The sequence below is a fragment of the Hymenobacter sp. UV11 genome, from assembly GCF_004684095.1.
GTDB lineage: Bacteria > Bacteroidota > Bacteroidia > Cytophagales > Hymenobacteraceae > Hymenobacter.
This window is the reverse complement of record NZ_SRII01000006.1, coordinates 337,977-450,498: the sequence shown is the minus strand read 5'-3', so window position 1 is coordinate 450,498 and position 112,522 is coordinate 337,977. Positions and strand designations below refer to the sequence as shown.

Sequence of the window (112,522 nt, the reverse complement as noted above, 5' to 3'; positions counted from 1 at the left end):
CTCGGCGCCGCGGTACTCGATATACTGCGGGTGGAAGTTGCGCGAGTCGTAGCCCTCCAGGCGCTCGTAGCGGGCCCACTTGCCGTTGCGTTGCACGAGGTAGCGGCGGGCCGGCACGTCATAGTAGGCATTGGCCTCCGGAATGTAGTAATACTGGGCGTTGGCCGGGGCGCCTACCACCACGGGCGGGCCAGTGTTGATATTGATGTTGACCTGCGCCTGGGCGGGCGCGGCCACGAAAGCCAGCGCGCTCAGCAGGCCAAGCGAGGCGGTTTTTTGGAGGAAATTCATGGGCGAAAGAATAAGTTACCCCACCGCGTTGGCAAGGACGGTGCCAGGAACCGGGTAGGGTAGGCGTATACGCTCCGGCTCAGCTTTTGGCTTTGCGGAAGAGGTAGCGGGTCACCGATACGTCCTTGTCGGTGGGCAGCGTAGCCGGGGCTACCTGAATAAGCTCCCAGCCGGCCGATGATAGTTCGCCCAGGCTTTGGGTAAGAACTTCATTGTTGCGGCGTAGCTGGTCGAGGCGAGAGCCGGGGCTAAAGGCCGCTACAGCATCTAGCTGAATCTCGGTGCGGCCATTGAAAGCTGGGGCAATGAGCAGCTTTGACAGGCTTTTGGCCGTCGACTCAACCATCGTAACGGTCAGAAAATCATAGGACCTAGCCAGGCTAGGCGCGAGCAGCTGGGCCGCGGCGGGCCGGCTGCCCAGCGCCAGCAGCAGGCCCATAAGCAAGGTGCGCCACGGGCGAAGGCAGAAAAGGAAATGCATAGACTTGAGGAAAAGGGGAGGGAAGGAAAAGCAGCCCAAAAATGCCTGGGGCCCCCGGCCCGGTAAAGAAAGGGGAAAAGCGCCGCACCAAACATCGCCTAAGCTTGTTAGCATCAATCGGCCCGCTGGCAGGGGGTAGGGAAGAAAATTTGGTTTTCACCCCATCCCCGCCGGCCCATTTCCGTACCTTTGCTCGTTCCTCCGATTTGCCCGCATGGCTAAAAAAACGGCTACCGCTCCCGTGGCTCCCGCCCCGAAAAAACCGAAAGCAGCTCCCAAAAAAGCCGCTAAGCCAGCCGCCGACGCGGCCGAAATTCTGACCGCTGCTCCCGCTTCGGAATTAGTAGAAGCCGCTGAGAAGCAAGTACCTGACTTGCGGCACGACCTGCCCGTGGGTAGCCAGCCGGCCCCCGCTGGCTTGGCCGTAGCCGAGGCCCACCAGATGCCCAATTTCCTACCCCCCCTCGCCGCCGGCAAGCCGCCGGGCGCCGAGGCCGAGGCGCCCTACATTGAGGTGTACGGCGCCCGCGAGCACAACCTGAAGAACGTGTCGGTGAAGATTCCGCGCGGCAAGCTGGTGGTGTTCACGGGTATTTCGGGCTCGGGCAAGTCAAGCCTGGCCTTCGATACCATCTACGCCGAGGGCCAGCGGCGCTATATGGAGACGTTTTCGGCCTACGCGCGCTCCTTCATGGGCGGGCTGGAGCGGCCGAATGTGGATAAGATTGAGGGCCTGTCGCCGGTTATCAGCATCGAGCAAAAGACGACCTCGCGCAACCCGCGCTCCACGGTGGGCACCATCACCGAGATATACGACTTCCTGCGCCTGCTCTACGCCCGCACCGCCGAGGCCTACAGCTACGCCACCGGCAAGAAGATGATTCGGCAGAGCGACGACCAGATTATCAACTACATCCTGCGGCATTTTGATAGCAAAAAGCTGGTGGTCCTCGCGCCCGTGGTGAAGGGTAGGAAGGGCCACTACCGCGAAGATTTTCAGAAAATCGCCAAGCTGGGCTTCGCCAAAGTGCGCGTCGATGGCGAGATTCTCGACATCACGCCCAAGATGCAGGTGGACCGCTACAAGATTCACGACATCGAAATCGTGATTGACCGGCTCGTGGTGAAGGAGGAGGACCGGTTTCGCCTGTCGGGCTCAGTGCAGAACGCGCTGACCCACGGCAAGGGCACCATGCTGGTGCTCGACCCCGACGCCAAGGGCACCAAGGCCGCGCCGCAGTTCTTCTCGCGTTTCCTCATGGACCCCGAAACCGGTATCGCCTACGACGACCCTGCACCTAACACGTTCAGCTTTAACTCGCCCTACGGCGCCTGCCCGCACTGCGCCGGCCTGGGCGAAGTGCAGCAAATCACGGAGGAAACCGTTATCCCCGACCCCAAGCTGACCATCAGCCGCGGGGCCATCGCGCCGCTGGGCGAGTACCGCGACATCTGGATTTTTCAGCAGCTCCAGCTCATCCTCAAAAAGCACAAGGCCAGCCTAAATACGCCCGTCGAGAAGCTCGACCTCGAGCTGCTCAAGCGCCTGCTCCACGGCATCTCGCAGGACGAGGCTGATGATGCCAAAGCCCTGTACACCGAGCCATTTGAAGGAATTATTCCCTTCCTGCGCCGCCAGATGGAATCCGATTCCGACTCCATTCGGGAGTGGATTCAGCAGTACACCCAGGCCCAGACCTGCCCGGTGTGCGATGGCTACCGCCTCAAAAAGGAAAGCCTGCACTTCAAGCTGGCCGACCACCACATTGGCGAGCTGTCGGTAATGGATATCAACGAGTTATCGGCTTGGTTTGTGGGCTTGGAGGACCGCCTGAGTGAGCGCCAGAACCTCATTGCCCGCGAGTTGCTGAAGGAAATCCGCAAGCGCATCGGCTTTTTGCTGGAAGTGGGTCTGGACTACCTGAGCCTGCACCGCTCGGTGCGCACGCTCAGCGGCGGTGAGAGCCAGCGCATTCGACTCGCCACCCAGATTGGCACCCAGCTCGTGGGCGTGCTCTACATCATGGACGAGCCCAGCATCGGCCTGCACCAACGTGACAACGAACGCCTAATCAAAGCCTTGCAGCACCTGCGCGACATCGGCAACTCCGTTATTGTGGTGGAGCACGACAAGGACATGATTATGCACGCCGACCACGTGCTCGACATCGGCCCCGGCGCGGGCATTCACGGCGGCCACATCGTGGCCGAAGGCACGCCCGAAGCCATCTTCAACTCGGGCTCGCTCACTTCCGATTACCTCAGCGGCAAGCGCAATATCGAGCTGCGCAAAAAGAAGCGCGAGGGCGAGGGTAGCTTTCTGGTGCTGAAGGGCGCCAAGGGCCACAACCTTAAAAACGTCACGGCCAAATTCCCGCTCGGCAAGCTCATCGCCGTGACGGGGGTAAGCGGCTCGGGCAAGTCGTCGCTCATCCACGATACGCTGTATCCCATTCTGAACCAGCACTTTTTCAATGCCCACCGCGAGCCACTGGCCTACGGCAGCCTTGAAGGCTTGGAGCTGATTGACAAGGTGATTGAGGTGGACCAGTCGCCCATTGGTCGCACGCCGCGCTCAAACCCGGCTACGTACACGGGCGTGTTCACCGAAATCCGCCAGCTATTTGCCGAGATGGCGGAGGCCAAAATCCGCGGCTACGGGCCGGGCCGCTTCTCGTTCAATGTGAAGGGCGGGCGCTGCGAAACCTGCGAGGGCGCTGGCATCCGCACCATTGAGATGAACTTCCTGCCCGACGTGCACGTGCCCTGCGAAACCTGCAAAGGCCGCCGCTACAACCGCGAAACCCTGGAGGTGCGCTTCAAGGGCAAGTCCATTACCGATATTCTTGATATGACGGTGGAAAAGGCGGTGGAGTTCTTCGAGTTTCAGCCGCGCATCCTGCGCAAAATCAAGACCTTGGCCGACGTGGGCCTGGGCTACCTCACGCTGGGCCAGCAGGCCACCACGCTCAGCGGCGGCGAGGCCCAGCGCGTGAAACTCGCCACCGAGCTCAGTAAAAAGGACACCGGCAAGACCTTCTACATCCTCGACGAGCCCACCACCGGCCTGCACTTCGAGGACATTCGCCACCTGGCCGACGTGCTGCACAAACTCGCCGACAAGGGCAATACCGTCCTCATCATCGAGCACAACCTGGACCTGATAAAAGTAGCCGACCACGTTATCGACATTGGCCCCGAGGGTGGCGCGGGTGGCGGCAACATCGTGGCCCAGGGTACACCCGAGCAGGTAGCCAAAAGCGGCAAAGGCCATACCAGCCGCTTCCTGGCTGAGGAGCTGAAAACGAGCGTGTACGCCACTAGTAAGGTCGAGTAGCTGCTTAAGACCGGTTCAAGCTGCCAGTAAAAAGCCCCCTACTCCGAACGACTGGGGTAGGGGGCTTTCTGTTAATCAGAAAACTTTTCCTTGGTAAAGTCAAAAAAAGCGAATAGCTTAGCCGCCAATACTTTTCTCTTCGGCTCATGCTCAAAACGCTACTCTTCCCCGCGCTACTCAGTATTGCCATCTTCACGGCGCCACCCAAGGGAACTCGTTGGGTAGGGAACGCAAATAATGGCCCGGAAAAAAACAAAATCAGTTTCGTAGTGTCGCCCGATGGTCAGCAGCTGCTGGCCCTGACCTTCAACGGAATCTGGCAGGGTAGGGACCAGCTGGCGCCTGCCACCGGCCTGGCTACTAATGCCCTGCGCATTGCCAATGGCAAAGTGAGCGGCGTGCTGCTCGCCTCGCCCACCAGCCGCCCCCGGCGCTTCGAGCTGCTCGGCGACTTTGCGCGGGCCGCCACGGCCGCTACCACGTTTCGCATGAACCTCACCGAGCCCGGCGGTACTACCCGCGAGCTATGCTGGACGGCCACGCCTCTGCGTTAATTAGCTGATAGGCAAAGTAGTGTGGGCGTAAGGTCAAGCTGCGCCGATGGGTAGCCGCCTACCCCTCTCCGTAGCACCCAAGCCCCAAAAAGCCGCTTCCGAAAGCTCGGAAGCGGCCTGGCTTGGCGCGGGGGCCAACTACTCGTACACAAACCGAACCTCTTGCTGGATTTCCGGGTTCAGGCTCAGAGCCACGGGGCAGGTATGCGCCGTCCGTTCCATCAGGGCCCGGTCGGCGGGGCTGAGGGAGGCGGGCAGGTGCAGCCCTACGTTCAACTGCGCAATGCGGCGGGGCGGCTCCTGGCTCATGATTTTTTCCATCGTAAACGAGCTGCCTACCAAGTCTAGCTGGTGGCGCTCGGCCACGATGGCCATAGTGGTAAGCATGCAGGTGCCTAGGGCAGTGCCCACGAGGTCAGTCGGCGAAAACGCTTCGCCGCGCCCGTGGTTATCAACGGGGGCATCGGTCTGAATAACAGTACTCGAAGCCGTGTGCGTAGCTTCGGTGCGCAGGTGGCCCTCGTAGCGGGCAGTGGCGGTGGTGTGGGGCGTACTCATACTACAAAGCTACCCCGGCGGCGTTAGCATTGCGCCCGGTGGTAAATGCCATCGGCGCAGGTATTTTTGACTTCTCTATGAACAAGACGCACGTCATTGCCACTGCCTGCCTGCTGCTGGGCCTGGCTGGTACCGGGCAGGTTTGGGCCCAAGCGCCCGCTACCGCTACCCCCCCGCCCACGGGCCCGGTGCGCCCGCCCGCGCCGCTGGCCATGCCTTCCGATGAGCAGTCGTACCGCCGCGAAACGGTGTACGGTATCAACTTCAACACCCAAGGCGGCCTCATTGGAGGCGCTAGCGTGCGGGTGGCAACGGTGCTCGACGAGCGCTGGCTGCGCTTCTGGAGCCTGGAGGGCGTCTCGTTTAAGAACCCCAAGGAGGAGAGCGTGACCAACCCGTACACCGGCGGCACCTTTAAACTCTACAAGGCCAACTACGCCTTTGCGCTGCGGCCATCCATTGGTATTCAGCGCATTCTGTTTCGCAAGGCGGCCGATGCCGGCGTGCAGGTGAACGGCTTGCTGAGCGCCGGCCCGTCCATTGGCCTGCTCATGCCCTATTATATCAGCTACGACTACACGGCGGCGCAAAACAATGCCTTTGGGCCCAACGACAATATTATTGACGAGGCTTACGACCCGGTAAAGCACGCGCAGCAGGTTTTTATCTACGACCGGGCGCCGATTTTTAGCGGTATTTCCCAGCTCAAGGTGGTGCCGGGTGCCCACGTGCGCGGGGCGCTCAGCTTCGAGTATGGCCGCTACCGCGATGCCGTGGCCGGCGCTGAGGTCGGCTTCCTACTGGAAGTGTATACCAAAGAGCTGCTGATGCTGAACCCGCCCGCCCCGGCCGACGTGAACAGCCTCAACCGGCAGTTCTTCCCCTCGGTGTACCTCACGCTCTACCTGGGCCACCGCAGCTAATGCTTAATTTTGAATTATGAAGTAGAAATTATGAATGGAGTGGGGCGATGCACTTGATTCTTATTTCCTGGCTAATCAATTCATAATTCATACCTTATAATTCGTAATTCGAAAAGATGGATACTTTGCTGCTCACGCTTCCCATTATTCAGGCCGAGCCGCTGGCGCCGCCTACCCCCGCCCGCCCGCGCAAGCCCGATTGGCTGCGCGTGAAGCTGCCCATCGGCCCCGACTACGCCGCCGTACGCAAGCTGGTGGACGAGCACAAGCTGCACACCATCTGCGAGTCGGGCAACTGCCCCAACATGGGCGAGTGCTGGGGCGCGGGCACGGCCACGTTTATGATACTTGGCAATGTGTGCACGCGCTCGTGCTCGTTTTGCGCCGTGGCCACCGGCCGCCCCTCCGAGCTGGACCTCGACGAGCCACGCCGCGTGGCTGAGGCCATCAGCCTCATGAAGGTGAAGCACGCCGTCATTACCAGCGTGAACCGCGACGAGCTCAAGGACCGCGGTGCCAGCGTGTGGCGCGATACGGTGGTGTTCACCAAAGAATTGAGCCCCGAAACGACCATCGAAACGCTCATCCCCGACGTGAAAGCCAACTGGGAGGCGCTCGACGTGATGATTTCGGGCGGCCAGGAGGTGATTTCGCACAACATGGAAACTGTAGGCAGCCTCTACCGCCTCGTGCGCCCACAGGGCAAGTACGACCGCAGCCTGGAGCAAATCCGGCGCACCAAGCTGCAAGGGCACCGCACCAAGTCGGGCATCATGCTGGGCCTGGGCGAAAAGGCCGATGAAGTGCACCAGGCGATGGATGACCTCGTGGCCAACGGCCTCGATATCCTGACCCTCGGCCAGTACCTGCAGCCCACCAAGCGCCACCTCGAAGTGGCCGAGTTCGTGCACCCCGACACCTTCGCCGCCTACAAAGAAGAAGGCCTGCGCCGCGGCCTCAAGTATGTAGAAAGCGGCCCGCTGGTGCGCAGCAGCTACCACGCCGAGCGCCACGTGAACGTGCCGATTTAAGGGGGCAGGAAAAGTCTAGACAGCAAAAAGCCCCGTCAACCTGACGGGGCTTTTTGCTGCTTAACATGCTTAACAAGGGGGGTAGGGACCTTGCTTAGCGAATAGCCTGGCGGCGCTGATTGGGGTTATCCATGGGCGGATAGTTGCTCAGCACGCTGTTGACGATGCGGTAGGTTTCGGCTTCCGAAATGCTGTTCTGGTCGAGCTGGGCCTGGCCGGTGCCGCGCCAGGCAAGCTCCTTGCGGCGGGCATCCACGATGTCGATAACGACCGTGCCGGCCTTGTAGTTGTACGAGCGCCCACCGTATGGGTAGCCGCCGAAGCCGCCGTACCCGTAGCCGCCGTACCCGTAGCCGTAGGGGCTATACGGATAGCCGCCAGCCGTTTGCTGCTTGTTCTCGACGCGCACGCTGTAGGCCACGTACACATCGGGCTCGCCGGTGGCAGGCATCAGACCTTTGGTAGCCAGGTCCTTAGCCACGGCGTCGCGGATGCGCTGGTCCGTGAACGACTCATAGCCGCGGGCAGGGCCGCCCTCGGTATCGCTGGCTTGCTTGGGGTACCAGGCCCAGGTGTGGTAGTTGCGGAAATTGACGGCGTGGTCAAAATCGCTGGATACGCCCACGTTGGCCGACGTGGCGCAGGATACTACGCCGAAGGTCAAGGCAAGACCCGTGACCGCCAAAGCGGCCGGACGGGCCAGAAGATGAGTGATGCGGTTCATAAGGTTAAAAACTAGGGGAATACTACCTGTTATCGGTAGTACTAAGCTAACGCTGGCGACAAAGGCAATGTTCCAAAATTAGTAGGCAAGCCGACTAGTTTACTTAGTCAATCGCCCAATACGCCAAACGCCCGGCCGAGTCGCTTTCGCGTGCTCAACCGGGCGTTTTTTCGGGAGGTAACGCGGACTTTCAGTCCGCGTTACCTCGCATTAATAAGACGGGCCTTTATCGGCCGGGACCATCTGCTCTACTTCGTCGGCGTATTCTTCCAGCGGGGTGCACGAGCAGATAAGGTTGCGGTCGCCGTAGGCCGAGTCGATGCGGCTCACGCTGGGCCAGAACTTGGCGTTGCGTACATAGGGTAAGGGGTACACGGCCTGCTCGCGCGAGTAGGGGCGCACCCAGTCGTGCACGAGCACGGTAGCGGCGGTGTGCGGCGCGTGCTTCAGCACATTGTCCTTGGCATCGGCGCGGCCTTCCTCCACTTCGGTGATTTCCTTACGGATGGCAATCATGGCCTCGCAGAAGCGGTCCAGCTCCTCCTTGCTTTCGCTCTCAGTGGGCTCAATCATGAGCGTGCCCGCTACCGGGAAGCTCACCGTGGGCGCGTGGAAACCGTAGTCCATCAGGCGCTTGGCAATATCCTCGACCTCGATGCCGGCCTTTTTGAAGTGGCGGCAGTCCAGAATCATCTCGTGGGCGCAGCGGCCCTGCGCGCCGGTGTAGAGCACGGGGTAGTGCGCCTCCAGGCGAGCCTTGATGTAGTTGGCGTTCAGAATGGCTATTTCCGTAGCCCGCGTGATGCCGTCGCCGCCCATCATAGAGATGTAAGCGTAGCTGATGGGCAGGATGCTGGCCGAGCCCCACGGCGCTGCCGAAACTGCGCCGCTCGTGCGGCCTTCCACCGGTATTACCACGTGGCCGGGCAGGTAAGGCTCCAGGTCGGCCACTACGCCGATGGGGCCTACCCCTGGTCCGCCGCCGCCGTGCGGGATGCAGAACGTTTTGTGCAGGTTGAGGTGGCACACGTCGGCGCCGATGGCGGCCGGCGAGGTGAGGCCCACCTGGGCGTTCATATTGGCGCCGTCCATGTACACCCGGCCGCCGGCCTGGTGAATGAGCTCGCAGATTTCGATAATCGTCTCCTCGTACACGCCGTGGGTCGAGGGATAGGTGACCATGAGGCAGCTGAGGCGGTCGGCGTGCTGCGCGATTTTGGCGCGCAGGTCGTCCATGTCCACGTTGCCGTCGTCGGTGCTTTTCACCACCACTACCTGCATGCCGGCCATTACGGCCGAGGCGGGGTTGGTGCCGTGGGCCGAGGCCGGAATGAGCGCCACCGTGCGGTGGTTGTCGCCGCGGCTCAGGTGGTAGCCCCGGATGGCCAGCAGGCCGGCGTACTCGCCCTGCGCGCCCGAGTTGGGCTGCAGGCTCACGGCCGCAAAGCCGGTTACCTCGCACAGCCAGGCTTGCAGGTCGCGGATAATCTGCTGGTAGCCCACCGTTTGGTCGGCGGGGGCAAAGGGGTGCAGCTGGCCGATTTCGGGCCAGGTCACGGGTATCATCTCGGCCGTGGCATTCAGCTTCATGGTGCACGAGCCCAGCGGAATCATGCTGTGCGCGAGGCTCAGGTCCTTGTTTTCGAGCTGCTTCATGTAGCGCAGTAGCTCGTGCTCGGCGTGGTGCGTGTTGAAGACCGGGTGCGTGAGGTACTCGCTGGTGCGCTGCAGGCTGTCGGGCCAGGTCAGGGTCAGGTCGGCGTCGAGGGTAGGGGCGGCGGGGGTAGCAACTTCCTTGCCCAGCACTTTGGCGAAGATGTCCACGATGTCGCGCACGTCGTCAATCTCCACGTTCTGGTGCAGGCTGATGCCCACCAGCGTGTCCTCGTAATAGCGGAAGTTGATGCCCGCGCTTTCGGCCTCTTTCTTAATGGCTTGCTGCATCTCATGGCTTTCCATGCGCAGGCTCAGCGTGTCGAAGTAGTGGCTGTTAAGCTGCTCCACGCCCAGCGCTTTCAGCTCGGCTTCCAGAATCTGGGCGAATAAATGCGTGTTCACGGCAAACTGCCGGATGCCCTTCGGCCCGTGGTACACGGCAAACATGCCGGCCAGCACGCTCAGCAGCACCTGCGCGGTGCAGATGTTGGAAGTAGCTTTTTCGCGCCGAATGTGCTGCTCGCGGGTTTGCAGGGCCATGCGGTAGGCCTTGTTGCCGGCCGCGTCCACGCTCTGCCCGATGATGCGGCCGGGGATGATGCGCTTAAACTGGTCTTTGCACGAGAAAAAGCCCGCGTGCGGCCCGCCAAAGCCCATCGGCACGCCAAAGCGCTGCGACGAGCCCACCACCACGTCGGCGCCCAGCTCGCCGGGCGAAGTCAGCAGCGTGAGAGCCAGCAGGTCGGCGGCCATTACTACGAACAGGTTGTTGGTCTGTGCGTTGGCGATAAATTCTTTATAGTCAAAAATCGTCCCGTTGGCGCCGGGGTACTGCACCATCACGCCGAAGAAAGCCTCGTCGCTGAGGTCGGCCGTGCGGTGGTCGCCGATTACCAGCTCAATGCCCAGCGGCGTGGCGCGGGTGCGCAGCACGTCAATCGTCTGGGGCAGCACCTGCTCCGACACGAAAAACTTGGTGGCGTTTTTCTTCTTGGTTTGCGAGTGCAGCATGTGCAGCGCCTCGGCGGCGGCGGTGGCCTCGTCGAGCAGGCTGGCGTTGGCGATGGGCAGGCCGGTGAGGTCAATTATCAGGGTTTGATAATTGATGAGCGCCTCCAGGCGACCCTGGGCGATTTCGGCCTGGTAGGGCGTGTAGGCGGTGTACCAGCCGGGGTTTTCCAGGATGTTGCGCTGGATAACGGGGGGTAGGGTGGTATCGTGGTAGCCGAGGCCGATGTAGCTCTTATACACCTTGTTCTGGCCGGCAATCTGCTTGAAGCGCTTCAGAAACTGGCGCTCGCTGAGGGCTGGTGGCAGGGCCAGCGCCTGGGGCAGGCGAATGGCGGCGGGCACCGTTTCGGCGATGAGCTGGGCCATATCCGCTGCCCCGATGGCGTGCAGCATGGCTTGCTGGCTGGCGCTATCGGGGGCGTTGTGGCGGGTTTCAAACACGTCGGCGGGCTTGAATTTAAACGACATACACGTGGGCTGGAGTAGGGGAGAAGGAGGCGACTTTTTCCTTAACAAAGGTAAGCCCGGTTTGGTCGGGGGTAGGGGCGTAGTTTTGGGGCATTACTACCAAGCTTTTTGGTTAAAAGAACGTCATGCTGAGCTTGCCGAAGCATCTCTACCGCTTCATTAAACGGTGCGGCTGAAGCGGTAGAGATGCTTCGGCAAGCTCAGCATGACGTTCTTTTAAGTCCTTGCCCTCCTATGCCCCACCCCACCCTCCTCGGCCTGCTGCGCGAAGGCCGCACCCCACCCGACCGCCGCGTGGCCCTCACGCCCAAAAAGTGCGTGGAGCTGCAAGATGCCTACCCCGGCCTGCGCGTGCGGGTGCAGCCCAGCCCCACCCGCGCCTTTTCAGACCAGGAATACCGCGACCTCGGCCTGGAGGTGCAGGAGGATATGACGCCCTGCGACGTGCTGCTGGGCGTGAAGGAGGTGCCCGTGGAGTGGCTGCTGGCCGGCAAGACGTACTTCTTCTTCTCGCACACCATCAAGCAGCAGCCCCGCAACCGCGTGCTGCTGCAAACCATTCTGCAAAAGGATATTACGCTCATCGACTACGAGCTGCTGACCAACGCGGCCGGCGAGCGTGTGGTGGCCTTTGGGCACTGGGCGGGCATCGTGGGGGCCTATAACGGGCTGCTCACCTACGGCCTCAAGCACGGGCTTTTTGCCCTGAAGCCGGCCTGGCAGTGCGTGGACATGGAGGATATGGAGGAAGAGTTTTTCAAGGTGAAGCGCCTACCCCCCATCAAGATTGCCATCACCGGCTCGGGCCGCGTGGCGCAGGGCGCGCTGGAGGTGCTGGGCCGCATGGGCATCCGGCGGGTGAGCGTGTACGACTACCTCTACCTCGATTTCAACGAGCCGGTGTACACCCAATTGCGCAGCTCGGACTACAACCGCCGCCGCGACGGCCGGGTGTGGGACACGGCCAATTTTCACCACGAGCCGGCGGCCTACGAATCGACCTTTGCTAAGTACGTGCCCGTGACCGACCTGCTCATTGCCTGCGCCTACTGGGACCCGGCCGCCCCGCGCCTCTTCACTGAGGCCGATGCGCAAAGTCCTGACTTCAAAATAGATACCGTTGCCGACGTGACTTGCGACGTGAACGGCTCCATTCCGCTCACCCAGCGCAGCACCACTATCGAGGAGCCGGCCTTCGACTACGACCCGGCCACCGGCGCGCTGGTGGCGCCTTATTCGCAACCCAACACTATTACGGTGATGGCCGTGGACAACCTGCCCTGCGAGTTGCCCCGCAACGCCAGCCGCGACTTCAGCCGGCAGCTGCTCGACCAGGTGCTACCCCCCCTTGTGGCCGGCGACCCGGCCGGCGTGCTGGCGCGGGCCACCATTGCGGCGGGCGGGCGGCTACAACCCCGCTTCGCTTACCTCGCCGATTACGTGGCGTAAGCTTAGGGCCGGCGGGTGGCGCCAACCAGCTCGGGCAGCAGCATAACCACGCCCGTAGGATTGATTTTCTTGAGCATCCCGTTGCCCGTGTCGGTCACGTAAACCACGCCGGCGCGGTCTATGGCAATGCCCGAAGGGTAATTGAAGCCGCTGGCTATCGTCGTAACGGTACCCGCGGCGTCGATGCGCTGCACGCGGTTGTTGTAGGTGTCGGCCACGTACACCGCACCGTTGGCGCCCACGGCCAGGCCGCGGGGCTTATTGAACTCCCCACCGGCCACCGGCGATACTTCACCAAGAGAATTTATTTTGATGATGCTATTGATTTCGGTATCAGTTACGTACACCGTGCCGTCGGTGGCCAGGGCCACGCTGCTGGGCTTGTGCAGGCCCGTGGCCAGCGACTGCAACCGGCCCGTAAGGCTCAGCCTAAAGACGGCCCCGCTGCCCGGCTCGCGGCCCGCATCGGCGATGTAGAGTGCGCCGTCGGCCCCCAGTGCCAGGCCCGCCGGATACACGAGGCCCCGGCTGGCCAGCCGCGATACCTCGCCGCCCAGCCCGATGCGCACGATGCTATGGTTGCCGGCATCGGCCACGTAGGCCGTGCCATCGGGGGCCAGGGCTACCCCGGTGGGATATACCAGGCTGCCCGCGCCCAGCCGGGTCACTTCGCCGGTCGGGCTTATTTTTTTCAGGATGGTGCTGTCGGTATCCACCACGTATACCGTGCCGTCAGGCGCCACGGCCACGCCGTCGGGGTAGCCAAATTTCTCCCCCGGCAGCGTGCAATGTGGGGCACGCGCCACTACGGGGCGGGTAGGCCCGTGGGGTAGGCCCACTGACAACCAGGCAGCAGCTAGTAAGGTGTTGGCAAGGAACATGAGTGTGGGGATGGGTGAGCAAGATACAGCACAAGGATACGCTTTGGTTTCTATTAGTTATTGGTTTTATTATAAAAAAAGTTAATAATGTGGCCCCGTTTAATAACTAAGCCGGGTTTTGACTGGATTTAACGGATATTTTCTGCATCTCCTACCCACCTTTGCCCCATGAACCTGAGCGCCCGCGCCACTACCCTCGAGCTGATGGATGACCTGTCGCTCGCCACCGATGAGCTGCGGCAAAACCTCGACGAGCTGGAAACCATCAATACCTGGCTCGGCGGCTACCGGCCGGTGCTGGCGGCGCTGGCCCGGCTGCGCCCGCGCTTCCCGGCCGGCCGCCCCCTGCGCCTGGCCGACCTCGGCAGCGGCGGCGGCGATACCCTGCGCCACGTGGCGCGTTGGGCCCGGCGGCAGGGGGTAGGGATGGCGCTGGCGGGCGTCGACGCCAATGCCTTCATGCTCGACTATGCCCGCGCCAAAAGCCTGGCCTACCCCGAAATCAGTTACCAGCAGGTCGACATCTTCAGCCCCGAATTTGCGGCCCAGCCCTATGATGTGCTCACGGCCAGCCTCTTCTGCCACCACTTCACCGATGCCGAGCTGGTGGACCTGCTGCGCCGCTGGCATCACCAGGCTAGCGTGGCCGTCGTCATTAACGACCTGCACCGCCACCCGCTGGCCTACTACAGTATCAAATATCTAACGCGCCTGTTCGGCGGCTCACGCCTGGTGCAAAACGATGCGCCGCTCTCGGTGGCCCGCGCCTTTTCGCGCCGCGACTGGCAGCGCCTGCTGGCTCAGGCGGGCATCACCGAGTATTCGTTGCGTTGGTGCTGGGCCTTTCGGTGGCAGGTGGTAGTAGCTGGCAGTGCTGGTGAGTAGACAATGGCTACTTCTCCCATTCTACAAAGACGTGGTTTTCACCCGCCAGCTCCACTTCAATAATGGCAGCGATAACCGACCAGTCGCCGCCTGCTAAGCCCGCGCCAATTGCGGGATAGCCAATCCGCTTTCCTGAAAAGTTCTTTTTTATTTGTCGAAATACTTGCCTGACGGCGTCATAATCGACTTTGCGGCCTGACCCACGCCAGTGGTATTGCGTGTAGGCGTTGAGTATTGTGAGCGGTTTGCCCTTGGTGGTTGCTTGGGCCACTGAATAGCTGCCCAACTTGTTTTTATCACCTGCGATGGTAGTCAGGTCGGCCTCATAGGCCGCGGGGAAAGCCTGCTTTACAGTCTTGGCAATGCCAGCGCCCATCGTGCAAAAGCAGTTGCAGCCGTGCACAAGTACATCGAACTCACCGGCAACAGCCTTTTGAATTAAATCTCCCTTTTCTGTTAGCATACGAGCGATGCAGTAAGCATTTCTGCGGCAATTTAAAGCTGCTGGCGCACAGTGGTTTTCGTGCCTTACCGGGCTTTCGCGCAGGGCATTAGTTCATACCCCCCTACGGCGTGGCCTGCACCTGCTTTTTCAAGCCGTCCAGGTTTTGGCGCGAGCCTTCGAGCTGCTGCTCAATGGCGGTGAGCTTGGCCTTGTCGGCTTCGATAACGGCCTTCTGGCGGTCTACCTCTGTCAACAACTCCTGCACTTTGCGGGCCTGGGTGGCCACCTCGGGGTTGCTGGAATTGAGGTCGTTGGCCACAGGTGCATTGTCAGACTGGCAACTGCTGAGAGCCAAGGCACTAAGCAGCCATAAGGCCGCCGCGGAGGGTAAAATACGCATAAGAAAAGAGGCTGGGTGGGGTAGCGGCCCGGCGAGAAGTCTGCTGAGGCAGGGCCGCCCGGCAAAGGGCCGCCTGCCTGATTAACGAAAAGGAATCCAATCTGTTGCCAGGTAGCATGGTTAACCTTGGCTGGCCCGGCGCCGCGCCACCAGCTAGCGGCCTCGAAGCAGTAACAGCTTCGCCGCCGCTACGCGCAAATCTTCAGCAGCATGGCTTCCATGGTGAGGCCCGGCCCGAAGGCGCAGCTGAGCACCGGGGCGCCGTTGTCGGCTGGGGTAGTGGCGGCCAGCAGTTCGCGCAGCACGAAGAGCACCGTGGCCGACGACATGTTGCCGTAGTCGCGCAGCACCTGGTAGGCGTATCGGTTATCGTCGCGGCTGAGGCCCAGCGCTTTCTCAATGGCCTCCAGTATTTTACGGCCGCCGGGGTGCAGGGCAAAGTGCCGGATATCCTCGCGGCGCACGGGCAAGTCCTGGAGCAAGTCGGCCGTGAGCTGCCCGATGCCGCGCTCAATCAGCGCCGGCACGTAGCCCGAAAGCGTCATCTCGAAGCCAAAGTCGCCGATATGCCAGGCCATGTCCTGCACGCCCTCGGGCGCCAGGCCGCAGTGAAAGGCTTGCAGCCCCAGGCAGGGGGTAGGGCCCGGCAGCGGCTGCCCCAGTACCAGGCAGGCCGCCGCCCCGTCGCTAAACAGCGCATTACTTATGAGGTGGTCGGGGTCGTGGCTTTTCTGAAAGTGCAGGGTGCACAGCTCCACGCTCACCACCAGCACCCGCGCGGCGGGGTTGGCCAGGCAAATGTCGTTGGCCAGGCGCAGCGCATTCACGGCCGCGTAGCAGCCCATGAAGTTGACGCACGTGCGGCGCACCGAGGGGGGTAGGGCCAGCGCCGCCACCAGCTCAATATCGAGCCCCGGCGCGTACATGCCCGTGCAGCTCACCGTGATGAGGTGCGTGATACTGTTGGCCTCAATGCCCGGCGCCTGGCGCAGCGAGTCGCGCACCGCCGCCAGGGCCAGGGGCAGGGCCTCGCGCCGGTAGGCCGCCATGCGCAGGCCCACGCTCGGAAACGGCTCCAGGCCCGGCGTGTTGGGAAAAAACTCGTAGGCGCCGTTGTCGCGGCCGTAGTCGGCCAGCACCGAGTGGCGGTGCTCGATGCCCGATACCCGGTACAGCGCCCGCAGCTTGCGCGTCCCGTCCGCGTCCAGTTCCAGCGCCTCCGCCATAAAACCGGCAATGGTGGGCTGGGTAAGGCGATGCGGGGGGGTAGCGGTGCCGATGGCACCCAGGTAACTGGGCATTGGGGGAAAATTAGAAGAGCAAGTTTACGCACTACCACCGCGCTGGGCGGGGAGTATCAAAAAAAGAGCCAACCAGCGCACGAAGCTGGTCGGCCTTTACATACGAAGGCGCGGCCCGATTGGCGGGCACTACTCTCTAGTACGGCGGGGTAGGCGGCGGGTTTTACCCAAACTCCGCGCCGTGCGTTTGCCGCATCAGCGTGCGCACGGCAGCGGGCCAGTACCGCAGGCTGCCTACCACCAGCTCGCTCAACACCGGCCCGCCAAACAGCCCCTGCACGGCCCGCCCCACTCGCAGGCGCGTACCAAACTGCCGCTGCCAGGCCCGCCCGTAGGCGGCCTCCAGGGCCGGCCGCGGCAGCTCGCCGCGCAAAAAACGGTCGGCCAGCGGGGCGGCCAGCGCCGCGCCGTGGATGGCCATTGCCATGCCATTGCCGCACAGCGGCGTGATAAGCCCGGCCGCGTCGCCCACCATCAGCAGGTGCTGCTCTACGGGCTGCTTGGGGGCAAAGGAAATCTCGTTGATAACCTCGGGCTGGGCGTATAAGCGCTCGCTATTGCGCAAGATATCAGCCAGCAAGGGGTTGCGGGCCAATACCTTGTGCTCCATCGCGGCAATGCTGCCGCCCGCTGCCTTCAGGTTGGTGCGCGTAGTGAGGTAGCAGAAGCACAGCTTGTCGTCTTCAATGGCCGAAATGCCCGCGTAGCCCTCCCGAAAGTTGTGCAGCTCAATCACGTCGCGCGCAAAGCCGGGCAGGCGCAGGTGGTGCTTCACACCAAGGTAGGGCGAGCGCTGGCTGAAAAACGGCCGCGCCAGCTGCCGGTCGAGGGCACTGCGCTTGCCGTAGGTGCCCAGCACCAGCGGGGCCAGCAGCTGGCGGCCATCGGCCAGGGCCACGCGGTGCTGGTCGGTGGCCGCGTCAAACGCCACATCGGCCACGGTCGCAAAGATAAATTCGACGCCTTTTGCCAGCGCTTTTTGGTATAAAAACTCGTCGAGCTGGTAGCGGCTTACCCCAAAGCCGCCCATATCGAGCGGGCTGGCCAGCGTGCGCCCGGCCGGCGATGACAGCCCAAACCGCCGGATGGCCGCCGGGGCCAGCGCCGCCGGGTCGGCCCCCAGCCGGCGTAGGTAGGGCAGCACCTCATTGCTCACGTACTCGCCACACACGCGGTGAAAGGGGTAGCGCCGCCGCTCCACCACCGCCACCTGGTGCCCCCGCCCGGCCAGGTCGAGCGCCACCGCCAGCCCCGCCAGCCCGCCACCCAACACTAAAACGCGGGCGCCAGGAAGATAATTAGAAGAATTGTCGGGTAAAATCACTGGTTAGCCGGCAAAAATCCCGGTATTAGACTAATCTAAGGTAATGCAACCCGCGAGCGGCCGTACTTTTGCGAAACCAAAACACAAGTTAGTCGTTAACTTTCATCCCACCCAGCTACTGTGTTCTGGTTGACAGGATTATGAAACAACCCTTACTATTTGCTATTCTTTGGCTGGCCAGCCTCAACCTGGCGTTTGCGGGTGTGCCGCCGGGGCCCACTGCGGCCGTCAACGGCCTCCACCAAACTATCGTTCGCCCTACCCTGGATGAGCATACGCTGGTAGTGTACCCCAACCCCAGCACGGGTATCGTGCACCTCACCATCAGCGGCCTCGAAGGGCGTAAGGTAGAAGTAACGGTGCTCAACGTGATTGGTACCATCATGTATCGCGAATCGCTTACGGAGCTAAACGAGCGCTTCACCAAAACGCTTGACCTGAGCCGTTTCGCCAATGGCCTGTACTATGTTAAGATAGAGGCCGATAATGCCAGCCAGCTCTGCAAACTCGTAATTCGGTAATAAGCTGGTCTACAGCTCACCGCTACCCCATAAAAAAAGCAGCCTCACGGCTGCTTTTTTTATGGCAACTAAGCCGTTGGCGCGGGCCTGTCTAGCGGGCCGGCACAAGCTCAGGGCTCACCATGTTGCGCACTTTACGAGCGGTATCAAGAGCAAGAAGGGCCGTAGCCAAAACCAGGGCAAAAAATACGTACCACATAAAATTCTAAGGACAAGTGAAAAGGAAGATGGCTGGTCATCTGGCCATCATGCTGCTTTTAACCGCACGGAGGGGGGTAGGGTTACAGTAAAATTCGGGCATTTCAAAACGCCCGGCCTAGGGCAGCTACAAATGGCCACTCTGAATGAGTCGATACAGCGTAGAGCGGCCCACCCGCAGGCGGCTGGCGGCAGCAACTACATCGCCCTCGTAAGCCAGGAGGCTGGTTTGCATAATCGCCAGCGTTTGCTCGCGCAATGAGGCTAAAACCAGGGCCGTGGCATCGGCCGCCGGCGGTGGCGCCGCGGCCGGCGTTTTGGCCAGTATGGCTTGCAGCGGAATGTCACTGGCCTCAATGCGCTCACCGTCGGCTAGCACGGCGGCCAGCTCCACCATCGCTTTCAGCTCGCGCACGTTGCCCGGAAAGGCCTATTCCAGCAAGCAGCGGCGGGCGGCCGCGCTCAGGGGCCGCAAGGGCAATTGGTTGAGCTTGCTGAAATTCTGGGCAAAGGAGTCGGCCAGCAGCAGGATATCGTCGCCCCGGTTGCGGAGCGGCGGCAGTTCAATAGGCAGGCCCAGCAGGCGGTAGTACAAGTCTTCGCGAAAGCGCCCGGCCTGCACCTCGGTGGCCAGGTTGCAGTGCGTGGCCACTACCAGCCGCACATCAAAAGGCACTGGCTGGCCAACGGCTCCTCGCTGCTGCAAGCTAACCTGCTGCCCGATGGCCGCCAGACCATCAGCTTCAATACGACCAAGAGTTTCAGCAAAGTAGGTATTCAGATTGCCGGCCTGGCCTCGGTAGCTAGCAATACCGACGTGTACTACGCCTTTACCGACAACTCAAACGGCTCGCTCAGCATCGTAGCGCCCACCGGGCCGCTGCCCGTGGTGCTAACCAGCTTTGGCGTGCGCCGCCTGGCGGGCGCGGGCACCGCCGAAATCAGCTGGGTTACGGCCACCGAGCAAAGCAGCGCCAGCTTTGTAGTAGAGCGCTCGGCCAATCCGGCCGAAGGGTTCACCGCCATCGGGCAGGTAGCTGCCGCTGGCACCAGCACTGCGCGCCACACCTATGCGCTGCGCGATGCTGCTGCTGCCGCCCTGGCGGGCACGCTGTACTACCGTCTGCGCCAGGTCGATATCGACGGCCACACTACCCTCTCGGCCGTGGCCGTGCTGGCGGCGGCTCCGGTGCAGGCGGGCTTCACGCTTTATCCTAACCCCGCCCCGGCCACGGCCCAGGAAGTAACGCTGGGCACTAGCACCACGCTGGCCGCCGGCTACACGGTTAGCGTCTACTCGGGCGTGGGTGAGCTACTGCGCAGCCACGTAGTAGGTGGCGAGGCCAGGCCGGCGGCCGCTACCATCCACGCCGCCGGCCTGGTCGCGGGCCTCTACCACGTAGTGCTGCGCGATGAAGCTGGCCACGCAGTAGCGTCGCAGCGGCTGGTCGTAGCTGGTCATTAAGCTATCTAGCAACCAGCACCTAACAGCCGGCCCCTAATAGCCACCTCAAGCCCTCGCCACGTTTCTCACCCTTTCTGCAAATAATAACGCCCCGCGGCTTTGGTAGCCGTGGGGCGTTGTCGTTCGGGCCCTACCCCCTCGCTAGCTGGCCAGCTCGACCCAGGCGGGGCAATGGTCTGAGTGCACGGCGTCGGGCCAGAGGCCGGCCCCGCGCAGGCGGGGCGCGAGCGCCTGGTCGAGCAACAGGTGGTCGAGGCGCCAGCCCACGTTGCGCGCCCGCGAGCCGGCCCGGTAGCTCCACCACGAGTAGTGGTGCGGCGCTTCGGGGTGCAGCTGCCGAAACGAGTCGAGGTAGCCATCGGCTAGCAGCTCACCGAACCACTGGCGCTCCTCGGGGGTGTAGCCGGGGCTGTTCTGGTTGGCTTTGGGGTTGTGCAGGTCAATGGCCGTTTGGCAGCAGTTGAAATCGCCGCCAATAACGAGCGGCGGTACCGTTGCATCGAGCCGCAGGCCCGCCACGTAGGCCCGAAACCAGTGAAGCCACGCCACCTTAAATGCCTGCCGCACCGGCCCGCTGGTGCCCGAGGGCATGTAGGTATTCAGCACCGATACGTGCTCAAAATCGAGCCGCAGCACGCGGCCTTCTTCATCATATAGCGGCTCGCCGCAGCCCATTACCACGGCCTTAGGCTCAGTCAGGCTGAAGGTGGCCACGCCGCTGTAGCCCGGCTTGCGGGCAGGGTGCAGGTAGGCGTGGTAGCCCAGCGCAACCAAGCCACTCACGTCGAGGGGGGTAGTGCCGGCCTTTATCTCCTGCACGCACAGCACATCGGGCCGGGTGGCCGCTACCCAGTCAAGCAGCCCCTTGCTCAGCGCCGAGCGCAGGCCATTGAGGTTATAAGAAACGATTTTCATTTTATAAGTTCTTGGTTTCTGATTCCTGGTTTGAGCGTCAAGCCAGGAACCAGAAACCAGGAACAAGAAATTCTAATCTAACTCGTCAAAGTATTCCAGGATGTGCCATTTCAGCATGCGCTCCTGTTCTTTCAGATTGGCGAAGGGCACGGGTACCACCAGTTGGTAGTGGGGCCAGCCCTCTTCATCCACGCGCTTCAGCGCGTAGTGGCCGCTCTGGCTGAAGAGCTTACAGGTAGCAATGTGCATGAGGTCCTGCTTTTGCTCTTTGGTGAAGGCCGCCACGCCCTGCCCCAGCTCCTGCACCCCAATGAGCAGCAGCAGCGCATTGAGGTCGGGCCGCCGGTCAAAGCGCTCCTGCATAGCGGCCAGCAGCGTCTCCCAGCGCTCGTTGAACTCGGCTTCGCTCTCGCCGGCCCCGGCGGGGGGGGTAGGGCTACTAGTGCTCATGCGGCGGGTGCGTAGCAGCCTGGTGTGTGCCGGGTGCGCCCAGGGCGGCCTCGGCGCGCAGTACTTCCCAGTACTCCACAGCTCGGCGAAAGTGCGGAATCACGATGCTGCCCCCAATGAGGTTGGCAATGGAAAACACCTCAAAAATCTCGTCGTCGGAGAGGCCTTCTTCGTGGCATTTGCCGAGGTGGTACTTCACGCAGTCATCGCAGCGCAGCACCAGCGAGCAGGCCAGGCCCAGCATCTCCTTCACCTTCACGGGCACCGCGCCGGCCTGGTAGGCATTGGTGTCGAGGTTGAAGAAACGCTTGATAACCTTGTTGTCGTAGGCCAGCACGCGCTCGTTCATGCGCTGGCGGTAGTCGTCAAAATCAGTGGTGAGTGACACGGATAAACTATAAGAATGAATAAATGAAGCAAAACCTGCTTAGTGCAATGCCCGGCAGTATCTTAGGCAGCCGCAGGGCCTTTCAACTACAAAGGACGGGGGTAGGGGCGTTTCCCGCCGCTTGCCCCGCCCACTATGCCCAACCACCAGCCGCCCAAAAAGATGCTGCGCCCCCTCCTGGCCGACTTACTAGCCCTGTTCTTCCCACGCCCCTGCCTGGCCTGCCGCGAGCCGCTGGTGGCCGGCGAGGCGCACCTCTGCACCCCGTGCCGCACCGAGCTGCCCTACACCGACTACCACTTGCTGCCGCCCGCGCACAACCCGCTGGCCCGGCGCTTCTGGGGCAAGCTGCCCGTGCAGCACACGCTCAGCTACCTGCGCTTCCAGCGCCACGGCCGGGTGCAGCAGTTATTGCACCAGCTCAAGTACCAGGGCCAGGCGGGGGTAGGGCGGGCGCTGGGCCAGCTCTACGGCGCCGAGCTGGCCACTGCCGGCCTAGGGCCCGAGTTTGAGCTTATTGTGCCGGTGCCGCTGCACCGCCGCAAGCTGGCCCGCCGCGGCTACAACCAGGCCGAAGCTTTTGCCACGGGCCTGGCCGCCGCCCTACCCTGCCCCAGCGCGGCCCACGCCCTGCGCCGCACCGAGCACACCGCTTCCCAAACGCGCAAGGGCCGCGCCGAGCGCTGGCAAAACGTGGCCACGGTATTTGAGGTGGCCGACCCAGCCGCCGTGGCCGGCCGCCACATCCTGCTGGTAGATGATGTGCTGACCACCGGCGCCACCCTCGAAGCCTGCGGCGCGGCCCTGCTCGCCGCCGGGGCCCGCGCTGTCAGCATCGCCACCATCGCCGCCGCCGAACAATAATCACGGATCACGCGGATTTTAACGGATTTCACGGATTTTGTGGACGGCGCGGCCGCGCCCTAACCGAGCCCGCTATACAGTCATTGCTTTTCAAATGTCTACCAAAAAAAGAAGGCTGCCCAACCGGGCAGCCCTCCTAATTAATCGTCCACAAAATCCGTGAAATCCGTTAAAATCCGCGCTAATCAGTGGTCCTACTTGTTCGAGCCGGCGTTAATCATCGCGCACCGGAAACCGATGGTCGAGGTAGCCGAATCTTCCGCCATGAAGCGGCGCGTGCCGGGCGAGAGGTAGTAGGCCACATCGCGCCACGAGCCGCCTTTGTATACACGCACGTGGTCGTCGACTAGGCTCTGGTAGCCTTTTTTGTCGTAGCCTTTGGCGTCGTCACCCACGCCATTGCGGCGGAACGGGTTGAGGTCTTCCACATCCTGGAACGACAGCGGGCGATACACGTCCTGTACCCACTCGTTCACGTTGCCAGCCATGTTGTAGAGGCCGTAGTCGTTGGGGGGGTAGGCGTATACGTACTCCGTAATCATGGCGCCATCGTTCAGGCTGCCCGCGATACCGGCGTAGTCACCCCGGCCCCGCTTAAAGTTAGCCAGGAACTGGCCCTGGCCTTTGCCATACGGGTTGCGGGTCGAGCGGCCATCCCAGGGGTAGATACGCTTCTCTTCCTGGTTTTCGTTGCCCACTTCCTGGGTGCCCACCAGCGCTTGCGCGGCGTATTCCCATTCGGCTTCGGTTGGCAGGCGGTAGTTAGGTAGCAAGTTGCCCTGCTCAACCGAAGGACCACCCTTGCCGTTGGCCAGGGCACCAGCCCCACCACCCTCGGCGGCGCCGCTGGCCTTGGCATCGCCCTTTTTGTTCTTTTTGCTAAACAAGCCACCCTTTTTTTCGCCGCTGCCACCTTTGGCGAGGTTCTCGTTCACCTTGTCCGTGCGCCAGGCGCAGTAGCTGTCGGCCTGCAGCCAGTTCACGCCCACTACCGGGAAGTAGCGGAAGCCGGGGTAGCGCAGGTAGTAGGTTACGTACGGGTCGTTGAACGACAGGTCGCGCGCCCATACCGTGGTATCGGGCAAAGCCGCCTTATATTTCTCTTCTGAGGAGTCTTTGCGCAGGAAGTGGAGGTATTCGAGCCAGTGAATGTTGGCCACCTCCGCTTCGTCCATATAAAACGAGGCGATAGTCACCGTGCGCTCTACGTTGTCGTGGTTGTTGGTCACATCCTCTTCCTGCGAGCCCAGCACAGTGCGGCCCCCCTCGATGTACACGAGGCCCGGCCCGGTCGGGATTTTCTTGAAGTCCGACACCTTCATACCCTCGTCGGTATTGTAGGCGATACCCGTGGTCGAGGATGCCTTGCCGGGGTTGGTAGCGGTAGGGGCCCCCTTGTGGCAGCTGGCCAGAGCCAGACTACTGGCCGCAAGCAAGCTCAAATAGTTAGTGAATCGCATAACGAAAAAAAGATGTGTCTAAAGGGCTAATAAATTAAAGGAGGCATTTGGTTGCAATATTACGCACAATCAGAAGTCGGGACAAGGGGCTTTTGGATAATTCCGCCTTTTCAGTCGGCGAAAGGCGCTTTCCAGCTTGTCAAACGCACGAAGGGTCAAAGTTATTTCGTGAGCCCCACCCAAATCGCTCGCTAATTGGCTCACGCCCACGTCGTAGCTGTAGCCAATTCGCAGGTCACCCACTGCCACGCCCGCCACCACGGCCACTACGTGCTGGGTGCCCAGGTCGGGGCTGGCCAGGTTGCGGTAGATGGCGCCCACCGTCACGGGGTCAGCAATAAAATACGCGCCCGCCTCCGAGCGCTGCGAGCTGCCCTGCCGGGTGTAGCCCACGGTAGGTACCAGGCTGATTTCGTGCACTTCACTCTGGCCCGAGCCGGCGGGCTTCTGCAAAAAAAGCTTGTAGCCCGCGTTCACCGCCACCCGCAGGGGTAGGCCCGCCTGGGTGCTGAATCCCAAATCGGGACGGTTTAAGTTATGGCCCGATACGCTCAGCCACGCCTGCTCGGCATACAGCACGCCGCCTACCCCCACCGTGAGGTAGTTAACGGGCGGAAAGCCCGCCAGGCTCTCGGCCGTGGCCCCCTGATAGCTGCCATCGGCGCTATACTGGTCGCCAAAAGTGAGGTTGTCGTAGCCTACGCGCTGGCGGCCGTAGCCCACCTGCGCCCCGCCGCTCAGGGCCAGGGTGCGCGTGAGGCGCGTGTGGTAGGCGTATTGTGCGGTAGCCCCGAGGCGGGTGTAGCCCACGGTGCCCGTGCGGTCCTGGTTGATGAGAATGCCGATAGCGTGGTGCAAACCGGGTTTTGGCAGCCGCCAGCCGGCCGCCAGCTGCACCGTCTGAAACGAGCCCGCCAGCTGCGGAAACTGGTCGCGGTAGCTGAGCGTGGCGCTGTAATCGTCCACCAGGCCGGTCCAGGCGGGGTTGTCGGCCTGGCGGTTGGCGAAGGCTTGCGAAAAGTACACATCCTGCCCCCGCGCCGTGCCGGCGGCCAGCAAACCAAGCCCCGCCAGCCAGGGCCGGGCACTCAGCAAAAAGCGGGGGGGTAGGGGCATTGAGCGAGTTAATACAAAGTGCGCGTTATTCGTTCCCAGGCCCGCTGGCAACCAATAACGCGCACCTGGCACTCAAACTTACTTCTTCGTAATCGTAAATTCTACCCGGCGGTTGAAGCGGCGGGTTTCTTCCTGCTCGTTGTTGGCGATAGGCTGGGTGCCGCCAAAGCCCTGCGTACTCAGGCGCTTAGGGTCTATACCCTTGCTAACCAGGTACTTCTTCACCTCGTTTACCCGGTCTTCGCTCAGCTTCAGGTTGAGAACCGGGTCGCCCTGGTTGTCGGTGTGGCCGCCGATAAGAATTTCCACCGTGGGGTAGTCGCGCAGGATGCGCACCAGGCGCAGCAGCTCGGGAAATGAGCTGGGTTGCAGCACGTACTTGCTCTGCGGGAAGAAGATATTGTTCAGGCGCACCTTCTGGCCCACTTTAAAGGGCACCATAAACAGGTCCTGCTGCTGCTCCGAGTACTTGTCGGAAGCCGTGGCATCGAGGCTGGCGTTCTCGGCGATGTAGTCGGGCGACTCGGCGCGGTAGCCGTATTGCACGCCGGCCGGCAGCACAATCGTGTACGAGCCATCGATGGGCGAGCTTTCCGTCACGCCGATTTCTTCACCCGTAATCAGGTTTTCGTAGTGAATAATGGCCCGAATGGGCTTTTTCGTCACCGCATCCAGCACCTTACCCTGCACCAGCGTCACCACTTCGGGCTTGAAAGCCGGGGCTAGCGCAATGCGAAAAATATCTTTCGAGCCATCGGTACCGTTGCGCGCCGACACCAGATACGCGTTGTCGCCCGCCGCCGAAAGCGTGTAATAAGCATCAAAATCGGGCGAGTTTACCACCGGGCCCAGGTTGCGCGGGGCGCTCCACTTGGTCCAGGAGTCATCAAGACGCTTCGAATAAAAAATATCACTTTTCCCATATCCACCGTGCCCATTGGAAGCGAAATAAAGCGTCTTATCGTCGGCCGCCAGGAAGGGCGCAAAGTCGGCGCCGGGCGTGTTGATAGTAGGCCCAAGGCTAATGGGCTTAGCCCATTTGGTGGGGCGCTTGGGGTCGGGCTGCTCGCCCACCGGCAGGGGTTTGGGGAAGCTCACGAAGATATCCTGGCCGCCCTGGCCATCGGGGCGGTCCACGGCCATTAGCAGGGCTTTGCCCGAGGTAGCGAGGTAGCCATCAATGTTCTCGGGGTCGCGGTTGATGAAGTTATCAATCTCCACTTTCTGCGGCACGCTCCAGCCGCCCGGCGAGCGCCGGCTCGTGCTAAAGCCCTTGGGCTCCATAAACCCATCGACGTATACGCCGGTGAGCAGCGCCACCTGGCCGTTGGCCGACACCGAGGCTAGGCCGTTGGGGTCTTCGGGGCCGTTGGGCGGCGAGCCAAGGTTCTTGGCCATGCTCCAGGTCTGGTTCTTGCCGCTCGTCAGCTTCGAGTACCAGATATCCTGCGGGTCGCGCGAGCCGCCCACGTTGTTGGGGTGAAACTGGCGGGCAAAAAACATGGTGCGGCCATCGGGCGAAATCACCGGGTGAGTGTCTACGTAGCGGCTGTTAATGTTGGGACCCAAGTTCTTAAGGGTCGAGTCCATCTGCACCGTCTCCACATCGGTCTTGACCGGATTCTTAAAATCCTGCTTCACAATCTGCACCACCACGTTGGCAATGCCGATGGCGTCAACCTGGTTCGGGCCGTCTACCTTCGACGCGTTCATCGTCACGCGGGCGCCGATAGTGCGGTATTTCTCGGGCTTGAACTTCACTTGCAGCGTGCGGAAACCCACCGGCAGCGGCCCCGGATTGGGGTTGGTGTACACTACGTGCCGCTCGCCTTTGATGTCAATCAGCTCGATTTTAGTGATGGCGCCGGGGTTAACGTTCTCAATAACGGTGACTTGCTGCGCGATGAGCGACTTGGCAAAGCGCACCTCAATGAACTCGGTGGAGCCGTCTTTGCCCGGCGTCCAGGCTTCGTCGTTGGCCTGGCCCAGCGGCTGGGAGTTGGGTTCGCCCAAGACTTTGTCGGGCGAAAACGCCTCCTTGCCTTTGGCTTTGGCAGAAGAAACTTCCTCCACCTTGCTAGCCCAAAGTACCGACTGAGCCTGGGCAGCCGGAGCGGCCAGCAGAAATGCGGCTGCAGCCGGCATAAAAAATAGCGCCGTGTATAAATTCATAGGGTGGAAATAAATAAGTCGGGGTAAAGCACCGGGGAATAACAAAAAAATACCAAGTCTATAATCATCTGTGTCTTAGAACTACGAACCTAACACTAAATTGCCAAAACGCCGGCCAGACATATCTTTAGGCCATGCCCTACCCCCCCGATTTGGCCCCGTCCTACGACTACCTGCTGGTGGGTGGCGGCGCGGCGGGCCTCAGCCTGGCGTATTATCTGGCCCAGGAGCCCCGCCTGGCCCATAAGCGGGTGCTACTCATCGAGCCCGAGCCCAAAGACCAGAACGACCGCACCTGGTCATACTGGGCCGATGAGCCCTCGCCCTTCGACGAGCTGGCCGCCGGCGAATGGCATAACATTGCCTTCCGTAGTCCGGGTTTCACGCGGGTGCTCAACTTGGGAAAGTACCGTTACCGCACGGTGCGTGGCCTCGATTTTTACCAGTTTGTGCACGGTGCGCTGGCGGCGCGGCCGGCCCAGTTTACGGTGGTGCGCGGCCGGGTCACGTCGCTCGAAAACACGGGGGTAGGGGTGCGTGCCCGCACCGAGGCCGGGCAGGAACTCACCGCGCATTTTGCCTTCGACAGCCGGCCGCCGGCTATTGCGCCCAACCCCACCAAGTACCGCTACCTGCTCCAGCATTTTCTGGGTTGGGAAATCGAGACGACCCGCGACGTTTTTGACCCCACCGTGGTCGAGTTCATGGATTTTCGCGGCGAGCAGCAGCACGAGGCGCGGTTCATGTACATGCTGCCTTTTGGGCCGCGCCGGGCGCTGGTCGAGTACACGCTGTTTTCGGCTAAGATGCTACCCAAAAGCGAGTACGAAGCACAGCTGCTTGACTACCTGCAAAATACGCTCAAGCTCTCCCCCGCCGACTACCGCATTACGGCTACCGAAGTCGGCGCTATTCCCATGACCGACCACCCGCTGCCGACGGGGGTAGGGGCACACATTATCAACCTGGGCACGCGCGCCGGGCGGGCTAAGCCCAGCACGGGCTACGCGTTTCGGCGCATTCAGGCGCAGTCGGTGCGGCTGGTGGCGGCGCTGGCGGCCACCGGCTTACCCCCCCGCGACCCCACCGGCGACCGCTGGCAGTTCCGCCTCTTCGACACGCTGCTGCTCGACATCATGCAGCGCCAGGGCGAAACGACCCGCGACATCTTCCGGCAGCTATTCGAGCGCAACCCCGTCGAGCGCATCTTCCGCTTTCTGGACGAAAAAACCAGCTGGGCCGACAACCTGCGCGTGATGAACTCGGTGGCGCCGGGGCCCTTTATGCGCTCCATTGGGTACGTGCTGCGCGGCCGGCCGGGGCAGCGCAAAGCGTAGTTATCTTCTTTCCAGAAATTCCCGTTCGACCCGCACCGACTCAGCGCTAATAGGCAATAACTCGGGCCGAGCCCGCGACAAGTTCAGCAAAAAGCCTGGCATTCCGGGCAGGCTGTCCAGGTCGTGCGTGCTGCACAAGATGGTGCGCCTTTCAGCTGTCACCCAAGTACCTAGCAAAGAAAAAATGCGCCGCCGGTGATACACATCCAGCTGTTGCGTGGGCTCGTCAAGCAAATACAGCGGCGCGTCTTGCAGGCTGAGTTGGGCCAGCCACACCAGCTGCTGCTCGCCACCCGAAAGCTGCCGAAAATCCTGGTTGGCCAGGTGCGTGGCGCCCACCGCAGCCAGGGCCGCGTCTGCGCGGGTGTAGTCGGCGGGGCCGTAGGTGCTGAACAGCCCGTGGTGGCGGTAGCGGCCCATCACCACCAGCTCGCGGGTGGGGAGGGCAAAGTCGAGGCTGCCGCGCTGCGGCAGGTAGCCCAGGCGGCGGGCCAGGGCCGGGCCGCGCAGCGTGCGCAGCTCTTCGGGGCCGCCTAGCCGCACCGAACCCCGGTAGGGCAATTGCCCCGTGAGCACCCGAAACAGCGTGGTCTTGCCCGCCCCGTTGTGCCCCAGCACCGCCACGAAGGCCGGAGCCGGGGGTAGGGCCAACGAAAAGTCGCGGAGCAACACCCGATTGGGGTACCCCGCGACTAGTTTTTCAATTATCAGTGAGCAATTATCAGTGAGCAATTTCAGGAGGCTTACTTGGAGAAAACAACTGCTGCAAGTGCCTGAGGAACAATTGATAATCGCTCACTGATAATTGATAACTGAATTAATATTCGTCTTCGTTGAACATGAAGTCTTCCTTGGTAGGATAGTCAGGCCACACTTCCTCGATGTTTTCGTAGGGTTGGCCGTCATCTTCCAGACCCTGCAGGTTTTCAACTACCTCCATAGGAGCACCTGAGCGAATGGAAAAGTCAATGAGTTCGTCCTTGGTGGCGGGCCAGGGTGCATCTTCCAGATAGGAGGCTAGTTCGAGGGTCCAGTACATGGTAAGGAGGGGTAGGCGTTGATGAAAGAATGTTAAAAGTAAGGTCAACTGGCGCTACATAAAATAGGCCAGTTGAGGGTTAATCGCCAATCGGCAATTGAAATAGCGCAATTAATTCTGTTTTAGTTTGAATTTTGCGCTCAAAGGTGCGAATTTTTCCTTGCAGCAGCTGCCGAAACTGGTCGTTAGCTGCTGAGTTGTTGAGCTTACTCAGGTTATCCTGAAGCGTAGCCAGCTCCTGGCGGTCGCTTTCGATAAATTTTCGCAGGGCCACCGTGGCCTGTTCGGCCCGCTCGCTGGGCGAGGGCGCCGGGCTGCCTTCGGCCTGCCGCTTGCGCAGGTAGTAGTCGAGGGCGCTCATTTCAAACACCTTATCGCAGGCCAGCATAAAGCGCTGCCACAGCTGGTCCGACTCGGGGCCGCGCACGGCGCCGCTCTGCTTCCACTCGGCTTGCAGGTTTTTGGCCTGCGTCACGCCCTGGTTGGGGGGTAGGGCAATGAGCGCCTCGGCGCGGCGGGCCAGCTCGCGCTTGCGCAGCAGGCTTTCCTCGGGCGAGCCGGGGGCGGCACCGGGCCGCACCTCGGCCGGGCGCTGCGATTCGATATGCTTTTTGAGGCGCTCGAAAAAGTGGTTGTTGGCCGCCCGAAACTTGGTCCACATCTCGGCCGCCTGCTTCTTGGGCAGATTGCCGTTCACGTCGCGCCAGGCGGTTTGCAGCTGCTTGAGCTGGCGCGAAGTAGCCTCAAACTGGTCGGAGTTTTTCAGCACCTCGGCCTGGTTCACCAGGTCGCGGTAGCGCTCCACGGTGCGGCGGGCCATCGCCTTGCGGTCGGTCTGGAAAGCCTTGCGCCGGTCAAAAAATTCCTGTACCGCGCCGTGAAAGCGGGCTTCCAACTCCTCAGTCAGGGCCTTGTCGACGGGCCCGGTCTTGAGCCAGGCCTGGCGCAGGTCCTTCACGGTTTCGCTGGCCGTAATCCACTCCTCGGTGTTGGCCAGGGCTACGGCCTGCTCAATGAGGCTGGTTTTGGTGGCCAGGTTTTTCTCGCGGTTGTGGGCCACCGACACGTTGAGCTGCTGCTCGGCCTCCTTGAGGCGGCGGTGCAGGCGCTCGTAGTCGCCGAGGCCATCGTGCTGCTGAGTCTGCTCCTGCAAGTGCAGCAGTTTCATCAGGTACGAGCCCTGGTTATCAGCGGCTTGTAAGCGGTCTAGCAGCTCGTCGATTTTAGCCCGGAAGGCCTCGTAGCGTTGGGCGAAGTAGCGGAGTGCATCGTCGTCGGTGTCTTTAACCTGGCCGATACGGCGGGCCGGCAGGCCCAGCACGGGGCGTAGCCACACGCCCCCGTCTTCCACGTAGCCATATCGGCGGGCTTCCGTGAGCGGGTGGTCGGGGAGTTCCATTGGGAAATGGGAAAGATAGAGTGAGGTAAAAACGTCGGCAAGCGCAGCAGTTGGCTTCGAACGTGGACGAGGAATGAACTACAAGTTTACGCGGAAAATTGCGTGTTGCTGCTTTGCAGGACGCACTTCCCGCGTTTAGGTTTTCGGTGGGGGAGGGGGTAGGGGTAGATTCCTGGTCGAATCGGCGTTTTTTTGCCCCGTAGCGCGCTTTTTTTTTGCTCCCGCGCCGCCCGCTTAACCTACGGCTACGCGGTAGCTTTGCAGCATTCCGCATCTTCACCTTCGTTCCCTTATCCGCAATGTCCGACCAGCCCACTATTATCTTCAGCATGGCCGGGGTAAGCAAGATTTACCCGCCCCAGAAGCAAGTTCTCAAAAATATCTACCTCTCCTTTTTCTACGGCGCCAAAATCGGCGTGCTCGGCCTCAACGGCTCGGGCAAGTCGAGCCTCCTGAAAATCATCGCCGGCGTCGATAAGCAGTTTCAGGGCGAAGTCGTGTTTTCGCCCGGCTACTCGGTGGGCTACCTCGAACAGGAGCCCCAGCTAGACGCCGCCAAAACCGTGCGCGAGGTAGTAGAAGAAGGTGTGGCCGAAACAGTAGCCCTGCTCAAGGAATTTGACGAAATAAACGAGGCCTTCGGGGCCGAAGACGCCGACTTCGACAAGCTGCTGGAGCGCCAGGGCACCGTGCAGGAGCGCCTCGACCAGCTCGACGCCTGGAACCTCGACAGCAAGCTGGAGCGCGCCATGGATGCCCTGCGCACCCCGCCGCAGGAGGCCGTCATCGGCAACCTCTCGGGCGGTGAGAAGCGCCGCGTAGCCCTGTGCCGCCTCCTGTTGCAAGAGCCTGACGTGCTGCTGCTTGACGAACCCACCAACCACCTCGACGCCGAAAGCGTGCTGTGGCTGGAGCAGCACCTGCAGCAGTATAAAGGCACCGTTATCGCGGTAACCCACGACCGCTACTTCCTCGACAACGTGGCGGGCTGGATTCTGGAGCTTGACCGTGGCACCGGCATTCCGTGGAAGGGCAACTACAGCAGCTGGCTGGAGCAGAAAACTGACCGCATGGCCAAGGAAGAAAACACCGAAAGCAAGCGCGCCAAAACCTTGCAGCGCGAGCTGGAATGGGTACGCATGTCGCCCAAAGCCCGCCAGAGCAAGGGCAAAGCCCGCTTGGCCAACTACGACAAGCTGGCCAGTGAAGAAGCCAAGGACAAGGAGCAGAAGCTGGAGCTTTTCATTCCCGACGGCCCGCGCCTGGGTGCGCAGGTCATTGAGGCCGAGAACTTGCGCAAAGCCTTTGGCGACAAGCTATTGTTTGAGAACCTGAGTTTTTCTCTACCCCAGGGCGGCATCGTGGGCATCATCGGGCCCAACGGCGCGGGCAAGACCACGCTGTTTCGCATGATAACCGACCAGATGCAGCCCGATGCCGGCACTTTCGAAGTCGGCCCCACGGTGCAAACGGCCTACATCGACCAGCAGCACGACTCGCTCGACCCCGCCAAGTCGGTGTTCGACACCATCACGGGCGGCACCGAAACCATGCTGCTCGCCGGCCGGCCTGTCAACTCGCGGGCCTACGTCAGCAAGTTCAACTTCGGCGGCGGCGACCAGGAGAAAAAAGTCGGTACGCTCTCGGGCGGCGAGAAAAACCGCGTGCACCTGGCCATGACCCTCAAGCAGGGCGCCAACTTGCTATTGCTCGACGAGCCCACCAACGACCTGGACGTGAACGCCATCCGGGCCCTGGAAGACGCCCTGGAGAACTTCGCCGGCTGCGCCGTCATCATCAGCCACGACCGCTGGTTTCTGGACCGGCTCGCTACCCACATCCTGGCCTTCGAAGGCGACTCGGAAGTGGTGTGGTTCGAAGGCAACTTCTCCGACTACGAAGAAGCCAAGCGCAAGCGCCTCGGCGATGTGGAGCCCAAGCGTGTTCGCTATAAAAAGCTGGGGTAGGGAGCTTTTTATCAACTGAAGAGTAAAGCCCAGCCGGCGGCACCTGTGCCGTTGGCTGGGCTTTTTTTTGCCCCGCTGCGGAAACGGCGTCCAGCCCTTGCTGGCTGCTTCACGCACCTACGGCGTCTTGCGAAACTTGACGGCCGTATCCTGCCCCACTTTCGTCCCAATCTCAAACCCGCCATTGGCGTCGAACTGGTAGTGCACGCCCAGGTACACGCGGCTGCGGCCGTTTTCGAGGGCCGCTTGCGTGAAGGAAGTAAACGAGCGGGTGCGGCGAACGCCGTTTTCGTCGCGCAGGGCGTGGGGGTCTTCGGTAGTGGCCGTAAAAGCAATGGCGTTAGTGCCAAAAAATTCGTGCATGGCCGCCGCCCAGGCCGCCCCAAACGTAGAATGACCCGATACGTAGGCCGGAAAATTGGGCGAAAAACGGGTGCCGCTCATCTGTGCCGACAAGGGTTGCCAGGTAGCCTCGGCCACGGTGCTGGGGTTCCCGTCTTCGGTGGCCAGGTGAATAGCCGTTTCGGGCCGCCACAGGCGCATCGGGTGTTGGCTATTGGGCGAATAGTACTTGGCTTGCCAGGCCACGATAGACGCATTGACCATGGCCGTGCCCGCCAGGGCAAAGAGCCGGGCCGTTTCGAGCAGCTGCCCCGTGGTGGTGATGGCCATGGCCGAGCCGCCCGGTACTATGCCCGCCTGTTGGGCCAGCGTCTGGGTGATGGTATAAAGCTGGCCGGGCGGCTTGGAAGTACCGTTCAGGTCGTTGGCCCAGAAGAAGGCAATCTCGGTTTGGGTGGGCGTGCGGGCCGTGGAATGCGCTTCGCCCAGCAGCTTTACCTCCGCCAGCTGCATGGCATACAGCATCGATTTCAGCAGGTCGGGGTAGTTGTACAGCCCCGCCGGAATGGCAGTAGGATGGTACTGCGCCGCCGGCTTGCTCAAGAAAAACAAGGGTAGTTTGCCCCAGTGCGGCGTCAGGGCCTGGCTGGCATCGGTGGGCCGCCATTCGCCGGGCGTTTCCGCATCCAGCATGGGCTCCACGGCCGTCTCCAGGCCCGTATCAGCCGGGTACTTGGCCAGCAGCAGCTGCGCAATTTCCTGGCCGTAAGCTTGTGCTACACCGTTAGTTGTGTCATCAGTATGCACGGCCAGTCCCAGCACCTGCGGGTCGAGGCCCGGTAGCACCTGAAACGGGTCGAAGGGGTCGAGTACCTCGCCCTGCATCTTGCGGGCGGCCGTTACATAGCTTTTGATGGCTTCCGTGAGCACAAAACAGGCGGCGTAGGCGGCGCTGGTGCCCGCGGCCGCAAGGGGCGGCGCCGGCTTGGTGGGCGGGGGTAGCAGCGTGGGGTACTGGTTGCCCGGCGTCAGCCGGTTCACCACCTCATACATGGCCAGGTGCATGAGCGCCCCAATGCGGGCCAGCGGCCCCGGCGCGCCACCAATGTGGCGCACCAGGTCCAGGTAAATATTATTCCAGGCAAGGATGACGTTGCCGGGCGGGGGCGTTACGGGAGGCGTAAGCATGGCAAAAAAGTAGTTTTCAGAGGAAGGAAGTGTCCTCCATTAGCTACTTGCAAAGCACGTTTTGCTCCCTGCCCCTGGCATCAGTACCAGCACTGAACTTTCTGTTTTCAGGCCACCCAGCCCTCGCGCACGGCGCGGGCGGCCAGGCCCACCAGCGTGCGGGTGCCAGCCTTGTGCAGCAGGTTGCGGCGGTGGCTTTCCACCGTGCGCACGTTGATAAACAAGCGGTTGGCAATTTCCTCGTTGCAGTGGTCCTCCACCACCAGGCGCAGCACTTGCAGCTCGCGGGCGCTGAAGTGGCTGTCGGGCAGGGGGGTAGGGCATCCGGAAACTGGTTTGGCTTCGAGCAGCGCGTCGAGCCACGGCGCCAGGGCAGTGGCCAGCGCCTGGGGCGCCACCTGGCTGGGCACCAGCAGGCGGGTACCCGGCCAGGCCAGCGGCGTGTTGCGCCGGCCCAGGGTGTGCGGGTCGGCCAGCACTACCAGGCGCTGGGTGGGGCGGGCCTGGTGCAGCCGGGCCAGCAGCTCGGGCATGTGTAGGCCCGGCAGGGCACCATCGAGCACCAAGAGGGCAAACGCATGATGCGTCACCAGGTCAGGCACTTGCGTGGCATCGGCGGTGAGGCTGAGCAGCAGCTGGGGCCAGCGCTCGCGCAGTAGGGCCAGTAGTCCCTGCCGAAACAGGGTAGGGGCGGCCGCAATAAGGGCCGTCGCGGCGAGCGTATTCATTGGGCCCGCAAAAAGCGCTGGTTGCCGGCCAATGCCCCCTGGCTAACCTGGCAGCCGGGGCTGGCTAGCGGCTGCCGCGTCGGCTGCCCAATGGCTTGGCCCGATTCGGCCAACTCCGAAAACTGGGGGGAACCCAGCAAAATACGCCGCCTGATGGGCGCGCGAAAAGTTGTTTTCATAGTAAAAAAGAAGGGTGGGGTAAGAAAAGCGTGCAGCAGCCGGGCTGAGCCAATGCCACCGGCCAGCGGCCCGCAGCATTGCCCAGGCAAAGGCTCATCTCAGCAAAAGAGCGCCTGGAGCCAACGAAACATACTGCCCAAGGAGCCGCCTAAGAAAACAGACCAGCCGCCCAGGCCAGAGCGCCAACATGCAGGGGATGCCGCCGGGTAGCCGGCTGGCAAAGCGCCGATAGGCGCGGCCTCGCAGAGCAAGGCGCAGGAGCAAATACCGTTAGCAGGGTAGGCACGAGAAGCCCAGTGGCCAGTTCAGGCAGCAAGTACCCAGCCCGACACCGGTAAACACCGGTGTGGCTGGTCCAATCAATTGAGGTAGAGTAGTAAAGCGCCGTCAATGTACACGCTTTACTTGGTTAAAGCAACTGTTCGGGCTGAATAATTTCCAGCGCTAGCCACGCGCCCGCGGGTAGGGGGCCGCCGGGGTCGGCATCGAGCAGCAGGGCGCGCACGGGAGGCTCATTGCCGTGGGCTACTTCTTCCAGGGTGGCGGGCAGGGGTAGGGGCGGCTGGCCGGGCCGGTGCAGCCGCAGGGCCAGGGCCGTGTGCAGGGCCAGCGTGGCCAACCAGGCCGGGGCCGGCGCGGCCGGCAGCACCAGTAGCCCCAGCCCCGGCACCCGCAGGCTGCGCGCAATGACAAAGGCGGGGGGAGAAACAGGCACTTAGTTGTGGCGGGCTGCCACCAGCACGCAGATAAAATAAAACAAGCCGCCGCAGGCGGGCGGCGGCTACGTGTTCAGGCAAAGACAAACGACCCGCGGGCCGCTGGCAAAATATTGTTTAGCAGCTTCGTATTTAGTAGCCCGCGTTCATAATAAAGCCCTTGCGCTTGCCGTGTTTCTTGATGCGGGTGCCGGGCAGCAGCTGCATCTCAATCACGACGGGCATGCATGACGTCAGCGTCAGCTCCTGCGGGGCATAGCCGGCGGCATTCACCGAGAGGGTAGGCAGCTGGGTAACTTTGGGCGGGAGCGCAAAAAAGCCTTCCTGATTGGTAATGAGGATGATATTGGTGCCTTTAACGCTCACGCTCACGCCGGCCAGAGGTTTTTCGTTGGCGGCTACCCGGCCGGTATAGGCGGCGCAAGGCTGGGCGGGCGAGCCGCTGCCGGGGGTAGTTTGGGCGCTGGCGGGGCTGGTGCCCGCCACCAGCCAGCTCACTAAGAGCAAGGGAATAAGCTGCTTCATATCACTAAAGATGGCTGTTTGCCCGCAGGCGCTGAGCCAGATAAAGAAAGGGTGGGAAGGAAGAAAGATACGGCCTGCCAGGGCAGAACCGCCCACGGCAAAAGCTCCTTTCAGAAAGCGTGCCGGGCTTGCGTTGGCCGCCGCGGTGGGGGTAGGGCGGCGCAGTGATACTTTCGTGCATGCGCTTTTTCTCAACCCTGCGGCGAGGGCTGCTGCCGCTGCTGCTGGCCACGAGCCTGGGCCGGCTGGCGGCCCAGCCTACCCCCTTGCCCTGCCTGCTGCTGCCGCTGCTGCCCGCCGAGCGCGTACAAGCCGCCCAGCTCATCGTCGAAGCCGAAGTGCTTGATGAGCAAGGTGAGTGGGACGCCAAGCACCAGCATATTTTCACGCGGCAGCGGCTGCGTGTGTTCCGGGTGCTGAAGGGCGCGCTGCCCGACACCGCCGCCCTGCCCCTGCTGCTGGAAGGCGGCCAGGTGGGCCTGGCCCGGCAGGAGCTAACCAGCACCCTGCGCGCGCTGCCCGTGGGCCAGCAGGGACTTTTTTTTCTGGTGCCCGCGCCGTGGCCGGGGGTAGGGCCGGCCTACGCGGCCTACGCATCCAGCCAGGGCGTCATTACCTACGACCTGGCCCAGGGCACCGCAGCCGAGCCCGCCCGCGCCTACCCCACCTGGGCCGCCGCCCGGCAGCAGACTGAGGTTCTCAGCGGCCAAGTGACGCAACTGCTGCGGGCCAACCCGCGCCTGGCCGCGGCGGCCAGCCCTACCCCCCCTGCTCCTACCCAACGCACGCTGGCGCCCAGCATCACGGCCTTTAGCCCGGCCCAGGCCACGGCCGGCACGGGCATGGTGCTCACCATTCGGGGCAGTGGCTTTGGGAGCAGCCGAGGCAGCGGCGGCGTCGATTTTCGCAATGCCGACGATGGGGGCGCCACTACCACCCGCGCCCTGGCCCGCGATTACCTGAGCTGGACCGATACCCAGATTCAGGTGCAGGTGCCGTCGCTGGCCAGCAACGGCCACCCCGCTGGCACGGGGCCCGTCACGGTCACGGCCAGCGATGGCACGGCCGCCACCACGGCCACGTCGCTCACCATTATCTACGCCCTCGCCAACGTCGATAACACGGCCAGCGACGTGGCGGACCGCCCCAACCACGTGGCCACCAATGCCACGGGGGGCATCACGTTTCATTTCAGCCCCAATTTTCGGAGTAATGCGGCGGCGGGCGCGGCTTGGCAGCGGGCGTTGACGCAGTGGCGCTGCGCCTCGGGCATCAACTGGGAGCTGGGTGCCGATGCCACGGCCAATACCATTGCTTCGGACAAAAACAACGTGATTGCCCTCGACGATGGCACGCTGCCGGCGCGGGTGCTGGGGCGCACCACCTCTTACTACCAAGGCTGTTACAATGCGCAGGGCGAGGTCGTGTTTTACGTGTCCGAAATCGACCAGCAGTTTGCCACCAGCCTGCCCTTTCAGTTTGGGCCCGCGCTGGCGGGGGTAGGGCAGTACGATTTTGAGTCGGTGGCCGTGCACGAGCTGGGCCATGCGCAGCAGCTTTCGCACCTCATTCGGCCGGGCGCCATCATGCACTACGGCGTAGCGGCGGGCGCCAACCTGCGTACCCTCGACCCGGTATCGGACGTGGCCGGCGGGCGCCTGGTGCTGCGCACCCGTAGCTTTCGCAACCGGGGCTGCGGCGGGGTGGCCATGCTGCCGGCACCGCTCACGGCGTTGGCGGCAGCCACCGCGCCCGGCCTGGTTTTCAGTACCCGCGCCGAGTGCTTTGTCATGGGCTTCGTGCTGGAGCGCAGCGCGGGCCTCGATACCACAGCGGCGGCCGGCGGCTGGCAAGTGGTGGCTACCGCCGCCGCCGGGCAGGCCAGCGGCCAGTACGCGCTCACCGACCCGCAGCAGCAGGCGGGCATGCACTACTACCGCCTGGGCCTGCGCCGGCCCGGTGGCAGCACCGACTACGCGGCGCCCATTCTGCTTAGCACCGACGCCCTGGCCGAGGTGCAGGTATTTCCCAATCCGCTTACCGGCAATCAGTTGCAGCTCAGCTACCCCGCCGCTGCCAGCGGCGACCTGGTGCTGCGCTTCTACGACGACCTGGGCCGCTACCACCGCGGCCAGCGCGTAACCGTGCAGGCCGGCCCCAACATCCTCACCCTCGACGCCACTGGCCTGCGCCCCGGCTTCTACCTGCTGCGCCTCACCGACGACCAGGGCAGCCGCACGGTTAAGTTCATCCGGCTCTAAATGGTGAAGTGGTGAGTAGTGAGTTGGCGAGCACGACGTTTATTTTGCTCACTGCTCACTGCTCACTGCTCACTGCTCACTGCTCACTGCTCACTGCTCACTGCTCACTGCTCACTGCTCACTGCCCGCCGGCAAACCGGTAATCGCGTAGCTCCTCGGCGCTGAGGTTACCGTTGAGCCACTCGCTTTCGATGGTGGCGCCGAGCTTTTTATAGAAGGCAATGGCGGGCTCGTTCCAGTCAAGCACCTGCCACTTCATGCGCTGGGCGCCGGTGCGCTGGGCCTCGGCCACCACGGCGTCGAAAAGTCGGCGGCCGTGGCCGCCGCGCCGGGCAGCCTCCGTCACCACCAGGTCTTCCAGAAATAGCATCCGGCCCTTCCAAGTCGAGTAGGCCGTGTAAAACAACGCCAGCCCCACGAGGTCGTCGCCGTTTTCGAGCACGAAGAAGCCGAAAATAGGCGCGGGCCCGAAGCCGTCGCGGCGCATCATTTCCAGGGTATTCGTCACGGCGTCGGGGGCGCGCTCATACACGGCCAGCTCCTGAATGAGGGCCAGCACGCGGGGTAGGTCGGCTTCTTGGCCGCGGCGCAGGGTAGGGGAAGTTATCATAAAGGAAAAAAGACAAAAACCTGGGCTACTGAACTGCCAGGCAGTTCAGTAGCCCAGGCTAAAGCGTGCTAAAGAAATCGTCTGAATCTGCGAAATTTGCTTAAGTCAGCGCAAATCCGTGATTTACATCTGCGGCTGCATCTTCTTAATGTCTTCCACAGCGTTGGGAGCGCTCAGCTCGCGCATGGGGCTATTGGCCGCGGGTTCGGGAGCCTTTTTGCCACCCGTGGTGTCCACGGCAGCGGGCAGGGGGGGTAGGGGAGCAGTGGCTACGTCGTCGGGCGTGGTGCCCGTGTCAGCCCCTGTGGGCGATTCACCATTGCAGGCCGCCAGAGACAGCGTCAGGACTGCCGACGCCAGCAGCGCGGGCAGGAAGCGTTTCATTATCATACAAGAAAGCCGGATTTAAGGCCGCAAGTTACGGCGGGAAAGTGTAGGGTAGGCGTTAGCCCGCCGCAGTAAATAAGGAGTGTACGGTAAGCTTTAGCCAGCCGTTAAGGAGCGGGGAGGACGCTTTACCCACGGGCCAGTGCCGAAAACGGCCAGCTAAAGCTGCCCCTACCCCCTGCTCAGCAGCCAGCCGAGCCAGGCCGCCCGGGCCGTCCAGGCCAGCGTGCGCAGCCAGTTGGTGCGCACAAGGCCATCGATGGCCACGTAGTCGAAGCCCCCGGCCGCCAGCCGGTTGTGAAACGGCACCGAGATAAAAAACGTGACGGCCCACACCGCCAGCACCAATGCCAGTTGCCCCAGCGCCGTGCCCGCGCCCCAGGTGGGGTAGGCGGCCCAGGCCAGCCAGCCGGCCAGGGCCAGCTCCAGCACCATGGGCGCGCCCACCACCCAGCCCATGCCCTGCGTGTGGGCGGCGTGGTGGCGCATGAATTCGGGCTTGCCCACCAGCGCCATGGCCGGGTACGTTACCAGCTGCACCACCCAGATAACCCCGGTGAGGTAGGTGGCCAGCGTAAAATTGAGCAGGAGTAGGCGGGTAAGGGTCATTTAGGTAAAGTTGGTGCAACGGTCCTACGCAAAGCGCCGCCTATTGGCAGTAGCGCGAACTTTGTAGTTCGCGTCCTTGAACGGCAAGCGGTTAAATGGCTTGGGGACGCGAACTACAAAGTTCGCGCTACTACTTCTTGCTAATTTGCCGGCTCTTCCTCTTTTCTATGAACAAAAACCTGTTGGCGCTGCCGCTGCTGGCCGCCCTGGCCACGGCCTGCAACTCGTCTTCCACCTCGTCATCGGCCACGGGCAAGCAGCCCGATTTGCTGCGCGCTGCCCTTGATACCACCGTGGCGCCGGGCGACGACTTTTTCAGCTACGCCAACGGCGCCTGGATTAAGGGCCATCCCATTCCGGCCTCGGAAAGCAACTCGGGCATCGGCATCGAGGTGCAAAAGGAGATTTACGCCCGCCTGCGCGCGACCAGTGTAGAGGCCGCCAAGGCTAGCGCCGCCGCCGGCAGCAACCAGCAGAAAATCGGCGACTTCTGGGCCGTGGGCATCGACTCGGTGAAGGCCAACCAGCTGGGCTACACGCCCATCAAGCCCGAGCTGGACCGCATCGCGGCCATCAAAACGACGGCTGACGTGCCGGGCGTTATCGCCCACGAAATCCGGCTGGGCGTGCGCGCCCTCATCGGCCCGCGCGTGAACCAGGACGAAAAGAACAGCGACAAGATGGCGCTGTACCTGCACCAGAGCGGCCTGGGCCTGCCCAATCGCGACTACTACTTCAACACCGACAACCGCACCAAGGGCATCCGCCGCGCCTACGTGCGCCACGTGGCCAGCATGTTTAAGCTGCTAGGCCAGGACTCGACCGCCGCCAACGCTAGCGCGGCCAAGGTGATGGCTCTCGAAACTACGCTGGCCAAGTCGTCGCGCAAGCTCGCAGACTTGCGCGACCCGTACAAAAACTACAACAAGATGACCCTGGCCCAGCTCGATAAGCTGACGCCGGGTGTGAGCTGGAAATCCTGGCTGGGCCAACTGGGCGTCACGAGCGTCGATAGCGTCATTGTGGGCCAGCCCGAGTTTTACCAGGCCGTGGGCCAGCTCCTGAAAACCAAGCCGGTAGATGATTGGAAAGCCTACCTCAGCTGGCAGCTGACCCGCGAGTATGCCTCTACCCTCAGCCAGCCTTTTGTAGACGAGAATTTCAAGTTCTACGGCACGCAGCTGCGTGGCGCCAAGGCCATGCGCCCCCGCTGGAAGCGCGTGCTCGACATGCAGGAAGACGCCTTAGGCGATGCGCTAGGTCAGCTATTTGTGAAAGAATACTTCAAGCCTGAGGCCAAAGCCCGCTACGATACGCTGGTGAAAAATGTGGTGTCGTCGTTCTCCCAGCATATCCAAAACGTGGACTGGATGAGCGCGCCCACCAAAGTAGTGGCCCAGAATAAGCTCCACGCTATCATGCCCAAGGTGGGCTACCCCACCAAGTGGCGCGATTACTCCAACCTGAAAATCGACCGCAGCTCGCTGGCTGCCAACGTAATGCGGGCCAACGAGTGGCAGTATAACTACCAGCTCAACAAGCTGGGTAAGCCCGTAGACCGCACCGAGTGGGGCATGACGCCCCAGACCTACAACGCCTACTACAACCCCAGCAACAACGAGATTGTGCTGCCCGCCGCCGCCTTCGCCATCCCTACCCTGCTCGACGCCGACGCCGACGACGCGCTGGTGTACGGCTATGCCGGGGCCAGCACCATCGGCCACGAGCTCACCCACGGCTTCGACGACCAGGGCAGCCAGTATGATGCCCACGGCAACCTGCACGAGTGGTGGAGCAAGGACGACCGCAAGCGCTTCAACCAGCGCGTGAATGTGATTGTCAAGCAGTTCAACAGCTACACCCTGCTCGACTCGATGCACATCAACGGCAAGGCCACGGCCGGCGAAAACATTGCCGACCTTGGCGGCATCGTCATAGGCCTCGATGCGTTCAAGAAAACGAAGGAATATAAGGAGGGTAGGAAAGTGGCCGGCCTCACGCCGGTGCAGCGCTACTTCCTCGGCTACGCGCTTGGCTGGCAGATGCATGTGCGCGATGAGGCCCTGGCCTCGCAGCTGCTCACCGATGTGCACTCGCCCGCCCAGTACCGCGTGAACGGCCCCATGGCCGACGTGCCCGCCTTCTACGAGGCTTTCGGGGTGAAGCCCGGCCAGAAGCTGTACATCCCCGATTCGGCGCGGGTGAAAATCTGGTAGCCGGCCAGGCAAGGCAACGCGTAAACAAACTGCCGCATCTGCATGAAGATTAAGTGAGTATAAGCCTGGCTTCGCGGCCGGGCTTACCTTTGTTGGGCATATTGCCCGCAGGCTTATTCTTTAGCTGTTTGATGACTTTTACCTCTTTGCGGATGCTGGCCGTGGCGGGCGGGCTAGCCCTGGCTGCCGTTGGCACCGCCTACGGCCAGGGCGCCGTCACGCCACCTTCGTCGGCCACGCCGCGCAAGCCGCCGGTGGGCGCCTCGGCCCAAGAGCCGGTGCACGTCGACAATGGCCAGCCCAACGACGACCACAGCTGGAGCCTGCATTTTCAGCAAACTATTATCCGGCAGTGGCACGGCAATTTTACGGCCCCTTACACCGATAGCCTCAGCCTCCGGCCGCGGGAAACTGCGGCTATGTCGCTCACTACCACGCTCTACCTGGGCCGGCGCCTCTGGAAAAATGCTACTGTCATTCTCAACCCTGAGGTATCGGGGGGTAGCGGCCTAAGTAGCGCGTCGGGCCTGGGCGGTGCCCTCAACGGCGAGACTTTTCGGGTGGGCTCGCCCGAGCCGGTGCTCTACCTGGCGCGCCTGTACCTGCAGCAGCGCTTCGCCCTTGGCTCGGAAGTGGTGGACGACGACGACGACCTCAACCAGGTAGGCGGTCCGCGCCCGGTGCGCTACCTCAGCATCACGGCCGGTAAAATCTGCCTGGCCGACTACTTCGACCAGAACAGCTACTCGCACGACCCGCGCACCCAGTTTATGAACTGGACCCTGATGAGCGCCGGCGCCTGGGACTACCCCGCCAACACCCGCGGCTACACCGTGGGCGGCGTTATCGAGTACATCGTGCCCGGCTTTGCGGTGCGAGCGGCCTCGGCGCTGCTGCCCACCTACGCCAACGGCCCTACCCTCGACTACGACTACGCCAAGGCCCACGGCGAATCTGTGGAAATCTCGAAGACCTACCACCTGCGTGGTCACCAAGGCACGGTGCGCGTGCTGGGCTTCCACAACGTGGCCGCGATGGGCAACTACCAGCAGGCCCTGAACTCGCCCTACGTCAACGCCCGGCCCGACATCATCAGTGTGCGGGGCCCCAGCCACGGCAAAACCGGCTTCGCCTTCAATTTTGAGCAGGAGCTGGGCCACGAGCTGGGGGCCTTTGGCCGCCTGAGCTACAACGACGGCAAAAACGAAACCTGGGCTTTCACCGAAGTTGACCAGAGCGTGAGCCTGGGCCTGGTGAGCACCGGCACCCGCTGGCACCGCGCCACCGACCGCCTGGGCCTGGCCACCGTCGTCAACGGTATCTCGCCCGGCCACCGCAACTACCTGGCTGCCGGCGGCTACGGCTTCATGCTCGGCGACGGCGCCCTCAACTACGCCCCCGAGTTTGTGACGGAACTGTATTACAGCATCGACTTTCCGAAGTACCACGCCGCCATCACGCCCGATTATCAGTTCGCGGTAAACCCCGGCTACAACCACGACCGCAAGGGCCCCATCCACGTGGTGGCCCTGCGCCTGCACGTCGAGTTTTAGGGGGGTAGGGATATCTTTACCAGTGCACCCACCCCTGGCGCCATGGAACCCATCACCCAGCTTTCGCAGCTCGACTTCAGCAAGACGTATACCTACGCCGATTATCTAACGTGGAAATTTGATAAGTTCGTGGAGCTTATCAAAGGCAAGGTGATGCAGCCGATGGCCGGCCCGAGCCGGCGGCACCAGCAGCTTTCAAATCGACTAGAATTTCTGATAGCCTCCTTTTTACGTAGCGGCAGTTGCGAAATGTACCACGCGCCGTTCGACGTGCGCCTGACCACGGGCGGGGCCAATGGCGACCAGCAGATTACGACCGTTGTGCAACCTGACATTTGCGTAGTGTGCGACCCAGCCAAGCTCGATGACCGGGGCTGCCTGGGCGCGCCCGACTGGATTATCGAAATCGTATCGCCCGGCAACACCGCCCGCGACACTAAAACCAAGTTCGACCTTTACGAGGAAAGCGGCGTGCGCGAGTACTGGATAGTATATCCGGGCCAGAATACAATAACAGCCTATGTGCTTGAGAGTGAGTGCTACCAACTGGCCGGCGAGTACATTGAGCCGGGCCTTATGCCGGTAGCCACGCTGCCCGGCCTGGCTCTCGAATGGGCCGAGATTTTTACCGAAGACTGAACTGCTGCGCCGTCTTCCTGCCTGCAACCCTGCGCCCGGCAGGCTGTCCTTGCCGGTCTTTTATTGCTGCTTATTCATGAAGAAAGTATTGTTTGCGCTGGCCCTGCTGGCCGCCCTACCCCTGCGCCTGTGGGCCTGGGGCGTCGAAGGCCACCGCGCCATCGGCATCATCGCCGAAAACCACCTCACTGAAAAGGCCCGCCGCCAGGTGGCCGCCCTGCTCGGCACGCAGTCGCTGGCCATGGTCAGCACCATCCCCGATGAGATGCGCTACCTGCCCGAGTATAAGGATACCGCGCCCTGGCACTACGTGAACACCGCCCTGGGCCTGGGCCACGACCAGTACCTGCAAACCGTGAAAGCGCAGACTACGCCCAACGCCTATAGTGCCTTATTACTGAAAATCAAAGAGATGAAGGACCCGGCCAAGACGCGCGAGCAGCGGGCCGAGGCCCTCGACTTTGTAGTGCACATCGTGGGCGATATTCACCAGCCCATGCACACCGGCCGCGCCGAGGACAAGGGCGGCAACGATATCAAAATGACCTACCGGGGTAAGGACACCAACCTGCACAGCCTCTGGGACAGCGGCCTGCTCGACTACCAGGGCCTCACCTACACCGAGATGGGCCAACAGTACAGCCCCGTGCCTACCCCCCTCGCCAAGACCTGGCAGGCCACGGCCGACCCCGCCGAGTGGCTCTTCGAGTCGTACACGCTGGCTACGCAGCTCTACGCCGACGCGGCCCAAAACCCCAACCCCGACTACCGTTACTACCCCGCCCACGCCGACCAGGTGAAGCAGCGCCTGCAGCAAGCCGGCTTGCGGCTGGCCGCCGTGCTCAACGAGGCGTTCAAGTAAGCCGCCCGGGCTCTGGTAGGCCCAAGCCTGCATAAAAAAAGCCCGCTGCTCCAGGTAGAAGCAGCGGGCTTTTTCATGCGCAATTTATTCAGCCTGAAGGGGTAGGCCGCCTGTACACTTGCGTCATAAACAGTCAAAGTTACACCAGGCTTACGGGTGGGGGCAAACCAGCGCGGGAGCGCAACTTTTTTTTAACTGGCTAAACCGGCGTAAAACCAGCCTAAAAACCTAGCTTACCGCAGAAAACGTTTTTTCTGAAAAAGGGGAAAAAGGTTTTTTGAAAAAGTTAAGGCGGCGCCCAAAAAGAAAGCGGTAATTTTGCACCGTGAACGCACTCAACCACCAGTTGATGATGCGCGGGACGACCAAACCGGCCATCCTGCGCGAGGACCGGAAGGCTGTGGCCGCCGTTTTTCAGTCGTTTGCTGCGTTGTTTCGTCCTGTTCGTTTCGCCGCCCCAAGTAGTTGAGGCGGTTTTTTTGTGCCTGGTCGGCGCGTTAAGGTTTGCAGGTTTTTTAGTTTTTCCTACTAATTCCTACTTATTCCCTTTCATGACTTCCACGAGGAATACGACGTGCAGCGTTGCCGGGGCAGCGATGGCCTGCGTGGCGCAGTTCATCCTGGGCCAAACGGACCCCCGCGAGTGCGTACCGTTCCGGATTAACCGCGAAAACGTAATCTACTCATTTAACAGTTAGCAGTTAACAGTTGCTGGTTATTGGTCTGGAGTTTTGGTGGTACTGCTTACCGATTCCACAGCCGATAATCAGCAGCTGTTACTCGTTATTGTTCAAGCTGTTGTCTGTTAAATGTTAATTGATAAATGTTAAATGAATAAGCTCCTCAACCGCGTGGCCCAGGCCAATACGCTGCTCTGCGTGGGCCTCGACCCCACTGGCTCCGACGAAGACGTGACGCGCCGCCTACCCCAGGTAATCGCCGAAACCGCGCCCTACGCCGCCGCCTTCAAGCCCAACCTGGCTTTTTTCCTGAGCCGGGGTAATGGCACGCAGCTCTTGCGCCAAGTGGTGGCGGCCGTGCCCGAGGGCATCCCGGTTATCCTGGATGGCAAGTTTGGCGACATCGCCAACACGGCCATGCACTACGCGCAGTTTGCCTACGACGTGGTGGGCGCCGATGCCGTGACGGTGAACCCCTACATGGGCGCCGATGCGGTGCTGCCCTTCTCCCGGCCCGGCAAGTTCATCTTCGCCCTGGCCAAGACCTCGAACCAATCGGCCGTGCAGGATGCGGTGTTACAGAGCGGCGAGTCCGTGAGCGACTTCACGGCCAAGATGTTGGCCGACCTCGACGCGGCTCACCACAGCATCGGCCTGGTGGCCGGCGCCACCGATGTGGCCGCGCTGGGCCGCCTGCGGCAGCTCTGCCCCAACCAGTGGTTTTTAGTGCCCGGCATCGGCGCGCAGGGCGGCGACCTAACCGCCGTGCTGGCCGCCGGGCTATTTGCTGATGGCACGGGGCTATTGATTAACGCTTCGCGCAGCATCTGGCAGGCGGAAGACGCCGGCGCGGCCGCACGGGAGCTGATGAATGAGATTAATGAGCACCGGCCGGTAACGGCTTAGTTAACAAATAATTGAAAAAGAACGTCATGCAGACCGCAGGGAAGCATCTCGCGTGCTGACGCAGGGTACTCACTCAACGAAGCACGCGAGATGCTTCCCTGCGGTCTGCATGACGTTCTTTTTATTCTATTAAATGGATACCCCAAACACCCTCACCCCCGGCCTACCCCCCGCCGAAGTCGCCAGAATCCTCGAAGCGCAGCTGCGCGCCGAAGGCGCACTGCTGAGCGGCCACTTCAAGCTGTCGTCGGGCCTGCACTCCGATACCTACGTGCAGTGCGCCCGCTTTTTGCGCAAGCCCGAGCTGGCCGCGCCCGCCATGGCCGAGCTGGCCAGCCGCCTGCGCAAGGCCGGTTTGGTACCCGATACGGTGGTGGGCCCGGCCATGGGCGGCGTGGTCGTGAGCTATGAATTAGCTCGGCAATTGGGCGTGCCGTCACTTTTTACGGAGCGCGATGCAAATGGCGAAATGATTTTGCGGCGTGGCTTCACCTTGACCCCCGGTGAGCGGGTAGTAATTGCCGAAGACGTAGTTACGACCGGCAAAAGCACCCTCGAAGTAGCACGGGTTTTGACCGAAATGGGGGTCGAAGTGCTGGCGGTAGTATCATTAATTGACCGCACCAATGGTGCCGCGCAGCTTCCGTTCCCGAACTTTGCGCTGTTGCCGGTGCAAGCGGCCGTATTTGCGGCCGATGCGGTGCCGGCACATCTGGCCGGGATTCCGGCCGTGAAGCCCGGCAGTCGGCCGGACTCGAAGTAGCGCGGACTTTCAGTCCGCGAGAAGGAAATTGAATGGGTCGCGGACTGAAAGTCCGCGCTACATAACGTTTAACGGGCGGCTCAAGGGTCGTCCTTCCCGTTTGGAAACCAACCAGCATTCCATCCTCCTTACCCTCCAACCCGGTCGGCACGACGGCGACGGCCAGCGCGTGGCCGCCGACGCGGCCCGCCACCTCGGCCTGACCACCGGCCAGGTGCGCAGCGCGGCGCTCTACGCCGTGCGCTACCCCGGCCTAAGCGCCGCGCAAGTGGCCGACTTTGCCGCCGCCTGCCTCCAGGACCCCGTGCTGCACACAGTGGCCATCAACGAGCTGGCCGCGCCGACTGGGTTCCAGAGCTACATCCTGGTGGCCAAGGGCCCCGGCGTGACGGATGACGAGGGCACTTCGGCCCAGAATGCGCTCGGCGACTTCCTCAACGAGCCCATCGACACACGCACCCAGCATATTTTCTCGAAGCGCCTCTACTGGGTCGAGCAGGCGCTGCCCGCCGCCGACCTGCGCCGCATAGCTGAGGAGCTGCTGGGCAACAAGCTGATTAACCGGTTTGAAGTAGGCGCCGTGGCCGACGGCCTGCGCGACTACACCCCGCGCCCCGGCGGCGGCGCCGACGCCCGCACAGAGACCATTGTGCTCAGTGGCCTGAGCGACGAGCAACTCTTGCAGCTCAGCAAGGACAACGTGTACGCCCTCAACCTGCCCGAAATGCAGGCCATCCGCGACCACTTCGACCAGGCTTCGCTGCGCGAGGAGCGGGTAGGACTTGGCCTGCCGGCCGACCCGACGGACTGCGAGCTCGAAATCCTGGCCCAAACCTGGTCGGAGCACTGCAAGCACAAGGAATTCAGCGCCGTTATCAAGTATAAAAACCTGGAAACGGGCGCGGAGGAAGAGATTGATGGCCTGTTCAAAACCTTTATCAAAGGCGCTACCAGTGAGGTAGATAGGCAGTTACGAGCCAACGGCAACGACTGGCTCATCAAGGTGTTTTCGGACAACGCCGGCGCGGTGCGCATCAATCCCGAGTCGCTGTTCGTGTGGAAGGTCGAAACGCACAACTCGCCCTCGGCCATCGACCCCTACGGCGGGGCCATCACGGGCATTCTGGGCAACAACCGCGACCCGCTGGCCACCGGTATCGGCGGCGCACGCTTGTTGTTCAATACCAACGTGTTGTGCTTTGGCAACCCTGATTACGACGGGCCGTTGCTGACCGGCCAGCTGCACCCGCGCCGCATTTTTGAGGGCGTGCGTAAGGGCATTGAAGATGGTGGCAATAAGTCGGGCGTGCCGACCGTGAACGGCGCCATCATTTTTGATGACCGCTACCGCGGCAAGCCGCTCGTGTACTGCGGGACCGGCGCCGTGATGCCCATGCAGCTGGCCGGCAAGGACAGCTGGGAAAAGGTGATTTTGCCCGGCGACCGCATCATCATGGCCGGCGGCCGTGTGGGCAAGGACGGCATCCACGGCGCCACGTTCAGCAGCATCGAGCTGGACGAAGCCGCGCCCGCCACGGCCGTGCAAATCGGCTCACCCATCACCCAAAAGCTGGCGATGGATTTCCTCATTCTCGCCACCCGGCGCGGCCTCATCCGGTGCAGCACCGACAACGGCGCGGGCGGCCTCTCGTCGAGCATCGGCGAGCTGGCGCTCATCCCCGGCGGCGCGGTGGTGGAGCTCGAAAAAGTGCCCCTCAAATATCCCGGCCTCAAGCCCTGGGAGATTTTCCTGAGCGAGTCGCAGGAGCGTTTTACGCTGGCCGTGGAGCCTGCCAAGCTCGACGAGCTGCTGGCCCTGGGCCGCGAAATGGAGGTCGAGCTGACCGATATTGGCTTCTTCAACGCCGAAGGTTCACTCGATGTTCTGTTTGATGGCAAGCCCATTGCCGGCCTTTCGCTGGAGTTTCTGCACGAGGGCGTGCCGCGCAAAACCCTGCTGGCCGAGTACGTAAAGCCAACCGCCCAGGAGCCCGCCCTACCCCCCGTTTTAGACTACAACGACGTGCTGCTGAAGCTGTTGGGTTCGCTCAATATCTGCTCGCGCGAGTCGGTTATCCGGCAGTACGACCACGAGGTGAAGGGCCGCACCATTGTGAAGCCCCTCATGGGGGCCACCGGCCAGGCCCCGCAGGACGCCGCCGTGGTGCGCTTCAACTTCGAGAGTTGGGAGGGGGTAGCCGTGAGCAACGGCATCCTGCCCCGAATGGGCGATTTGGACGCCTACCAGATGTCGGCCGGCTCGTTTGACGAGGCCGTGCGGCAGATTATCTCGGTGGGCGGCAAGCTGCCCAACCTCACGCCGGGCGACAATATCTTCTGGTCGGTGAATGATAATTTCTGCGTGCCCGACTCGGTCTACGACCCCGCCATTAACCCCGACGGCAAGCAGAAACTCGCCAAGCTGGTGCAGATGTGCCAGGCCCTGCGCGACGCCTGCGCCGCCTACTGCATCCCGCTCACCTCGGGCAAAGACTCGATGAAGAACGACTTCAAGGCCGACGGGGTGAAAATCTCGGTGCCGCCCACGGTCCTCTACTCGATGACGGCTAAGGTAGCCGATGTGCGCCAGGTAGTTACCTCTGATTTCAAGCAGGCCGACGACGTGATTTACCTCCTCGGCGAAACCTACGACGAGCTGGGCGGCTCGGAGTTCTACCAGCTCTACAACGAGCTGGGCGCCAACGTCCCCAAGGTTGATTTTGCCAAAGCCAAAGCCCTCTACACCTTGGTCGGCGAAGCCAACGACCAGCAGCTCATCCAAAGTAGCCACGACCTGAGCGACGGCGGCCTCGCCGTGACGCTGGCCGAGTGCACCTTCGGCCGCGACGGGCTAGGAGCGGAGCTGGACCTGAGCGGGCTACCCGCCGAATTGTCGGTGAACGCACTGTTATTCAGTGAGTCACACTCGCGTTTCGTAGTGAGTGTAGCGCCGGAGGATGTGCCAGCTTTCGAAAGTATTCTGAAGGACCGCGCCACCCGCCTGGGCCGCGTCACGGCCGATGGCCAGCTGCGCGTGCGCCACCAGGCTACCGAGCTACTGAGTCTGAATACCACCGACTTGCGCGCCGCCTGGACCAACGGCCCCGTCAACCAAACGATTGGCTTGGAGCCGGCAACCGCACTACATGCATAAGTATCAAGTGGCTAGTACGTTAGTAAGGTAAATAGCAATGGCAGAACACGAACAGGCAGCGCCCAAGGCGTTGATTTTGACCGGCTTCGGTATTAATTGCGAAGAGGAAATGGCCGCCGCCTATCGCTTGGCGGGCGGCGTGCCTACCATCGTGCACCTCAACGAGGTGCTGCACGGCCGGGTAAGCATCCACGACTTTGATATTCTGAATTTTCCGGGCGGTTTTTCGTTCGGCGACGACCTGGGTTCGGGCGTGGTGCTGGCCAACAAGCTGCGCTATCGCCAGACCGGCACCGACGGCCGCACGCTGCTCAGCGACATCCGCGAGTTTGTGGCCGCCGGCAAGTTCGTGCTCGGCATCTGCAACGGCTTTCAGGTGCTGGTGAAGCTGGGATTGCTGCCCAACCTAGGCGGCAATTTCGAGCCTGAAGTGACGCTGACGCACAATGCATCGGGCCGGTATGAAGACCGTTGGGTGCGCCTCGTGGTGAACCCGGTTGCTAATACGCCCTTCCTCAGTGGCCTGACTACCCTGGAAGTGCCCGTGCGCCACGGCGAAGGCCGCCTGGTAGTGCCCGATGCCGCCACCCGCGAGCGCATTGTGGCCCAGGGCCTTAACTGCCTGACCTATGCCGGCTACGACGACCTCGAAACCGGCACCTACCCCCTCAATCCCAACGGCGCGGACCTCAACTGCGCCGGCCTCACCGACCCCACGGGCCACATATTCGGCCTCATGCCGCACCCCGAAGCCTACCTGGCCGGCTGCAACCACCCCGACTGGGGCCTGAAAAAGCGTCGCGGCGAGCTGAAGGACGAGGGCGAGGGCCTGGCCATTTTCAAGAACATCGTTACGCATCTCCAACACCGGGCGCAGGAAGCTAGCGCATCCGTCACCCACGCCTAGGCTATTCGGTATGAACACGCTCCCGCATTTCGCTACCCCCCAGCTCCAGCTGTTGCACCGCGGCAAGGTCCGCGATAGCTTCCGCATCGACGACGAGACCCGTCTGATTGTCGTGACCGACCGCCTCTCGGCTTTCGACTCGGTGCTTGAAACCGCCATTCCCCACAAAGGGGCGGTGCTTAATGGGCTGGCCAACTTCTGGTTTGAGAAGACGGCCCACATCATCCCCAACCACGTGAAGGAGATGATTGATGCCAATGCCATGCTGGTGCAGGAGGCGCAACCCATTAAGGTGGAGATGGTTGTGCGCAACTACATCACCGGCTCGATGCTGCGCGGCTACCAGAGCGGCCAGCGCACGTTCTCGGGCGTGACTGTGCCCGACGGCCTCACCAAGCACCAGCAGTTCCCTACCCCCCTCGTGACGCCGACCACCAAGGAGGAGTCGGACCGCGAAATCACCCCCGAAAACCTCGTGAGCGAGGGCTGGGTGAGCCAGGAGCTGTATGATAAAATGGCCGAAAAGGCGCTGGAACTGTTCAAGGTTGGCTCCGATTTGCTGGCCTCGCAGGGCATCATCTTGGTCGATACTAAGTATGAGTTTGGCCTGCTGAGCGGCGAGCTGATTCTGATTGACGAAATCCACACGCCCGACTCGTCGCGCTTTTGGAGCGCCGCCGACTACTCCCAAAACCCCGAAAGTGCCGAGCAGATGGACAAGGAGTACATCCGCCAGTGGCTGATTGCCAATAAGAAAGACGGCGCCTACCCCCGCGCTCTCACCCCAGAAGTAACGCAGGAGGCTACCAACCGCTACCTCGACATTTACCAGCGCATCGTGGGCCACTCGCTGCCTACGGCCAACGAAACCGAGGATGTAACCGAACGCCTGACCCGTAACCTGGTGCGAGCCGGGCTGCTATCCGCCAGCTAAGTCGGCGCCATTCTACAGGTACTGCTAGCCCTTTTCCTTATGCAACCCGACCAAGCCACGATTTCCCTGCTGACCCGAATGTACCGGGGCTTCAATGCCCGCGACGCGGACGCGGTGCTTGCCGAGATGCAGCCCGATGTGGAGTGGCCTCAAGCCTTTCTGGGCGGCTACGTGCAAGGGCAGGTGGCCGTGCGCGCCTACTGGGCCAAGCAATGGAGCGAAATTGACCCGCACGTGAACCCCACCGGCTTCGAACTGCTGCCCGATGGCCGCACGGATGTGACGGTGCACCAGGTGGTGCGCGACCTCGAAGGCAAACTGCTGCTGGACACCGTAGTGCACCACGTCTACCAATTGCGCGACGGCCTGATTGCGCGCATGGATATTCAAACTACCTAATACCATGGACGCAACGCAAGCCAAGCTGCTGGTAGAGAAGTATATCGAAGCGTACAATCGCTTCGACGTGCCCGGCATGTTGGCTTGCTTGCAGCCCGACGTGCAGTTCGAGCACTCGACCAACGGCGACGTGACCGTACGGCTAGCCAGCAAGGAGGCCTTTGAAAGCCAGGCTATTCGGGCCGCCGCGTGGTTCTCGGAGCGTACCCAGCGCATCACGGCCTTGCGCTGGCTGGGCGAGCAGGCCGAGGCGGACATCGACTACTTCGCCGTTACGGCTACCGACCTGCCCAATGGCATCAAGGCCGGCACGACGCTAAGTTTCTCCGGGCAGTCTCGGTTTTCGTTTCGCGACGGATTAATCGCTTTTATTCAAGATTTTAGCTAAGTACTTTGAGCGGCAATTCCCCACAACTCGTCCTCCTCGGCTCCGGTGCCCGCGAGCATGCCCTGGCCATCAAGCTTCGCCAGGATGGCGCGACTGTGCACGTGCTGCCCGGCAACGCGGGTATTCCGGGCAGCGTGCCCGGCATCAGCGCCACCGACTTTCCGGCCATCAAAAATTTCTGCCACGAGCACGCGGTCAAGCTGATTGTGGTGGGGCCGGAGGCGCCGCTGGCGGCAGGGGTAGCCGATTATTTCCTCGATACCGACATCCGGGTCTTTGGCCCGCGCCGACAGGCGGCAACGCTCGAAAGCTCGAAGGTGTGGAGCAAGGACTTCATGCGCCGCCACGGCATTGCCACGGCCCGCGCCTGGAGCTACCGCAGCGACCAGTTTGCCGATGCCCACGCCCAGGCGGAGGAGCTAAATGGCCAGGTGGTAGTAAAATACGATGGCCTCGCCGCTGGCAAGGGCGTGTACGTGTGCAACTCAGTGGCCGAGGCAGCGCACGCGCTCACCGAGCTGCGCGAGCTGCACGACGGCTGGTTTAGCTTCCTGCTCGAAGAAAAGCTCACCGGCCCCGAAGTCAGCCTCATCGGCCTCACCGATGGCAACCGCATCCGGATGCTGGCCCCGGCCCAGGACCATAAGCAGCTGCTAGCCAACGACGAAGGCCCCAACACCGGCGGCATGGGCGCGTATTGCCCGGTGCCGTTTCTGGACGATAACTGGCTGGCCACTATCCGGCGCGACATCATCGACCCCACGCTGCGCGGCCTACAGGCCGAACCATTCGACTTCATCGGCTTCCTCTACTTCGGGGTGATGCTGACGCCCGACGGCCCCAAGCTGCTCGAATACAACGTGCGCCTCGGCGACCCCGAAGCAGAGGTGATTCTGCCCGCGCTGGAAAGCAGCCTGCTCGAACTCATTGTGGCTGCCCTCGATGGCAACCTGGCCCAGACCATTACGCGGCAGCGGCCCGGTGCCTTCGTGGGCCTGGTGCTGGCCTCGGGCGGCTACCCGGCGGCTGAGTTTCCGACGGGCTTCCCCATTCACGGCATTGGCAATCAAGGCCAGGGCACGCAGCTTTATTTGGGCGGTGTGAAGCCGGGCGAAACCGACGGCGAGCTGCTCACCAATGGCGGCCGGGTGGCGGTGCTGGTATCGCACGGCCCCGACCTGCCCACCGCCGTGCAGCTTGCCTACGCCGAAGCTGAGCTGGTGTATTTTCAGGATAAATACGTGCGCCCCGATATCGGCCAGCGCCCTACCCCCCTGCTCGAAACCAGTGCCTATTAAGGTGATGAACAGCGCATCCGAAACCACGCCGCGCCCCAACGCCTTGCCCCTGCCAGAGGGGGGTAGGGCGGCGCGTCTGGCCATCCTGCTTTCGGGGCGCGGGTCTAACATGCTGGCGCTGGCCGAAGCCGTGCGGGCCGGGGTACTGCGTGGGCTGGCTGAAGTGGCAGTAGTATTCAGCAACGACCCGGCCGCGCCCGGCCTGGATAGTGCGGCGGCATTGGGCCTGCCCACCGCCAGCCTATCGTCGAAAGGCCGCAAGCGGGAAGCATTTGACCTGGAAGTGGTTGATACACTGCGTGCTTATCGGCCCGACTACGTGGTGCTGGCCGGCTACATGCGGGTGCTGTCGCCCACCTTTGTGCGGGCCTTCGCGGGGCGCATCATCAACATTCACCCCGCCGATACGCACCAGCACCAAGGCCTGCACGCCTACGAGTGGGCCTTCGATAACCACCTAACAGAAACGAAGATTACCGTGCATTTGGTAGATGAAGGCCTGGACACGGGCCCGATTCTGGCGCAGCGGGTTGTAAATTTGGTAGGGGCTGATACCCTGGCCGAGGTGCAGCGCCGCGGTTTAGCCGTGGAGCACGTTTTATACGCTGAAACACTGGCTAGTCTGATTGAAAATACGATACCGTCATGCTGAGCAAAGCGGAGCGTAGTCGAAGCATCTTGGCCGCTTCGTTGCTGGCGTCAGAAATTACTTACCCGGTAGAGATGCTTCGACTTCGCTGCGCTCCGCTCAGCATGACGAATGTTATAGTTACCGCCTACCCCCTCCCTCTTTCCGACTACCTCCCAATTCATAATTCATAATTCTTAACTCCTAATTAAATTATGTGTGGTATCGTAGGTTTTCACGGCCCCGAGCGCGTGGTGGGCGATATGATTATCGGCCTCACCGCCCTTCAGCACCGGGGGCAGGATGCCGCCGGCATTGCCACGTTTGACGGCGACGCCTTTCACCTGCACAAGGGGCAGGGGCTGGTGAACGACGTGTTTCGGCCCAAAAACGTAAAGAAGCTGACCGGTAATACCGGCATCGGCCACGTGCGCTACACCACGCAGGGCGCGAATGATTCCGATTTGGCGCAGCCCTTCACCACGAGCTACCCCTTCGGGCTGGCGATGGTGCATAACGGCAACGTCATCAACTTCCGCGACGTGGCCAAGCTGCTGCACGAGAAGTACCACGTGCTGCCCAAGACGACCAACGACCTGGAACTCATCATGTATACCTTCGCATCGGAGCTGCGGGTGAAGGACCTGGACCGGATTTCGGTAATCGATATTTTCGATGCCGTGGAAACGACGCAGGAGCTGGTGAAGGGCGCTTACGCCACCGTCACCATCATTGCCGGGCACGGCCTGCTGGCCTTTACCGACCCGCTGGGCATCCGGCCGCTGGTGATGGGTAGGCGCGACACGCCCGAGGGCCCGGTGTACGCCTTCGCCTCCGAGAGCACCTGCTTCGACTACCTCGATTTTGAGTTTGTGGAGAATGTGGGCCCCGGCCAGGCAATTTTTATCGACCAGAATTTCCAGATTCACCGCAAAAACCAGCCTGCGCTGCCCAAAGCTTTCTGCGTGTTCGAGCAGATTTACTTCGCCCGCGAAGACTCCACTATCAACGGCCGGCTGGTAGCCCGCGAGCGCGTGCGCCTGGGTAAAATACTGGCCCGCAAGGTGGTAGATGCCGGCCTCAAGCCCGATATGGTTATTGATGTGCCGAGCAGCGGCTACTTTGCCGCCTCGGGCCTGGCCGAAGCCATCGGCGTGCCCTACCGCCGCGCCATGGTGAAGAACAACCACATGGGCCGCTCGTTTATCGTGCCTACCCAGGCCGGCCGCGAGGATGTGGTGAAGAAGAAGCTGAACCCCATCAAGGCCTTTGTGGAGGGTAAGAAAGTGGCCGTGGTGGACGACAGCATCGTGCGCGGCACCACGTCGCGCCGCATCGTGCGCCTGCTGCGCGAAGCCGGCGCGGCCGAGGTGTACTTCATTTCGAGCGCGCCGCCCATCGTGTCGCCCTGCATCTACGGCATCGACATGGCCATGAGTACTGAGCTGATTGCCGCCAACTACACGGAGGAGGAAATCTGTAGCTACATCGAGGCTGATAAGGTTATCTACCAGGACCTGAGGGATTTGGAAGACCTGTTTGCCGAGGAGCGCGGCCACGGCGGCTCGTGCTTCGCGTGCTTCACCGGCAAGTACCCCACCGGCGACGTGACCCGCTACCTGCGCCACGTGCAGGAGGAGCGCCAAAGCCACCGCATCGTGGATAAGGTTCCGTCGGTGAGCGCCAAGGCTCCGCTGCCGACGGAGCACTAGGTAGGGGGTAGGGTCGCCCTGACGTGGGCACCTCACGAAACCCCTTTGGGGCCGGCCCCCTTTCCGAAAAGGAGAGGGGGAGCCTGACGATTTCCCTTTTTATTTAGAAAGAATTACCATTAGTATCGCCAGTGCTTTCTCGGCTCCCCCTCTCCTTTTCGCAGAGAGGGCCGGGGGGTGAGGCGCCCCGCTCGCTCCGCATGAACAACGCCCAAACCCCTGACGCCGGCTACTCCATCGACCTCGGCAACGCCGCCTCTAAAAATGCCTACGGCTGGGCCAAAAAGACCTTCGCCACCCGCGCCGGCTTGCCCGGCGAGCCCGCCCAGGACCTCGATGGTGGCTTCTCGAACGAAATCCGCTTTGGCCAGGAGCGTCTGGGCATCAGCTCCGATGGCATAGGTACTAAAATCGAGTTGGCCGAGCGTCTCGACAAGTACGACACCCTGGGCTACGACCTGGTGGCCATGACTGCCGACGACCTCATCGCCGCCGGCTTCATACCTACCAACCTGTCGAATATTATCGACGTGAACACCCTCGACTACGATGTGGTGGACGAGCTGATGCGCGGCCTGCACGACGCCTGCCAGTTCTCTAAAATCGCCATCACGGGCGGCGAGATTGCCGAGTTGGGCAACCGCATCGGCGGCTTCCCCGGCGCGAAAATGAACTTCAACTGGGCTTCCACGGCCATCGGCGTGCTGCACCCCAGCCTGGAGCAGCCCCTGAGCGGCGCCACTGCCCAGGCCGGCGATGCGGTGGTGGCCCTGCGCTCACCCTCGTTCCGCTCCAACGGCTACTCGCTGGCTCGCAAGACGTTGCAGCGCCTCTTCGGCGACAACTGGCACGCTACCCCCTACGACGGCCCCGATGCCGACCAGTACCCCACCTGGGGCGACGCCCTGCTCGCGCCCTCGCTCATCTACGCGCCCGCCCTCACGGCGGTGCTCGATGCCGGCCTGCCCCTGCGCGGCGCGGCCCACATCACGGGCGGCGGCGTGGCCGACAACTTCCAGCGGGTGCTCAAAAACGGCCTCGGCGCGGTGCTCGACAACCTTTTCGCGCCCCTGCCCGCCATGCAGCGCCTCTGTGAAATCGGCGGCATCAGCCCCGAAACCGCCTACCTCTACTGGAACATGGGCAACGGCATGCTGCTCGTCACGGCCCCCGAAGCCGCCGAAGCCCTGGTGCAGCAGCTCGCCCAAAGCGGCTACCAGGCCCAAGTGGCCGGCTACCTCACCGCCGAGGCGGGCGTGACACTACGTGTGGCGGCGGGGGAGTTGAAGTATGCGTAGGCTATACTTGTGGTTATAAAAATGAACCACAATGACACGCTACTTTATCAACCAAGGAGGCGAAGCCAATAAGTTTTGGAACGTAGAAATTGAAGATGCGACATATACGGTTGCTTTCGGTAAAATCGGAACCCAAGGCCGGCAGAACAGCAAAAGTTTAGTTGACGCAGCTTCCTGTGAAGCAGAAGTAGCCAAGCTGATTGCAGATAAGATAAAGAAGGGCTACCAAGAAATTCAGGAAGGCGAAGCTGTGCCCCAAAAGGTAATAGCTGAGTACCGACCAATGGATGAGGACTTATTCTGGGAAATAATAGCGTCTTTCAATTGGAAAAAGCGTGGTGATGATGACGCTATTATGCTGACAGCGGAAGAAAGGCTTGCCACTCTGCCAGTAGAAGATATTTTTGCTTTCGACAATATATTGGCTGAAAAGCTATATCAACTGGATGGGCAGAAGTATGCAAACGCATGCTATCCAAAAAAGCAAACCCTGTCTAACGGCACGCCTTATATATCAGTTGACGATTTTCTGTACTGTCGTTGTTGCGTAATTATCAATGGCCGAAAGTTCTATGAGTTTACACTGGATTACCCGAAAAACTGGCCTGTAGACGGCACTTTTGAAAGTGTACTCTACCTAGCTCAGAAGGCTTATGAGCGCAAAACTGCTGACGAGGATTATCCTCACAGTTCAGAACCTTCTTTCGAAACGTACAGTAACAGAGCCGGATGGTTGTAAATAACTATTTTACGCTGGCCGCACCGGCCGCTTGTCCAGCATCAGCTGCGTGCGGAACTCGTGGAGCGACTGTTCCAGGCCCACCGGGTAGGTGTGCGGGTTGAGGTAGCGCCGAATGCTGGGGTCGAGGCTAGCCACTTCCTGGCGGGCGAAGGCGCGGTTTTCGGCCAGGGTGGGCAGGGGCTGCACGAGGCGGCCCTGGCGCAGCACCGGAGCCAGCAGGTCGCGGAAAGGTGCGCTGGGGTGCACGGGGCGGCGGCGCGTGGCATCGGCCGGGTCGATGATGGTCGGGGAAGGGGGTAGGGCCTCGGGGGCGGCGATGTTGTAAATCATATCGGCGCGGGGCTGGCCGGCCTCGCCCAGGTAGCGGCGCACCTGCAAGATGCCGGGGATGCTGGTTTTGGCCTGCTGCTCGGAGAGCTTGATGGTGAAATCCCAGCCCTGGCCGTCGGGCGTGCGCAGGGCAGCCAGCTTGTACACTCCGCCGAGGGCCGCCTGGTTGTAGGCCGTTACGAGCTGGGTGCCTACCCCCCAGGTGTCGATGCGGGCGCCCTGCTGCTTGAGGTTGAGGATGAGGTTTTCCTCCAGGTCGTTGCTGGCCACGATGCGCACGTTCGGCAGGCCAGCCGCGTCGAGCAGCTTGCGGGCTTCCTTTGATAAATAAGCCAGGTCGCCCGAGTCGAGGCGGATGCCGCCCAGCTCGTGGCCGTTCTGGCGCATTTCCAGCGCCACTTCGATGGCGTGGCGCACGCCGTCGAGCGTGTCGTAGGTATCGACCAGGAACACTGAGTCGTCGGGGAAGGCGTCGGCGTAGGCGCGGAAGGCTTCTTTTTCATCGGCAAACGTCATCACCCAGCTGTGGGCGTGGGTGCCGCGCACCGGGATGCCGTAGCGCTGGCCAGCCAGCGCGTTGCTGGTGGCATCGGCCCCGCCGAGGTAGGCGGCGCGGCTGGCCCCGAGGCCGCCATCGGGGCCCTGGGCGCGGCGCAGGCCAAACTCCAGCACGGTATCGGTGGGGCCGGCGGCGTCGCGCACGCGGGCGGCTTTGGTGGCGATGAGCGTCTGGAAATTGACGAGTGTGAGCAGCGCAGTTTCCACTAATTGGGCTTGCAGCAGCGGGCCCTGCACTCGCACCAGCGGCTCATTGCCGAAGACGACCGTGCCCTCGGCCACGGCGTCCACATCGCAGGTAAATTTCAAGTCCTTTAAATAGGTCAGAAATTCATCGGGGAAAAGCCTACCCCCCTTGCTGCCCTTGAGGCTGGCCAGGTAAGTGATATCATCGTCCGAGAAGCGCAGCGTTTCGAGGTAATCGACGGCTAGCGCCAAGCCCGCCGCCACGGCATAGCCGCCATTGAAGGGCGCCTTGCGGAAGTAAAGGTGAAACACCGCCTCGCGCTCGTGGAGGTTATTTTTCCAGTACCCATACGCCATCGTGAGCTGGTAGAGGTCGGTGAGCAGGGCCAGCGAGGGCCGGTAGAGGCCGGAGAGGGGCGCGTCGTTCATGGGGCAAAGCAAAGCCTGAAAAACCAAACTGTAGCCGGGCGCTAGCCTACGCGGCTGCATTCCGGCGATTTGGTGCGGAAAATCCTCATGCACGCCCCACGGCCGAGGCGCTACCTTGGGGCGTGAAAAAACCTGCTACCCCCCCGGCGCCGCTCCAGTGGCTTGTGCGTCTGCCAGCCACGCTGCGCATAACGGCCGGACTGGTAATCGGAGTGTTGGCCTGGGCCCTTAGCCCGGCGCACTACCACGTATTAAGCAGGCTGATTATTGGCTGGGATGCCTTTGGCCTCACAACGCTGGCGCTGCTGTGGGCCTCCATCTACACCGCCGATACGGATAGCATCCGGGCCACTGCCTCGTCCGAAGACCTGGGCCGGCTGCTGAGTTTCGTGTTTGTGCTGGTGGCGGCGGGGGCCAGCCTGCTGGCCGTGGTGCTGCTGCTGGGCAGCACGCACGGCCTACCCCCCGCCAAGATGGCGCTGCACATTGGCCTCAGCGGCGTGGCCGTGGCTACGTCGTGGCTGCTGGTGCACACGGTGTTCACGCTGCGCTACGCCCACATGTACTACGACGCCGGCCCCGAAGGCGATGACGTGGGTGGCCTCGACTTCCCCGGCGATGAGAAAGAGCCCGACTACCTCGACATCGCCTATTTCGCCTTCGTGGTGGGCATGACGGCCCAAACCGCCGACGTGGCCATCAGCGGCCGGGGCCTGCGCCGCCTGGCCCTGCTCCACGGCCTCATCTCCTTTGTGTTCAATACCGCCCTGGTCGCCCTGGTTATCAACGGCGTAGCCGGAATCCTGTAAAGTAGTGAACAGTGAGCAATGAACAGTGAGCAATTTGGTATTGCTTCCTAATTACTCACTGCTCACTACCTAAAACAGGCTGCCTTGCACCTGCTGGGGAATCAGTTTGGGCGGCGCTACCTCAATGCCCGTCAGCTCGCGCATGCGGGCCAGGAAGTGCTGGGCCCAAATGGGGGCGTGGCGCACATCTTTCTGGTGAATAAACACATAGGCCGTGTGCAGGCCCTGCGCGTACCACGTGGCCAGGCGCTCGGCCCAAGCGTCGGCGCGGGCGTAGTCGCTGGGCACGAGGCCGTGGCCGTTGAGGCGGAGGAAGGCGGTGGGGGTAGTAAGGCGCTGGGCCAGCACGTCGCGCCGGCCGGCCACGTCGGTGATAACCAGCGTTTTGTTGAGGGCTTCGAGCGTGGCAAAAACGGTGTCGGCCAGGGCCGTGTCCGAAAACCAGCGCGGGTGGCGCAGCTCCACGGCCAGGGGCACCTCGGCGGGCCAGTCGAGCAGGAAGCGCTCTAGCCGGGGCAGCAGCTCGGGGCCAAAGTGAGGTGGTAGCTGCAAAAAGCAGGTACCCAGGTTATTGCCCAGCTCCTGCACGGCGCGCGTGAAGCTCAGCGTGAGCGCGTCCGTGTTGTACAGCTCGCGCTCGTGGCTGATGCTGCGCGGCAGCTTGGGGCAAAACTTGAAATCCGGGCCCACGGCCTCGCGCCAGCGCCGCCCGGTGGGCGCGTCGGGGATGCGGTAGTGCGTGGTATTCAGCTCAATGGAGTTGAATTGCTGGGCGTAGTATTTCAGGAAATCCGGCTCCTTGGCGCCCTGTGGGAAGTAGGAGCCCAGCCACTCCTTATTGGTCCAGATGGGGCAGCCTACGTACAGGCGGGGGGGGGTAGGGGCCGGGGCACGGGCCAGCAGCCGCGCGGTGTCGGGGTGGTCGGGGGGCAGGCGAAAGTCAACGTAGCGCAGGTCGGGCAGGCGGCCAAAATCCATGTGGCGAAGGTACGGCGACGGGCGAACTTACAGGCGCGATAATGTACAACGGATTTAGCATTGCTACAAGCACCCCCCGGGCTTAAACCAAAGCTTTAAGCCAAAATTTTACACCCGCCGGATAATCGTATTTTTCAGCCTGTATTGTAAAAATACAAAATCTTGCCCTAAGGTGCCTTAACTAAACACAATTGCAGTTTGAACCCAGCCATTGCAACCAAATCAAATGCAAATTTTATGTAAAAAGTGCAATTAATAAATCCTGTTAAGCTGATTAGCAAGCGGCGGGTAGTCGTTTTGTGGAGGTGCGCCCTACATTCGGTCAGTTCACCATCTATCAAGGCGCATGACGCTTACGCGACCAACCTTTCCTACTTCTGCTTTTCTACTACACTGCTTTTGCTGGCTACTGTTAGGGGCCGGGCTAGTACTACCAGTTTCTGCACGCACCTCTCGTAGCCACGCGCTGCACCATAAGCATTCGCATCGGCGCGTCCACATTCCCCGGATGTTGCCCACTATTATTCCGGCGGCCCGCGAGGGCTATTCTACCGTGTTGCGGGGCCGCGCCTCGTGGTATGGCAAGCAGTTTCAAGGTAAAAAAACGACCAGCGGCGAGCGCTTCAACCGCTTTAAATATACCTGCGCTCATAAGACGCTGCCCTTTGGCACCCGGCTGCGCGTGACGAACCTCACCAGCGGCGCCACCGTGGTGGTGCGCGTTACGGACCGCGGGCCTTTCCGCCACCAGCGTATTATCGACCTGGCCGAAGTGGCTGCCCGCCCGCTGGGCATCGTCGAGTCGGGGGCTGCCACCGTGGTGGCCGAAGTAGTAGATGCTACTACCCCCCTGGGCGTTGCCGAAACCCCCGATAACCTGGCCGTGCTGCGCGAAGGCGACCCCAACCCAGCGGCGCCCTTCACCGCCTACCTGCTGCCCGATGCAGACACGGCCCCCACCCTGGCCGCGACCGACAGCCAGCCCGCCACTCCGGCGGCAGCTCCTGCCGCTCCGCGCTATGAAGTGCAGGCCGGCACCTTTGCTACCCCCGAGGCCGCCCGCACTGTGCTGGCCCGCATCCTGACCATCGACCAGGCCCTACCCGCCGACGTAGTGGCCGTAACCGTAGGTGGCCGCCAGGTCAACCAAGTAGTGGTGGGCCAGCTGGCCAACTGGCTGGCCGCCGAAACTGTGCGCCGCAATCTTCAGCTCTGGGGTATTACGGGGCTGGTGAGAACTGTGCCCGCCCACGAGGCCGATGCCAGCAGCCTGGCCCGCTCGGCGACCACGCCCGACGGAATGGCCTCGCTACGGCGCTAGTACGGCTACATCTGACATATTGCTGCGGTTCTCAGGGCCGGGTACCGGCTCCGGTCCGACGGCAAAGCCGTCCGACCGGTTGACAAGTGCGCCCCTTGGCTAGGCGGTCAGTCCTCGCTAGGCGGTCAACTCTCGTTCCTTAGAGCAGCCCCGGCAGCCCGCCCCAGCCAAGAGGCGCACTTGTCAACCGGTCGGACGGCTTTGCCGTCGGACCGGAGCCGGTACCCGGCCCTGAGAACCGCTCCAGGGCGCGACTGCGTCATTCAAATTGCTTTTACATAAAACAGGCCTTCCCCGCCAAGGGAAGGCCTGTTTTATGTAAAAGCAAAATGCAGGGACCGCTTATTCTTCGGTAGCGCGGTTGATAACCACGATAGCTACCACGGCCAGCGCCGCTACGCTGAGAATCAGCTGGGTAGAAGAAAAGTTTTTGGACGCCTTACGCAGCAAGGTGCCGCCGTTTTTCAGCAGGTCGTCCATGTGTTCGGTTTTTCCCTGAAATACGTTTACCGCGGCTTCGAAGGTGCGGGCAATGTCTTCGGGTAGAATTTTTTCGACTTGTTGAAGCTGGTCAGCCATAAGGAAAACAAATAGGGGTGAAGTAGCAGGAAAGGCTGGCAGGTGCCGCCTCAATGCCTTTACGCAAAAATCTGCCGGGCGTTCCTGTGCAGCTTTACTTTGAGGCCTTAATCGGTTACCACCAGCACTAGCGAGCTGCTGCGCTCACCCTCCTGCACCACGCAATGGTAGGCGCCGGGCGACAGCCCACGCACGCTCAGCGGCACCCGCTGCGGCCCCTGGCCCAGCACCCGGCCATCGACCAACCGGCGTACCTCGCGCCCCAGGCCGTCGAGCAGCACCAACTCTACTACCCCCCCCTGGCTCTCAAAGAGTGCCGTAGCCTGGTCGGCCACCGGGTTGGGGTAGAGGGTGAAGCCCGGTACCGGCGTAGCGCTAGCCACCGTGGCCAGCGCCGTTTGCTTAATAACCGGCACGTAGGGAAAGTGCTGGCCAAAGAGCTGATTGAGCGTGGTTTGCGGTACCTGAAACCAGTCTTTGAGAATGCTGGTGTACACGCTCCGAAAGTCAATCTGCATGGCCACGTTGTCGTTCACGCCCGCGTTGGCGGGCAGCGTCGGGTTGGGGCCGTGCACGAGGGGGTTGGCTTGCGAGCCAAACACCAGCAGCGGAGCCGCCGCGCCGTGGTCGGTGCCGTAACCCGAATTAGCCTTGATGCGGCGCCCAAATTCCGAAAACGTCATCCCAATCACGCGGTCCTGCACGCCCAGACGCCGCAGGTCGTCCTGAAAGGCGTTGATGCCGTCGGCAATTTTGCCCAGCAGCGTAGCGTGGGCGCCGGTAGTGGTGCTGCCGGTGGTGGGCACCTGGTTGGAGTGCAGGTCGAAGCCGCCGAGCTGGCACACGTAGATGCGGGTGCTGAGGCCGCCCGCCACCAGCTGCGCCACTATTTTGAGCTGGTCGGCTAGCGCGTTCTGGCCCGCGGCGGGGTAGAGCGGCGACAGGTTTTTGGACTTGGCCGCCGCCGCCTGAATGGTGGTCGTGTACACCTGCGTCTGGCTCACTACCTGCCGAATAAATGCCAGCTCGTGGCCCGCCTGGGTAGCGGGCGCCGCGTCGGTGCCGCCGCTCAGCAGTTGGTAAAAGCTGGAGGTGCTGGCAATGGCCATGCCCATGTTCACGGTGGGGCCCTGCACGCAGTTGCTCACCACCGAGCCAATGCTAATGGCCAGCGGGTCGGGGTTCTGGGCGCTGGGGTAGCCCGTCGGAAAGCCCGGAAACTCGCCGTCGAGGTAGCGCCCGCCCCAGCCGGTAGTCCACACCACGTCCGAGCTGGAGCCCGACGTCCAGATATCGGTGGCCCGGAAATGCGAAAAGTTGGGGGTAGGGTAGCCCACGCTCTGCACCACGCCCAGCTGGCCATTCTTATACAGCTGCTGGGCCGTGGCCATTGCCGGGTGAATACCCGTGGCCGCCGTGAGGGGTAGCACTTGGTTCTGGGGCAGCATAATGTTGGGCCGCGCCGCCGCCAGGGCCGCGTACTGGTCCACCGGGATAATCATGTTCAGGCCATCGTTGCCGCCCTGCAGCTGCACGATTACCAGTACTTTATCGGTGGCCGCAGTGGCGTTGGTGAGTGCCGCCAGCTCGGGCGTGTAGCCGTAGGCCCCAATGGGAAAGCCGTGCAGCATGGCCGCGCCCGTCACCGTAGCCCCCGTGGTTTGTAAAAATTTGCGCCGTTTCATATGCTGCGGGTTGTCATTGCGAGGAGGCACGACGAAGCAATCCTTCCTTGTCGTTGGTGCTGCTCGAAGCAATGTCTAAAAAATTGATACTAAACAACTGGCGCGCTCAGCAAGGAAAGATTGCTTCGTCGTGCCTCCTCGCAATGACAAACCAGCCTTAGCTCAGTTGATACTCCGCCAGGCCAGCCAAGGCTTTCACCATCGCCATGAGCTTGGTCGTCACCGCGTTGCGGCGGGCCGTGACGGTGGGCGTGGATAGAAACAGGTTCCACTCGCTGGTCCACTCAAAGTCGGGCAGGCCGGGGATGAGCGCGTTTTTCAGAAAATCCAGCTGGCTGGCTGTGAGCACAAAGGGCACCATCAGGCGCACAAATTCGGCGATGACCAGGTTGGGGTCCTGGGCCGTGGCGGGGGGTAGGGCCTGCACCCAGGCCACCAGGTCGGCCTTGTAGGTAAAGCTGTTTTTGGTAAAGCCCGTGCCAATGAGCAGGTCGGTAGCCTGGTTGCGGCGCGGCAGCGTCACCGAGTTTATCCACAGCTCGTGAAACTGCGGCGTCTGGTAATAGGCGGCCCAGCCGGCCACGTTGGGCGGGTCGCCCAGCGTCTGTTGCTGCACGTAGGTGAGGCCGTTGAGGTAATCCCACACGCCGTACAGCGCCACCGGGCTGCTGGCGGGGGGTAGGGCCAGCGCCAGCTGCCGGCACACGCCGATGGTGAAATCGAGCGGGCTTTTAATGAGGCAGCCCACGTTGGCCGCGTCGAAGAAATGCTCCGAGCTGAGGAGCTTGCGCAGCACCGGTACCACGTCGTAGTTGCTTTGCACCAGCAGCGTGGCCAGGGGCTGAATAATGTCGCTTTCTATCTGCGCATCAATCACGTAGTACACAAACCAGCGGTAAAGCTTGCGCACCAGAAACGCCGCCGTGGCGGTCTGATTGAAAATCAGGTCAATTAAATCCTTGTATTCGTTGGCCCCGTTGGGCGCAATCTTGGCGTTGCCAAGAGCCGCGCTGAACTGCTTGGTGGTAGCATCGTGGCGGCTGGCCGTGAAGTAGCCGCTCACGGTGCTGGCATCGTCGCGCCAGCCGGTGAGCACGCGGGCGGCGGCCTGCACATCAGCCTCCGTGTAAGTAGTGTAGTTGCCGGCCCCGATGAGCGGCCCCTTGCCCAGCGTAAACAGCTCCAGCAGCTCGCGGCCGTAGTTTTCGTTGGGGGCGCCCACCACACTCTGGTTGCCGTTGAGGTAGCGCAGCATAGCTGGAGTAACGGTTACGTCCTTAGCTAGCTGCCGGATATTGCCCAGCGCATACTGGCGCAGCAGCCGCGCGTATTCGTAGCCATAAAAAGCGCTGTTGATATTACCAAACTCCACCACAAAGTGGTTGTGCCAGAACAGCGTCATCTTCTCGCTCAGCGACACGCCCTGGCCCAGCTGCTGGCCCAGCCACCAGTCGCGCAGCGATGTCCGGCGCCCGCCCTCCAGCGTCTGGTCAAACGCCTGCCCCACCCACGTCTGGCCGATGGGCACGGTCGTGTCGGTGGCGCTCACGTTGAGCGGCGGGGCGGGGGTAGGGGGCGCGGCCAGCAGCCCATTGAGCACCGCCGTGAGCGACGAGCCGGCCGCCACCGCCAACTCGCCGCGCGTGGGCCCAAACAGGCAGCGGCGCAGCAAGTGCGTGGCCTGGTCGGCGCCCCAGGGGCCGGTGTAGGCGGCCAGCGTCGTTGCCAGGGTGCCGCGCAGCGCGGGCAGCGTCTGGTTGGCGTAGGGGCTAATGGTTTCGGGCGGGTCGCCGCCCAGCGGGGCGGCAACTTGCGGCGGCGCGGCTGGGGCGCGCCGCCCGGCAGTCGGGGGCTGGAGGAAAGCTCGGCGGTTCATAGGCAACGAGGCAAGTATTGCCTAAAGATGCGGCCCGTCCGCGAAGGTTTAATGTCTGATTAACAATTTTTTATTCTGATAAAACCCATTAAAATTTCCCCGCCCGCTACCTGCCATGCCGCGCGCCCTCCCCCCCCGTTACCGGCCCAAGGGCGGGCAGCTGCCAGGCGCGGCCCAGCCAGCGCCGCAGGGCCCGCCGCCACCCCGGCAGCGCCCGAAACCGGGCCTTGTCCTCGGCCAGGGCGGGCACGTCGAGGCGGGTGGCGCGGGCCTGCCACTCGCTCAGGCTGCGGGCGGGGGGTAGGGCAAATAGCGCCGCCAGCACCGGCCGGATTTCCTTCAGGTTCCAGTAGTGGTACACCCACGGCGCGGCCGCGCGCACCGGCCCCGCTTGCGCCCACACCACACTAAAGGCCAGCTGCTCCATCACGTGCTTGGGGTAGCGCCGGTACAGCTGCTCGGTGAGGGCCAGCACCGTGGCCAGGCGCGGCGCATCGAGGCTGCGCAGGCCCAGCACGCCGGCGTTGTACATCTGGGTTTCGGGGCCGATGGCCACGCCGCCGGCCAGCGGCGCCTGGCCCGGCGCCGGCCGCAGGGCCCGGTTTATCTTGCGGTTCAAGGGGTTACCATCGCCCAGCCGGCCTTCGGCCACGTGCATGAAGTGCTCGCCCCGGCCCAGCGCAGCAAAAATTTCGGCCGGCGACTGCACCCAGATGGTATCCGTGTCAGCATATAACAAATTGCCCACGTAGTGCGTCGCAGCGTGCTGCAACACCTTGATTTTGACCCGGTGCACGAAGTCAATTTCCCCGCGCCACGCCTGCCACTGCGCCGGCTCGATGGGCACGTACTGCACGGCTGCCACCTCGCCCAGCACCGCCCGAAAGTGCGCCGGCTGGTCGGTGTACACCAGCACGGTGGCGCCAGCCGGCTGCCGCAGGTAGGAAAGGATGCTCAGCAGCGCCTCGTGCAGAATAGCGGGGCTGCCGTAGGCCTGGTAAAGGAGGTAGTCGCCCATGCGGGGCAAAGGTACGGGCGGCCTTTCGCGCCGGGTTTCGCCGGGCGAAGCTGCCGGATTTTGCAGGGGTAGGGCGCCAAAAAAGCCTCGCCGAATGAGGCGAGGCTTGCAAGTACTAGCAGAAAAAAGAGAGAAAAGCTTATTCGTACACCTTCACCACAAAGACGAAGTCTTGCAGGCGCTTGATTTGCTGCGGGCGGCCCGCGCCAATCAGCTGGTTGAAGCGCGGCAGGCGATAGTCGGAGTCGGGCTGGCGGTTTTTGAGCGAATCAACTAGCCGTACCAAGTACGACGACTTGGTGGCGAACGCGGCGCCCAGCACATCGTCCTGCCGGCTGCTCACCACCCCAATCAGGTTGCCCTGGGCATCGAGCAGGGGGCCGCCCGAGTTGCCGGGGTTCAGCGGAATGCTCACCTGGTAAAAGGCCGAGTCGCCGTCGTAGCCCGAGCGGGCGCTCAGCGCGCCTTCGCCATACACTACGTCTTCGCGGGGGTAGCCCAGCGTGTACACGCGCTCGCCCAAGTCGGCCTGCCCGGCCTTAAAGGTGTAGGGCAGCTTGCCAAAGGTCTTAAAATCACGGTCCTTGATGCGCAGAATGGCCAGGTCGTGCTTCTTATCAGTAAACACCGTTTCGGCGTGGTAGCGCTGGTGGTCGCGGCCTTCAATCAGCAGCGAGTCGGCCCCTTTAATAACGTGGGCGCTGGTAACGAGGTAGCCATCGGAAGTAAGCGCGAAGCCCGTGCCGCTGAACTTATTCGTGCGCACGGCGGGGGTAGCGACATCACCCATTTGAGTAGCTACTTTCCGGGTAAGGGCATCCTGCTTGCGCACTATCTGGGCTACTTCGCGCCGCAGCTCCCGCACGCCGCTGGCGGTAGGCGCATTAGCCGAATGCCACAGGCTCAGCCCGGTGAGGGTGCTGAACACGGCCAGCACGGCCACCGAGGCGGCCACGCCCACCGTGGCGCGGTGCCCGCTCCAAAACTCGCGCAGCTTCTGCTCGGTGCGCGACAGGCTCAGGCGTGGGTTCACGGCGTAGGTCAGGCCACCGGCCGCTTTCTCCTCAAACACCGGGGTAGCCTTGGCGGTCAGCATAGCCTCGTGCAGGTGGCTGATAGTCTGGCGGGTGCGGCGGCGCTCGCCGTAGGCGGCCAGCGTGCCGGTCAGGTCCAGGTATTCGGCATAGAGCTGGCTTAGCCGCTGCTCGGCCCCGAGCCGGGCTTCCAGGCTGGCCCGCGCGCCGGCCGCCAGCTCACCGCGCTGGTAAGCTTCAAAGAGGGCGTAGTAATCAGCTTCGGTTTGCATGGTGGTAGCGTCGGGCGGGGCAGGAACTCAGTCCGACAGGTTAGGCTTCTTTATAACTAGCAAAAAACAACTTCTTTAGGCGCGTTAAGCACTTGTATTTCTGGGTTTTGGCGGTGTCGGCGTTGGTGTAGCCGTGCTCCGCCGTGAGGTCCAGCATCGATTTATCGAGCAGGTAAAAGCCTTCGAGCAGCGAGCGGCAGGGCTCGCCCAGGTGGGTCAGCGCCTCGCTCATCGTCGCGAAGCGTCGGTCGCGCTCCTCGGCTTCCTGCACATCGTCCTCGGCCCCCGTGTTGAGGTAGGGGCCGTATTCTTCCTCATCGAGCAGGCGCACACCGTGCAGCCGGCTTTTGGAGGTGAGGCGCTTGAGCCACAGGCGGCGGCACACGGCGTAGAGGTAGGTTTTAATCTGGCAGCTCAGCTCCAAAGAGCCTTCGCGCACCTTCTCATAAAATACCATCACGCCTTCTTGGTACACATCGCGGGCATCGTCCTCCGAGCCGCTATTTTGCAGCACAAAGTGCGAAACCATCGGCCAGTGTAGGCGGTAAAGCTGGCTGAGAGCCCGCTCGTCGCCACCCTGAATGGCTTTGATAAGCTGAGCGTCGGCGGCCAGCGCCGTGGTGCTATCCATGTTCATTCGCTTCGGGGCTTAATGCTGGCTAACAGGCATTAGTAACCCATGAGATTTTTTTAAATATTTTTTTGCAACCACTGGGTTACCTATCCGTGGTGGCGGCATTAAGAGCAGATTTCTGTTAATCCCCTTTCAAATTTACCTCAAGATGAACAACGTACTGAAAGTATCTGCCCTGTTCCTGGCTGTTGGCCTGGCTTCGTGCGAGTCGAAAACCGCTACGACCGAAACCACTACCACGACTCCCGCTACCGAGTCGACCATGAGCACCTCTACGGACTCGACCTCGACTATGTCGACCGCTCCCGCCGACGGCGCTATGATGGCTGATACCACCAAGAAAATGTAATTACGCCCAGGCTTTCGGGCCTGGATGTAAATTTCTTAAAAAAGGCCTGCGCCGCGATGCGCAGGCCTTTTTTTGTGCTTTTTTCTCAAGAGATTTATCAGTTACTTGACCTTGGCCCTGCTGAATGGGGGTAGGCAACTAAGCCACCAGCGCCAGCAGGTCGGCCGCGATACCGGGCCAGGGCTGGTGCAAATCGAGGGTGGCGATGCGCACCGGGTGGCCGCCCAGCGTGTAGCGCACATCTACGGCCGCCGTGGCCGCCGGATACAGCAAAATGCCTTCGAGCGCCTGGCCGGGGGTAGGGCGCAGGTTTTGGAGGTAGGCAAAAAGCTGGTAGAGGTGCGGCGCGATGAGGCGCACCTGGTCGTAGCGCGGGCGCAGCGCGGCGGCGTAGTACTTGGTATCGAGCACAATCTTGCGGGCCGGGCTGTCGAGCGTCGTATCGGTGAGCATGGTCGGCAGCAGCGCCAGGTCGGGCGTGTGGGCGGCCTCGGCCTGCCAGGCAATGGTTTCGGCAAACACGCGGTACTGCCGCTGCTCGCGCCGGTAGAAGTTGCGCACCGCCTGCTCAAACAGCCGCGCCATCAGCCGCTCATCGCGCCGGAAATCGGGGAAGCGGCTCCGGCTTTCGGCCGCCGGCGCGGGCAGCGAGGTATCAAAAATAAGCTCGCACAGGTGCAGCAAAAAGGCATCGGCTCCCGCCAGCCGCTGCCGCCGCAACGCCCCGAATACCGGCGCGGCCGGCACCAGCGGCACCACGCTGGCGGGCAGGCGGCGGCGCACCTCGCTCACCTCGCGGCGCAGTGCCAGAGGTAGGCCGGGGTGCGTGGCCAGGGCAGCCAGCGTGCCGGCTAGCAGCTGGTGAAGCGGCTGGTTGGGGCTCAGCTCATCGAAGCGGCACACGGCCCGGCCCTGGGGCAGCAGCGCCCGGCTCAGGGTGGGCGCTAGTTCAATGCGGCCGCGCAACTCCTTGGTTTCTTGCTCGATGCTGCTAAAGGCGAGGGGCAGGCCACGGCGCAGCAACTGGCGCGTGGCGTGCAGCAGCATCTGCGTCAGCAGCTCCAGCGGCCGGTGAAAGGGCGCGGCCTCGGTGGCTTGCAGCACCGCTGGCTCGGGCAGGCGCTGCCAGGCGTAGCACAGCAAATAATAAAGGGTAGCAAGCGGAATCAAGCGCGTAGGGTAAGCTTTAGCTTGCCATAAGTAATTGACAAATAGGTTTTCAATTCAACGTTACCCCCTCACGGCAAGCTAAAGCTTACCCTACACGTCAACCAGCAGGCGGCGCAGCTGGGCGGCGGCTTTGTCGGGCTGCTCGCGCCAGTAGTCGGCCAACAGCGGGCCGATTTCCTGCTCAAAAATCAGCCGCAGCCAGCTGCTGGCTTCGGCCGCGCCGAGGGGGGTAGGGGGCGCACAGAAGTAGCTGTGGCCAATTTCAAAATCGGCCCCCAGCTCGGGGTCGGCGGCAATGACGTGGTTGAGGGCCGCCATGCGCTCAAGCAGCAGCTCGATGAGTGGCATAGGTACCTCCTTATCCGTCAAGAGCTTGCGCAGCGGCGCGCCAAACTGCGGCCGCATGGCCACGAACGCAAAGCGCCGCCGCAAGGCATAGTCGAGCGGAGCCAACGAGCGGTCGGCCAGGTTGAGCGTGCCGATGACGTAGAGGTTTTCGGGCACGAAAAACCGGGGCGCCTCGGGCGGGGCGTAGGGCAGGCGCAGGGCGTGGGCCGGGCCGCGCTTATCGGGCTCCAGCAGCAGCAGAAACTCGCCAAAAATGCGGGCCACGTTGCCCCGGTTTAGCTCGTCAATTAAGAGAAAATACAGCCGTTCGGGGTCCTGGGCGGCGCGCTGGCACAGCAGCGGCAGCACGCCCGGCACCAGCCCAAACTGCCCCTTGGGCCCCGGCCGAAAGCCCAGCACAAAATCCTCGTAGCCGTAGCTGGGGTGAAACTGCACCAGCTCGATGCGGCCCTCATCCTGCGCGCCCAGCAGCAGCCAGGCCAGGCGGCGCGCCAGGTAGGTTTTGCCGGTGCCGGGTGGTCCCTGCAGTAGCAGCGCCCGGCGGCGGCGCAGGCCGGCCAGGCTGTCAGCTAGCTCATTATCAGTAATAAAAAGCTCGGTCAGTGCGTTGGCCTTCGTATAGGGGTGTAGGGAATAAGTCGCGCCGGGCTCGGCCATGGCCGAGCCGCGCAGGGAGGTTTCGGAGCCCACGTACAGGTTTTCGGCCTGTTGCTCGGCGGCCTGCTCGTGGTCCTGGGCCGAGCCGGCGGCCAGCATGGGCCGCTTGGCGGCGATGGTGAAGTCGAGGGCTTCGAGCTGGGCGTTGGTGGGCTGGCCGGCGGCGAGAGGCCAGCGCGCCTGGGGGTTGGCCTGGGCCAGGCGATAGGCCAGCTCGGCCACGGCGCGGGGCGGGTAGCGGCGGCCGCGGTACAGCAGTTCGTACACGGTACTGGGCGGCAGGCGGCGGCCCTCGCGCTCTACCAGGCGCAGGGCGCGCAGCACCTGCTCGCGAGTGAGCAATGCGGGCGGCGGGGTGGGGGTAGGGGCAGGGCTCACGGTGCAAAAGAACACCTATTGACCGGCAAGCGTGCGGGTTGCCCCCAGTTTTGTGCGCAACTTGCCTCTGCACTAACCCTGAATCTGCGCTGGCCTAGCCCTTAACTTCGGTGCCGCCAGCCGGTTAGTATATCTATGGCTCAGCAACTTCCTCTCGACCCCGCCGCGCTTACGGGTATCACGGCTTTCCAAAACCTGCCCGCCGAAGTGCTGGCCTGGCTGCTGCAAGCCGGCGAGCTGTGCCAGTATGCCGACGGCGAAACCATCGTGCACGCCGGCGACCCCGCCGATAAGATGATGGGCGTGGTGCGCGGCGGCATGCAGTACTTCCGCACCGGTACCGGGCCGCAGGAGCCGGTATTCAAGGTGTCGGCGGGTAGTATCAGCGGGGTGCTGCCTTATTCGCGGCTGCAAGTGCTTAAAGGGGAAGGCATTGCTGTTGGGGAAACCGTGCTGTACCTGTTGCCCCGCACCGAGTTTCCGGCCCTGGAGCAGGTGAGTCCCGAGTTGGTGCAGCGGCTGGTGGGCATCATGAGCGACCGCGCCCGAGACGAGGTGCGCGGCCAGGAGCGCGACGACAAGCTGCGCGCCCTGGGCAAGCTCTCGGCTGGCCTGGCTCACGAGCTTAACAACCCCGCCGCCGCCATCGCCCGCGCCGCCGATGCCCTGGGCAATATGCTGAAAAACAAGCCGGTGCTGCTCAAAAACCTGCTGCTGGCCTGCCCACCCGCCGAGGCCGTGGCGGCTCTACTTAGCGTGGGAGGGCCTGCCGAGTCCCTACCCCCCCGCTCGGCCCTGGCCCGCGCCGATGCCGAAGACGCGTTGGCCGACTGGCTCGAAACGCAGGGCTGCGCCGACGGCTACGCGCTGGCTCCCAACTTATTAGACGCCGGCCACTCGGCCGCCACCCTGGAGCCGCTGGTGGCGCCGCTGTCGGTGGCGGCCCGGCCGGCCGCGCTGGCCTGGCTCGAAAGCCACGTGTCGGTGCTGCGCCTCACCCACGACATTCGCGAGGCCAGCCAGCGCATCAGCACGCTGGTCGGCAACGTCAAAACCTACTCGCACATGGACCGCGCCGGCGGCCGTGAGCTGCTCGATGTAACTGCCGGCCTCGATAGCACTCTCAATATCTTCGACTACGCCCTGCGCCAGAAAAACATCAAGCTCACCCGCGATTACGCCCCCGATGTGCCGCCCGTGCGTGCCGAAGTAGGCCAGCTCAACCAGGTGTGGACCAATCTGATAGATAATGCCATTGATGCCCTACCCCCCACCGGCGGCACCCTGGCGGTGCAAGCCGCCAAGCAGCCGGGCGGCGTCTGCGTCAGCATCATCGACAACGGCAGCGGTATGACGGCCGAGGTGTTGGCCCATATGTTTGAGCCTTTTTACACCACCAAGCCCGCCGGCGAGGGCAGCGGCCTGGGCCTCGATATTGCCCGGCGCATCGTGCAGGAGCACGGCGGCCGGCTGGAGGCTACGTCGGTGCCCGGCCGCACCGGGTTTTCGGTGTGGCTTCCCAGTGTGCGGTAAGCTTTAGCTTGCCGTTTTGCTACTAGCATTATTAGCTAAAAGGTAAGCTAAAGCTTACCGCACATAGGAATAAGGCCATTTAGTCCAGTCGTCTACCAGCCCGGCTTTGACCGGATTATTCAGCACGTAAGCTATCACCCGCTCTAGTTCTTTCTCATTGCGCACCACATGGTCGTAGCTCTCATGCCGCCAGAACGTCAAACCTTGCCGGCAAAGTAATTTATTTGCTTCCAGCGCGGTGCGACCTTTCAGCCGCTGCATCATGCGGGCGGCCGAAAAGCCAGGCGCTGTAGGTAGCTGCACCACCAGGTGCACATGGTTCGACATCAGGCAGTAAGCCAGTACTATAACATCAAGCTCTTCCAACCGATGAATTTCAGCTCCTACCAGTTTAGCCACGGCTGGCTCGCTCAGCCAGCGGGGGCCTTGCGTAGCGCCGTCCAGCAGCGCGTCGTAGGTGGCAAAGCGCAGCTTATTGATTTTTGCGATGGCTTCGGCTTGCTGATGGAGTGAGGAAGCGTGGAGAATTGCTTGCTGAATAGCCAGCTCTCGCTCGTCGGCTAGCTGCTGTAACGTACTGGCAGCAAGTGAGCCATCTAAGCGAAATGTAAAGAAAATGAGCGCACCTGGCGGCAAAATATGTGGCAAATTGCGCCGGTAGTACGTCTTCATGTGCAGTGAGCTTCAGCTTGCCGTAAATATAGAATAGTTAATTGATGGCAAGCTAAAGCTTACCGCACATTCTTATGAAAAAGCCCATTATCCTTACCGTTGATGACGACGCCCAGGTGCTGGCGGCCATCACGCGCGACCTGCGCCAGGAATTTCGCCAGGACTACCGCATCCTGAGCGTCAATTCCGGCCCCGAGGCCCTCAGCACCCTCACCGAGCTGCGCGCCCGAGCCGAGCCGCTGGCTCTGGTGCTGGCCGACCAGCGCATGCCCGAGGTAGAGGGGGTAGAGGTGTTGACCCGTGCCCGCGAGCTTTTTCCGGAAGCTAAGCGCGTGCTGCTCACGGCCTACGCCGATACCACGGCCGCTATCAAGGCCATCAATTCGGCGCAACTCGACTACTATTTACTCAAGCCCTGGGACCCGCCCGAGCAGCTGCTCTACCCCACCTTGCACGATTTGTTGGCCAGCTGGCAGGTCACGTACCGGCCGGCATTTGTGGGTGTGCGGCTCATTGGGTTTCAGTGGTCGCCGCTCTCGCACGAGCTCAAGGATTTTCTCAGCGGCTATATGGTGAGCTACCAATGGCTTGATTTTGAGAAGGATGCTGAGGCTAAAGTGCTGATGGAAGCCAACGGCTTCACGCCCGAAGACCTGCCGTTTGTCATTTGCCCTGATGGCCAGGCCGTGGCCAAGCCCGACAAGCCCGAGCTGGCCCGCCACCTGGGCCTGCTGGTCGAGGCCAAGCAAGACCTGTATGATGTGGTGGTAATAGGCGCCGGCCCGGCCGGGCTGGCCGCCGCCGTGTACGGCGCTTCAGAGGGCCTGAAAACGCTCATCATCGAGCGGCAAACGCCCGGCGGGCAGGCCGGCTCGTCGTCGCGCATCGAAAACTACCTGGGTTTCCCGACCGGCCTCAGCGGGGCCGAGTTGGCTCACCGCGCCTGGAGCCAGGCCACCCGCCTGGGCGCCGAGTTTATGGCCCCGCAGGAGGTAGTTGACCTTTGCATTCAGGACGGCTACAAGGTGCTGACTTTGAGTGATAAAACGGAGATAAAGGCCCGTGCCGTGGTGCTCACCACCGGCGTCAGCTACCGCGTGCTGGAGGCGCCGGGCCTGGCGCGCCTCAGCGGGGCGGGCGTGTACTACGGGGCGGCGCGCACCGAGGCGCGCAGCTGCAGCAACCAGCCGGTGTACATTATTGGCGGGGGCAATTCGGCCGGGCAGGCGGCCATGTACCTGGCCACGTTTGCCTCGCGGGTGTTCATCGTGATTCGGGGTGAGAGCCTGGCCGCCAGCATGTCGGCCTACCTGATTGAGCAGATTGCTCAAACGCCCAACATCGAAATCCTACCCCACACTCAAGTGCGCGAAGCCTGCGGCGAGCACGCGCTCGAAGCCGTGGTCATTCAGCAAGCCGGCCAGGAGCCCGAAAAGCGGCCCGCCCGGGCGCTGTTTATCTTCATTGGGGCCAAACCCAGCACCGAGTGGGTGTGCCACCTGGCCATCTGCGACCCCAAGGGCTACCTGCTCACCGGCCGCGACCTCGTGGCCGACCCGCGCTACCAAGCTTCCTGGAAAAAAGACCGTGAGCCCTACTTGCTCGAAACGTGCGTACCCGGCATGTTTGCCGCTGGCGATGGCCGCGCCGGCGCCATGGCCCGCGTGGCCTCGGCCGTGGGCGAGGGCAGCATGGCTATTAAGTTTGTACACCAGTATTTGGATGAATAGCAGCGTGTAGGGTAAGCTTTAGCTTGCCACCGGCCGAACGACGGCAAGCTGAAGCTTACCCTACACGCCTATAAGCGGCCCGCGCCTCATCGAGCAGGCGCAGCACGGTGGCGCGCCGTGCTTGCAGCGCAGCCAGCGTGCTGCCCGGCAGCCGCCGCACCCGCAGGCGCTTGAGGCGGGCGCTCAGCGTTTGCCAGTAGCCCAGGGCGTAGAAGCCGGCCAGCGGTAAGCTAATGACAAACAGGAGGGTAAGGCGCCAGTCGTGCGTGAGCCAGTGCTGCACGGCGGCCGCCTCCAGGGCGTAGGCCAGCGGAAACGTGACCATCCCTACCCCCAGCATAATGGCCGCAATGAACTCCGTTTCTTTGGTGGCGCGGTGGGCCACTTCGGCGGGCAGCTTGTAGGGTAAATAGTTGGTCAGCAAGCCATACAGCCACACCGGGAAGCCCAGTACCAGGTTGAGGTAGTCGGCTAGCCGGGTGCCGGGGCGCTGGCTTTGGTCGAGGGCGTCGTCGTCGAGCTTATTATTTTCTAAATCAGCTAGATACGTGCCCAGCGCCTCGCGTAGCGCCGCCAGGCGGCCGGGGTCGTGCTGCTCAAACCAGGCTACGGCATCGAGCAGCGTGCGGCTGAGCTCGAAGTTGTCGTAGAGGGTAGTGGGGTCGTCGTTGGGGTTGAGGTGGTCGCCGAAGGTGCGCTCTACCTGCTGGGCCAGCTGGTCGTCTTCGGCATCGCGGCTGATAACGAGGCGGCGCGTGAGGCGCTTGCGTATCTCTTCGGTCAGCTCGTCGGCGGCCGCGTCGGGGTCCTGGCGGTAGCGCTCGGCATAGGCGGCTACTTCAATGGGTGGGGCCACGTTGAGCAGCACATCGGACCGGAAGTGGCTGGGGTCGAAGTAATTGGTGCCTACGCACACCAGCTGCAGGCCCAGCTTGAAATCGTGCCGCGCCTCGGTGCCCAGCGCAATGCGCGCCGCGCCGGTTTTGAGCGGCCGCAGCCGGCGCTCGCTCACGCTGGTGCCTTCCGGAAAAATCATGACCGTGCCGCCGCGCTCCAGGTAGTCGTAGCAGCGCCCGAAGCTGGCCTCGTTGCTGGCGGCCAGCTGGGCAGGGGTAGGGGCGTTGGCGCTGCCCTCCACATCCTGCCGCCGGTAGATGGGAATGCAGTTGCCCGAGCGCATGATGGCGCCCAGAATAGGATTCTTAAAAAACGTGCTCTTGGCCAGAAACGCGATGGGCTGGTGGCGCTGCACGGCCGTCACGAGCGGGTCCATCAGGGTGTTGGGATGGTTGCTGCACAGCATCAGCGGGCCCGGCACGCGCAGGCGCTCGCGGTGGCGCACTTCGAGGCGCCGGAAAAATATGCGCAACCCCAGGCGCACCACGGGCTTCATAACGGTGTAAAAGAGCATAGGTGCGGCAAGTTTACGCCAAAAGGGCCAGCTGCTGGTGCAGCCGGCCCTTTTGGGGAGTTATCAGTTATGAATGATACGTTATGAGTTTTAGCAGTAAGAATACTACGCTAACCATCAACTCATAACGCATCATTTTTAACGCATAACTCTTTAAAACGCGCTGTTGAGCTGGTCGAGGTTATTGGGGTTTTGGCTACCCGACTTGCTGGCGTCGTAGCGGCTGCCCGAGGCCGGGCCCTGGTCGCGGCGCTGGCCACCGGCGGGGGGGGTAGGGCGCTGGCCGTGGTCGCGCTGGTGGTCGGGGTGCTCCTTCTTGGGGCCACTGCCGGCCATCACGCGGCCTTTGCCAGCGCTGGCGGGCGCCGACGACGAGCCGTAGCGGCTGCTGCCCCAGGGGCGCTGCTGCGCGCGCGGCCCGCGGTCTTTATCGCTTTCCTTGGACTTTTTGGCGAAGGGCGAGCGGCGGTCCTTGAGGCGATACTCGCCGTCGTCCTTGCGCTTTTTGCCGCGGGTAGCCAAAAAGGCGATGCCCGCCGTGAGCAGGCCCACGCCCACTAGTTTCTGGGTGGTAGACAAGTCGTTGAATTTCGATAAGGCCTGGTTGCCCAGGTCTTTGGCTTTCTGGGGCAGCTCTTTGGCTTTTTCGCCCATGTCGCTGCTGGCCAGCCACTCCCGGCCTTCTTGCCAGCCTTGCTTGCCACTGTCCAGAATGGCCTGAATGCCATCACTGGATTTCTGCTTATAGTCGTCATACGACGAGCCGGCGGGGCCCGAGGTAGGCTCGGTTTTGGCCAGGGGAGCGTCGAGTTTAGGGTTGCCGGGAGCAGTAGAGTTGCCGTGCGAGCCGCTCGGCGCGTTGCTTGTGGGGTTCATAGGAAAAGAAGCTAAGTGAGTGGGGCGCAGCTAGCCCGTGAGCCGCTGCATAGTGGGTATTCGTAAGGAGTGCCCACCGGGTTGCGCCCTCACGCCTGGCGGGGGGTAGGGCAGGCCGGCAGCCAGCCATCGGGCTGCTGGCAGCGGGGGCAGTGGGCCGGCGCGGGGCCAGCGGGCAGGTCGCGTACAGCGGCGCAGGTGTGGCAGGCGTAGGCGCCAGCCTCGGGCAGGTGAAAAAGGGGCCGGTGATACACCTCAGGCCAGATGGGTAGGCCGGGACGCTCGTGCTGCGGCTCAAAAAAATACACGCTCACCTCGCCCGTGGCCTCCAGATACAGGCGACGCACCTGGCCCAGGTGCTCGATTTGGTACTGGCGCAGCTGCCCAAATAATTCCTGCGCCGTGAGGCTGGCCGACCGGAAAGCCGCCAGGTCAATCTCGCCCTCCACTATTATCAGCTCGGGCTTGCCTTCAAATAGCCGCTCAATGCGGGAATACCGGTCAATAAGGTAGTTGAGCAGCACATACAGCGCCATTACCACTGCAAAAACGACCACCACGTGTAGCAGCGGCACATCGGGGTAGAAAGCGGCATCGCCCGCCGCCGAGCCGAGCACCAGTATCAGGCCAAATTCGAGCAGGGAAAGCTGCCGCACCCCGCGCTTGCCCGAGATGCGCAAGGCCCCCATAGTGAGCCCAAAAGCGAAAAGGCTGCGCACCAGCACTTCCCACAAAAAGCTCGTCGGTGCCTGGTCTGAAATAAACAGGCGCTGCCAGTCAAAAGGCATAATGTCGGCAGCGAGCAAGGCTAGGCAATTCACAGTCATGGCTCCGCTATACGACGCGCTGGCTTCATCGGCTGCTCATCGGCTGCCGTTGCGATGCGCTTCCCAGGCTCTTGCGCAAACAACTGCCCGCGCTGCCCGTTTCCCATGCGTAATCTGCTCCTTATCGTATTCTTTATGTTTCGCTTTCAGAATAAAATTTGCTTAGTTACCGGTGCTACCTCTGGCATTGGCCGGGCCACGGCCGTGCGCCTGGGCCGCGAGGGCGCCACCGTTATCTGCCTGGGCCGCGAGGTAAAAGCCGGCCATGCCGTGGAGGCCGAGATAAAAGCGGGGGGTAGCGAAGCGTTGTTTATCAAAACCGACGTGGGCCACGACGCCGACCTGGTGCACGCCGTCGAAACTACCCTGGCGCTCTACCAACGCATCGACATCCTGATTAGCGATGCGGCCATGATGACCTTCACGCCCATCCTGGACCTGGACCCCGCCGACTGGGACCGCGTGATGAACGTGAACCTGCGGGCGCTGTTCCGCCTCTGTCAGCTCTGCGTGCCGCACATGAAGGGCGGGGCCGTGGTGGCCATCAGCTCGGTACACGCCTTCCAGAGCACGCCCAACGTGGCGCCCTACGCCACCAGCAAGGGCGGCCTCGAAGCCTTCGTGCGCGGCCTCAGCCTGGAGGTGCCCTACACCCAGGCCCGCATCAACGCCGTGGCGCCCGGCGCCGTCGAAACGCCCATGCTCCGCAGCAACCCCAACGTGATGGACGGTACCGAAGTCATTACGGGTCAGATTGGTACACCCGAGGAGCTGGCCGCCACCATCTGCTTCCTGGCCTCCGACGAGGCCAACTTCATCAACGGCTCGACCATGACTGTGGATGGTGGGCGACTGGCGCAGCTGTAAGCTTGCTACTGAAATAGTAGCGTCCTTTTTCTATTCAATTCTTAACTCAGAAGCGAGTCTTTTCCCCTCACAGGACTCAACTGCGCACTCAGCCCACTAGCCCGCGCCAGCATCTGGCGCTGGGCTTCTTCGCGTGCCTCTACCTCGAATTTGTTCTGGTAGTAGCCCACCCGCGCCGACTCGATGAGGTATTGCCACAAGAAGCGGGGTAGGCCCAGTTCGCGCACCTGGTGCAGGTGCACTTCCTCGTGCGCTACCCACTCGGGGTCGGCCAGAAACTCGGCGCGGGTGGCGCCGCTCAGGTGTACGGTCTGGCCCAGCACCATGGCCACGCGGGCATTGCCGCCGAGCACCAGCCGGGCCACTCGCGCCAGCGGGGAATTAACGAAAGTCTTGGGAGAAGTCATGGTATATAATTCGGGCTTGCTACGCTAACGGAATAGCGATGGTTGCAACAAAGTTTGGTTATTTTCACTCTTAATACTGTATTTTACTAATAATCGTATAGTTTTTTTAAGAAAAGTGCGTCACCTTTAGAATTTTAGTGCTTAGCTTTGGCTGGCCACTACCCTATAAAATTTCCTTAAAAAGGTAGTTGTCAAGGCTCATCAACTCTTAATCCCCGCTGCTCACGCAGTCCTGCCTAGCGCAACAGACTACCCCACTTTTTGCTACCCGGCGGCCAGCTTTAGGGCGCTGCCGGTGCTCCTCCCAACGACGGACAATGAAGAACATCCTGCTATCTTGCCTCGCCGCTGCTTCCCTGGCGCTTTCCTTTTGCTTCGATAAAACACCCGATGCCCTGGCTTCGGCTGGTGCTTCGGCCCCGGCCCTCGCCGAGGCATCATTGCTTAATGGCTTGCTGGGCCCCAAGGCTGCTACCCCCACCACTGGCGACGAGCCGGCTACCGTAACGGCCTCGCGCGATTCGCTGGCCTACGGCTACTACGCCCAAACGCTGGGCGTGCACCTGGCCCACACCGAAAACCAGAGCCTGCTCCAAACTATTACCAACTGGCTGGGCACGCCCTACAGCTACGGTGCCAACTCGCGCCGCGGCACCGACTGCTCGGGCTTCGTGACGCAGGTATTCAAGAAAGTGTACGGTATCACCCTCAAGCGCAGTTCTCGCTCCATGTTTTCGACCGTGCAGCGCGTGGCTAAGACGGACATGAAGGCCGGCGACCTGGTGTTCTTCCGCCACGGTAAGGGTGCCATCTACCACGTCGGTATTTACCTCAAGGATGGCAAGTTTGCCCACGCGGCCTGCAACGGCGGCGTAATGGTGAGCTCGCTGCACCAGGCCTATTACCAGCACAATTTTTACGCCGCGGGCCGCGTAGCGGGTGCCGAGTCGCTCTCAGCTGATGCTACCCCCGCCGAAACGGCCGAGCTGCTATCGGCCGCGGCCAGTGCCCGCCCCGAATAAAAACTGGCGGCGCAGCTGCCTGCTAACCAAGTGTCTAGTACGGCTCCCTGCGTTCGCGTTGGGAGCCGTTTTTGTTGGGTTGATATAACTTGCGGGCCGCGAATGCAGTAAACAGCTACTACCAAACATTTGCGGCTGCGCCGCGCTACCTTCGCCCCCTTTTTTCCGCATGGCTACTTCTAAAACCTCCGGCCCCGACATCGCGGCCTCGGCCCTCTTCAAAAAGTTTTTAGCCTCGGCCGAAAGCTATATCAAGCAGCCTACCCGCCTCAAAACCTTGCTGATGGATGCCTTCAATAAGGCTCGCGAGAAGAAGGAAATTGGCACGCTGGCCCACGAAGCCTGGGAAACGCTGCAAAGCCTGTTCCGCCTCATCAAGCTCAGCGCTTCGGGCGAGTACACGGGCGTGCCTTCTACTACGGTAGTGGCGGCCGTGGCGGTGCTCATATATTTCCTGTCGCCGATTGACCTGATTCCCGACTTCATTCCGGTGGTGGGCTTGCTTGATGATATGGCTCTGGTGGCGTGGTTTTCGACGTCTATCAAGCACGAGCTGGACAAGTTTCACGAGTGGGAAACGACCAAGGCTACGACGGTAGTTTCGGACGAGGAACTGTGGCAGACCCGCTCGGCCAGCACCACCAACCAGTCGGCCAAGAGCGCCGGTACCACCGCCCTACCCCTCGCTTCGAACAGCCCCGACCAGTCGGCCACCGACGCTGGCTTGGGCTCGCCCACTAGCTCAACCACTCGCCCCGTGCACGAGGCCGGCGCCGACATGGGCCACGATACCAGCTACCGCGGCAGCGCGCCCGCCAACACGACCGAAGGTTCGCGCCACCCCAATAACGGCCAGACCGCTACCGGCGGCAACGTCAGGTAATTGTCTGAACCGCGGATTCTTCGGATTTATCGGATTAGTCGGATTTTGTGGACGGTCATCAATCATTCCTAAAAAAATAGAAAAGGCTGCTCGGGAGAGCAGCCTTTTCTATTTAAACTGGATAGCTAATACTCGTCACCGAAATCCGACTAATCCGATAAATCCGAAGAATCCGCGGTTCAGACAATTACGCTGCGTGGGCCGTGACGTAGCGGACAAAGTCGCCAACTGTGTGGAAGGGCACTTCATCGGGCACGGTGATGTGGAAACTGCGTTCCAGCTCCAGGATGATATCGACCAGGTCGACGGTATCGAAGCGCAGGTCGCGGCTGAGGCTGGCGGTGCGGCGCAGGCGGACGGCCTTAATGGCCTTGCGCTTGCTGATGATGCGCAGCACCTGCTGCTCAATAGCCTTAGTGGGAGCGGTAGTAGAAACAGTAGTAAACATGCATTTTGCAAAAAAAAGAGCGTGAGGTAGCTTGAGTGCGAAGAACGTAGCGTCTCGTCGGTTTCTTCTGGCCGCCAGCCCGATGGCCGGAAGAAACCGACGAATACACTAAGCCGCTAGACCAATACTGCGGGCGTGGCCGCTTCCACTTCCTCGTAGTCGGCGAGCTCGTTGGGGGGGCGGTTGTTGTAGTCGCGACCGGTTACTTTGGCCAGCAGCTTCTCATTGAGGAGATACATGACCGGGACTACCAACAGGGTGATAAGGGTTGCAAACGTCAACCCGAAAATTATCGTCCAGGCCAGCGGACCCCAGAATACTACCGACTCGCCGCCCAGGAAGAAGTGCGGGTTCCCCGAGTTGAAGAGCTCGTAGAAGTCGATGTTCAGGCCAATGGCCAGCGGAATGAGGCCCAGCGTGGCGGCCGTGGCCGTGAGGATAACCGGGTTGAGGCGGGTGCGGCCGGCCGTCACGAGCGCGTCGTGCAGGTTCATGCCCTGGCTACGCAGCATATCGGTGAACTCGACCAGCAGAATACCGTTTTTCACCACGATACCGGCCAGGGCAATTACGCCTACCCCCGTCATCACGATGGAGATGTTCATGCCCGAGATGGCCAGGCCGAGCATCACGCCGATAATCGAGAAGATGATTTCGGTGAGGATGATGAGCGGCTTGCTCACCGAGTTGAACTGCGTAACGAGCACCAGGAAGATGAGGGCGATGGCTCCTACGGCGGCTACGCCGAGGAAGTCGCTGGTTTCTTTCTGGTCTTCCTGGGCGCCGCCCATTTTTACGGTGTAGCCGGCCGGCACGGGGAAGCTCTTGAGGGCGCGCGTCACGTTGGCCACCACATCGGGGCCGGTGAAGCCGTTGAGCACGTTGGAGCTAATGGTGATGAGGCGGTGCGTGTCCTTGCGCTTGATGCCGCCGTAAGTAGTGCCGTAGGTGACGTCGGCAATGGCCGAAATGGGCACCTGGCGCACCGCGCCGGTGGCATCGCGGAAGGTGAGCGGCGCATTCACGATGGCGTTCACGTTGTCGCGGTAGGGCTTGGCGTAGCGCACCTGGATGGGATATTCATCATCCGGGGTCTTGAATTTGCTGGCCTCGAAGCCGTAGATGGCGGTGCGCACTTCCGAGCCAATCTGGGCGGTGCTGATGCCCTCGCGGTTGGCGCGGGTGCGGTTGATGCTCACGCCAATTTCGGGATTGCGGTCCTGCAGGTCGGAGCGCAGGTCTTCGATGCCGCCAATCTTGAGCGAATCCACGTAGCGCTCCACTTTTTTGCTGAGCGCGGCCAGCTTGGGGTAGTCGTCGCCCGATACCTCAATGGCTACCGGCTTGCCCTGAGGCGGGCCGCTGGCCTCCTGGTCTACCGATATTTCGGCGCCGGGAATGCCTTTTACCGCTTCGCGAATATCATCCATGTAGATGTGGGTAGCCTGGCCCTTGCGGTCAGCCAGCTCCTTGAACGCGATGCCTACCTTGCCCAGGTGCGACTGCGACGTGCCGGCGGCCGTGGCTTCGGTGGGGTCGCCGGCGCCGATGGCCACGTTGGTAATCACCGATTCCACGTCGGGGTTGTTGCGGCCAATCACCTTATACATCCGGTTTTCGATGATGCGGGTGATGGAGTCGGTCACCTCCACGCGGGTGCCCACCGGCATGCGCAGGTAGGTGTAGATGAACTTGGGGTCGCCCTTGGGGAAGAAATCGACCTTGGGCTTGCGGGCGCCCACGGCCATTACGCTGAGTACGCCCAGCACCAGCACGCCGCCCACAATGCCCAGCTGCCGCCATACCGAGCCGCCCACGGCCAGCTCTACCAGGCGGGCGTAGCCATCCTGAAAGCGGGGTAGGAGGCTGCGCTGGAAGGCAGCAATCATGTACACAAACACGTATTTGTCGAGAAAGCAGAGCGCGATGACGGTCACCATCAGGTTGCCCAAAAACTTCGAGCCAGCCAGGTAGCCACCGATAGCCACCAGCAGCAGCCCGCCCATGCCGAGCAGGAAATTGCGCGTCAGCTTCGGCGTTTCCACGCGGTCCAGGTGCTCTTCGCGCTCCATGAAGCTCACCGCAAACACGGGGTTCATAATGAAGGCCACCACCAGCGAGGCGCCCAGCGTCAGAATCAGCGTGACGGGTAGGAAGTACATGAACGAGCCCACAATGCCGGGCCAGAACATGAGCGGCACGAACGGCGCCACCGTAGTGAGCGTGCCCGCCAGCACCGGAATAAACACCTCGCCGGCCGCAAACTTGGCAGCCTTGGCGGTGCTCAGGTTGGGGTGCTCGTGCAGCAGGCGGTGGGTGTTTTCAATTACCACAATGGCGTCATCCACCACAATGCCCAGCGCCAGCAAGAAGGCAAACAGCACAATCATGTTCAGCGAGAAGCCGAACAACGGCAACATGATGAAGGCCAGGAACATCGACAGCGGCACCGACAAGCCCACAAACAGCGCGTTGGTGGTGCCCATGAAGAACATCAAAATCAGCGTTACCAGCAGAAAGCCGATGATGATGGTGTTAATCAGGTCGTTAAGCGTATTGCGCGTGTCGTTCGACGAGTCGCCGGTAATCGTGATTTTCAGGCCCTTGGGCGCAGTCAGCTCGGCATTTTTCACCAGGGCGTGAATCTTGTCGGAAGCATCGAGCAGGTTTTCCCCCTGGCGCTTCACCACGTTCAGGGCCACCGATGGCTGGCCGTCGAGGCGGGCGTAGCTTTCGCGGTCCTTGAAGCCGTCGGTCACGGTCGCGATGTCGCCGAGGCGCACCGGCGCGCCGCGCAGGTTCTTAATCTGGATATTAGCGATGTCGCTGGCGTTCACGTACTGGCCGGCTACGCGCACGGCCCGCTTTTGCGCACCCACATCAATGCTACCCCCCGAAATCGTGATGTTTTCGCGGGCAATGGCATTTTCGATGTCTGTGAAGCTGAGCTGCGACGCTTGCAGCTTGTACAGGTCCACATCCACGTTTACTTGCTGCTCCAGGGCGCCCACAATATCCACGCGGGTGATTTCGGGCAGCGCCTCAATCTGGTCCTGAAAGTCGTCGGCGAGCTTCTTGAGCTGGGCGGCGGGCAGGTTACCGCTCAGGTTGACGTACATAATTGGCTGCTCCGAGATGTTCACTTCCTTCACCAGCGGCGCGCTGGGCAGGTCGTTGGGCAGCTCGGTGGCGGCCTTGTCCACGGCATCCTTGATGAGCTGCTTGGCGGCCTGCACGTCCACGCCCGAGTTAAACTCCACGTCGACAATGCAATAATCCTGATTCGAAGTAGAGTTAATTTTCTTTACCCCATTCACGCTCTTAATCTCCTTTTCGAGCTGGCGCGTCACTAGGTTCTCAATGTCGGTGGGCGAGGTGCCGGGGTACACCGTGGCCACGATAATGCGCGGAATTACGATGTCCGGAAACTTCTCCTTGCCCAGCTTCACGTAGGCGAAGATGCCCGCAATCGTCAGCAGCAGCGTGATGATGTAGATGCTGGTCTTGTTATTAATGGACCAGCTGGTGGGTCCAAATTCTTTTTCTATATCCTGCATAACGGCTAGTGGCTAGTTGAGGAATTTAAGGGGGGTAGAGACGCAAAACCTGCGTCTCGTCGTTAAATAATGACGTGCGGACGACGAGACGCAAAACCTGCGTCTCTACCTCCTCGGTGGCCTTAGCTGATTTTTACCTGCTGGCCTTCGTTCAAATTCTGGTAGCCGGCCGAAATCACCTCGTCGCCGGGCTTGAGGCCGCTGGTTACTTCCTGCTTGCCGTTATAAGTCTTGCCGGTTTTGATGATGCGCTTCTGAGCTACTGGCTTGCTGCCGGTCTGGCTCACTACCAGCACGTAGGCATTGTCTTCATCGTGCTGAATGAGGTCAACGGGCAGCACGGTGGCGTTGCTGCTGCCGTAGTTCTGAATGCGCACGGTAGCTACCATGTTGGGGCGCAGCTTGCTGGCCTGGTCGCTGGGTAGGCGCAGCTCGACGGTGAAGGTGCGGCTATTAGCCGAAATGGTGCGGCTCACGGTGCGTACGGTGCTCGCAATCTCCTCACTGCCCAGGTCGGGCAGGGTTACCAGGGCTTTGTCGCCGGCCTTGATGCTACCCGCGTAGGCTTCCGATACGTCGGCCAGAATCTTGCCGCCCTTGCCGCTGTTGAGCTGCACTACCGGCGCGCCGGGCGACACTGTTTCGCCCAGCTTGGGCAGCACGTTGTCGACTACCCCCGCGTAGGGCGCCACCACATTATAGAGCGCGCGCTGCTGGTTGAGCGAGCCCAGGTTGCGCTGCAAGGCTTGGTAGTTGTTCTTGGCCTGTAGGTACTGCACTTCGGTGCCAATCTGCTGCTTCCACAGGCCGGCCTGCTTTTCATATATCACGCGGGCCAAGTCCATGCGGGTGCGCAGCTCAGCAATGTTGGCGTCCAGAATGCTGGCATCCACGGTGGCCAGCACCTGGCCCTTGCGCACGCGGTCGCCGCGCTGCACCCGCACGCTGGTAAGCGTGCCGGCAGCGCGGGCGCCCACGGTGGCGTTCTGGTCAAAGTCGACGCGGCCCTGCACGTCGAGGTAGCCGGCGAAGTCCTGGGTCGCCACTTTTAGCACCGATACGGGCACGGCCGCGTTGGTGGCCGCCGTTTTATCGGCACCGGTTTTGGCTTCGAGGTCCGCGATTTTGGCCTGGGTAGCAGCCTGGTCAGCCTTCAGCTTGGCCAGCTCCGCGTTGGGGTCTTTGGCACCGCCGCAGGAGGCAAGGGTAACGGCCAGCGTGGCGGAGAGAAGTAAGGTAGTGGGGCGCATTGGGTTAGTGGTCATGCTGAGCTTGCCGAAGCATCTCGCGGGGGTTACTAATTTCAATTACTCCATGATTCACGCGCGACGCTGCGGCAAGCGGACGCTGGATGAAGCATGACGTTATTTTCAAGGATTTATTTGGCCTGCGAATACAGCTCGCCCGTCGCTTTGTCGCGGTCTACCTTGGCCACCAGCACGTCGTAGATGGCGGCGTAGTAGTTGGTTTGCGACTCGCGCAGCGAGGTTTCGGCCGTGATGACTTCGATGTTGGAGCCTACCCCCGCGTTGAACTTGATACGCGTGACGCGGGCCACATCGGCGGCCAGGTCGAGGTTGGCCCGCTGGTTGTCGAGCACGTCGAGGGCGTTCACCAGGTTGGTGCGGCTCTGGGCATCTTGCAGGTCAATGCTTTGGCGTAGCGTTTCGAAGCCGCGCTCAATGGTTTGCTGCGCAATGCGCGCCTGCTGCACCTGGTACCTGCGCCGGAAGCCGTCGAATATCGGCACGTTCAGGGCCAGCCCCACGTTGCCAAAGCCAAACCAGTTCTGGTTCACGAAGCCCGACGAGCTGCGCGAGTCGGGTCCGCGGAAGGCAAACAAGTCACCCACTGATTTGGCCGAGCCTGTGAAGCCGTAGGCCGCCGTAAACGACAACCGGGGGTAGGCACCCGCCGTGCGGTTGCGCAGGTCGAGGCCCGCCAGCGCTTGCTGGGTTTGCAGCGTCGAAAACTCGATGCGGTTGTTGTAGTTGAACGTGGCTTGTGCCTGCACCGGCTGGCCGTTGTTGATAGTAGCGGGGGGCACGCCGCCCGTGGCGCCTACGCCGGGGGTAGGGGGTGCGCTGGGCACGCCGCCCAGGCCATCGGCCCCGCCGCCGGTGCTGAAGTCTGCTACCCCCAGGCGCTGCCGCAGCGCCCCGGCATCGACCACGGCTGCGTTGAGCGAGTCGGTCAGCTGCACGGCCTGCACCTGCGGCAGGCCCATCTGAAACTTGAGCAGCGCCACGCTCAGCTCGGTGAGGCGCTGGGCTTTCTGCTGCTCCACCACCAGGTTGTTGCGCTGCACGCGCAGGCGGTCCACGTCGAGCTTTTCGGCAAAGCCGGCCTTAAACGTCTGGTTGGTCTGGTACAGCACCGTATCGAGGCGTTGCACGTTGCGGGCCAGCAGGGCCAGCCGGGCGCGGGCCACCAGCGTACTATAGTACGCCTTGCTCACCTGCTCCACCACGTCGATTTCGGCTTGCTGGGTCTGCTTCTTAGCCAGGTCGGTGTATACCTTAGCGGCCTTCAGGCCAATGAGATACGAGCCATCAAACAGCTGCTGCGACAGCGACACTGAGCTGTTGCCCGCGTACTGCAGGCCGAAGGCCAGGGGGGTAGGGCCCGTTACGGGCGCCACGCCGTAGGCGGGGCTCAGCGTCACGCTCTGCCCGGCCTGGGCCTTGGCAATGTCGGCTGGGGTGAGGGTAGTACCGTTGAGTGGCGCCCCGGAAAAGCTCGAAAAATCGACCAAGCTCTTTTGCAGCTTAAAGTTGTCGGCCACGTTGGCTCCCAGGTTGAGCTGCGGCAGGCCCTGGGCCTTTATTTCGCCCACCTTGGCGGCGGCGGTTTGCTCGGCCAGGCGCGTGCTCAGCAGGCTCGGCTTATTGGCCACAGCGTAGCGCACGGCCTGCGAGAGGCTCATGGCCATGGGGCCGGTAGTGGGCTGGGCGGGCAGTGCCGCCGGGGTCTGAGCCAGCGCCGGAGCTACTGGCGCCAAGGCCAGCGCCGAAGCGGCCAGCAAAACCCCCAGAGTAAGGTTTTTCATAAGGTGAGGAAGGAAGAAGGCTAGTGAAAAGGCTTGAGAGACAACCTATTCCTCTTCCGTAATGTGTTGGTACTTATTGAAGAGCCGGTGCCCCTTGAGCGTGGCAACGCCCAGCAGAAAATGTTCGTCAAACACCTTGTTCACCCGCACGGGCGCAAACTGGGTGGGCGGGTACAGGTTGGGGTCGAAGGCCAGCTCAATCTGGGCCAGGTTGAGGCGGGCTAGCACCTCCACGTCGAGGTCGGCCCGGAAGAGGCCTTCAGCTATGCCCCGGCGCAGGTTGCGGGTTATCTGTTCGAGAATAAACGTGGTTTTATGAGCCGAAAACAGAGCCCAGGCCGTGGGATAATACTTGCGCAGGTCATAAAAAATGCTGGGGTGGATGTTGCTGAACTGCTGGTCGGCCCAGGCCGAAATCGTAAGCATTTCCTGCACCGCATCGGCCGCGCTGCTCGCAAACCGGGCGCACTCGCCCTGCGCCTGGCACAAATGAGTGCTCATTACGCCCACTACCATCTCGTCCTTGTTAGTGAAGGTTTTGTAGAGAGTTTTCTTCGACATGCCGAGGTCAGTGGCAATATCATCCATGCTGACGCTCCGAATGCCATTGCGCATAAACAGCGCAGCGGCGCGGGTAAGGATACGGTCTTTGGCTTCCATGATTAACACGGCAAAGATACGGTGGAAACTTTCGATGAGTTCAAAGTTTCCAAAGTTTCTTTTGTGTTTCCATACGCAGGTAGGCTGCGGGTACGGTGACGGGCTCGGGCGGTGTTTACTTTAAGCAGGGCTAAAAAAATAGTTGGGGCGGCTGGCCGTTGGTGCTGAATAGTTTGCGCTCGTAAAGCTAATAAAATTGGCAATAAGAAGCAAGAGATAATTGCTAATTTTTTTGGCTTATTTCTTGTGGCCATCAATGCGTGGGCCCAGGCAATACCTTTGCTACCTTCTCTGCTTTTACTCCATCTGTATGAAAATCCGCGTTGGCTTCGGCTACGACGTTCACCAATTGCAGCCCGGCCTGCCGTTCTGGCTCGGCGGCATTGAGGTGCCGCACACTCACGGCGCGCTCGGCCACTCCGATGCCGATGTGCTCATCCACGTCATTTGCGACGCGCTGCTCGGCGCCGCCAACCTGCGCGACATCGGCTTTCACTTTCCCGACACCGACCCGCAGTACAAGGGCATCGACAGCAAGAAGCTGCTGGCCCACACCATGCGCCTGCTGCGCGAGCAGGGCTACGAGCTGGGCAACATCGACTCCACCATCTGCCTCGAAAAGCCCAAGGTGAACCCACACATCCCGGCCATGCGCACAGCGCTGGCCCAGGTGATGGGGGTAGGCGAAGACGATATCTCCATCAAGGCCACTACCACCGAAAAGCTGGGCTTTGTGGGCCGGCAGGAGGGGGTAGCGGCCTATGCTACGGTCTTGATTACGAAAGCATAAGCCAGTTGTGCGGTAAGCTTTAGCTTGCCGGTTTCAAAAAAACGCACCTATCTGGCAAGCTAAAGCTTACCGCACATTTTTATGAAATACACTGCTCTCCTGCTTGCTGCCCTGGCCCTGCCCGGCGCGGCCCTAGCCCAAACCGATAAGGTAAAGGTAAAAGTCAAGACCAAAGGCCAGCCGGGGGGTAGGCCGGTTGGAAAGTATCCGGAGGGCATTGCGCCGCACGGCTCGGTGCCCATGCCCGACCCCCTGACCGACCCGCCGTTTTCGGGCGCGAGCAGCCGCCCGCCTGGCTCGGCGGCCCCCGACTACGCCGCGCTCTACGCTGACCGCTATATCACGCAGGAGCACCTGCGGCGCGACCTCTCGGTGCTGGCTTCCGATGAGTATGAGGGCCGCGAAACCGGCACCAAGGGCCAGAAAATGGCTGCCGCCTACATCAGCCAGCAGTTCAAGGACGATAGCCTGCAGGCGCCCGTGGCAGCCAGCGCGGCCAATCCCTACCTCCAAACCTTCGGTCTGGAGCGCAGCGCCTGGCAGCCGGGCGGCACGCTCACGGCGGGCGGCAAAGCCTACGAATGGCTCAAGGACTTTTACGCGTTTGGCCGCTCGCCTTTCGAGCAGGCCGCGGCGGTGCAGCCGGTATTCGTGGGCTACGGCATCGAGCAGGGCGCATATTCTGACTATGCCGGGCACGATGTGCAGGGTAAAGACCTGGTAATGCTGCTGGGCGAGCCGCGCACGGCCGACGGCAAATCGGTGCTCAGCCCCGACGGTAGCCCCACTAAGTGGAGCGTCGATTTCCGGGCCAAGGCCGCGCTGGCCGCGCAAAAGGGCGCCCGCAGCGTCTTCTTCGTGACCCAGGAAACGGCCGATAAGTTTGAGAAAACCACTGCCCGCCTCGCCCCGCGCGTGATGCAGCCCACCATTGCCTTCGCCGACCAGCCGGGGGGTAGAGCGCCGGCTTTCTTCGTGTCGCCGGCCTTAGGGCTGAAGCTGTTGGGCACTAGTGCCAGCGCCTTGCAGCAGTACGCCACGGCTACCGCCGCCGCTCAAAAGCCGGTAGCCAGCAAGTTCCGGCCCATCCGGTTCAGCATCAGCGCGCCGCAACAGCGCAGCACCGTCACCACCGAGAACGTGCTGGGCTTTTTGCCGGGTACCGATTTGAAGAGTGAGATTTTGGTCGTGTCGGCGCACTACGACCACCTCGGCATCATTGGCGGCGAGGTGTACAACGGGGCTGATGACGATGGCTCAGGCACGGTGGGTATGCTCAGCATTGCGCAGGCGTTCAGCAAGGCGGCCCGCAGCGGGCACGCGCCACGCCGCAGCATTTTATTCCTGGCCAACACGGGCGAGGAAAAGGGCCTGCTGGGCTCGGAGTACTACACCGACCACCCGGTGTTTCCGCTGGCCAATACCGTCACGGACCTTAACATCGACATGATTGGCCGCACCGACGCGGCGCACGAGGGTAAGCCCGACTACGTGTACGTGATTGGGAGTGATAAGCTCTCGTCGCAGCTGCACGCGGCCTTGCAGGAAACCAACCGCCAGCACGGCAACGTGGACCTCGACTTCCGCTTCAACGACCCCGCCGACCCCAACCGGTTTTACTACCGCTCCGACCACTACAACTTTGCTAAGAAGGGCATTCCGGTGGCGTTTTTCTTCAGCGGCGTGCACCCCGACTACCACGAGGCCAGCGACGAGATTTCCAAAATCGAGTTCAAGAAGCTGGAGGCGCGGGCGCGGCTGGTCTTCTTCCTGGCCTGGGATTTGGCCAATCGGGATATGCGGCCGGTGGTGGACTCGAATAAGCAATGAGCGCAGAGTTTCGCAGAGTTGGCAGAGTTTAGCAAAGTTTTTTATGCATGAAAATGATATCTCCCGTCAGATATTGACGGCGGCTTTTCGGGTGCACACAGTGCTTGGGCCGGGGCTTATGGAGGCCGTGTACGAAGCGGCACTTATGCACGAGCTTCGGAAAGCAGGACTACGGGTAGAAAATCAGGTGGCGTTACCAGTGGTTTATGATGGTGTGCGCCTGGAAGTTGGCTATCGGCTCGACTTGCTGGTAGAAGACAAAGTAATTGTGGAACTGAAGTCAGTCGAGAGCTTTCACCCAATGCATGCCAAGCAGCTGACCAATTACCTGAAGCTGTCAAAATTTAAGTTGGGTCTACTACTTAACTTTAATGTTCCCTCGCTAAAAGACCATATCGTTCGCATTGTCAATGGCCTCTAACTCTGCGAAACTTTGCCAACTCTGCGAAACTCTGCGCTTATGAAATCCGAACAATTCCTCAAAGACGCGGATAAAAAAGCCTTCGACCTCGAGCACCGCCGCAAAATCCGCTTCAACATCGGCAAGTACGATGCGGCCGTGACCGCCGGCATGCAGCACTACCAAGACCACGAGCTGGCCCGCGCCCGCGCCGCCTACCACAAAGCCCAGGTGCTCGAAAAGCTCGATGAGTACCTGCTCCAGTTCGAGGCCGCCTTCACCGCCAGGGGGGGTAGGGTGGTGTGGGCCAACGATGCCCAGGAAGCCCTGGCCGAAATCGGCCGCCTCACCGAAGCCCGCCAGGCCCACACCGTGGTGAAAGCCAAGAGCATGACCACCGAGGAAATCCACGTCAACCAGTATTTGAAGGGTAGGGGCGTCGAGTCGGTCGAGACGGACCTGGGCGAGTACATCGTGCAGCTCAACGGCGAGCGACCCTACCACATCGTGACGCCCGCCATGCACTTGAGCAAGGCCGACATCAACAACATCTTCGTCAAGCACCTGGGCACCGAAAGCACCGACGATGCCCAGCAACTCGTGCTCACGGCCCGCCACCTGCTGCGCGACAAATACACCTCGGCCGAGGTTGGCATCACGGGTGGCAATTTCCTGCTGGCCAAGGAAGGGGGGGTAGCCGTGACGGAGAACGAGGGCAACGCCCGCCTCTCGGCCACGTTTCCTGGCCTGCACATCGCGGTGGTGGGCATCGAGAAAATCATCCCGCAGCTCACCGATTTGGACCTGTTCTGGCCGCTGCTCAGTACCAGCGGCACCGGCCAGCAAGTCACGGTGTACAACACGGTGTACTTCGGCCCGCGCCAGCCCGGCGAGCCCGATGGCCCCGAGGAAATGGTGGTTATCCTGCTCGACAACGGCCGCACCAACCTGCTGGCCCACCCCGACCGCCGCGAGGCGCTGCGCTGCATCCGCTGCGGCGCCTGCCTCAACGTGTGCCCGGTGTACAAAAACATCGGCGGCCACACCTACGAAACCACCTACTCTGGCCCTATCGGCTCGGTTATCAGCCCGCACCTGAGCGGCCTCAAAGAGCACCAGCACCTGAGCTTTGCCAGCAGCCTGTGCGGGGCCTGCACCAGCGTGTGCCCGGTGCGCATCAACCTGCACAACCTCTTGCTGCTCAATCGCCAGCAGAGCGTAGCTGAAGGCCACAACACGCAGGTAGAGAAAATCGCCATCGGCCTCTGGCGCTGGAGCATGCGCCACCGCTGGGCCCTCGACGTGCTGCCCGGCCGCCTCAAAGATTTCAGCCTTGGCTACCTGCTCGACCAGGCCGGCTGGCGCAAGCGCCGCGAAAGCCTGAAAATCGCCGACAAGTCGTTCCGGCAGTTGTGGCAGGAGAGGGTGCGATAAGTTGCGTAATGCTGGGGGGTAGCAGCTAAGCGCGGCCTCGGGCCGTACAACGGGCCATGTCGCCATTAATCGAACAAGGACTACGCGTGCTGGCGGGGCTGACCGGCGGCTGGCTGGTTATCACTACCGTATCGGCAGCCATTCGCTCGTTTGTGCTACCGCGCAATGAGTCGGTGCGGCTCAACGTATTCGTTTTCAGTGGGGTGCGTGCGTTGTTTAACTTCGCGGCGCGGCGCGCCTCCAACTATGCCCGGCGCGACCGCATCCTGGCGCACTACGCGCCGGTGGGGCTGGTGGCGCTGCCCATTGGCTGGCTGGCCCTGGTGGGCCTGGGTTACACGGGCATCTACTGGTCGCTGGGCGTGGCCGACTTCACCAAGAGCTACGAGCTGAGCGGTAGCTCGCTGCTTACACTGGGCACTACCAAGCAAAATGACCTGGCCGTCAATGTATTCAGCTATTCCGAGGCTACACTGGGGCTGCTGCTGCTCACGCTGCTTATCTCGTACCTGCCCACCATTTACCAGGCGTTTTCGCGGCGCGAAGTCGTGGTAGCCCAGCTAGACCTGCGGGCCGGCGTGCCGGCCTCGGCGGCGGGCGTGGTGCTGTGGCTGGGGCATGACAAAGATTTTTTGAACGACGACGCGCAGTGGCTGCTCTGGGAGCAGTGGCTGGTCGAGATTGACGAAAGCCACACCTCGCTGCCGATACTGGCGTTTTTCCGCTCGCCGCAGGCCGGGCGCTCGTGGGTGCTGGCGGCGGGCCTTATTCTGGATGCGGCCAACCTGCTGTTTTCGGCCCTCGACGTGCCCCGCTCGCGGCAGGTTGAGCTCACGTTTGCGGCCGGCGTGCTGGCTCTGAACCGGGTGCACCGCTTCTTCGACCACAAGTCGGGCACCGAGCCCGTGGAGCTGCGCACCGCCGAAGAAATGGCCGCCACTACCCCCGGCCGCGCCGAGTTTGCCGAGGCCTGGCAAGCGCTGCGCACGGCCGGCCTACCCCTACGCGCCGACGAGGAAGCCGCCTGGCAGCACTACAAAGAGCGCCGGGTGCGCTACGAGCCGTCCCTCAAGTTCCTGGGCGCGCTGCTGATGACGCCGCCCACAATTGAGTAGCGCGAACTTTCGGCCTACTCATCGGGCAGGATGTTCACGTCCTGCACCAGCACCATCTTCTCAATTTCCCTACCCCGCCTGGTATTGGCCAGGCCGCCGAGGGCGGTTTCCTTGTAGCGGGTTTCCATGCTCTGGCCCACTTCGCCGAGGGCCGCCACGCACTGGTCTACCGGAATAACCGGGTCGACGCCCGCGATGGCAATCTGGGCCGACGAGAACGCAATGGCCGCCGCCGAGGCATTGCGCACCACGCACGGCACCTCCACGAGGCCCGCCACCGGGTCGCACACCAGCCCGAGCATGCACTGAATGGTGATGGCTACGGCCGCAAATGTCTCCTCTACCGAGCCGCCCAGGCAGTACACAATGGCGCCCGCGCCCATAGCCGCCGCCGAGCCGGTTTCGGCCTGGCAGCCGCCCACCGCCCCGGCCAGCGAGGCGTTTTGCTCGATGATGAGCGCAATGCCCGCCGCCACCAGCAGGCCTTCCAGAATCTTGTGGTCGGTGAGGTTGTGAATGTGCTGAATGGTAGTGAGCACGCCCGGCAGGATGCCCGACGCGCCCGCCGTGGGCGCGGCCACCACGCGGCCCATGCACGAGTTTACTTCCTTGGCTCCCAACGCGCTTATTACTAATTGCTTAAACTCGGGCGAGAGCACCGTGATGGGCGAGGCGGCAATCTTCTTGGCGCCGTTATTTATCATGCCCGAGCGCGAGGTCATGTTGCCGGTCTGGCCCTCGTGCACAGCGTCGCGCATCACGTCGTAGGCCCGCTGCAAGCCCGGCCAGATGGCGTCCTCAGTGGCGCCCTTTTGCTCAATCTCATACGCCAGCACGGGCTGGTAAAGCGGCTCGCCGGTGGCCGCGCAGTGCGCCTGCCACGAGGCAAAATCAGTGAATAAGAGCGACATGGTGGGGTGGGAGGGGGGTAGGAAAGTAATTGGAGGGGGTGAAAGATAAAAAAGAACGTCATGCTGAACTTGTCAAAGCATCTTGCTCGCCTCGTTGAATAACTACTCCAACGAGGCGGCCAAGATGCTTCGACAGGCTCAGCATGACGTTCTTTTTTATCTTTTAGTGAGCAAGAAACACTGCTGCTACGCGGCCGGCTCCTTGGTCGTCACCAGCTTCACGCTGGCCGAGTTGATGCACAGGCGCAGGCCGCTTGGGGCCGGGCCATCGGGGAATACGTGGCCCTGGTGGGCGTCGCACACGTTGCAGAGCACCTCCACGCGGGTCATGCCGTAGCTCGTGTCCTTGTGGTACTTAATGGCATCTTCCTCCACGGGCTGCGTGAAGCTAGGCCAGCCGGTGCCGCTCTCAAACTTGGTGCGCGAGTCGTAGAGGGGCGTGCCGCAGCACACGCAGGCGTAGAGGCCAGCCTCGTGCGCCTCGCAGTATTCGCCGGTGAAGGCGCGCTCGGTACCGTGCTCGCGCGTAACGTGGTACTGCTCGGGGGTGAGCTGGGCTTTCCATTCGGCCGCGGTCTTCTCGACGCGGCGGGGGGGGGTAGGGGCGCCGTGGTTGGCCAGGCGGATAACGTCGTTCCAGGTTTGCATAAAATCAATTACTAGGGTGTGTCAAGGGTAAAACGTATGCGGTAGCGCAGGGTTCATTTCCCGTTATCAGGCCCACTTTTCAAGCAGCGCCAACCCGGCCGGCCAGTCGCCGAAGCCGCTGGCGGCGTTGATGTGGCCGGCCGGGCCAATGTTCACCAGCTCGCTGCCCCAGGCCTCGGCAAACTGCCGGGTGCGCGCCAGGCTCGCCCACTCGTCGGTGGTGCTGGCCACCACGATGCTCGGGAAAGGCAGCCGCTGCAGCGGCATCGGCCCAAAGCCAGTGGTAGGAAAGGCCGCGAAGCGCGCCGTGTCTACGTCGCTGGGTGCCACCAGCAGCGCCCCTTTGATGCGGTGGCCGTAGGTGGCGGCCCAGTGCGCCACCGTGGCGCAGCCCAGGCTGTGGGCGATGAGCACCACCTGAGTCAGGTCTTCGCCGGCCAGCGCCTGCTCCAGGGTAGCTACCCATTCGTCTTTATCCGGGGCGTCCCATTCGCGCTGCTGAATGCGGGTGAAAGCCGGGTTTTCTCGCTCGAAATACGTCTGCCAATGCGCCGGCCCCGAACTGCCCAGGCCCGGCACGATAAAAAAGCGTGTTGTTCTTTGCATGGCTAAAAGTAGCCTGCCAAGGCTGCTTTGCGTAAAATTCTGCTTATGAAACTCCTCACCGCCGCCCAAATCCGCGAGCTTGACCAGGCCACCATCCGCGAGCAGCGTACCACCTCCACAGCCCTGATGGAGCGTGCCGCCATTGCACTGGCGGGCTGGCTCTACCAGCACTACACCCCCGCCGCGGCCGGCGAAATCCTGCTGCTGTGCGGCCCCGGCAACAACGGCGGCGACGGCCTGGCCCTGGCCCGCTTACTCTACGGGGCCGGCTACGCCGTGCGCCTGGGCCTGCTGCCCGCCAGCAAGTATTCCGACGACTACGAGTACAACCACCACGTGCTGCCCAAAGTCATCCCGATAACGGAGCTAAGCGCCGACGCCCTACCCCCCATCCAGCCCGGCACGCTGGTGGTCGATGCGCTGTTTGGCACCGGCCTCAGTCGCCCGCTCAATGGGGTGGCCGCCGCCGTGGTGAAGCACCTGAACGACAGCCAGGCGCACGTGGTGGCCATCGACCTGCCCAGTGGCCTGTTGGCCGACGCGCCCCAGCCCGACCCGGCCGCGCCCGTGGTGCGGGCCGCGCACACCATCAGCTTCGGGCTGCCCAAGCTGGCGTTTCTGCTGCCGCAAAATGCTGAGTATGTGGGCGAGTGGCATGTGGTAGACATTGGCCTGAGCCCCGATTTTATCAACCAAGCCGCTACGCCCTGGCAGCTCACCCGCATGCCGGGGGTAGGTGGCTTTGAGGCGGCCCTGGCGGCGCCCGTGCCCGACGTGACGCTGCCCCGGCGCGGCAATTTTGCCTACAAAAACACCTTCGGCCACGCGCTGCTGCTGGCGGGCAGCCGGGGCAAAGTGGGCGCGGCCGTGCTGGCGGCGGGCTCGTGCCTGCGCGGGGGGGTAGGGCTGCTGACGGTGGCCGTGCCCGGCTGCGGCTACGACATCATCCAGACGACCCGGCCCGAGGCCATGTGCCTGCCCGACCCTGAAGCTGATTACATCAGCGAATTACCCGAGCTAAAAGATTACCAGGCCATTGGCATCGGCCCCGGCCTGGGCCAGGAAGATGCCAGCCGTGCCGTACTAGAGAAAATACTCCGCACGGCCAAGGTGCCGCTCGTTATCGATGCCGATGCGCTCAACCTGCTCGGCGCGCACCGCGAGCTGCTCGATTTGCTACCCCCCGACACCGTGCTCACGCCCCACATCGGCGAGTTTGCGCGCCTCACCGAGAAGACCAGTGACGACTACCACCGCCTCGCTTTGCTGCGCGAATTCACCCAAAAGTACCAGTGCGTGGTCATCCTGAAAGGCGCCTATACCGCCGTGGCCGCGCCCGATGGCCAGGTCTATTTCAACACTACCGGCAACCCCGGCATGGGTACCGGCGGCAGCGGCGATGTGCTCACCGGCCTCACGCTGGCCCTGCGCGCCGACCAGCGCCTCGACGCCCTCACGGCGGCCCGCCTCGCCGTGCTGGCCCACGGCCACGCCGGCGACCTGGCCGCCGCCGAAACCGGCGAGGCCGGGCTGGTAGCCGGCGATTTGGTGACGCACATCGGTCCGGCTTTGCAGGCCCTCACGCGCTAGGCGCCTAGTGCCAGGGCAGCAGGTAGCTGGCCTGCACCTGTCCGCTCAGGCTGTGGGCGTCGCGGTAGTTGCGAAAGGTGGTCAGCCCATTGTGCGATTGGTTGAACAGGGCGTCGGTGTAGCGCAGCTCGATGCCTGCGCCGCACTGCCAGCGGTAGCCCACGGCCGCCACCGCCGAAAACTCCCAGCGCTGGTAGCCGTCCAGGTTGGTATTTGCGCTCTCAACAATACTCGGCGAAGCACCAGCGTTGGGGGAGGTATCCCGATTTTGATAGGTATTGCGCACGTGCACCAAGTAGCCCACCTGCGGCCCTACGGCGGCAAAAAAGCCGCCGTGCGTGAAGCCCAGCAGCAGCGGCAGCTTAACAAAGTCGGAGCGGTAGATGGATTTGTAATCGATGGAGGAGTAAATGAACCGGTACCCCTGCCGGCTATACAGCAGCTCGGGCTGCAAAAACCAGTGCTGCGCAGTGCCCAGCGGCACCGTGGCGAATACCCCGCCTACCCCCCCTACCAGGGGCGAAACGGGGTAATCGCTGGTGCCGGGCCCCGTAATAGTGGAGAGGGTAGCCCCGGCCTTGAGGCCGAAACGGATGGGCTGCCCCTGCTGGGCGTGGCTAAGTATCGGCGCCACCAGCGCTCCGAGCGTTAGAAATAGGAAAGGCTTCATCTGCTTATCAAAATAGAGGAAAAGGACAACGGAAAGAGCCACCCTACTCCTCAGTAGTTGCAAGTGGCCACCAAGCCTTGCGGCCGAGCCGGGGGGTAGGGCACTAAAAAACTGTCCCCCAGGCCAGTAAAAGCCTGGTTTGGGCTGATTTAACTTTAAAAGTCAGCATCTTACTCAATTAGGAGCTGCTTGCCAAGCAGTACTGTGCCTGCTCAGTATTTCTTGCTGACCCGCACGTACACGCGGCGGCTCTGTGGGTGGCCGGCCGGGGGCGCCGTGCGGGTAGGCGCCTGGCCGTAGCCCTCGGCCGCCACGCGGCCCGGCCCAATGCCCCGGCTGAGCAGCGCCCGGCGGGCGGCATTGGCACAATCGGCGCTGAGCAGCAGGTTATTATTGGCGCTGGGCTGGTCGTTGGTATAGCCGCCCAGCTTGATGACGGCGTGGGGAAAGGTCTTCAGAATGGCCGCCAGATGCTGCAGCTGCACCCCCGACTCGCGCGTGAGCGTGGCCGTGCCGGGGCTGAAATACACCTGGTCGAGCAGCAGCCAGCCCTGGGTTTTGTCGAGGCTCACCGTTTGGGCGGGGTCTTTGAGAAAGTGATACAGCCGGGCCTCGGCCGAATTGTTGCTCACGCGCAGCTTGGCGCCGCCCGCCAGCGGCAGGGTAGCGCGGCCCGCGATATACGCCAGGTGGTCGTTGCTGGCCACGTCGGGACGGTCGGTGGGTCCGGCCGTGGCCGTGGGGGCTAAAGCTGGGCCCACCAGGGCGGGCGTGGCGGGTAGCGCAGGCGTGGCGGGGCTCCGCAGCAGGTAAACCTGCGTGGCGGCCACTCCGAGCACCACGGCCAGCAGCAAAGCGAGCAGCCATGGCCAGCGGCGCGAGGCAGCAGTAACAGGCAGCCCTGGCAGCGGGTGCGATGGGGTAGGCGCGGGCAGTGCAACAGCCGGCTGCGGGGCGGGCGGCGGAGTAGGTGCCACCTGTGGGGCAGCGGGCGGCGGTAGGGCAGGCAGCGGCACTGGTGCCGCTTGGGCCGGGCGCTGAACAGGCGCAGCCGAACCAGGTGGCACTGGGCCAAGGTTGGCCGCAAGGCCTTGCCCTACCCCCTCAGGCAGGCTGCCCAGCGCGCTCACAATGGGCGGGGCCTGGCTAGCCAGGTAGCTGGCCAGGCCGCGGGCATCCAGGGTGTGCTGCACGGCGTAGCGGCCCAGCAGGCCCAGCCCCACGGGCACCGCCAGGCCTAGGAGCTTGGGCACGGTAGCAAACTGCACCCCGGCTTGTTGGCTAATGCGCGCTACCGTGGCCTCGTAGCCCGGCCCCAGCACCGTGCGCAGCAGGCCCAGGCCGGGGCCGGGCAGGCTGCCTTCGCTGGTGAGGGGCGCGCCCGCCGGGTCATTTATTTCTTCCAGAAGCCCGCCAAACTGGGTAAGCGGGTCGCGGCGGTGCACCCGGTACACGCGGGCAAACAAGTCGGCGGCCCCGCCGGGCTGCTGCGTGCGCGCCAGTAGGGCACCCAGCGCCATCGGCACCACCCGCTGCAGCGCCGCGCGCACACTGCTCTCCGGCTCGTCGAAGGCCGTGCTAATCTGCCGCACAGTGCTGCCAATGAAATAGTTGTGCGTAAGCTCAAGCAAATCTGGGCTCATGGAAAAAGCAAAGGGAAGAAAACGTAGGCTAGAAGTACGTAGCTACCCGGCGAACAGCCGAATAGGCTGAGCTTCGGAGCGGCTTCTTCAAAGTGCTACATAATCGTGCCTAAATACCAGGCGGTGAAAGCGCGTGGCCGCGCTTCTACTTAACCTAATTCCTGCGCCGCTTCGACCATGCGGGAGGGGGTAGGGCCGACCGGCACCCGCACTTGGTAATTGCTTAGAGCACAAAATAGGCCGCCGCCTGCACCAGCAAAACCCCATCGGTGAGCAGGGCAAAAAAGTAGTCGCCCCGTGCCTCCTGCGCGGCCAGGATAACGGCCGCCGCCAGCCCGGCCGGCAGCAGCACTGCCAGCGGCGCGGCCCCGCGCGCCAGGCCCAGCGCCACGGCCCCGGCCACGAAGCCCAGGGCCACGGCCTTAGCCCCGCTTACCCCTAGCCTTGTGGGAAAGGTGCGCAGGCCCGCCAGCTGGTCGCGGCTGTAGTCTCTGATATCGAACACGATGGCCAGCGCCGTGACCAGGCAAAACCGCTGGGCCAGCAAGCCCTGCACGGCGGCCAGCGGCTGGTGCAGCGCCAGCGCGGGCAGGCCGCCGGTCACGGCCGTCCACACGCCCGCAATCAGAAATACCTTCAGCAGCGGCACCTCCCGGATGGCGCGCCAGCGGCCCCGCCACGGCAGCAGCGGCCACGAGTAGCCCACGGCCAGCGCCGTGAGCGGCACCAGCAGGGGTAGGAAGTGCAGCCAGCCATCGGTGAGCAGCAGGTAGGCATCAAGCAGGGCGGCTGCGCCGGCCAGCGCCAGCATGGCTGGGCGGTGCTGCTGCTGCCAGGCCTTGCGCCCCGAGGTGCCCGGCGGCTGCCGGTGCTTGAAGGGCAGCGCCGCGTCGAGATTATACGTGAGCAGTGTGGCCGCAAACACCAGCACCACCACGTGCAGGCCCGCCGCGCCGCCCAGGCCCGGCCACTGGCGCAGCGTGGCCGCCGTTTGGGCGGCCGCGGCCGCGGCCAGCCACACGCTGCTATAGAGCAGCGCATCGAGCAAACGCAGGGGTAGGGCGCGGCGGGCAGCGGGCATTTAATGGGAAAATGAGTGGGGGAAAACCCAAAAGAACGTCATGCTGAGCTTGTCGAAGCATCTCTACCACCCCGTTGGCTGAAACGGTAGAGATGCTTCGACAAGCTCAGCATGACGTTCTGAGCAGGAAGTCGGCTGTTAGCCAAGCCGACTACAGGCGCTTATTGTTTAGCGCGGTCGCCATATGTTTCTTCGTAGAGCTTGATGCTGGCGTCGATGATGCGGTAGGCATCTTCGCGGCCCAGAAACTGCTTCACTACTACCTGCTTGTTTTCCAGGGCTTTGTAGTCTTCAAAAAAGCGCTGCATTTCCAGCATCATGTAGGGCGGCAGGTCGGCTAGCTCGTTGTAGTGATTCACCGACACGTCGTGGGCGGCTACGGCGATGATTTTGTCATCCTCCTCGTCCTGGTCCAGCATCTGCATCACGCCGATAACCTTGGCCTCGACCAGGCACATGTGCGGAATATCAACCGAGCACAGCACCAGAATATCGAGCGGGTCGTGGTCATCGCAGTACGTCTGCGGGATGAAGCCGTAGGCGGCGGGGTAGTGCACGGCCGAGAACAGCACGCGGTCCAGCATCAGCATACCGCTCTCCTTGTCGAGCTCATATTTGCCTTTGCTGCCTTTGGGAATTTCAATGATGCCGGTAACGGTGGTGGGTAAGTTTTCGCCGCGCGATACGTCGTGCCAGGGGTTGAATTGAGCCACTTGGAAGGAAGAGTGAAGGGTAAATTAAAGAAACTACGTTACGTAAAAATGCAAAAAATCGCCGAATGACTAGTGCAATACTTCCAGCAAAGGCACGCCACTGCACCCGCTGGGCTCCTGAATGTGCAAGTACCGCGCCACCGTGGGCGCAATATCCACGATTTTAACCTCTTCGGCCGACTCGCCGTGGCGCACGTGCCAGCCCCACCACAGCAGCGGCACGTGGGTGTCGTAGGCCCACGACACGCCGTGCGTGGTGCCCTTCACCACGGGGTAGGCGTAGGCTTCGAGCCAGCCCGGCGACATCACAAACAGCACATCGCCCGAGCGCGGGGCATAAAAGCCGTTGGCCTGGTACATGCTCAGGCCCACCGGCCAGGCGTTGCGCTGCAAGTCGGTGGCCGAAATGGCCTGCGCAATGTGCGGCTGCTGGCGCAGTATTTCGGCCACCTCGTTCTGCACCTTGGCCAGCTCCAGCTTCTTCTCCAAAAGTAGTGGCCGGTTGAGGTAAATCTGCTGGTTTTCAAAGTCCAGTATCCACTTGCCGGGTCCGTGGGCGCGCACCAGGGCGCGCTGCACCGAGTCGCGCATGGGGGCCGTGCCCAGGCCGCCGCCCGGCAGGCGGTGGGCCTCCAGAAAGCCGGGCGACTGGTCGGCGGCGTGGTCGGCGGTCAGGAACACGAGCGCCTCGCCCTTACCCACTTGCTTGTCAATAAAGTCGAGCAGGCGGGCCAGGTCGCGGTCGAGGCGCAGGTAGGTATCTTCGGTTTCGATGGCCGTGGTGCCAAACTGGTGCCCCACGTAGTCGGTGCTGCTAAAGCTGAGGGCCAGAAAGTCGGTTTGCCCGCGCTGGCCCATCTGCTCTTGGCGCAGGGTTTCGATGGCAAAATCGGCGGTGAGCGAGTTGCCGAAGGGCGTGGAGCGAATGAGGTCGAGGTTGCGGGTGGGCGCGGCAGGCTGCTTCTCGCCCGAGGCCTTTTCGTTGGCCTTCACGGCGGCGGGGGGGGTAGCGCTCAGCGCGGGCAGGTCGTGCGGAAAAACCGGCTTGGCTTCGCCCTTAAAAGCCGCCTCCCAGGGCACGTCGTCGGGCGTGCTTTCGGTGTACTGCGCTATGGGCAGCAGCGTGTTCCAGGGCTGGCTGAGGTACTCGGCGGCGTGCCCGGCGCCGTTGAATTTAGTCACCCAATCGGGCAGCGCCTGGGTATAAAACGTGCTCGTGATGAAGCCCCCGTTCGAGCCATCGTACCAGTAGGCGGCGTTGGCGGCGTGGCCGGCGGGCAGGATGCTGCCCCGGTCCTTGATGCAGACGCCAATAACCTTGCTCTGAAAGTTGGTGGCCAGCCGCAGCTCGTCGGTGATGGTGGTGGCCAGGTTGTGGCGCGGCGACATTTGGCCGGCCGCTTCCGTGCCGCCCACGGCCCGCACGGTGTGGTCGTCCGTCACATAGGTAACGTGGCCGGTTTCGCGCTCAAACCAGTTGTTGCCCACGATGCCGTGGGTGGAGGGGGTAGTGCCCGTATAAATGCTGGTGTGGCCCGGCCCGGTGTAGGTGGGCACGTAGTTGTAGTGGCAGCTTTCGTAGCTAAATCCCTCACCCAGAAGCCGCTTAAAGCCGCCGCTGCCAAATTTATCCCAGTAGCGATAGAGGTAGTCGTAGCGCATCTGGTCTACCACAATGCCCACCACCAGCTTGGGGCGGGGTAGGGCGGCACCCTTTTTCTGCGCCAGTGCCGGCAGGGCCAGCAGCAGCAGCAATCCAAGTTTTTTCATGCAAAAGCCAATAAAAGCGGTTCGCAAAGATACCCGTAGCGCGCCAGGGCCGTACAGCGGACCACGTTTCCCTTGTGTTACCTGACTATGCCCGACTTACAAGCGCTCATTTTTGACATGGATGGCGTGCTCATCGACAACACCGCCGTGCAGGCCCGCGCCTTCCAACTGCTCTTCCGCGACCTGGGACTCACCACCAACGCCCGCCGCCTGCTGCGCCGCCTCAACGGCATGCCCGCCACCGAGATTCTGCAAAGCGTATTTCGCCACGAAGTGCCCGAAAAGCAGCTCAAAGAGTACGCCGCCCAGCGCGAGTTTCTCTACCGCACGCTCTACTGGAACCAGCGCAAGCCCCTAGCCGGCCTGGTCGAATTTCTGCAAGCCGCCCGCGCCACCGGCCTCCGCATTGGCCTTGGCACCGGCTCGGGCGGCCCTACCCTCGCCTACATCCTCGACCACCTCGACCTGCGCCGCCACTTCGACGTAGTGGTGGGCGAAGACGACGTGGCCAAGGGCAAGCCCCACGCCGACACCTACGCCGTGGTAGCCCGCCAAATGGGCCTACCCCCCGAAAATTGCCTGGTGTTCGAAGACGCCATCCTGGGCGAGCAAGCCGCCTACCGCGCCAAGATGCGCTGCGTGGCCGTGCTCACCAGCCTGAAGGTGAAGGACTTTCAAGCCCCACTAGCTACTATCAACGACTTCACGGAACTCACGCCTGCACAGCTGCGCGAGCTATTTGAGGCCGCCGGCCCGGTGCCGAAGCCCAGCCAGGAGTTGGCGCAGCGGCAGTACGCCAAGCAGCAATAAGCCTAGCTGACCGGGTGAAACAACCGGCTCCAGCGGACTTTATGCAAAAAGTCGGCGTAGGGGTCGAGCGAGAGCCACACCAGCACGGCCTTGCCCACAATATGGTCTTCGGGCACGAAGCCCCAAAACCGGGAGTCTTCCGAATTGTGCCGGTTGTCGCCCATCATGAAGTAGTAGTTCTGCTTCATCGTGTACTGCGTCAGCGGCCGGCCGTGCTGCTGCATCATGCCATTCTTCCAGGTAATGTCCTGGTTGTGTTCGTATTGCGACACGATTTTATAGTACACCGCCGCGTTGGCCGGCGTCAGCCGGATGGTTTGCCCTTTCTTCGGCACCGGCAGCGGGCCGTAGCTATCGAGCTGCCAGCGGCGCGGCACGGCGCTTACGGCACCCGAAACGTGGAAGTCCGCCGCATCTGGAAACAGCGTGTTTTCCGGCAGCGTGCCGCCCGTCACGGTGAGCGCCTGCACGTAGGGCTGGCGCCGGAAAAAGGCGGCCACGCTGGCCGGACAGCTGATAACGTAGCCCATTTTGCCCGTTTCGGGGTCGGTGGTGGCCGTCGGCAGGCCGTCGGGCTGGGTATAATCAACCACCTGCTGGTCGTGCAGGGCTTGGCGTACCTCGTCATTAGGGCTGGCCACCGCCATAAAGTAGGTAGTCTGGGGCGCTCCCCCGATGCTGCCCGGCCGGCCATTGACAAACACCTGCCCCTGGCGAATTTCCAGCGTATCGCCGGCCACCGCGATGCAGCGCTTGATGAGGTGCGTGCGCAGGTCGGCGGGCCGCTGCTGCTCGTGCGGCACGTGAAAAACAATCACATCATTGCGCTGCACGGAGCTAAACCCCGGAAACCGGTACGTCGGCAGCTGAATCAGGTCAGAATAGCTTTTGAAGCCCAAAACTGGCACCGTTTGGTGCGTAAGGGGCAATTGCAGCGGCGTTTGGGGCGTGATGGGCCCGTAATGCAACTTGCTCACAAACAAATAGTCACCCACGAGCAACGTATGCTCCATGCTCTCGGAGGGAATGACGTAGGCCTCCACCGCCGACCAGCGAATAAGCGTGGCCACGACCACCGCAAAAAGCAGCGAGTTGGCCCACTCCCGCGACTGGGATTTGGGCTTGGAAGGCAGCGTATCCGCTGTTGAGCGCTTGGACCGGGCGAAGAGCATGGGGTAGGGAAGAAGTGGCGCTAAAAGTAAGGTAGGAAGTTAAGTATATTCTGGAGAGCGCGGGTTTTTAATGCTAATTATCAGTCACTTCGCGGCGTCAGGCCGCCGGTGGGGGGTAGGGCTGGCTTATTTATTTACGTATTGTAAACGGTCGTTTAAAATACGTAAAAAGCTTTTGCTTTATTTAAGTCACTTTTTTCTTGCACGCCTACTCGCCTATCGGGGCTAGGGGGTGACAGATTGTGTAGGGGGCCGCCACTGGACAGGCAACCGGACCCGTTGCCCGCTGCCGTTAGTCAGGGTAGAATCTGCTCCAAACTGCAGCAATAGTTCCACCACGCGTTGCTGGGCAGCCGGCAGCCGAGCGGCGTCGAATAAAACAGGCGTCGAATTCATAAAAGCGCTGCTGCGGCCGTTCGGGTCGGCGCCGTGCCGCAGTAGGGCTTCCACCAGGTCGTCCCGGCCCAGGCGCACGGCGGCAATCAACGGGGTCTCGTGCTGGGGGCGTTCGTTAGCGTCGGCACCGCACCGCAGCAACAAGTCCAGGTGGGCCGCGTTGCCGGCGGCAATGGAGGGCAGCACGCTGGTGTGGCGCAATACGGCCCACGGCAGCGCGAGGAAGCCGGCCGTCGTGGCAAGCAACACCCACCGGCCGGTGGGCGGCAGGGGCGCGGCCAGCAACATCAGGACGCTGGTCAGGCCCACGAACCATCCGGCAAAAAGCGTTGGGGAAGCGGCAAAGTAGCACAAGGCGGTGCCGCCCGCCCCGGCCCCTAATAAGTAGAGCAGCCACGCGGAGGCCATCGGGCTACTCCAGGTCAACCGAGGGGCTTGGGCCACTAGTGTGCAGAACCCAGTGGCCCACAACAGAAAAGCGCTCAGCCAGTACAGCGGTCCGACGTAGGCCGTCACCGAGCCCAACGCAACTGAGAGGAGCGTGAGGGTCCAGAGAAGAGCCAGCAGGCGTTTTCGAGTCATGGCGAAAAGGTAGTGGCGAAAGCCTCCTTTCTCAATAAATGCCAGGAATCGACCTAGCACTTAACGGCGAGCTTGCACCTGTAGCGTGAGACGAGTTCCCGAAATGCGGGCCCTGTATCTGAAAAGTATGATGGTCGGAGGATAGGAGCAGTGGAAGTAAAAACCGCCACTTTTCCGAGAGGTGTCCGAGAAGCGGTATTATGTTAAGGAGCTTTTCTGCAAAAAAAAGCGAAGCAAGCAACTCCTCGCTCAATCCGCCCCAAAATCCTACCCTACCGGCTTGGCCGGCGCCTCCATATAGGTGCCGCAGACCTTGCAGGTGCGCAGGTCGTCGTTGGCCCAGAAGCGGTCCATAATGGGGGGGAGCTGGGCCACGATGTCGGTAATCTCGGTAAACTCCTCGTAGAGCTTGTGGCCGCAGTTTTCGCAGTACCACTGGAAGCCGTCGAGCTCGCCGGCGGTGCGGTAGCGCTCCAGCACCAGGCCGATGGTGCCGGCCGGGCGGCGCGGCGAGTGCGGCACGCCAGCGGGCAGCAGGAACATCTCGCCTGGCCCGATGGTGATGTCCACCGGCAGGCCGTCCTCGATGATTTTGACGGTCATCGTGCCTTCCTGCTGGAAGAACAGCTCCTCGCCCTCGTCCACGTGGTAGTCTTTGCGGGCGTTGGGGCCGCCCACTACCATCACGATGAAATCTTTATTGTCCTTGTACACCTGCTGGTTGCCCACGGGCGGCTTGAGCAAGTGGCGGTGGTCGGCAATCCACTGCTGAAAATTGAAGGGGCGGGCGACGGGCATAGGGAAAAGTAAAAAGTGAGGCGGTAAAGCTAAACCGGTTTCGGAGCCGGCGGGCAGCAGCGGCCGCCCTGCGCTAGGTACCATGGCCGGGCTACTTTTGTTGGGGCCGGGCGCTTGCTGCCCGGCCCGTTGCCGCATGCTCCCTACCCCCCCTCTCACCGCCAACAGTCTGGGTTGGCGTGGCCTGCTGCTGGCTGGCCTGGCCTACCTGGCGTTATTTGTTTGGTACTCGTGGCCGCTGGCCACCGCCTGGAGCACGGCCTTTGTGGGCGAGGTGCACGGCGACCCCAGCGTATTCATCTGGAATGTCTGGAATTTCCGACACCAGGTAGCAGCCGGCCACAACCCCCTGCACACCAGCGCGCTGCTCTACCCTGAGGGCACGAGCCTCTGGCTGCACACCTACACGCCGGTGCTGGGCCTGCTCAACGTGCTGCTGGCCCAGGAATACCGGGCCCTCAACCTGGGCCTGCTGCTGAGCTTTGTGGGGAGTGGGGTAGGGGCCGCGCGGCTGGCGGGGCGCTGGGTGCGGCAGCCGCTGCTGTGCGTGCTGGTGGGCTTTGTGTTTGCGTATTCGCCCTATAAGCTGGCCCGTTGGCCCGCCCACGACAACCTGCTGCTCACCGCCACCGTGCCGTTTTACGTGCTGGCCTACCTGGATGCGTTCGCGTTTGCGCCCGGCCTCTGGTGGCCGCGCCTGCGGAGCCGGCGGGCGGCGCTGAGCACAGTGGCGTTGTTGGTCATCACGCTGTTTAGTGATTACTACGTGCTGGCGGGATTACTTTACTTTTCGGCGGGCTACGCGGCCTGGTGGGCGCTGCGGCTGGGAGCCATCAACTGGCGCGGCTGGCGGCCGTGGGCCAGGCTGGTGGCGCTGCTGGCCGTAAGCCATTTTTTGTCGCGGGGCTTGGGCCTGCTTGGGCTTGATGACAATGCCGGGCTGTACTGGGGCGGCGACCTGGCCGGCTACGTGGTGCCGCCGCTGGGCAACCGCTGGCTGGCAACGCCCGCCACTACTGCCTTCTGGCACAGCCCGCGCCTGCTCAATCCAGGGTCGGTAGAGCACGTGCTGTTTATGGGCTACCTGTTGCCGCTGCTGGCGTTAGGGCTGGCCCTCACCGTCGGCGCGCGCCGGCGCACCGCGCCGATGATGGCTTCCGAAACCCAGCCATTCTGGGCGCTGGTGCTGCTGTTTCTGCTGCTCACCATGCCCGAGCTGCGCTGGAAGGGCCACGACCTGCTGCGGCTGCCCACCAGCCTGGTGCACTACGTCCCGTTTCTGAATAACATTCGCTGCCCTACGCGGCACGTGCTGCTGCTCTCGCTGCTGCTGCCGCTGGCCATTAGCCTGGGCCTGGATGGCTGGCTGCGCCGC

105 protein-coding genes and 1 pseudogene (2 of these 106 only partly in view) are annotated in these 112,522 nt (G+C 62.3%); 46 read left to right on the top strand and 60 right to left on the bottom strand.

Going from position 1 to position 112,522, the window contains the following annotated elements; genetic code table 11:
* Both E4631_RS13950 and E4631_RS13945 read right to left on the bottom strand, forming a co-directional pair.
* Positions 1-291, bottom strand: partial view of a hypothetical protein gene (locus E4631_RS13950; protein ID WP_133659309.1) — the 5' portion only. Its footprint begins 153 nt before the window's first position; only the first 291 of its 444 coding nucleotides appear in the window; its start codon is at positions 289-291; the stop codon falls past the left edge of the window.
* A 79-nt stretch (positions 292-370) separates the two neighbouring features.
* A complete protein-coding gene (locus E4631_RS13945; protein ID WP_133659308.1) occupies positions 371-772 on the bottom strand; it encodes a hypothetical protein in 402 nt (133 codons plus the stop codon).
* Positions 773-986: 214 nt separating this feature from the next.
* Between E4631_RS13945 and uvrA the strand changes: the two genes are divergently transcribed.
* Both uvrA and E4631_RS13935 read left to right on the top strand, forming a co-directional pair.
* Positions 987-4,109 (top strand): excinuclease ABC subunit UvrA, encoded by a 3,123-nt coding sequence (gene uvrA, locus E4631_RS13940; RefSeq protein WP_240734910.1) that lies wholly within the window; start codon positions 987-989, stop codon positions 4,107-4,109.
* 146 nt (positions 4,110-4,255) lie between these two features.
* Positions 4,256-4,663, top strand: a complete 408-nt coding sequence (locus tag E4631_RS13935) for a hypothetical protein (RefSeq protein WP_133659307.1) — start codon at positions 4,256-4,258, stop codon at positions 4,661-4,663.
* A gap of 138 nt (positions 4,664-4,801) precedes the next feature.
* Here E4631_RS13935 and E4631_RS13930 read toward each other — a convergent pair whose 3' ends face one another.
* On the bottom strand, positions 4,802-5,221 hold the full coding sequence (locus E4631_RS13930; protein ID WP_133659306.1) for an OsmC family protein: 420 nt from the start codon (positions 5,219-5,221) through the stop codon (positions 4,802-4,804).
* 77 nt (positions 5,222-5,298) lie between these two features.
* Between E4631_RS13930 and E4631_RS13925 the strand changes: the two genes are divergently transcribed.
* Both E4631_RS13925 and lipA read left to right on the top strand, forming a co-directional pair.
* Entirely contained in the window at positions 5,299-6,144 is an 846-nt protein-coding gene (locus tag E4631_RS13925; protein WP_133659305.1) for a hypothetical protein, read from the top strand.
* A gap of 116 nt (positions 6,145-6,260) precedes the next feature.
* The gene (lipA, locus tag E4631_RS13920) at positions 6,261-7,175 is read left to right on the top strand and encodes a lipoyl synthase (protein ID WP_133659304.1); all 915 of its coding nucleotides are present in this window, start codon (positions 6,261-6,263) and stop codon (positions 7,173-7,175) included.
* A gap of 94 nt (positions 7,176-7,269) precedes the next feature.
* Here the strand turns inward: lipA and E4631_RS13915 are convergent, their stop codons facing one another.
* Both E4631_RS13915 and gcvP read right to left on the bottom strand, forming a co-directional pair.
* Positions 7,270-7,899 (bottom strand): DUF4136 domain-containing protein, encoded by a 630-nt coding sequence (locus E4631_RS13915; protein ID WP_133659303.1) that lies wholly within the window; start codon positions 7,897-7,899, stop codon positions 7,270-7,272.
* Positions 7,900-8,109: 210 nt separating this feature from the next.
* Positions 8,110-11,034 (bottom strand): aminomethyl-transferring glycine dehydrogenase, encoded by a 2,925-nt coding sequence (gene gcvP, locus E4631_RS13910; protein ID WP_133659302.1) that lies wholly within the window; start codon positions 11,032-11,034, stop codon positions 8,110-8,112.
* Between the two features lie 234 nt (positions 11,035-11,268).
* On the opposite strand from gcvP, the gene E4631_RS13905 reads away from it, so the two are divergent.
* Positions 11,269-12,483: an NAD(P)-dependent oxidoreductase gene (locus E4631_RS13905; RefSeq protein ID WP_133659301.1), complete on the top strand. Its 1,215-nt coding sequence runs from the start codon at positions 11,269-11,271 to the stop codon at positions 12,481-12,483.
* Between the two features lie 2 nt (positions 12,484-12,485).
* Here E4631_RS13905 and E4631_RS13900 read toward each other — a convergent pair whose 3' ends face one another.
* Positions 12,486-13,364, bottom strand: a complete 879-nt coding sequence (locus tag E4631_RS13900) for an NHL repeat-containing protein (protein ID WP_133659300.1) — start codon at positions 13,362-13,364, stop codon at positions 12,486-12,488.
* Positions 13,365-13,532: 168 nt separating this feature from the next.
* Between E4631_RS13900 and E4631_RS13895 the strand changes: the two genes are divergently transcribed.
* The gene (locus E4631_RS13895; RefSeq protein WP_240734908.1) at positions 13,533-14,249 is read left to right on the top strand and encodes a methyltransferase domain-containing protein; all 717 of its coding nucleotides are present in this window, start codon (positions 13,533-13,535) and stop codon (positions 14,247-14,249) included.
* Positions 14,250-14,256: 7 nt separating this feature from the next.
* Here E4631_RS13895 and E4631_RS13890 read toward each other — a convergent pair whose 3' ends face one another.
* The 4 genes from E4631_RS13890 to E4631_RS13875 form a co-directional block, all read right to left on the bottom strand.
* A complete protein-coding gene (locus E4631_RS13890) occupies positions 14,257-14,712 on the bottom strand; it encodes a macro domain-containing protein (protein WP_133659299.1) in 456 nt (151 codons plus the stop codon).
* Positions 14,713-14,815: 103 nt separating this feature from the next.
* Positions 14,816-15,094 carry a hypothetical protein gene (locus E4631_RS13885; RefSeq protein WP_133659298.1) on the bottom strand — a complete coding sequence of 93 codons (279 nt, stop codon included), beginning with the start codon at positions 15,092-15,094 and terminating at the stop codon, positions 14,816-14,818.
* A 188-nt stretch (positions 15,095-15,282) separates the two neighbouring features.
* Positions 15,283-16,395: a type III polyketide synthase gene (locus E4631_RS13880; protein ID WP_133659297.1), complete on the bottom strand. Its 1,113-nt coding sequence runs from the start codon at positions 16,393-16,395 to the stop codon at positions 15,283-15,285.
* A 163-nt stretch (positions 16,396-16,558) separates the two neighbouring features.
* Positions 16,559-17,719 (bottom strand): NAD(P)/FAD-dependent oxidoreductase, encoded by a 1,161-nt coding sequence (locus E4631_RS13875; RefSeq protein WP_240734906.1) that lies wholly within the window; start codon positions 17,717-17,719, stop codon positions 16,559-16,561.
* Between the two features lie 140 nt (positions 17,720-17,859).
* Between E4631_RS13875 and E4631_RS13870 the strand changes: the two genes are divergently transcribed.
* The gene (locus E4631_RS13870) at positions 17,860-18,240 is read left to right on the top strand and encodes a T9SS type A sorting domain-containing protein (RefSeq protein WP_133659296.1); all 381 of its coding nucleotides are present in this window, start codon (positions 17,860-17,862) and stop codon (positions 18,238-18,240) included.
* A gap of 325 nt (positions 18,241-18,565) precedes the next feature.
* On the opposite strand, the gene E4631_RS13865 is transcribed toward E4631_RS13870, so the two are convergent.
* Positions 18,566-18,853, bottom strand: coding sequence for a hypothetical protein (locus E4631_RS13865; protein ID WP_133659295.1), 288 nt, complete (start codon positions 18,851-18,853; stop codon positions 18,566-18,568).
* Positions 18,854-18,868: 15 nt separating this feature from the next.
* The gene (locus tag E4631_RS25935) at positions 18,869-19,090 is read right to left on the bottom strand and encodes a sigma 54-interacting transcriptional regulator (protein WP_205704241.1); all 222 of its coding nucleotides are present in this window, start codon (positions 19,088-19,090) and stop codon (positions 18,869-18,871) included.
* Here E4631_RS25935 and E4631_RS25930 point away from each other — a divergent pair.
* Positions 19,079-19,903, top strand: coding sequence for a T9SS type A sorting domain-containing protein (locus E4631_RS25930; protein WP_166648219.1), 825 nt, complete (start codon positions 19,079-19,081; stop codon positions 19,901-19,903). The two genes, E4631_RS25935 and E4631_RS25930, sit on opposite strands and share 12 nt — an antisense overlap.
* 141 nt (positions 19,904-20,044) lie before the next feature.
* Here E4631_RS25930 and E4631_RS13855 read toward each other — a convergent pair whose 3' ends face one another.
* From E4631_RS13855 to E4631_RS13845, 3 genes are all read right to left on the bottom strand, one after another.
* Positions 20,045-20,818 carry an exodeoxyribonuclease III gene (locus E4631_RS13855; protein WP_133659293.1) on the bottom strand — a complete coding sequence of 258 codons (774 nt, stop codon included), beginning with the start codon at positions 20,816-20,818 and terminating at the stop codon, positions 20,045-20,047.
* 72 nt (positions 20,819-20,890) lie between these two features.
* A complete protein-coding gene (locus E4631_RS13850) occupies positions 20,891-21,268 on the bottom strand; it encodes a hypothetical protein (RefSeq protein WP_240734904.1) in 378 nt (125 codons plus the stop codon).
* The gene (locus E4631_RS13845) at positions 21,258-21,656 is read right to left on the bottom strand and encodes a carboxymuconolactone decarboxylase family protein (protein ID WP_133659292.1); all 399 of its coding nucleotides are present in this window, start codon (positions 21,654-21,656) and stop codon (positions 21,258-21,260) included. The genes E4631_RS13850 and E4631_RS13845 overlap by 11 nt, the downstream gene beginning before the upstream one ends.
* A gap of 135 nt (positions 21,657-21,791) precedes the next feature.
* On the opposite strand from E4631_RS13845, the gene E4631_RS13840 reads away from it, so the two are divergent.
* Positions 21,792-22,520 (top strand): ComF family protein, encoded by a 729-nt coding sequence (locus tag E4631_RS13840; RefSeq protein WP_240734902.1) that lies wholly within the window; start codon positions 21,792-21,794, stop codon positions 22,518-22,520.
* A gap of 194 nt (positions 22,521-22,714) precedes the next feature.
* Here the strand turns inward: E4631_RS13840 and E4631_RS13835 are convergent, their stop codons facing one another.
* The 3 genes from E4631_RS13835 to E4631_RS13825 form a co-directional block, all read right to left on the bottom strand.
* Positions 22,715-23,980 (bottom strand): SUMF1/EgtB/PvdO family nonheme iron enzyme, encoded by a 1,266-nt coding sequence (locus E4631_RS13835; RefSeq protein WP_133659291.1) that lies wholly within the window; start codon positions 23,978-23,980, stop codon positions 22,715-22,717.
* 69 nt (positions 23,981-24,049) lie between these two features.
* Entirely contained in the window at positions 24,050-25,096 is a 1,047-nt protein-coding gene (locus E4631_RS13830) for a PorP/SprF family type IX secretion system membrane protein (protein WP_133659290.1), read from the bottom strand.
* Positions 25,097-25,174: 78 nt separating this feature from the next.
* Positions 25,175-27,268 (bottom strand): OmpA family protein, encoded by a 2,094-nt coding sequence (locus E4631_RS13825; protein WP_133659289.1) that lies wholly within the window; start codon positions 27,266-27,268, stop codon positions 25,175-25,177.
* Positions 27,269-27,402: 134 nt separating this feature from the next.
* On the opposite strand from E4631_RS13825, the gene E4631_RS13820 reads away from it, so the two are divergent.
* Complete coding sequence (locus E4631_RS13820) at positions 27,403-28,605, top strand: lycopene cyclase family protein (RefSeq protein WP_133659288.1); 1,203 nt, start codon at positions 27,403-27,405, stop codon at positions 28,603-28,605.
* Here E4631_RS13820 and E4631_RS13815 read toward each other — a convergent pair whose 3' ends face one another.
* From E4631_RS13815 to E4631_RS13805, 3 genes are all read right to left on the bottom strand, one after another.
* Positions 28,606-29,277 carry an ABC transporter ATP-binding protein gene (locus E4631_RS13815; protein WP_240734900.1) on the bottom strand — a complete coding sequence of 224 codons (672 nt, stop codon included), beginning with the start codon at positions 29,275-29,277 and terminating at the stop codon, positions 28,606-28,608.
* A gap of 145 nt (positions 29,278-29,422) precedes the next feature.
* Positions 29,423-29,644: a DUF2795 domain-containing protein gene (locus tag E4631_RS13810; RefSeq protein WP_068339058.1), complete on the bottom strand. Its 222-nt coding sequence runs from the start codon at positions 29,642-29,644 to the stop codon at positions 29,423-29,425.
* 79 nt (positions 29,645-29,723) lie between these two features.
* A complete protein-coding gene (locus E4631_RS13805) occupies positions 29,724-31,043 on the bottom strand; it encodes a DUF349 domain-containing protein (protein WP_133659287.1) in 1,320 nt (439 codons plus the stop codon).
* A gap of 299 nt (positions 31,044-31,342) precedes the next feature.
* Here E4631_RS13805 and ettA point away from each other — a divergent pair, with 299 nt between their 5' ends.
* Positions 31,343-33,010, top strand: coding sequence for an energy-dependent translational throttle protein EttA (ettA, locus tag E4631_RS13800; RefSeq protein WP_133659286.1), 1,668 nt, complete (start codon positions 31,343-31,345; stop codon positions 33,008-33,010).
* Positions 33,011-33,127: 117 nt separating this feature from the next.
* On the opposite strand, the gene E4631_RS13795 is transcribed toward ettA, so the two are convergent.
* The 5 genes from E4631_RS13795 to E4631_RS13775 all read right to left on the bottom strand — a co-directional run bounded on the left by E4631_RS13795 (position 33,128) and on the right by E4631_RS13775 (position 36,689).
* Positions 33,128-34,540, bottom strand: a complete 1,413-nt coding sequence (locus tag E4631_RS13795) for a vanadium-dependent haloperoxidase (RefSeq protein ID WP_133659285.1) — start codon at positions 34,538-34,540, stop codon at positions 33,128-33,130.
* 107 nt (positions 34,541-34,647) lie between these two features.
* A complete protein-coding gene (locus E4631_RS13790; protein WP_133659284.1) occupies positions 34,648-35,268 on the bottom strand; it encodes a response regulator transcription factor in 621 nt (206 codons plus the stop codon).
* Positions 35,265-35,447: a hypothetical protein gene (locus E4631_RS13785; protein ID WP_133659283.1), complete on the bottom strand. Its 183-nt coding sequence runs from the start codon at positions 35,445-35,447 to the stop codon at positions 35,265-35,267. The genes E4631_RS13790 and E4631_RS13785 overlap by 4 nt, the downstream gene beginning before the upstream one ends.
* Before the next feature lie 410 nt (positions 35,448-35,857).
* Positions 35,858-36,163, bottom strand: coding sequence for a hypothetical protein (locus tag E4631_RS13780; RefSeq protein WP_133659282.1), 306 nt, complete (start codon positions 36,161-36,163; stop codon positions 35,858-35,860).
* 133 nt (positions 36,164-36,296) lie between these two features.
* A complete protein-coding gene (locus tag E4631_RS13775) occupies positions 36,297-36,689 on the bottom strand; it encodes a carboxypeptidase-like regulatory domain-containing protein (RefSeq protein WP_133659281.1) in 393 nt (130 codons plus the stop codon).
* A gap of 179 nt (positions 36,690-36,868) precedes the next feature.
* Here E4631_RS13775 and E4631_RS13770 point away from each other — a divergent pair, with 179 nt between their 5' ends.
* Positions 36,869-38,950, top strand: coding sequence for a T9SS type A sorting domain-containing protein (locus tag E4631_RS13770; RefSeq protein ID WP_133659280.1), 2,082 nt, complete (start codon positions 36,869-36,871; stop codon positions 38,948-38,950).
* 118 nt (positions 38,951-39,068) lie between these two features.
* Here E4631_RS13770 and E4631_RS13765 read toward each other — a convergent pair whose 3' ends face one another.
* The 3 genes from E4631_RS13765 to E4631_RS13755 form a co-directional block, all read right to left on the bottom strand.
* Positions 39,069-39,560 carry a GNAT family N-acetyltransferase gene (locus E4631_RS13765; protein WP_133659279.1) on the bottom strand — a complete coding sequence of 164 codons (492 nt, stop codon included), beginning with the start codon at positions 39,558-39,560 and terminating at the stop codon, positions 39,069-39,071.
* Positions 39,561-39,683: 123 nt separating this feature from the next.
* Positions 39,684-39,944, bottom strand: coding sequence for a hypothetical protein (locus tag E4631_RS13760; protein WP_133659278.1), 261 nt, complete (start codon positions 39,942-39,944; stop codon positions 39,684-39,686).
* A gap of 174 nt (positions 39,945-40,118) precedes the next feature.
* On the bottom strand, positions 40,119-40,556 hold the full coding sequence (locus E4631_RS13755; RefSeq protein WP_133659277.1) for a hypothetical protein: 438 nt from the start codon (positions 40,554-40,556) through the stop codon (positions 40,119-40,121).
* A gap of 167 nt (positions 40,557-40,723) precedes the next feature.
* Here E4631_RS13755 and E4631_RS13750 point away from each other — a divergent pair, with 167 nt between their 5' ends.
* The 18 genes from E4631_RS13750 to E4631_RS13675 all read left to right on the top strand — a co-directional run bounded on the left by E4631_RS13750 (position 40,724) and on the right by E4631_RS13675 (position 59,632).
* Positions 40,724-42,772, top strand: a complete 2,049-nt coding sequence (locus E4631_RS13750; protein WP_133659276.1) for a M13 family metallopeptidase — start codon at positions 40,724-40,726, stop codon at positions 42,770-42,772.
* Positions 42,773-42,903: 131 nt separating this feature from the next.
* Complete coding sequence (locus E4631_RS13745) at positions 42,904-44,325, top strand: carbohydrate porin (RefSeq protein ID WP_133659275.1); 1,422 nt, start codon at positions 42,904-42,906, stop codon at positions 44,323-44,325.
* A gap of 42 nt (positions 44,326-44,367) precedes the next feature.
* Positions 44,368-44,964 (top strand): Uma2 family endonuclease, encoded by a 597-nt coding sequence (locus tag E4631_RS13740; protein ID WP_133659274.1) that lies wholly within the window; start codon positions 44,368-44,370, stop codon positions 44,962-44,964.
* A 76-nt stretch (positions 44,965-45,040) separates the two neighbouring features.
* A complete protein-coding gene (locus tag E4631_RS13735; protein ID WP_133659273.1) occupies positions 45,041-45,826 on the top strand; it encodes a S1/P1 nuclease in 786 nt (261 codons plus the stop codon).
* Positions 45,827-46,151: 325 nt separating this feature from the next.
* The gene (locus E4631_RS25925) at positions 46,152-46,295 is read left to right on the top strand and encodes a hypothetical protein (protein ID WP_166648218.1); all 144 of its coding nucleotides are present in this window, start codon (positions 46,152-46,154) and stop codon (positions 46,293-46,295) included.
* 82 nt (positions 46,296-46,377) lie between these two features.
* Positions 46,378-46,524 carry a hypothetical protein gene (locus E4631_RS25920; RefSeq protein WP_166648217.1) on the top strand — a complete coding sequence of 49 codons (147 nt, stop codon included), beginning with the start codon at positions 46,378-46,380 and terminating at the stop codon, positions 46,522-46,524.
* Positions 46,525-46,656: 132 nt separating this feature from the next.
* Entirely contained in the window at positions 46,657-47,412 is a 756-nt protein-coding gene (gene pyrF / locus E4631_RS13730; protein ID WP_133659272.1) for an orotidine-5'-phosphate decarboxylase, read from the top strand.
* 133 nt (positions 47,413-47,545) lie between these two features.
* Positions 47,546-48,175 carry an orotate phosphoribosyltransferase gene (pyrE, locus tag E4631_RS13725; protein ID WP_133659271.1) on the top strand — a complete coding sequence of 210 codons (630 nt, stop codon included), beginning with the start codon at positions 47,546-47,548 and terminating at the stop codon, positions 48,173-48,175.
* A gap of 100 nt (positions 48,176-48,275) precedes the next feature.
* Positions 48,276-51,329, top strand: a complete 3,054-nt coding sequence (locus E4631_RS13720) for an AIR synthase-related protein (RefSeq protein ID WP_133659270.1) — start codon at positions 48,276-48,278, stop codon at positions 51,327-51,329.
* Between the two features lie 37 nt (positions 51,330-51,366).
* The gene (locus E4631_RS13715; RefSeq protein WP_133659269.1) at positions 51,367-52,236 is read left to right on the top strand and encodes a phosphoribosylformylglycinamidine synthase subunit PurQ; all 870 of its coding nucleotides are present in this window, start codon (positions 51,367-51,369) and stop codon (positions 52,234-52,236) included.
* A gap of 10 nt (positions 52,237-52,246) precedes the next feature.
* Positions 52,247-53,170 carry a phosphoribosylaminoimidazolesuccinocarboxamide synthase gene (locus E4631_RS13710; protein ID WP_133659268.1) on the top strand — a complete coding sequence of 308 codons (924 nt, stop codon included), beginning with the start codon at positions 52,247-52,249 and terminating at the stop codon, positions 53,168-53,170.
* Positions 53,171-53,209: 39 nt separating this feature from the next.
* On the top strand, positions 53,210-53,569 hold the full coding sequence (locus E4631_RS13705; protein ID WP_133659267.1) for a nuclear transport factor 2 family protein: 360 nt from the start codon (positions 53,210-53,212) through the stop codon (positions 53,567-53,569).
* 4 nt (positions 53,570-53,573) lie between these two features.
* Entirely contained in the window at positions 53,574-53,957 is a 384-nt protein-coding gene (locus E4631_RS13700; protein ID WP_133659266.1) for a nuclear transport factor 2 family protein, read from the top strand.
* Between the two features lie 5 nt (positions 53,958-53,962).
* The gene (gene purD / locus E4631_RS13695; protein ID WP_133659265.1) at positions 53,963-55,255 is read left to right on the top strand and encodes a phosphoribosylamine--glycine ligase; all 1,293 of its coding nucleotides are present in this window, start codon (positions 53,963-53,965) and stop codon (positions 55,253-55,255) included.
* Positions 55,245-55,907, top strand: coding sequence for a phosphoribosylglycinamide formyltransferase (purN, locus tag E4631_RS13690; protein WP_240734898.1), 663 nt, complete (start codon positions 55,245-55,247; stop codon positions 55,905-55,907). The genes purD and purN overlap by 11 nt, the downstream gene beginning before the upstream one ends.
* 191 nt (positions 55,908-56,098) lie before the next feature.
* Positions 56,099-57,595, top strand: a complete 1,497-nt coding sequence (gene purF / locus E4631_RS13685; RefSeq protein ID WP_133659263.1) for an amidophosphoribosyltransferase — start codon at positions 56,099-56,101, stop codon at positions 57,593-57,595.
* Between the two features lie 200 nt (positions 57,596-57,795).
* On the top strand, positions 57,796-58,893 hold the full coding sequence (locus tag E4631_RS13680; protein WP_133659262.1) for an AIR synthase-related protein: 1,098 nt from the start codon (positions 57,796-57,798) through the stop codon (positions 58,891-58,893).
* A 31-nt stretch (positions 58,894-58,924) separates the two neighbouring features.
* Positions 58,925-59,632 carry a DUF4240 domain-containing protein gene (locus E4631_RS13675; RefSeq protein ID WP_133659261.1) on the top strand — a complete coding sequence of 236 codons (708 nt, stop codon included), beginning with the start codon at positions 58,925-58,927 and terminating at the stop codon, positions 59,630-59,632.
* A 9-nt stretch (positions 59,633-59,641) separates the two neighbouring features.
* On the opposite strand, the gene E4631_RS13670 is transcribed toward E4631_RS13675, so the two are convergent.
* Positions 59,642-61,138: a nicotinate phosphoribosyltransferase gene (locus E4631_RS13670; RefSeq protein WP_133659260.1), complete on the bottom strand. Its 1,497-nt coding sequence runs from the start codon at positions 61,136-61,138 to the stop codon at positions 59,642-59,644.
* Between the two features lie 122 nt (positions 61,139-61,260).
* On the opposite strand from E4631_RS13670, the gene E4631_RS13665 reads away from it, so the two are divergent.
* Positions 61,261-61,947, top strand: a complete 687-nt coding sequence (locus E4631_RS13665; protein WP_133659259.1) for a DUF1345 domain-containing protein — start codon at positions 61,261-61,263, stop codon at positions 61,945-61,947.
* A 69-nt stretch (positions 61,948-62,016) separates the two neighbouring features.
* Here the strand turns inward: E4631_RS13665 and E4631_RS13660 are convergent, their stop codons facing one another.
* Complete coding sequence (locus tag E4631_RS13660; RefSeq protein ID WP_133659258.1) at positions 62,017-62,925, bottom strand: DUF72 domain-containing protein; 909 nt, start codon at positions 62,923-62,925, stop codon at positions 62,017-62,019.
* A gap of 508 nt (positions 62,926-63,433) precedes the next feature.
* On the opposite strand from E4631_RS13660, the gene E4631_RS13655 reads away from it, so the two are divergent.
* Positions 63,434-64,246: a septal ring lytic transglycosylase RlpA family protein gene (locus tag E4631_RS13655; protein WP_166648216.1), complete on the top strand. Its 813-nt coding sequence runs from the start codon at positions 63,434-63,436 to the stop codon at positions 64,244-64,246.
* A 342-nt stretch (positions 64,247-64,588) separates the two neighbouring features.
* Here E4631_RS13655 and E4631_RS13650 read toward each other — a convergent pair whose 3' ends face one another.
* From E4631_RS13650 to E4631_RS13625, 6 genes are all read right to left on the bottom strand, one after another.
* The gene (locus tag E4631_RS13650) at positions 64,589-64,825 is read right to left on the bottom strand and encodes a hypothetical protein (protein ID WP_133659256.1); all 237 of its coding nucleotides are present in this window, start codon (positions 64,823-64,825) and stop codon (positions 64,589-64,591) included.
* A 107-nt stretch (positions 64,826-64,932) separates the two neighbouring features.
* Positions 64,933-66,510 carry a DUF1501 domain-containing protein gene (locus E4631_RS13645; protein ID WP_133659255.1) on the bottom strand — a complete coding sequence of 526 codons (1,578 nt, stop codon included), beginning with the start codon at positions 66,508-66,510 and terminating at the stop codon, positions 64,933-64,935.
* Positions 66,511-66,667: 157 nt separating this feature from the next.
* Complete coding sequence (locus E4631_RS13640) at positions 66,668-68,386, bottom strand: DUF1800 family protein (protein ID WP_133659254.1); 1,719 nt, start codon at positions 68,384-68,386, stop codon at positions 66,668-66,670.
* Between the two features lie 106 nt (positions 68,387-68,492).
* Complete coding sequence (locus tag E4631_RS13635) at positions 68,493-69,404, bottom strand: hypothetical protein (RefSeq protein ID WP_133659253.1); 912 nt, start codon at positions 69,402-69,404, stop codon at positions 68,493-68,495.
* A gap of 139 nt (positions 69,405-69,543) precedes the next feature.
* Positions 69,544-70,710 (bottom strand): S1C family serine protease, encoded by a 1,167-nt coding sequence (locus tag E4631_RS13630; protein ID WP_133659252.1) that lies wholly within the window; start codon positions 70,708-70,710, stop codon positions 69,544-69,546.
* A 40-nt stretch (positions 70,711-70,750) separates the two neighbouring features.
* Positions 70,751-71,347, bottom strand: a complete 597-nt coding sequence (locus tag E4631_RS13625; protein WP_317129130.1) for a sigma-70 family RNA polymerase sigma factor — start codon at positions 71,345-71,347, stop codon at positions 70,751-70,753.
* A gap of 145 nt (positions 71,348-71,492) precedes the next feature.
* Here E4631_RS13625 and E4631_RS13620 point away from each other — a divergent pair, with 145 nt between their 5' ends.
* Positions 71,493-71,693, top strand: a complete 201-nt coding sequence (locus tag E4631_RS13620; RefSeq protein ID WP_133659251.1) for a hypothetical protein — start codon at positions 71,493-71,495, stop codon at positions 71,691-71,693.
* 138 nt (positions 71,694-71,831) lie between these two features.
* On the opposite strand, the gene E4631_RS13615 is transcribed toward E4631_RS13620, so the two are convergent.
* Positions 71,832-72,863 (bottom strand): hypothetical protein, encoded by a 1,032-nt coding sequence (locus E4631_RS13615; RefSeq protein ID WP_133659250.1) that lies wholly within the window; start codon positions 72,861-72,863, stop codon positions 71,832-71,834.
* A gap of 90 nt (positions 72,864-72,953) precedes the next feature.
* The gene (locus E4631_RS13610) at positions 72,954-74,246 is read right to left on the bottom strand and encodes an AAA family ATPase (protein WP_135318611.1); all 1,293 of its coding nucleotides are present in this window, start codon (positions 74,244-74,246) and stop codon (positions 72,954-72,956) included.
* Between the two features lie 135 nt (positions 74,247-74,381).
* Between E4631_RS13610 and E4631_RS13605 the strand changes: the two genes are divergently transcribed.
* Positions 74,382-75,779, top strand: coding sequence for an ATP-binding protein (locus E4631_RS13605; RefSeq protein WP_133659248.1), 1,398 nt, complete (start codon positions 74,382-74,384; stop codon positions 75,777-75,779).
* 54 nt (positions 75,780-75,833) lie between these two features.
* On the opposite strand, the gene E4631_RS13600 is transcribed toward E4631_RS13605, so the two are convergent.
* Positions 75,834-76,451: a transposase gene (locus tag E4631_RS13600; protein WP_133659247.1), complete on the bottom strand. Its 618-nt coding sequence runs from the start codon at positions 76,449-76,451 to the stop codon at positions 75,834-75,836.
* A 74-nt stretch (positions 76,452-76,525) separates the two neighbouring features.
* Here E4631_RS13600 and E4631_RS13595 point away from each other — a divergent pair, with 74 nt between their 5' ends.
* Positions 76,526-78,181, top strand: a complete 1,656-nt coding sequence (locus E4631_RS13595) for an FAD-dependent oxidoreductase (RefSeq protein ID WP_133659246.1) — start codon at positions 76,526-76,528, stop codon at positions 78,179-78,181.
* A gap of 55 nt (positions 78,182-78,236) precedes the next feature.
* On the opposite strand, the gene E4631_RS13590 is transcribed toward E4631_RS13595, so the two are convergent.
* The 3 genes from E4631_RS13590 to E4631_RS13580 form a co-directional block, all read right to left on the bottom strand.
* The gene (locus E4631_RS13590) at positions 78,237-79,592 is read right to left on the bottom strand and encodes a lysophospholipid acyltransferase family protein (protein ID WP_133659245.1); all 1,356 of its coding nucleotides are present in this window, start codon (positions 79,590-79,592) and stop codon (positions 78,237-78,239) included.
* A gap of 153 nt (positions 79,593-79,745) precedes the next feature.
* Positions 79,746-80,468 carry a hypothetical protein gene (locus tag E4631_RS13585; protein WP_133659244.1) on the bottom strand — a complete coding sequence of 241 codons (723 nt, stop codon included), beginning with the start codon at positions 80,466-80,468 and terminating at the stop codon, positions 79,746-79,748.
* A gap of 89 nt (positions 80,469-80,557) precedes the next feature.
* A complete protein-coding gene (locus E4631_RS13580) occupies positions 80,558-81,256 on the bottom strand; it encodes a DUF421 domain-containing protein (protein ID WP_205704240.1) in 699 nt (232 codons plus the stop codon).
* Between the two features lie 144 nt (positions 81,257-81,400).
* Here E4631_RS13580 and E4631_RS13575 point away from each other — a divergent pair, with 144 nt between their 5' ends.
* Entirely contained in the window at positions 81,401-82,162 is a 762-nt protein-coding gene (locus E4631_RS13575; protein WP_240734896.1) for an SDR family NAD(P)-dependent oxidoreductase, read from the top strand.
* Between the two features lie 41 nt (positions 82,163-82,203).
* Here E4631_RS13575 and E4631_RS13570 read toward each other — a convergent pair whose 3' ends face one another.
* Positions 82,204-82,569 (bottom strand): DUF4157 domain-containing protein, encoded by a 366-nt coding sequence (locus E4631_RS13570; protein WP_174805472.1) that lies wholly within the window; start codon positions 82,567-82,569, stop codon positions 82,204-82,206.
* A gap of 317 nt (positions 82,570-82,886) precedes the next feature.
* On the opposite strand from E4631_RS13570, the gene E4631_RS13565 reads away from it, so the two are divergent.
* Complete coding sequence (locus tag E4631_RS13565; RefSeq protein ID WP_133659242.1) at positions 82,887-83,591, top strand: C40 family peptidase; 705 nt, start codon at positions 82,887-82,889, stop codon at positions 83,589-83,591.
* A gap of 169 nt (positions 83,592-83,760) precedes the next feature.
* Positions 83,761-84,114 (top strand): annotated as a pseudogene (locus E4631_RS26790) (YkvA family protein); the annotation flags it as partial.
* Between the two features lie 547 nt (positions 84,115-84,661).
* Here E4631_RS26790 and E4631_RS13555 read toward each other — a convergent pair.
* The 5 genes from E4631_RS13555 to E4631_RS13535 all read right to left on the bottom strand — a co-directional run bounded on the left by E4631_RS13555 (position 84,662) and on the right by E4631_RS13535 (position 92,188).
* Positions 84,662-84,922, bottom strand: a complete 261-nt coding sequence (locus tag E4631_RS13555; RefSeq protein ID WP_133659241.1) for an acyl carrier protein — start codon at positions 84,920-84,922, stop codon at positions 84,662-84,664.
* A gap of 116 nt (positions 84,923-85,038) precedes the next feature.
* A complete protein-coding gene (locus E4631_RS13550; protein ID WP_133659240.1) occupies positions 85,039-88,479 on the bottom strand; it encodes an efflux RND transporter permease subunit in 3,441 nt (1,146 codons plus the stop codon).
* 122 nt (positions 88,480-88,601) lie between these two features.
* The gene (locus E4631_RS13545; RefSeq protein WP_133659239.1) at positions 88,602-89,729 is read right to left on the bottom strand and encodes an efflux RND transporter periplasmic adaptor subunit; all 1,128 of its coding nucleotides are present in this window, start codon (positions 89,727-89,729) and stop codon (positions 88,602-88,604) included.
* Positions 89,730-89,857: 128 nt separating this feature from the next.
* Positions 89,858-91,528 carry a TolC family protein gene (locus E4631_RS13540; RefSeq protein ID WP_133659238.1) on the bottom strand — a complete coding sequence of 557 codons (1,671 nt, stop codon included), beginning with the start codon at positions 91,526-91,528 and terminating at the stop codon, positions 89,858-89,860.
* A 45-nt stretch (positions 91,529-91,573) separates the two neighbouring features.
* On the bottom strand, positions 91,574-92,188 hold the full coding sequence (locus tag E4631_RS13535; RefSeq protein WP_133659237.1) for a TetR/AcrR family transcriptional regulator: 615 nt from the start codon (positions 92,186-92,188) through the stop codon (positions 91,574-91,576).
* A 310-nt stretch (positions 92,189-92,498) separates the two neighbouring features.
* On the opposite strand from E4631_RS13535, the gene ispF reads away from it, so the two are divergent.
* From ispF to E4631_RS13510, 5 genes are all read left to right on the top strand, one after another.
* Entirely contained in the window at positions 92,499-92,978 is a 480-nt protein-coding gene (ispF, locus tag E4631_RS13530; RefSeq protein WP_133659236.1) for a 2-C-methyl-D-erythritol 2,4-cyclodiphosphate synthase, read from the top strand.
* An 81-nt stretch (positions 92,979-93,059) separates the two neighbouring features.
* Complete coding sequence (locus E4631_RS13525; protein WP_240734893.1) at positions 93,060-94,808, top strand: M28 family peptidase; 1,749 nt, start codon at positions 93,060-93,062, stop codon at positions 94,806-94,808.
* Positions 94,809-94,851: 43 nt separating this feature from the next.
* Positions 94,852-95,229, top strand: coding sequence for a GxxExxY protein (locus E4631_RS13520; RefSeq protein WP_133659235.1), 378 nt, complete (start codon positions 94,852-94,854; stop codon positions 95,227-95,229).
* 39 nt (positions 95,230-95,268) lie between these two features.
* Complete coding sequence (locus E4631_RS13515; protein WP_133659234.1) at positions 95,269-96,642, top strand: lactate utilization protein B; 1,374 nt, start codon at positions 95,269-95,271, stop codon at positions 96,640-96,642.
* 56 nt (positions 96,643-96,698) lie between these two features.
* Positions 96,699-97,757 carry a hypothetical protein gene (locus E4631_RS13510; RefSeq protein WP_133659233.1) on the top strand — a complete coding sequence of 353 codons (1,059 nt, stop codon included), beginning with the start codon at positions 96,699-96,701 and terminating at the stop codon, positions 97,755-97,757.
* Between the two features lie 14 nt (positions 97,758-97,771).
* Here E4631_RS13510 and sdaAA read toward each other — a convergent pair whose 3' ends face one another.
* The 3 genes from sdaAA to E4631_RS13495 form a co-directional block, all read right to left on the bottom strand.
* A complete protein-coding gene (gene sdaAA / locus E4631_RS13505; protein ID WP_133659232.1) occupies positions 97,772-98,668 on the bottom strand; it encodes an L-serine ammonia-lyase, iron-sulfur-dependent, subunit alpha in 897 nt (298 codons plus the stop codon).
* 186 nt (positions 98,669-98,854) lie between these two features.
* The gene (gene msrB / locus E4631_RS13500) at positions 98,855-99,316 is read right to left on the bottom strand and encodes a peptide-methionine (R)-S-oxide reductase MsrB (protein WP_133659231.1); all 462 of its coding nucleotides are present in this window, start codon (positions 99,314-99,316) and stop codon (positions 98,855-98,857) included.
* A gap of 66 nt (positions 99,317-99,382) precedes the next feature.
* Positions 99,383-99,991 carry an alpha/beta hydrolase gene (locus E4631_RS13495; protein WP_262709794.1) on the bottom strand — a complete coding sequence of 203 codons (609 nt, stop codon included), beginning with the start codon at positions 99,989-99,991 and terminating at the stop codon, positions 99,383-99,385.
* Between E4631_RS13495 and E4631_RS13490 the strand changes: the two genes are divergently transcribed.
* Positions 99,968-101,512: an NAD(P)H-hydrate dehydratase gene (locus tag E4631_RS13490; protein ID WP_133659229.1), complete on the top strand. Its 1,545-nt coding sequence runs from the start codon at positions 99,968-99,970 to the stop codon at positions 101,510-101,512. The genes E4631_RS13495 and E4631_RS13490 overlap by 24 nt on opposite strands.
* 4 nt (positions 101,513-101,516) lie before the next feature.
* Here the strand turns inward: E4631_RS13490 and E4631_RS13485 are convergent, their stop codons facing one another.
* The 5 genes from E4631_RS13485 to pafA form a co-directional block, all read right to left on the bottom strand.
* Positions 101,517-102,182, bottom strand: coding sequence for a porin family protein (locus E4631_RS13485; RefSeq protein WP_133659228.1), 666 nt, complete (start codon positions 102,180-102,182; stop codon positions 101,517-101,519).
* A gap of 212 nt (positions 102,183-102,394) precedes the next feature.
* A complete protein-coding gene (locus E4631_RS13480) occupies positions 102,395-103,825 on the bottom strand; it encodes an OmpA family protein (protein WP_133659227.1) in 1,431 nt (476 codons plus the stop codon).
* A 223-nt stretch (positions 103,826-104,048) separates the two neighbouring features.
* Positions 104,049-104,906, bottom strand: a complete 858-nt coding sequence (locus tag E4631_RS13475) for a hypothetical protein (RefSeq protein ID WP_133659226.1) — start codon at positions 104,904-104,906, stop codon at positions 104,049-104,051.
* Between the two features lie 161 nt (positions 104,907-105,067).
* Positions 105,068-105,619: an inorganic diphosphatase gene (locus E4631_RS13470; protein WP_133659225.1), complete on the bottom strand. Its 552-nt coding sequence runs from the start codon at positions 105,617-105,619 to the stop codon at positions 105,068-105,070.
* Positions 105,620-105,688: 69 nt separating this feature from the next.
* A complete protein-coding gene (gene pafA, locus E4631_RS13465) occupies positions 105,689-107,389 on the bottom strand; it encodes an alkaline phosphatase PafA (protein ID WP_133659224.1) in 1,701 nt (566 codons plus the stop codon).
* A gap of 87 nt (positions 107,390-107,476) precedes the next feature.
* Between pafA and E4631_RS13460 the strand changes: the two genes are divergently transcribed.
* A complete protein-coding gene (locus E4631_RS13460; protein WP_133659223.1) occupies positions 107,477-108,199 on the top strand; it encodes an HAD family phosphatase in 723 nt (240 codons plus the stop codon).
* Positions 108,200-108,201: 2 nt separating this feature from the next.
* Here the strand turns inward: E4631_RS13460 and lepB are convergent, their stop codons facing one another.
* From lepB to E4631_RS13445, 3 genes are all read right to left on the bottom strand, one after another.
* Entirely contained in the window at positions 108,202-109,371 is a 1,170-nt protein-coding gene (gene lepB, locus E4631_RS13455; RefSeq protein ID WP_133659222.1) for a signal peptidase I, read from the bottom strand.
* A 225-nt stretch (positions 109,372-109,596) separates the two neighbouring features.
* The gene (locus E4631_RS13450; RefSeq protein WP_133659221.1) at positions 109,597-110,349 is read right to left on the bottom strand and encodes an ankyrin repeat domain-containing protein; all 753 of its coding nucleotides are present in this window, start codon (positions 110,347-110,349) and stop codon (positions 109,597-109,599) included.
* Positions 110,350-110,616: 267 nt separating this feature from the next.
* Positions 110,617-111,147 carry a 3-hydroxyanthranilate 3,4-dioxygenase gene (locus E4631_RS13445; RefSeq protein WP_133659220.1) on the bottom strand — a complete coding sequence of 177 codons (531 nt, stop codon included), beginning with the start codon at positions 111,145-111,147 and terminating at the stop codon, positions 110,617-110,619.
* Between the two features lie 136 nt (positions 111,148-111,283).
* On the opposite strand from E4631_RS13445, the gene E4631_RS13440 reads away from it, so the two are divergent.
* Positions 111,284-112,522: the 5' portion of a hypothetical protein gene (locus E4631_RS13440; RefSeq protein ID WP_133659219.1), read on the top strand. Its footprint extends 534 nt past the window's final position; the window shows 1,239 of its 1,773 coding nt (coding positions 1-1,239); the start codon lies at positions 111,284-111,286; its stop codon lies off the right edge, out of view.

Coding starts and splice junctions, on each gene's coding strand:
- pyrF (WP_133659272.1), top strand. CDS start 46,657: ATGAATAAGCTCCTCAACCGCGTGGCCCAGGCCAATACGCTGCTCTGC.
- E4631_RS13885 (WP_133659298.1), bottom strand. CDS start 15,094: ATGCGTATTTTACCCTCCGCGGCGGCCTTATGGCTGCTTAGTGCCTTG.
- E4631_RS13935 (WP_133659307.1), top strand. CDS start 4,256: ATGCTCAAAACGCTACTCTTCCCCGCGCTACTCAGTATTGCCATCTTC.
- E4631_RS13930 (WP_133659306.1), bottom strand. CDS start 5,221: ATGAGTACGCCCCACACCACCGCCACTGCCCGCTACGAGGGCCACCTG.
- E4631_RS13900 (WP_133659300.1), bottom strand. CDS start 13,364: ATGTTCCTTGCCAACACCTTACTAGCTGCTGCCTGGTTGTCAGTGGGC.
- E4631_RS13450 (WP_133659221.1), bottom strand. CDS start 110,349: ATGACTCGAAAACGCCTGCTGGCTCTTCTCTGGACCCTCACGCTCCTC.
- E4631_RS13600 (WP_133659247.1), bottom strand. CDS start 76,451: ATGAAGACGTACTACCGGCGCAATTTGCCACATATTTTGCCGCCAGGT.
- E4631_RS13590 (WP_133659245.1), bottom strand. CDS start 79,592: ATGCTCTTTTACACCGTTATGAAGCCCGTGGTGCGCCTGGGGTTGCGC.
- E4631_RS13580 (WP_205704240.1), bottom strand. CDS start 81,256: ATGCCTTTTGACTGGCAGCGCCTGTTTATTTCAGACCAGGCACCGACG.
- purF (WP_133659263.1), top strand. CDS start 56,099: ATGTGTGGTATCGTAGGTTTTCACGGCCCCGAGCGCGTGGTGGGCGAT.
- E4631_RS13605 (WP_133659248.1), top strand. CDS start 74,382: ATGGCTCAGCAACTTCCTCTCGACCCCGCCGCGCTTACGGGTATCACG.
- E4631_RS13595 (WP_133659246.1), top strand. CDS start 76,526: ATGAAAAAGCCCATTATCCTTACCGTTGATGACGACGCCCAGGTGCTG.
- E4631_RS13675 (WP_133659261.1), top strand. CDS start 58,925: ATGACACGCTACTTTATCAACCAAGGAGGCGAAGCCAATAAGTTTTGG.
- E4631_RS13775 (WP_133659281.1), bottom strand. CDS start 36,689: ATGAAGCAGCTTATTCCCTTGCTCTTAGTGAGCTGGCTGGTGGCGGGC.
- E4631_RS13790 (WP_133659284.1), bottom strand. CDS start 35,268: ATGAATACGCTCGCCGCGACGGCCCTTATTGCGGCCGCCCCTACCCTG.
- E4631_RS13760 (WP_133659278.1), bottom strand. CDS start 39,944: ATGAAACGCTTCCTGCCCGCGCTGCTGGCGTCGGCAGTCCTGACGCTG.
- E4631_RS13545 (WP_133659239.1), bottom strand. CDS start 89,729: ATGCGCCCCACTACCTTACTTCTCTCCGCCACGCTGGCCGTTACCCTT.
- E4631_RS13680 (WP_133659262.1), top strand. CDS start 57,796: ATGAACAACGCCCAAACCCCTGACGCCGGCTACTCCATCGACCTCGGC.
- E4631_RS13645 (WP_133659255.1), bottom strand. CDS start 66,510: ATGAAACGGCGCAAATTTTTACAAACCACGGGGGCTACGGTGACGGGC.
- E4631_RS13535 (WP_133659237.1), bottom strand. CDS start 92,188: ATGGAAGCCAAAGACCGTATCCTTACCCGCGCCGCTGCGCTGTTTATG.
- sdaAA (WP_133659232.1), bottom strand. CDS start 98,668: ATGTCGCTCTTATTCACTGATTTTGCCTCGTGGCAGGCGCACTGCGCG.
- ettA (WP_133659286.1), top strand. CDS start 31,343: ATGTCCGACCAGCCCACTATTATCTTCAGCATGGCCGGGGTAAGCAAG.
- E4631_RS13650 (WP_133659256.1), bottom strand. CDS start 64,825: ATGGCTGACCAGCTTCAACAAGTCGAAAAAATTCTACCCGAAGACATT.
- E4631_RS13585 (WP_133659244.1), bottom strand. CDS start 80,468: ATGAACCCCACAAGCAACGCGCCGAGCGGCTCGCACGGCAACTCTACT.
- E4631_RS25920 (WP_166648217.1), top strand. CDS start 46,378: ATGACTTCCACGAGGAATACGACGTGCAGCGTTGCCGGGGCAGCGATG.
- msrB (WP_133659231.1), bottom strand. CDS start 99,316: ATGCAAACCTGGAACGACGTTATCCGCCTGGCCAACCACGGCGCCCCT.
- E4631_RS13660 (WP_133659258.1), bottom strand. CDS start 62,925: ATGGATTTTGGCCGCCTGCCCGACCTGCGCTACGTTGACTTTCGCCTG.
- ispF (WP_133659236.1), top strand. CDS start 92,499: ATGAAAATCCGCGTTGGCTTCGGCTACGACGTTCACCAATTGCAGCCC.
- E4631_RS13765 (WP_133659279.1), bottom strand. CDS start 39,560: ATGATAACTTCCCCTACCCTGCGCCGCGGCCAAGAAGCCGACCTACCC.
- E4631_RS13755 (WP_133659277.1), bottom strand. CDS start 40,556: ATGACCCTTACCCGCCTACTCCTGCTCAATTTTACGCTGGCCACCTAC.
- E4631_RS13510 (WP_133659233.1), top strand. CDS start 96,699: ATGTCGCCATTAATCGAACAAGGACTACGCGTGCTGGCGGGGCTGACC.
- lipA (WP_133659304.1), top strand. CDS start 6,261: ATGGATACTTTGCTGCTCACGCTTCCCATTATTCAGGCCGAGCCGCTG.
- E4631_RS13570 (WP_174805472.1), bottom strand. CDS start 82,569: ATGACTTCTCCCAAGACTTTCGTTAATTCCCCGCTGGCGCGAGTGGCC.
- E4631_RS13575 (WP_240734896.1), top strand. CDS start 81,401: ATGCGTAATCTGCTCCTTATCGTATTCTTTATGTTTCGCTTTCAGAAT.
- E4631_RS13795 (WP_133659285.1), bottom strand. CDS start 34,540: ATGCTTACGCCTCCCGTAACGCCCCCGCCCGGCAACGTCATCCTTGCC.
- pafA (WP_133659224.1), bottom strand. CDS start 107,389: ATGAAAAAACTTGGATTGCTGCTGCTGCTGGCCCTGCCGGCACTGGCG.
- E4631_RS13825 (WP_133659289.1), bottom strand. CDS start 27,268: ATGAATTTATACACGGCGCTATTTTTTATGCCGGCTGCAGCCGCATTT.
- E4631_RS13715 (WP_133659269.1), top strand. CDS start 51,367: ATGGCAGAACACGAACAGGCAGCGCCCAAGGCGTTGATTTTGACCGGC.
- E4631_RS13620 (WP_133659251.1), top strand. CDS start 71,493: ATGAACAACGTACTGAAAGTATCTGCCCTGTTCCTGGCTGTTGGCCTG.
- E4631_RS13555 (WP_133659241.1), bottom strand. CDS start 84,922: ATGTTTACTACTGTTTCTACTACCGCTCCCACTAAGGCTATTGAGCAG.
- E4631_RS13750 (WP_133659276.1), top strand. CDS start 40,724: ATGAACAAAAACCTGTTGGCGCTGCCGCTGCTGGCCGCCCTGGCCACG.
- E4631_RS13895 (WP_240734908.1), top strand. CDS start 13,533: ATGAACCTGAGCGCCCGCGCCACTACCCTCGAGCTGATGGATGACCTG.
- E4631_RS13735 (WP_133659273.1), top strand. CDS start 45,041: ATGAAGAAAGTATTGTTTGCGCTGGCCCTGCTGGCCGCCCTACCCCTG.
- lepB (WP_133659222.1), bottom strand. CDS start 109,371: ATGCTCTTCGCCCGGTCCAAGCGCTCAACAGCGGATACGCTGCCTTCC.
- E4631_RS13515 (WP_133659234.1), top strand. CDS start 95,269: ATGAAATCCGAACAATTCCTCAAAGACGCGGATAAAAAAGCCTTCGAC.
- E4631_RS13460 (WP_133659223.1), top strand. CDS start 107,477: ATGCCCGACTTACAAGCGCTCATTTTTGACATGGATGGCGTGCTCATC.
- E4631_RS13880 (WP_133659297.1), bottom strand. CDS start 16,395: ATGCCCAGTTACCTGGGTGCCATCGGCACCGCTACCCCCCCGCATCGC.
- E4631_RS13550 (WP_133659240.1), bottom strand. CDS start 88,479: ATGCAGGATATAGAAAAAGAATTTGGACCCACCAGCTGGTCCATTAAT.
- E4631_RS13770 (WP_133659280.1), top strand. CDS start 36,869: ATGCGCTTTTTCTCAACCCTGCGGCGAGGGCTGCTGCCGCTGCTGCTG.
- E4631_RS13670 (WP_133659260.1), bottom strand. CDS start 61,138: ATGAACGACGCGCCCCTCTCCGGCCTCTACCGGCCCTCGCTGGCCCTG.
- pyrE (WP_133659271.1), top strand. CDS start 47,546: ATGGATACCCCAAACACCCTCACCCCCGGCCTACCCCCCGCCGAAGTC.
- E4631_RS13740 (WP_133659274.1), top strand. CDS start 44,368: ATGGAACCCATCACCCAGCTTTCGCAGCTCGACTTCAGCAAGACGTAT.
- E4631_RS13805 (WP_133659287.1), bottom strand. CDS start 31,043: ATGGAACTCCCCGACCACCCGCTCACGGAAGCCCGCCGATATGGCTAC.
- E4631_RS13445 (WP_133659220.1), bottom strand. CDS start 111,147: ATGCCCGTCGCCCGCCCCTTCAATTTTCAGCAGTGGATTGCCGACCAC.
- E4631_RS13745 (WP_133659275.1), top strand. CDS start 42,904: ATGACTTTTACCTCTTTGCGGATGCTGGCCGTGGCGGGCGGGCTAGCC.
- E4631_RS13785 (WP_133659283.1), bottom strand. CDS start 35,447: ATGAAAACAACTTTTCGCGCGCCCATCAGGCGGCGTATTTTGCTGGGT.
- gcvP (WP_133659302.1), bottom strand. CDS start 11,034: ATGTCGTTTAAATTCAAGCCCGCCGACGTGTTTGAAACCCGCCACAAC.
- E4631_RS13835 (WP_133659291.1), bottom strand. CDS start 23,980: ATGCGATTCACTAACTATTTGAGCTTGCTTGCGGCCAGTAGTCTGGCT.
- E4631_RS13525 (WP_240734893.1), top strand. CDS start 93,060: ATGAAATACACTGCTCTCCTGCTTGCTGCCCTGGCCCTGCCCGGCGCG.
- E4631_RS13520 (WP_133659235.1), top strand. CDS start 94,852: ATGCATGAAAATGATATCTCCCGTCAGATATTGACGGCGGCTTTTCGG.
- E4631_RS13855 (WP_133659293.1), bottom strand. CDS start 20,818: ATGAAAATCGTTTCTTATAACCTCAATGGCCTGCGCTCGGCGCTGAGC.
- E4631_RS13905 (WP_133659301.1), top strand. CDS start 11,269: ATGCCCCACCCCACCCTCCTCGGCCTGCTGCGCGAAGGCCGCACCCCA.
- E4631_RS13485 (WP_133659228.1), bottom strand. CDS start 102,182: ATGAAGCCTTTCCTATTTCTAACGCTCGGAGCGCTGGTGGCGCCGATA.
- E4631_RS13915 (WP_133659303.1), bottom strand. CDS start 7,899: ATGAACCGCATCACTCATCTTCTGGCCCGTCCGGCCGCTTTGGCGGTC.
- E4631_RS13830 (WP_133659290.1), bottom strand. CDS start 25,096: ATGCCCCTACCCCCCCGCTTTTTGCTGAGTGCCCGGCCCTGGCTGGCG.
- E4631_RS13870 (WP_133659296.1), top strand. CDS start 17,860: ATGAAACAACCCTTACTATTTGCTATTCTTTGGCTGGCCAGCCTCAAC.
- E4631_RS13810 (WP_068339058.1), bottom strand. CDS start 29,644: ATGTACTGGACCCTCGAACTAGCCTCCTATCTGGAAGATGCACCCTGG.
- E4631_RS13480 (WP_133659227.1), bottom strand. CDS start 103,825: ATGAGCCCAGATTTGCTTGAGCTTACGCACAACTATTTCATTGGCAGC.
- E4631_RS13490 (WP_133659229.1), top strand. CDS start 99,968: ATGAAACTCCTCACCGCCGCCCAAATCCGCGAGCTTGACCAGGCCACC.
- E4631_RS13945 (WP_133659308.1), bottom strand. CDS start 772: ATGCATTTCCTTTTCTGCCTTCGCCCGTGGCGCACCTTGCTTATGGGC.
- E4631_RS13850 (WP_240734904.1), bottom strand. CDS start 21,268: ATGAGCACTAGTAGCCCTACCCCCCCCGCCGGGGCCGGCGAGAGCGAA.
- E4631_RS13640 (WP_133659254.1), bottom strand. CDS start 68,386: ATGAACCGCCGAGCTTTCCTCCAGCCCCCGACTGCCGGGCGGCGCGCC.
- uvrA (WP_240734910.1), top strand. CDS start 987: ATGGCTAAAAAAACGGCTACCGCTCCCGTGGCTCCCGCCCCGAAAAAA.
- E4631_RS13630 (WP_133659252.1), bottom strand. CDS start 70,710: ATGCAAACCGAAGCTGATTACTACGCCCTCTTTGAAGCTTACCAGCGC.
- E4631_RS13565 (WP_133659242.1), top strand. CDS start 82,887: ATGAAGAACATCCTGCTATCTTGCCTCGCCGCTGCTTCCCTGGCGCTT.
- E4631_RS13625 (WP_317129130.1), bottom strand. CDS start 71,347: ATGAACATGGATAGCACCACGGCGCTGGCCGCCGACGCTCAGCTTATC.
- E4631_RS13700 (WP_133659266.1), top strand. CDS start 53,574: ATGGACGCAACGCAAGCCAAGCTGCTGGTAGAGAAGTATATCGAAGCG.
- E4631_RS13925 (WP_133659305.1), top strand. CDS start 5,299: ATGAACAAGACGCACGTCATTGCCACTGCCTGCCTGCTGCTGGGCCTG.
- E4631_RS13635 (WP_133659253.1), bottom strand. CDS start 69,404: ATGGGCGACTACCTCCTTTACCAGGCCTACGGCAGCCCCGCTATTCTG.
- E4631_RS13890 (WP_133659299.1), bottom strand. CDS start 14,712: ATGCTAACAGAAAAGGGAGATTTAATTCAAAAGGCTGTTGCCGGTGAG.
- E4631_RS13820 (WP_133659288.1), top strand. CDS start 27,403: ATGCCCTACCCCCCCGATTTGGCCCCGTCCTACGACTACCTGCTGGTG.
- E4631_RS13655 (WP_166648216.1), top strand. CDS start 63,434: ATGTTGCCCACTATTATTCCGGCGGCCCGCGAGGGCTATTCTACCGTG.
- E4631_RS13840 (WP_240734902.1), top strand. CDS start 21,792: ATGCCCAACCACCAGCCGCCCAAAAAGATGCTGCGCCCCCTCCTGGCC.
- E4631_RS13705 (WP_133659267.1), top strand. CDS start 53,210: ATGCAACCCGACCAAGCCACGATTTCCCTGCTGACCCGAATGTACCGG.
- E4631_RS13475 (WP_133659226.1), bottom strand. CDS start 104,906: ATGCCCGCTGCCCGCCGCGCCCTACCCCTGCGTTTGCTCGATGCGCTG.
- E4631_RS13540 (WP_133659238.1), bottom strand. CDS start 91,528: ATGAAAAACCTTACTCTGGGGGTTTTGCTGGCCGCTTCGGCGCTGGCC.
- E4631_RS13710 (WP_133659268.1), top strand. CDS start 52,247: ATGAACACGCTCCCGCATTTCGCTACCCCCCAGCTCCAGCTGTTGCAC.